Origin of the sequence: Klenkia sesuvii, assembly GCF_037083825.1 — a bacterium.
Taxonomy (GTDB): Bacteria; Actinomycetota; Actinomycetes; order Mycobacteriales; family Geodermatophilaceae; genus Klenkia; species Klenkia sesuvii.
Window position 1 is genome coordinate 1 of sequence record NZ_JBAPLU010000008.1, and the last position, 113,346, is coordinate 113,346.

The 113,346-nt window shown below is 74.7% G+C and carries 108 protein-coding genes, 3 tRNA genes and 2 pseudogenes (1 of these 113 only partly in view); 44 read left to right on the forward strand and 69 right to left on the reverse strand.

The window, feature by feature from the left end; all coding sequences use genetic code 11:
* Positions 1-143 (forward strand): annotated as a pseudogene (locus TEK04_RS09490) (IS3 family transposase); the annotation flags it as partial.
* A 13-nt stretch (positions 144-156) separates the two neighbouring features.
* Here the strand turns inward: TEK04_RS09490 and TEK04_RS09495 are convergent.
* From TEK04_RS09495 to TEK04_RS09505, 3 genes are read right to left on the reverse strand one after another with little or no spacing between them, the layout of a single operon-like run.
* Positions 157-3,012 (reverse strand): ATP-binding protein, encoded by a 2,856-nt coding sequence (locus TEK04_RS09495; protein WP_336404094.1) that lies wholly within the window; start codon positions 3,010-3,012, stop codon positions 157-159.
* Positions 3,009-3,665, reverse strand: coding sequence for a DUF4194 domain-containing protein (locus tag TEK04_RS09500; protein WP_336404095.1), 657 nt, complete (start codon positions 3,663-3,665; stop codon positions 3,009-3,011). Before TEK04_RS09500 ends, TEK04_RS09495 begins: the two co-directional genes overlap by 4 nt.
* Complete coding sequence (locus tag TEK04_RS09505; protein WP_336404096.1) at positions 3,662-5,158, reverse strand: DUF3375 domain-containing protein; 1,497 nt, start codon at positions 5,156-5,158, stop codon at positions 3,662-3,664. Before TEK04_RS09505 ends, TEK04_RS09500 begins: the two co-directional genes overlap by 4 nt.
* Here TEK04_RS09505 and TEK04_RS09510 point away from each other — a divergent pair.
* Positions 5,074-5,943, forward strand: coding sequence for a Fic family protein (locus tag TEK04_RS09510; RefSeq protein WP_336404097.1), 870 nt, complete (start codon positions 5,074-5,076; stop codon positions 5,941-5,943). The genes TEK04_RS09505 and TEK04_RS09510 overlap by 85 nt on opposite strands.
* 156 nt (positions 5,944-6,099) lie before the next feature.
* Here the strand turns inward: TEK04_RS09510 and TEK04_RS09515 are convergent, their stop codons facing one another.
* From TEK04_RS09515 to TEK04_RS09530, 4 genes are all read right to left on the reverse strand, one after another.
* The gene (locus TEK04_RS09515) at positions 6,100-7,455 is read right to left on the reverse strand and encodes a dicarboxylate/amino acid:cation symporter (protein WP_336404098.1); all 1,356 of its coding nucleotides are present in this window, start codon (positions 7,453-7,455) and stop codon (positions 6,100-6,102) included.
* A 172-nt stretch (positions 7,456-7,627) separates the two neighbouring features.
* Positions 7,628-8,008: a type II toxin-antitoxin system VapC family toxin gene (locus tag TEK04_RS09520; protein ID WP_336404099.1), complete on the reverse strand. Its 381-nt coding sequence runs from the start codon at positions 8,006-8,008 to the stop codon at positions 7,628-7,630.
* A gap of 2 nt (positions 8,009-8,010) precedes the next feature.
* Positions 8,011-8,268 carry a type II toxin-antitoxin system Phd/YefM family antitoxin gene (locus TEK04_RS09525; RefSeq protein WP_336404100.1) on the reverse strand — a complete coding sequence of 86 codons (258 nt, stop codon included), beginning with the start codon at positions 8,266-8,268 and terminating at the stop codon, positions 8,011-8,013.
* A 24-nt stretch (positions 8,269-8,292) separates the two neighbouring features.
* Complete coding sequence (locus TEK04_RS09530) at positions 8,293-9,066, reverse strand: enoyl-CoA hydratase-related protein (RefSeq protein WP_336404101.1); 774 nt, start codon at positions 9,064-9,066, stop codon at positions 8,293-8,295.
* 63 nt (positions 9,067-9,129) lie between these two features.
* On the opposite strand from TEK04_RS09530, the gene TEK04_RS09535 reads away from it, so the two are divergent.
* Complete coding sequence (locus tag TEK04_RS09535) at positions 9,130-9,855, forward strand: YqjF family protein (protein ID WP_336404102.1); 726 nt, start codon at positions 9,130-9,132, stop codon at positions 9,853-9,855.
* A 1-nt stretch (position 9,856) separates the two neighbouring features.
* Here TEK04_RS09535 and TEK04_RS09540 read toward each other — a convergent pair whose 3' ends face one another.
* Positions 9,857-11,848, reverse strand: a complete 1,992-nt coding sequence (locus TEK04_RS09540) for a methylmalonyl-CoA mutase family protein (protein WP_336404103.1) — start codon at positions 11,846-11,848, stop codon at positions 9,857-9,859.
* Between the two features lie 98 nt (positions 11,849-11,946).
* Between TEK04_RS09540 and TEK04_RS09545 the strand changes: the two genes are divergently transcribed.
* Positions 11,947-12,270: a hypothetical protein gene (locus tag TEK04_RS09545; protein ID WP_336404104.1), complete on the forward strand. Its 324-nt coding sequence runs from the start codon at positions 11,947-11,949 to the stop codon at positions 12,268-12,270.
* Positions 12,271-12,297: 27 nt separating this feature from the next.
* Here the strand turns inward: TEK04_RS09545 and murA are convergent, their stop codons facing one another.
* The gene (gene murA / locus TEK04_RS09550) at positions 12,298-13,587 is read right to left on the reverse strand and encodes a UDP-N-acetylglucosamine 1-carboxyvinyltransferase (RefSeq protein WP_336404105.1); all 1,290 of its coding nucleotides are present in this window, start codon (positions 13,585-13,587) and stop codon (positions 12,298-12,300) included.
* Positions 13,588-13,628: 41 nt separating this feature from the next.
* On the opposite strand from murA, the gene TEK04_RS09555 reads away from it, so the two are divergent.
* Positions 13,629-14,240, forward strand: coding sequence for a cob(I)yrinic acid a,c-diamide adenosyltransferase (locus TEK04_RS09555; RefSeq protein WP_336404106.1), 612 nt, complete (start codon positions 13,629-13,631; stop codon positions 14,238-14,240).
* A 30-nt stretch (positions 14,241-14,270) separates the two neighbouring features.
* On the opposite strand, the gene TEK04_RS09560 is transcribed toward TEK04_RS09555, so the two are convergent.
* The 14 genes from TEK04_RS09560 to TEK04_RS09625 all read right to left on the reverse strand — a co-directional run bounded on the left by TEK04_RS09560 (position 14,271) and on the right by TEK04_RS09625 (position 25,527).
* Positions 14,271-14,675: a DUF2550 domain-containing protein gene (locus TEK04_RS09560; RefSeq protein ID WP_336404107.1), complete on the reverse strand. Its 405-nt coding sequence runs from the start codon at positions 14,673-14,675 to the stop codon at positions 14,271-14,273.
* A gap of 40 nt (positions 14,676-14,715) precedes the next feature.
* Positions 14,716-15,108, reverse strand: a complete 393-nt coding sequence (locus tag TEK04_RS09565; protein ID WP_336404108.1) for a F0F1 ATP synthase subunit epsilon — start codon at positions 15,106-15,108, stop codon at positions 14,716-14,718.
* An 88-nt stretch (positions 15,109-15,196) separates the two neighbouring features.
* Positions 15,197-15,466, reverse strand: a complete 270-nt coding sequence (locus TEK04_RS09570) for a hypothetical protein (protein ID WP_336404109.1) — start codon at positions 15,464-15,466, stop codon at positions 15,197-15,199.
* 323 nt (positions 15,467-15,789) lie between these two features.
* Positions 15,790-17,232 (reverse strand): F0F1 ATP synthase subunit beta, encoded by a 1,443-nt coding sequence (gene atpD, locus TEK04_RS09575; protein WP_336404110.1) that lies wholly within the window; start codon positions 17,230-17,232, stop codon positions 15,790-15,792.
* A 38-nt stretch (positions 17,233-17,270) separates the two neighbouring features.
* Positions 17,271-18,233, reverse strand: coding sequence for a F0F1 ATP synthase subunit gamma (locus tag TEK04_RS09580; RefSeq protein WP_336404111.1), 963 nt, complete (start codon positions 18,231-18,233; stop codon positions 17,271-17,273).
* Position 18,234: 1 nt separating this feature from the next.
* Positions 18,235-19,872, reverse strand: coding sequence for a F0F1 ATP synthase subunit alpha (gene atpA / locus TEK04_RS09585; RefSeq protein WP_336404112.1), 1,638 nt, complete (start codon positions 19,870-19,872; stop codon positions 18,235-18,237).
* Positions 19,873-19,957: 85 nt separating this feature from the next.
* Entirely contained in the window at positions 19,958-20,791 is an 834-nt protein-coding gene (locus TEK04_RS09590) for a F0F1 ATP synthase subunit delta (RefSeq protein WP_336404113.1), read from the reverse strand.
* Positions 20,791-21,375: a F0F1 ATP synthase subunit B gene (locus TEK04_RS09595; RefSeq protein ID WP_336404114.1), complete on the reverse strand. Its 585-nt coding sequence runs from the start codon at positions 21,373-21,375 to the stop codon at positions 20,791-20,793. The genes TEK04_RS09590 and TEK04_RS09595 overlap by 1 nt, the downstream gene beginning before the upstream one ends.
* A 43-nt stretch (positions 21,376-21,418) precedes the next feature.
* Positions 21,419-21,655 carry an ATP synthase F0 subunit C gene (gene atpE, locus TEK04_RS09600; RefSeq protein WP_091065686.1) on the reverse strand — a complete coding sequence of 79 codons (237 nt, stop codon included), beginning with the start codon at positions 21,653-21,655 and terminating at the stop codon, positions 21,419-21,421.
* Positions 21,656-21,750: 95 nt separating this feature from the next.
* A complete protein-coding gene (gene atpB / locus TEK04_RS09605; protein ID WP_336404115.1) occupies positions 21,751-22,584 on the reverse strand; it encodes a F0F1 ATP synthase subunit A in 834 nt (277 codons plus the stop codon).
* On the reverse strand, positions 22,581-22,964 hold the full coding sequence (locus TEK04_RS09610; protein WP_336404116.1) for a hypothetical protein: 384 nt from the start codon (positions 22,962-22,964) through the stop codon (positions 22,581-22,583). Before TEK04_RS09610 ends, atpB begins: the two co-directional genes overlap by 4 nt.
* 14 nt (positions 22,965-22,978) lie before the next feature.
* Positions 22,979-23,485, reverse strand: a complete 507-nt coding sequence (locus tag TEK04_RS09615) for a Cg1360 family ATP-synthase-associated protein (RefSeq protein ID WP_336404118.1) — start codon at positions 23,483-23,485, stop codon at positions 22,979-22,981.
* Positions 23,482-24,741 (reverse strand): glycosyltransferase family 4 protein, encoded by a 1,260-nt coding sequence (locus TEK04_RS09620; RefSeq protein WP_336404119.1) that lies wholly within the window; start codon positions 24,739-24,741, stop codon positions 23,482-23,484. Before TEK04_RS09620 ends, TEK04_RS09615 begins: the two co-directional genes overlap by 4 nt.
* A gap of 144 nt (positions 24,742-24,885) precedes the next feature.
* The gene (locus TEK04_RS09625; RefSeq protein ID WP_336404120.1) at positions 24,886-25,527 is read right to left on the reverse strand and encodes an L-threonylcarbamoyladenylate synthase; all 642 of its coding nucleotides are present in this window, start codon (positions 25,525-25,527) and stop codon (positions 24,886-24,888) included.
* Between the two features lie 34 nt (positions 25,528-25,561).
* On the opposite strand from TEK04_RS09625, the gene TEK04_RS09630 reads away from it, so the two are divergent.
* Positions 25,562-26,350 (forward strand): endo alpha-1,4 polygalactosaminidase, encoded by a 789-nt coding sequence (locus TEK04_RS09630; protein WP_336404121.1) that lies wholly within the window; start codon positions 25,562-25,564, stop codon positions 26,348-26,350.
* Here TEK04_RS09630 and prmC read toward each other — a convergent pair.
* The 9 genes from prmC to argS all read right to left on the reverse strand — a co-directional run bounded on the left by prmC (position 26,326) and on the right by argS (position 37,795).
* Positions 26,326-27,186 carry a peptide chain release factor N(5)-glutamine methyltransferase gene (gene prmC / locus TEK04_RS09635; protein WP_336404261.1) on the reverse strand — a complete coding sequence of 287 codons (861 nt, stop codon included), beginning with the start codon at positions 27,184-27,186 and terminating at the stop codon, positions 26,326-26,328. The two genes, TEK04_RS09630 and prmC, sit on opposite strands and share 25 nt — an antisense overlap.
* Positions 27,183-28,253: a peptide chain release factor 1 gene (gene prfA, locus TEK04_RS09640; protein WP_336404122.1), complete on the reverse strand. Its 1,071-nt coding sequence runs from the start codon at positions 28,251-28,253 to the stop codon at positions 27,183-27,185. The genes prmC and prfA overlap by 4 nt, the downstream gene beginning before the upstream one ends.
* Before the next feature lie 86 nt (positions 28,254-28,339).
* Positions 28,340-28,564, reverse strand: a complete 225-nt coding sequence (rpmE, locus tag TEK04_RS09645) for a 50S ribosomal protein L31 (RefSeq protein ID WP_336404123.1) — start codon at positions 28,562-28,564, stop codon at positions 28,340-28,342.
* A 215-nt stretch (positions 28,565-28,779) separates the two neighbouring features.
* Positions 28,780-31,125: a transcription termination factor Rho gene (rho, locus tag TEK04_RS09650; RefSeq protein ID WP_336404124.1), complete on the reverse strand. Its 2,346-nt coding sequence runs from the start codon at positions 31,123-31,125 to the stop codon at positions 28,780-28,782.
* A 251-nt stretch (positions 31,126-31,376) separates the two neighbouring features.
* Positions 31,377-32,297 carry a homoserine kinase gene (thrB, locus tag TEK04_RS09655; protein WP_336404125.1) on the reverse strand — a complete coding sequence of 307 codons (921 nt, stop codon included), beginning with the start codon at positions 32,295-32,297 and terminating at the stop codon, positions 31,377-31,379.
* Complete coding sequence (gene thrC / locus TEK04_RS09660) at positions 32,294-33,358, reverse strand: threonine synthase (RefSeq protein ID WP_336404126.1); 1,065 nt, start codon at positions 33,356-33,358, stop codon at positions 32,294-32,296. Before thrC ends, thrB begins: the two co-directional genes overlap by 4 nt.
* Complete coding sequence (locus tag TEK04_RS09665; RefSeq protein WP_336404127.1) at positions 33,355-34,659, reverse strand: homoserine dehydrogenase; 1,305 nt, start codon at positions 34,657-34,659, stop codon at positions 33,355-33,357. The genes thrC and TEK04_RS09665 overlap by 4 nt, the downstream gene beginning before the upstream one ends.
* Positions 34,656-36,137, reverse strand: a complete 1,482-nt coding sequence (gene lysA / locus TEK04_RS09670; protein WP_336404128.1) for a diaminopimelate decarboxylase — start codon at positions 36,135-36,137, stop codon at positions 34,656-34,658. The genes TEK04_RS09665 and lysA overlap by 4 nt, the downstream gene beginning before the upstream one ends.
* Positions 36,134-37,795 (reverse strand): arginine--tRNA ligase, encoded by a 1,662-nt coding sequence (argS, locus tag TEK04_RS09675; protein ID WP_336404129.1) that lies wholly within the window; start codon positions 37,793-37,795, stop codon positions 36,134-36,136. The genes lysA and argS overlap by 4 nt, the downstream gene beginning before the upstream one ends.
* A gap of 213 nt (positions 37,796-38,008) precedes the next feature.
* Here argS and TEK04_RS09680 point away from each other — a divergent pair, with 213 nt between their 5' ends.
* The 6 genes from TEK04_RS09680 (at position 38,009) to TEK04_RS09705 (ending at position 42,447) form a co-directional block, all read left to right on the forward strand.
* On the forward strand, positions 38,009-38,920 hold the full coding sequence (locus TEK04_RS09680) for a thioredoxin-like domain-containing protein (protein WP_336404130.1): 912 nt from the start codon (positions 38,009-38,011) through the stop codon (positions 38,918-38,920).
* Positions 38,921-38,927: 7 nt separating this feature from the next.
* Positions 38,928-39,602, forward strand: coding sequence for a DUF305 domain-containing protein (locus TEK04_RS09685; RefSeq protein WP_336404131.1), 675 nt, complete (start codon positions 38,928-38,930; stop codon positions 39,600-39,602).
* A 39-nt stretch (positions 39,603-39,641) separates the two neighbouring features.
* Positions 39,642-39,713, forward strand: a tRNA-Arg gene (locus tag TEK04_RS09690).
* Between the two features lie 112 nt (positions 39,714-39,825).
* Positions 39,826-40,341: an SRPBCC family protein gene (locus TEK04_RS09695; RefSeq protein ID WP_336404132.1), complete on the forward strand. Its 516-nt coding sequence runs from the start codon at positions 39,826-39,828 to the stop codon at positions 40,339-40,341.
* On the forward strand, positions 40,338-41,543 hold the full coding sequence (locus tag TEK04_RS09700) for an MFS transporter (RefSeq protein WP_336404133.1): 1,206 nt from the start codon (positions 40,338-40,340) through the stop codon (positions 41,541-41,543). The genes TEK04_RS09695 and TEK04_RS09700 overlap by 4 nt, the downstream gene beginning before the upstream one ends.
* Before the next feature lie 85 nt (positions 41,544-41,628).
* Positions 41,629-42,447 carry a lysophospholipid acyltransferase family protein gene (locus TEK04_RS09705; RefSeq protein WP_336404134.1) on the forward strand — a complete coding sequence of 273 codons (819 nt, stop codon included), beginning with the start codon at positions 41,629-41,631 and terminating at the stop codon, positions 42,445-42,447.
* Here TEK04_RS09705 and TEK04_RS09710 read toward each other — a convergent pair.
* From TEK04_RS09710 to TEK04_RS09720, 3 genes are all read right to left on the reverse strand, one after another.
* The gene (locus tag TEK04_RS09710) at positions 42,419-44,050 is read right to left on the reverse strand and encodes an ABC-F family ATP-binding cassette domain-containing protein (RefSeq protein ID WP_336404135.1); all 1,632 of its coding nucleotides are present in this window, start codon (positions 44,048-44,050) and stop codon (positions 42,419-42,421) included. The two genes, TEK04_RS09705 and TEK04_RS09710, sit on opposite strands and share 29 nt — an antisense overlap.
* Positions 44,051-44,200: 150 nt before the next feature.
* The gene (locus tag TEK04_RS09715) at positions 44,201-45,193 is read right to left on the reverse strand and encodes an adenylate/guanylate cyclase domain-containing protein (RefSeq protein WP_336404136.1); all 993 of its coding nucleotides are present in this window, start codon (positions 45,191-45,193) and stop codon (positions 44,201-44,203) included.
* An 85-nt stretch (positions 45,194-45,278) separates the two neighbouring features.
* Complete coding sequence (locus tag TEK04_RS09720; protein WP_336404137.1) at positions 45,279-45,737, reverse strand: universal stress protein; 459 nt, start codon at positions 45,735-45,737, stop codon at positions 45,279-45,281.
* A 170-nt stretch (positions 45,738-45,907) separates the two neighbouring features.
* Here TEK04_RS09720 and TEK04_RS09725 point away from each other — a divergent pair, with 170 nt between their 5' ends.
* The 7 genes from TEK04_RS09725 to TEK04_RS09755 all read left to right on the forward strand — a co-directional run bounded on the left by TEK04_RS09725 (position 45,908) and on the right by TEK04_RS09755 (position 54,699).
* Positions 45,908-46,819 carry an ABC transporter ATP-binding protein gene (locus TEK04_RS09725; RefSeq protein WP_336404138.1) on the forward strand — a complete coding sequence of 304 codons (912 nt, stop codon included), beginning with the start codon at positions 45,908-45,910 and terminating at the stop codon, positions 46,817-46,819.
* Positions 46,816-47,580, forward strand: coding sequence for an ABC transporter permease (locus tag TEK04_RS09730; RefSeq protein WP_336404139.1), 765 nt, complete (start codon positions 46,816-46,818; stop codon positions 47,578-47,580). Before TEK04_RS09725 ends, TEK04_RS09730 begins: the two co-directional genes overlap by 4 nt.
* A gap of 55 nt (positions 47,581-47,635) precedes the next feature.
* Positions 47,636-48,490, forward strand: a complete 855-nt coding sequence (locus TEK04_RS09735) for an ankyrin repeat domain-containing protein (RefSeq protein WP_336404140.1) — start codon at positions 47,636-47,638, stop codon at positions 48,488-48,490.
* A 140-nt stretch (positions 48,491-48,630) separates the two neighbouring features.
* Positions 48,631-52,512, forward strand: a complete 3,882-nt coding sequence (locus TEK04_RS09740; RefSeq protein WP_336404141.1) for a multifunctional oxoglutarate decarboxylase/oxoglutarate dehydrogenase thiamine pyrophosphate-binding subunit/dihydrolipoyllysine-residue succinyltransferase subunit — start codon at positions 48,631-48,633, stop codon at positions 52,510-52,512.
* A gap of 15 nt (positions 52,513-52,527) precedes the next feature.
* Positions 52,528-52,713 carry a DUF6104 family protein gene (locus TEK04_RS09745; protein ID WP_336404142.1) on the forward strand — a complete coding sequence of 62 codons (186 nt, stop codon included), beginning with the start codon at positions 52,528-52,530 and terminating at the stop codon, positions 52,711-52,713.
* Positions 52,714-52,726: 13 nt separating this feature from the next.
* A complete protein-coding gene (locus tag TEK04_RS09750; RefSeq protein WP_336404143.1) occupies positions 52,727-53,902 on the forward strand; it encodes a multidrug effflux MFS transporter in 1,176 nt (391 codons plus the stop codon).
* Between the two features lie 92 nt (positions 53,903-53,994).
* Complete coding sequence (locus TEK04_RS09755) at positions 53,995-54,699, forward strand: metal-dependent hydrolase (RefSeq protein WP_336404144.1); 705 nt, start codon at positions 53,995-53,997, stop codon at positions 54,697-54,699.
* A 3-nt stretch (positions 54,700-54,702) separates the two neighbouring features.
* Here the strand turns inward: TEK04_RS09755 and TEK04_RS09760 are convergent, their stop codons facing one another.
* Together TEK04_RS09760 and TEK04_RS09765 are read right to left on the reverse strand one after the other, a co-directional pair.
* Positions 54,703-55,890, reverse strand: coding sequence for an NAD(P)-dependent malic enzyme (locus TEK04_RS09760; RefSeq protein ID WP_336404145.1), 1,188 nt, complete (start codon positions 55,888-55,890; stop codon positions 54,703-54,705).
* A 63-nt stretch (positions 55,891-55,953) separates the two neighbouring features.
* Positions 55,954-56,346 (reverse strand): S26 family signal peptidase, encoded by a 393-nt coding sequence (locus TEK04_RS09765; RefSeq protein WP_336404146.1) that lies wholly within the window; start codon positions 56,344-56,346, stop codon positions 55,954-55,956.
* Between the two features lie 84 nt (positions 56,347-56,430).
* Between TEK04_RS09765 and sodN the strand changes: the two genes are divergently transcribed.
* From sodN to TEK04_RS09790, 5 genes are all read left to right on the forward strand, one after another.
* Positions 56,431-56,835, forward strand: a complete 405-nt coding sequence (sodN, locus tag TEK04_RS09770; protein WP_336404147.1) for a superoxide dismutase, Ni — start codon at positions 56,431-56,433, stop codon at positions 56,833-56,835.
* An 85-nt stretch (positions 56,836-56,920) separates the two neighbouring features.
* Positions 56,921-57,613, forward strand: coding sequence for a phosphatidylserine decarboxylase (locus tag TEK04_RS09775; protein WP_336404148.1), 693 nt, complete (start codon positions 56,921-56,923; stop codon positions 57,611-57,613).
* On the forward strand, positions 57,610-58,416 hold the full coding sequence (gene pssA, locus TEK04_RS09780) for a CDP-diacylglycerol--serine O-phosphatidyltransferase (RefSeq protein WP_336404149.1): 807 nt from the start codon (positions 57,610-57,612) through the stop codon (positions 58,414-58,416). The genes TEK04_RS09775 and pssA overlap by 4 nt, the downstream gene beginning before the upstream one ends.
* Positions 58,413-58,898, forward strand: a complete 486-nt coding sequence (locus tag TEK04_RS09785) for a GNAT family N-acetyltransferase (RefSeq protein ID WP_336404150.1) — start codon at positions 58,413-58,415, stop codon at positions 58,896-58,898. Before pssA ends, TEK04_RS09785 begins: the two co-directional genes overlap by 4 nt.
* Positions 58,895-59,674 carry an HAD-IIA family hydrolase gene (locus TEK04_RS09790; protein ID WP_336404151.1) on the forward strand — a complete coding sequence of 260 codons (780 nt, stop codon included), beginning with the start codon at positions 58,895-58,897 and terminating at the stop codon, positions 59,672-59,674. The genes TEK04_RS09785 and TEK04_RS09790 overlap by 4 nt, the downstream gene beginning before the upstream one ends.
* A gap of 28 nt (positions 59,675-59,702) precedes the next feature.
* On the opposite strand, the gene TEK04_RS09795 is transcribed toward TEK04_RS09790, so the two are convergent.
* Positions 59,703-60,191 (reverse strand): hypothetical protein, encoded by a 489-nt coding sequence (locus TEK04_RS09795; RefSeq protein WP_336404152.1) that lies wholly within the window; start codon positions 60,189-60,191, stop codon positions 59,703-59,705.
* A gap of 76 nt (positions 60,192-60,267) precedes the next feature.
* Between TEK04_RS09795 and TEK04_RS09800 the strand changes: the two genes are divergently transcribed.
* Both TEK04_RS09800 and TEK04_RS09805 read left to right on the forward strand, forming a co-directional pair.
* Positions 60,268-61,242, forward strand: coding sequence for a diacylglycerol/lipid kinase family protein (locus TEK04_RS09800; RefSeq protein ID WP_336404153.1), 975 nt, complete (start codon positions 60,268-60,270; stop codon positions 61,240-61,242).
* A 309-nt stretch (positions 61,243-61,551) separates the two neighbouring features.
* Positions 61,552-61,800: a WhiB family transcriptional regulator gene (locus TEK04_RS09805; protein WP_092805614.1), complete on the forward strand. Its 249-nt coding sequence runs from the start codon at positions 61,552-61,554 to the stop codon at positions 61,798-61,800.
* A gap of 102 nt (positions 61,801-61,902) precedes the next feature.
* On the opposite strand, the gene TEK04_RS09810 is transcribed toward TEK04_RS09805, so the two are convergent.
* The 3 genes from TEK04_RS09810 to TEK04_RS09820 all read right to left on the reverse strand — a co-directional run bounded on the left by TEK04_RS09810 (position 61,903) and on the right by TEK04_RS09820 (position 64,712).
* On the reverse strand, positions 61,903-63,393 hold the full coding sequence (locus TEK04_RS09810; protein ID WP_336404155.1) for a sensor histidine kinase: 1,491 nt from the start codon (positions 63,391-63,393) through the stop codon (positions 61,903-61,905).
* A gap of 1 nt (position 63,394) precedes the next feature.
* Positions 63,395-63,616 carry a biotin/lipoyl-binding carrier protein gene (locus TEK04_RS09815; protein WP_207506300.1) on the reverse strand — a complete coding sequence of 74 codons (222 nt, stop codon included), beginning with the start codon at positions 63,614-63,616 and terminating at the stop codon, positions 63,395-63,397.
* A gap of 64 nt (positions 63,617-63,680) precedes the next feature.
* Entirely contained in the window at positions 63,681-64,712 is a 1,032-nt protein-coding gene (locus TEK04_RS09820; protein ID WP_336404156.1) for a biotin carboxylase N-terminal domain-containing protein, read from the reverse strand.
* A gap of 196 nt (positions 64,713-64,908) precedes the next feature.
* Here TEK04_RS09820 and TEK04_RS21355 point away from each other — a divergent pair, with 196 nt between their 5' ends.
* Positions 64,909-64,983 carry a 50S ribosomal protein bL37 gene (locus tag TEK04_RS21355; protein WP_369299104.1) on the forward strand — a complete coding sequence of 25 codons (75 nt, stop codon included), beginning with the start codon at positions 64,909-64,911 and terminating at the stop codon, positions 64,981-64,983.
* A gap of 62 nt (positions 64,984-65,045) precedes the next feature.
* On the opposite strand, the gene rsrA is transcribed toward TEK04_RS21355, so the two are convergent.
* Together rsrA and TEK04_RS09830 are read right to left on the reverse strand one after the other, a co-directional pair.
* Entirely contained in the window at positions 65,046-65,363 is a 318-nt protein-coding gene (gene rsrA / locus TEK04_RS09825) for a mycothiol system anti-sigma-R factor (RefSeq protein WP_336404157.1), read from the reverse strand.
* A complete protein-coding gene (locus tag TEK04_RS09830; RefSeq protein ID WP_336404158.1) occupies positions 65,360-66,046 on the reverse strand; it encodes a sigma-70 family RNA polymerase sigma factor in 687 nt (228 codons plus the stop codon). The genes rsrA and TEK04_RS09830 overlap by 4 nt, the downstream gene beginning before the upstream one ends.
* A 210-nt stretch (positions 66,047-66,256) precedes the next feature.
* Between TEK04_RS09830 and ybaK the strand changes: the two genes are divergently transcribed.
* Entirely contained in the window at positions 66,257-66,733 is a 477-nt protein-coding gene (ybaK, locus tag TEK04_RS09835; protein WP_336404159.1) for a Cys-tRNA(Pro) deacylase, read from the forward strand.
* A gap of 4 nt (positions 66,734-66,737) precedes the next feature.
* On the opposite strand, the gene TEK04_RS09840 is transcribed toward ybaK, so the two are convergent.
* The gene (locus tag TEK04_RS09840) at positions 66,738-68,240 is read right to left on the reverse strand and encodes a fused MFS/spermidine synthase (RefSeq protein ID WP_336404160.1); all 1,503 of its coding nucleotides are present in this window, start codon (positions 68,238-68,240) and stop codon (positions 66,738-66,740) included.
* A 1-nt stretch (position 68,241) separates the two neighbouring features.
* Entirely contained in the window at positions 68,242-68,988 is a 747-nt protein-coding gene (locus tag TEK04_RS09845; protein WP_336404161.1) for an SOS response-associated peptidase, read from the reverse strand.
* 122 nt (positions 68,989-69,110) lie between these two features.
* On the opposite strand from TEK04_RS09845, the gene TEK04_RS09850 reads away from it, so the two are divergent.
* Genes TEK04_RS09850 through rsgA form a run of 3 tightly spaced genes read left to right on the forward strand, consistent with a single transcriptional unit; the run spans position 69,111 to position 72,937 of the window.
* The gene (locus TEK04_RS09850) at positions 69,111-70,538 is read left to right on the forward strand and encodes an NAD-dependent succinate-semialdehyde dehydrogenase (protein ID WP_336404162.1); all 1,428 of its coding nucleotides are present in this window, start codon (positions 69,111-69,113) and stop codon (positions 70,536-70,538) included.
* A 58-nt stretch (positions 70,539-70,596) separates the two neighbouring features.
* Entirely contained in the window at positions 70,597-71,910 is a 1,314-nt protein-coding gene (gene aroA / locus TEK04_RS09855) for a 3-phosphoshikimate 1-carboxyvinyltransferase (protein WP_336404163.1), read from the forward strand.
* 13 nt (positions 71,911-71,923) lie between these two features.
* A complete protein-coding gene (gene rsgA / locus TEK04_RS09860) occupies positions 71,924-72,937 on the forward strand; it encodes a ribosome small subunit-dependent GTPase A (protein ID WP_336404164.1) in 1,014 nt (337 codons plus the stop codon).
* 8 nt (positions 72,938-72,945) lie between these two features.
* On the opposite strand, the gene TEK04_RS09865 is transcribed toward rsgA, so the two are convergent.
* On the reverse strand, positions 72,946-73,494 hold the full coding sequence (locus tag TEK04_RS09865) for a DUF2087 domain-containing protein (RefSeq protein WP_336404165.1): 549 nt from the start codon (positions 73,492-73,494) through the stop codon (positions 72,946-72,948).
* 23 nt (positions 73,495-73,517) lie between these two features.
* On the opposite strand from TEK04_RS09865, the gene hisN reads away from it, so the two are divergent.
* Complete coding sequence (gene hisN / locus TEK04_RS09870; RefSeq protein ID WP_336404166.1) at positions 73,518-74,309, forward strand: histidinol-phosphatase; 792 nt, start codon at positions 73,518-73,520, stop codon at positions 74,307-74,309.
* Here the strand turns inward: hisN and TEK04_RS09875 are convergent, their stop codons facing one another.
* From TEK04_RS09875 to TEK04_RS09890, 4 genes are all read right to left on the reverse strand, one after another.
* On the reverse strand, positions 74,310-74,483 hold the full coding sequence (locus TEK04_RS09875; protein WP_336404167.1) for a hypothetical protein: 174 nt from the start codon (positions 74,481-74,483) through the stop codon (positions 74,310-74,312).
* Between the two features lie 82 nt (positions 74,484-74,565).
* The gene (locus tag TEK04_RS09880) at positions 74,566-75,075 is read right to left on the reverse strand and encodes an XdhC family protein (RefSeq protein ID WP_336404168.1); all 510 of its coding nucleotides are present in this window, start codon (positions 75,073-75,075) and stop codon (positions 74,566-74,568) included.
* Positions 75,072-76,058, reverse strand: coding sequence for an aldo/keto reductase (locus tag TEK04_RS09885; protein ID WP_336404169.1), 987 nt, complete (start codon positions 76,056-76,058; stop codon positions 75,072-75,074). Before TEK04_RS09885 ends, TEK04_RS09880 begins: the two co-directional genes overlap by 4 nt.
* Entirely contained in the window at positions 76,055-76,795 is a 741-nt protein-coding gene (locus tag TEK04_RS09890; RefSeq protein WP_336404170.1) for an aldo/keto reductase, read from the reverse strand. The genes TEK04_RS09885 and TEK04_RS09890 overlap by 4 nt, the downstream gene beginning before the upstream one ends.
* A gap of 174 nt (positions 76,796-76,969) precedes the next feature.
* On the opposite strand from TEK04_RS09890, the gene TEK04_RS09895 reads away from it, so the two are divergent.
* From TEK04_RS09895 to nhaA, 5 genes and pseudogenes are all read left to right on the forward strand, one after another.
* Positions 76,970-78,358 carry a cystathionine beta-synthase gene (locus tag TEK04_RS09895; RefSeq protein WP_336404171.1) on the forward strand — a complete coding sequence of 463 codons (1,389 nt, stop codon included), beginning with the start codon at positions 76,970-76,972 and terminating at the stop codon, positions 78,356-78,358.
* A complete protein-coding gene (locus tag TEK04_RS09900; RefSeq protein WP_336404172.1) occupies positions 78,355-79,491 on the forward strand; it encodes a cystathionine gamma-synthase in 1,137 nt (378 codons plus the stop codon). Before TEK04_RS09895 ends, TEK04_RS09900 begins: the two co-directional genes overlap by 4 nt.
* Before the next feature lie 187 nt (positions 79,492-79,678).
* Positions 79,679-80,626 (forward strand): type IV toxin-antitoxin system AbiEi family antitoxin, encoded by a 948-nt coding sequence (locus TEK04_RS09905; RefSeq protein WP_336404173.1) that lies wholly within the window; start codon positions 79,679-79,681, stop codon positions 80,624-80,626.
* A gap of 121 nt (positions 80,627-80,747) precedes the next feature.
* On the forward strand, positions 80,748-81,242 hold the full coding sequence (locus TEK04_RS09910) for a VOC family protein (RefSeq protein WP_336404174.1): 495 nt from the start codon (positions 80,748-80,750) through the stop codon (positions 81,240-81,242).
* A gap of 94 nt (positions 81,243-81,336) precedes the next feature.
* Positions 81,337-82,482, forward strand: a pseudogene (gene nhaA, locus TEK04_RS09915) (Na+/H+ antiporter NhaA); the annotation flags it as partial.
* A 24-nt stretch (positions 82,483-82,506) separates the two neighbouring features.
* Here the strand turns inward: nhaA and TEK04_RS09920 are convergent.
* The 5 genes from TEK04_RS09920 to TEK04_RS09940 all read right to left on the reverse strand — a co-directional run bounded on the left by TEK04_RS09920 (position 82,507) and on the right by TEK04_RS09940 (position 87,840).
* Positions 82,507-83,148, reverse strand: coding sequence for a DsbA family protein (locus TEK04_RS09920; protein WP_336404175.1), 642 nt, complete (start codon positions 83,146-83,148; stop codon positions 82,507-82,509).
* Positions 83,149-83,241: 93 nt separating this feature from the next.
* Positions 83,242-83,318: transfer RNA gene (locus tag TEK04_RS09925), tRNA-Met, on the reverse strand.
* A 140-nt stretch (positions 83,319-83,458) separates the two neighbouring features.
* Positions 83,459-83,535 (reverse strand) — tRNA-Met (locus TEK04_RS09930).
* 47 nt (positions 83,536-83,582) lie between these two features.
* Entirely contained in the window at positions 83,583-86,591 is a 3,009-nt protein-coding gene (locus TEK04_RS09935) for a UPF0182 family membrane protein (protein WP_336404262.1), read from the reverse strand.
* Between the two features lie 214 nt (positions 86,592-86,805).
* A complete protein-coding gene (locus tag TEK04_RS09940; protein WP_336404176.1) occupies positions 86,806-87,840 on the reverse strand; it encodes a YlbL family protein in 1,035 nt (344 codons plus the stop codon).
* A gap of 117 nt (positions 87,841-87,957) precedes the next feature.
* Here TEK04_RS09940 and TEK04_RS09945 point away from each other — a divergent pair, with 117 nt between their 5' ends.
* A complete protein-coding gene (locus TEK04_RS09945) occupies positions 87,958-89,424 on the forward strand; it encodes a zinc-dependent metalloprotease (protein ID WP_336404177.1) in 1,467 nt (488 codons plus the stop codon).
* Here TEK04_RS09945 and TEK04_RS09950 read toward each other — a convergent pair whose 3' ends face one another.
* Positions 89,425-89,985 carry a M48 metallopeptidase family protein gene (locus tag TEK04_RS09950; protein WP_336404178.1) on the reverse strand — a complete coding sequence of 187 codons (561 nt, stop codon included), beginning with the start codon at positions 89,983-89,985 and terminating at the stop codon, positions 89,425-89,427.
* Between the two features lie 267 nt (positions 89,986-90,252).
* Between TEK04_RS09950 and TEK04_RS09955 the strand changes: the two genes are divergently transcribed.
* Both TEK04_RS09955 and TEK04_RS09960 read left to right on the forward strand, forming a co-directional pair.
* The gene (locus TEK04_RS09955; RefSeq protein WP_336404179.1) at positions 90,253-91,482 is read left to right on the forward strand and encodes a ThiF family adenylyltransferase; all 1,230 of its coding nucleotides are present in this window, start codon (positions 90,253-90,255) and stop codon (positions 91,480-91,482) included.
* A gap of 32 nt (positions 91,483-91,514) precedes the next feature.
* Positions 91,515-92,819, forward strand: coding sequence for an ABC1 kinase family protein (locus TEK04_RS09960; RefSeq protein WP_336404180.1), 1,305 nt, complete (start codon positions 91,515-91,517; stop codon positions 92,817-92,819).
* A 69-nt stretch (positions 92,820-92,888) separates the two neighbouring features.
* On the opposite strand, the gene TEK04_RS09965 is transcribed toward TEK04_RS09960, so the two are convergent.
* The 4 genes from TEK04_RS09965 to TEK04_RS09980 form a co-directional block, all read right to left on the reverse strand.
* Positions 92,889-93,134, reverse strand: a complete 246-nt coding sequence (locus tag TEK04_RS09965; RefSeq protein ID WP_336404181.1) for a hypothetical protein — start codon at positions 93,132-93,134, stop codon at positions 92,889-92,891.
* Entirely contained in the window at positions 93,131-93,424 is a 294-nt protein-coding gene (locus tag TEK04_RS09970; RefSeq protein WP_432277327.1) for a WhiB family transcriptional regulator, read from the reverse strand. The genes TEK04_RS09965 and TEK04_RS09970 overlap by 4 nt, the downstream gene beginning before the upstream one ends.
* 138 nt (positions 93,425-93,562) lie before the next feature.
* Positions 93,563-93,856, reverse strand: coding sequence for a hypothetical protein (locus tag TEK04_RS09975; RefSeq protein WP_336404182.1), 294 nt, complete (start codon positions 93,854-93,856; stop codon positions 93,563-93,565).
* Between the two features lie 166 nt (positions 93,857-94,022).
* Complete coding sequence (locus TEK04_RS09980) at positions 94,023-96,056, reverse strand: ATP-dependent DNA helicase UvrD2 (RefSeq protein ID WP_336404183.1); 2,034 nt, start codon at positions 96,054-96,056, stop codon at positions 94,023-94,025.
* Positions 96,057-96,179: 123 nt separating this feature from the next.
* On the opposite strand from TEK04_RS09980, the gene TEK04_RS09985 reads away from it, so the two are divergent.
* From TEK04_RS09985 to TEK04_RS09995, 3 genes are all read left to right on the forward strand, one after another.
* Entirely contained in the window at positions 96,180-96,440 is a 261-nt protein-coding gene (locus tag TEK04_RS09985) for a mycoredoxin (RefSeq protein ID WP_336404184.1), read from the forward strand.
* A 107-nt stretch (positions 96,441-96,547) separates the two neighbouring features.
* Entirely contained in the window at positions 96,548-97,225 is a 678-nt protein-coding gene (locus tag TEK04_RS09990) for an ANTAR domain-containing protein (RefSeq protein ID WP_336404185.1), read from the forward strand.
* Positions 97,226-97,248: 23 nt separating this feature from the next.
* Complete coding sequence (locus TEK04_RS09995) at positions 97,249-97,869, forward strand: nucleoside/nucleotide kinase family protein (RefSeq protein WP_336404186.1); 621 nt, start codon at positions 97,249-97,251, stop codon at positions 97,867-97,869.
* On the opposite strand, the gene nudC is transcribed toward TEK04_RS09995, so the two are convergent.
* Genes nudC through TEK04_RS10025 form a run of 6 tightly spaced genes read right to left on the reverse strand, consistent with a single transcriptional unit; the run spans position 97,857 to position 105,638 of the window.
* Complete coding sequence (gene nudC / locus TEK04_RS10000) at positions 97,857-98,861, reverse strand: NAD(+) diphosphatase (RefSeq protein WP_336404187.1); 1,005 nt, start codon at positions 98,859-98,861, stop codon at positions 97,857-97,859. The two genes, TEK04_RS09995 and nudC, sit on opposite strands and share 13 nt — an antisense overlap.
* A complete protein-coding gene (locus tag TEK04_RS10005; RefSeq protein ID WP_336404188.1) occupies positions 98,858-100,204 on the reverse strand; it encodes a M16 family metallopeptidase in 1,347 nt (448 codons plus the stop codon). The genes nudC and TEK04_RS10005 overlap by 4 nt, the downstream gene beginning before the upstream one ends.
* Positions 100,201-101,511 carry a M16 family metallopeptidase gene (locus TEK04_RS10010; RefSeq protein WP_336404189.1) on the reverse strand — a complete coding sequence of 437 codons (1,311 nt, stop codon included), beginning with the start codon at positions 101,509-101,511 and terminating at the stop codon, positions 100,201-100,203. The genes TEK04_RS10005 and TEK04_RS10010 overlap by 4 nt, the downstream gene beginning before the upstream one ends.
* 45 nt (positions 101,512-101,556) lie before the next feature.
* A complete protein-coding gene (locus tag TEK04_RS10015; protein WP_336404190.1) occupies positions 101,557-102,420 on the reverse strand; it encodes a DUF2510 domain-containing protein in 864 nt (287 codons plus the stop codon).
* Positions 102,421-102,437: 17 nt separating this feature from the next.
* Positions 102,438-104,180: a serine/threonine-protein kinase gene (locus tag TEK04_RS10020; protein WP_336404191.1), complete on the reverse strand. Its 1,743-nt coding sequence runs from the start codon at positions 104,178-104,180 to the stop codon at positions 102,438-102,440.
* A gap of 12 nt (positions 104,181-104,192) precedes the next feature.
* Positions 104,193-105,638 carry a M20/M25/M40 family metallo-hydrolase gene (locus tag TEK04_RS10025; protein WP_336404192.1) on the reverse strand — a complete coding sequence of 482 codons (1,446 nt, stop codon included), beginning with the start codon at positions 105,636-105,638 and terminating at the stop codon, positions 104,193-104,195.
* Between the two features lie 51 nt (positions 105,639-105,689).
* Between TEK04_RS10025 and TEK04_RS10030 the strand changes: the two genes are divergently transcribed.
* Complete coding sequence (locus TEK04_RS10030; protein WP_336404193.1) at positions 105,690-106,523, forward strand: alpha/beta fold hydrolase; 834 nt, start codon at positions 105,690-105,692, stop codon at positions 106,521-106,523.
* 8 nt (positions 106,524-106,531) lie between these two features.
* On the opposite strand, the gene TEK04_RS10035 is transcribed toward TEK04_RS10030, so the two are convergent.
* The 3 genes in view from TEK04_RS10035 to TEK04_RS10045 are tightly spaced (at most 58 nt apart) and all read right to left on the reverse strand, a layout consistent with a single transcriptional unit that may run on beyond the window.
* Positions 106,532-110,008 carry an ATP-dependent DNA helicase gene (locus TEK04_RS10035; RefSeq protein ID WP_336404194.1) on the reverse strand — a complete coding sequence of 1,159 codons (3,477 nt, stop codon included), beginning with the start codon at positions 110,006-110,008 and terminating at the stop codon, positions 106,532-106,534.
* Entirely contained in the window at positions 110,005-113,199 is a 3,195-nt protein-coding gene (locus tag TEK04_RS10040) for an ATP-dependent helicase (protein ID WP_336404195.1), read from the reverse strand. The genes TEK04_RS10035 and TEK04_RS10040 overlap by 4 nt, the downstream gene beginning before the upstream one ends.
* A 58-nt stretch (positions 113,200-113,257) precedes the next feature.
* Positions 113,258-113,346 carry the 3' portion of an MGMT family protein gene (locus tag TEK04_RS10045; RefSeq protein WP_336404196.1) on the reverse strand. The gene runs 208 nt beyond the window's last position, so the window shows 89 of its 297 coding nt (coding positions 209-297); its start codon lies beyond the right edge, outside the window; the stop codon is at positions 113,258-113,260.

Sequence of the window (113,346 nt, forward strand, 5' to 3'; positions counted from 1 at the left end):
GCACCCGCCAGCAGCTGCGTATCGCGATCGTCACCTGGATCGAACGGACCTACCACCGCCGACGAAGGCAAGCCGGCCTGGGTCGGTTGACCCCCATCGAGTTCGAGTCCATCATCACCACACCGGCTACACAAGCCGCGTGACCCCGACTGTCACCTATCCGTGCAGCAGTCCCTCGGGATCGCCGGCAGCCGTGAGCGAGTCGTCGGTGCAGGCCAGCAGATCGGCCTGGAAGGTGCGCACCTCCTGGTTGGGGGTGCGTTCGGTCTCCAACCGGATGAAGCGTCCGGTGTTGTAGTCGATGCCGTGCAGTGATTCGTTGATGCGGTCGATCCGCTCGCCGATGAGCTCCTCCTGCTTGCGCAGCTCGGCCCGGAGTTCGGCGATGTCGCGGATCGCGTTGGTGCGCAGCAGTTCCTGGAACTCGGCCTCGAACCGGGGCAGGTCGTCTGCGGCCAGCCGCTGGTGCAGCTCGCGGTACCCGATGATCGACCCGACGGTGTCGTCGAGCTCTTGGGTGAGCAGCGGCCAGGCCTGCCGGAAGGTGCGCATGAGCGCGGTCAACCGGTTCTCCACCCCGGAGCGGCGGGTGCCCGCGGCGTCGTGCTCGCTGGTGGTGGCCTGCAGGGTCGTCTTCTCCCAGGCGTCCCATGCGGCGACGCCGCGCGGGGACCGACCGGGGACCCGGGTCGCGAGCGCGTCGACCACCGCCGGCGGCAGGGCGTCGACCTCCGCCGCCAGAACACCTCGCTCCCGCGCCTGGACCAGCGCGCGTTCGCGCTCGGTCGTGGTCGAGCCGATGCGCCCGACCACGGCGTCGCGCTGCGTGCGTGCGGTCAGCTCGACCGCCGCGGCGTCGTCCCGCACCTGGCGGAGCCGGGACAGCTCCCCCGATGCGCTGGTCAGCCGGTCGCGCTCGGCCCCGAGGGCGTCGATGCGATGGGCGACCGACGGCCAGTCGACGTCGGCGAACTCGCGCACCGTCGTCGCCCGGTCGAGGGCCGCCGCCCGGGCGCGGACCTGCTTCTCCACGCCGTCGAGCCCGGTCCCTCGCGCAGCGAGCTCCTCGCGCTGTCGGCCGAGGTCGCGGGCGGCGTCGAGCAGGGCGTCGATGCGAGCCTCGGCCGACCAGCCGAGCACGAAGTTGCGGCGGTCGTCGATCCGGAACCGGTCGTCCTTCTCGTGCCGGTTCCGACCGCCCTTGAGCTGCCCTGCCCGGGTGACGGCGCGCTCGGCGCGGCGGAAGTCGGCCATGGTCTCGACCCGCTCCAGATCGGCCCGGACGGCGACCTCTGCCCGCAACCAGCCGGCCAACGGGTCGTCCTTGACCTCCACCACGTCGGAGAGCGGGTGCTTGCTGCGCGGCGCGGGAGCCAACCCCGCGCGGGTCGGCACCGCGTAGTAGACCAAGCGTCCGCGCAGGTGCTCGCCCTCGATCCAGTCCGACACCGTTCGGTAGTGGCGGTCGGGCACCAGCAGCGACAACCCGAGCCCGCGCAGCACCCGTTCGGCGGCACCTTCCCAGTCCCGGTGCTCGGGCCGAACCTGCAGCAACTCGCCCGCGAACGGCAGCTCTGCTTCGGCCAGGCCGGTGGCTTGCAGCAGCCGCGACCGCAGGTCGAGCTGGGCCACCGGGATGTTCACCCGGCGGTCGCGGGCTGCCCGGAGGTCGGCGTTCAGCGATCGCTCGTCGTCAGCAAGGCGGGCCGAGGCGACGGCGAGGCCATCGGTGTCCGCACGCAGCCGTGCCTGCTCGTCGGCGAGCCGAGTGCCCATCTCGCCGAGTTCGGCGCGGCGTGCAGCGAAGGCGTCGGCCCGCGCGGCCGGGGCAAGCCCGAGGATCTCCAGGTCGGCCGCATGGGTCGCCGACCGGTCCTGCCGGCGACGTAGCTCCTCGCTCTGGTGCTCGATCTCGAGCCCGATCTCCCGCAACCGGGCACCGCCGTGACCCTCCATCTGCAACTCGGCGGCGGCGCGTTCGTCACCGGCTCGTCGGATCTCGCCGTCGAGGACGTCGCGTTCGGCGACCAGCCCGGTCAACCGCTCGTCCGCTGCCGCCGCCTCGGCCTGCAGGTGGGCCACGGTGCGCGCGGCCACGAACGCCGGCAGGGCCGCCCGCTCGGCCGCCAGCGCCGCGATCCGACTGGTCAGCTCCTCGTGCACGGCAGCCTGCCCGAGCAAGGGGTCCAGCTGGTCCACCTGGGTGCGCGCGGCTACCACCGCATCGTGGGCCTTGGACAGCGCCTCGAAGTGGTCGACCAGCTGATCGACGCGGCGGCGGGCGTCGAAGGGCTCGAGCATGTGGTGGCGGACGAACTCGGTGAGGTTGCTGACCGCCTTCATCGAGACCGTCTGGGCGAACAGCTCCAGCGCTTGGGGCGACGGGATGCCGAGCAGCCGCCGGAACCGCTCGCCGTAGGGCCGGTAGCTGTCGTGCACCGCGGCACCGGAGGCCACCAGCCGCTTGCGCAGCGCGGCCGGGTCACCGCCGAATCCGGTGAGGTCCGATGCGATCGAGAGCTCCCGCTCGGCGGTCACGTAGAACCGGTCGGGCTGCCCCTCCTGGCCGTCGGCCAACCAGAACACCGCGGCCAGGCTGGTGCGGGTGTCCAGGCCCTCGTTGCCGAACACGGCCAGCAGCACGCTGAAGGTCGGCCCGCGCCGCAACCCGACGGGGAGTGTGCGACCGGTGGCTTCGTTGCGCTCGGACTTGTGGTGGCCCAGGACGTAGGAGCGCAGGTCACGCTCCTTGGTCTCGCCGCCCGCGGCCCGGTTGAACGCGATGCGCTGCGGGGGCACGAGCAACGTGGTGAGCGCGTCGACCACGGTGGACTTGCCCGACCCGATGTCCCCGGTGAGCAGGCTGTCAGCCCCACCCGGGACGAACGACCACACCTGGCCGTCGAAGGTGCCCCAGTTGAACAGCTCGAAGCGGTGCAACCGATGGCCCACCCGCTGCCGTGATGCGCCGGCAACCGGCGCCTCGAGGTCCGCCGCCCCGAACAGGGTCATCGGCCCTCCCCTCCGGTCGTCTCGTCGTCGGCGGGCTGGGCATCCTGCGGTGGCCCGTCCGGGCCGTGCAGGTAGGCCCGGAGCCGTTCCTCGAAGTCCGCCAGCCACTGGCCGTCGACGAAGGCCTTGAGGATGCGGCGGACCTCGTACCCCGCGTCCGCGCCGGGCAGCTTGCGGACGAAGCCCAGGTCGACCACCTTCCCCAGGGCGCTGTCGACCTGCTGGACGACCCGCGCCTCCTGTCCGCTGCCGGCCAGGAACACGGCCACCAGGTCCACCACCTGCTCCCGGGTGAGCACGAGCCGGGCCTCGCCGCTGCTGGCGTCGAACTCGGCTAACCGCTTGCGCAGGAGGGCCAGCAGCAGGCTCACCGGGTAGGTCAGGGCATGCCGCCGCACCAGCCGGGGCAGGGCCGGACGACCGGCCCGCAGCTCGGCGAGCTGCTGGTCGGGTTGCGCGCGCAGGAACGCGTACCCCTCGACGTCGTCGAGCACGAGATCAAGACCCAGATCGGCGACGCGCTCACGCACCTGCGGCGCGGCGCCCTGCAGGTGCCGCCACACCTGCGGGTGACTGTCCTGCTCGACCACCCCGCGCAGGAGCGAGGTGAGCACCAGGGGCACGTCGAGTTCGGAGTGCCTGGGTGCGCTCATGCGGGTGCCCCTCCGTTCGATCGTTCGACGACCCGGGTGTAGACCACCCGGGGTACCTGTGCGGTGCGGTCGACGTCGTCGCTGCCGGTCCAGGACACCGCGTCGACCTGCTCGGGATCGAACGACGTCGCCACCCCCTCCTGGACGGACAGGTAGCCGATCAGCTCGGCGAGGCCCTGCTCGAGGGGGTGGTCGGCGACGATGTCGGCCAGCGCGGCGACCGGCTCCCGGGCCAACCGGTCGGCGACCGCGGCCCGCAACCGCGCGACATCGACGTACACCTGCTCGTACAGCGCGGCCGGATCCGCGCGCTCGGTGGCCGCGGCGATGCCGTCGCTGTCGAGGGCCAGCCGACGCCGCGGGCGGTAGAGCGGCCGCTCGGTCGGCAGCACCACCGGGATCTCGGGGCTGGGCACGCTGCTGCCCGGCACCGGAGCGGACCGGGCACCCGGTGCGAGGTCACGGACGGCGAGGGCGTGCACCTCGATCTCGTGCAGCACCTCCATCACTCGGCGGTTCTCCAACCACACCTGGTCGTCGAGGAAGCGGCGGAGCTGGTCGGACAGCTGCCGCACGGTGCTCTGGGTGCGCCCCGCGGCGTCGAGCCAGTCGTGGTGGATGTGCCGCGCCCAGCTGTCGGACCCTGCGATCTCCGGCAGCGCGAGCACACGGCCCAGCAGGTCGGTGAACTCGTCCTGCCGGGACGCCGACAGCAGGAAGTCGTAGAACCCCCGGAACGACCGGCCCTGGTCGGAGTCGGCGATGCCCCGCCGGTCGCCCAGCACCTCGTCGAGCAACTCGCCCTTGCCGCCGTCCCAGGTGGCGATCTTCTCGCGCAGGCCGCGGTCGAGGGCGCGGAAGTTCTCCTCGACCTGCCGGAAGTCGGCCAGCAGCTCGCGTGCGGTCGAGGTGAACTGCTGGTACCGGTCACGCTGGGCGACGTCGTCGAGCACGTCGAGCCGACCTGCCTCGACGTCGTCGATCTGCTGCTGGATCTCGGTCCGACGCCGGTGCAGCTCGGCCAACCTGACCTGGGGGTCGAGCTCGGCACCGAAGGCCATCTGCCGGAGGAGGTCGACGACCGTGTTCAGCCGGGACTCGGTGCCCACGAAAGGCGCCGGCTGCAGCGTGCGCAGCCAGGACAGCGACTTCTCCACGGCCGGCGTCGCGTCGTAGGACTGCTCGTCGGCGCCCGGCGGGTAGTAGGCGCGCAACCAGCCGGTCTCCGGTGCCGCCCAGTCGTCGAGGTACTCCTTGGCGCTGCGGGCATAGCGGACCGCGCCGTCGTCGCCGGTCTCGCTGCGCAGCCCCTGCAGGAACTCCTCCAGGCGGCCGATCAGCTCCGAGCGGGAGACCGACCGGGTGTTCTCCTCGACGAACACCGCGCCCAGGAAGACCAGCACCAGCGGTGCGGTGCCGGCACGCAGCAGAGCCCACGCCGGATGCCGACGCCGGAGCTCGACGATCTCGTCGTGGCGATCGATCAGGTCCACGTCCACATGCTCGCAGGGGGTGCCGACAGAACCGACATGACTCCCCGGCCGCGGGTCACTCCACGGGGCGTGACCTGGAACTCCACCGACGGACCATCATTCCGCTGTCCGCAACCGATGCGAGCATGGGGCGGCTGGCAGGTGCAGGGCGCCTCCTCCCTGCACCGCATCTGCTCCTCCTCCCGTCCCTGCGCCGGGAGGCACTGGCCAGCTCGCGGATCGAGGGCACGCAAGCGTCGCTGTCCGACGTGTTCGAGGCAGAGGCCAGCGGAGCACCGCGCACCGACGACGTCCGGGAGGTCACGAACTACGTCGCAGCCATGGACCACGGCCTGTCACGGCTGCAGGCACTCCCGCTCGACAACCGGTTGATGCGGGAGATGCACGGCGTGCTCATGGCCGGGGTGCGCGGTCAGGAGAAGACCCCCGGCGTGTTCTGCCGCAGCCAGAACTGGATCGGCACCGTGGACGGCACACCGAGCACCGCGGTGTTCGCACCACCGACCGTGGACGACCTGATGCCGGCTCTCGACGACGGGGAGAAGCAGGCGCACGACGAGGCCGAGCGCATGCTCGACCTCCGCGAGAACTACCGCGTGGCACTGCGCGGCACCCACAGCAGAGCCGTCGAGGTGGTCGACCTGATGCTGTCCAGCCCGGTCATGCAGACCCGGCAGGTCGCGACCAAGCTCGACGTCAGCATCCAGGGCGCCACCTACCTGCTCGAACAGCTGGCCGAGGCGGGCATCCTCCGCTCACGCACCCAGGGCAAGGGCACCCGGTGATCTGGTACGCCGACCAAGTGCTCGAGGCGTTGGCCGACTGATCCGCCCCGTTCACAGCTCGGCGTGGATCAGCTCCGCCGACGAGGGTGCATCCTTCGACACAGCCCTCGGTGGCGAAAGGATGCACGCTGGTGGCGGAAGAGGCGTGATCTGGTGTCAGACGCGCTCGGGGTCGCGGGTCTCGCCCAGCGACCGGATCGGGTCGACCGTGGTGGTCGAGTCGTAGCGCTCCCGGTCGAGGATGCCCTCGCGGTTGGCCACGATGGTGGGCACCAGCGCCTGGCCGGCGACGTTGGTCGCCGTCCGACCCATGTCGAGGATCGGGTCGACGGCCAGCAGCAGGCCGACCCCGGCCAGCGGCAGACCCAGCGTGGAGAGGGTCAGCGTCAGCATGACCACCGCACCGGTGACGCCGGCCGTCGCGGCCGAGCCGACCACCGAGACGAGCGCGATGAGCAGGTAGTCGGTGATCGAGAGGTCGACGCCGAAGAACTGCGCCACGAAGATCGCCGCCAGCGCCGGGTAGATCGCCGCGCAGCCGTCCATCTTCGTCGTCGCCCCCAGCGGGACGGCGAAGGAGGCGTACGAGCGCGGCACGCCCAGGTTCGCCTCGGTCACCCGTTCGGTCACCGGCAGCGTGCCGATCGAGGAGCGAGACACGAAGCCGAGCTGGATGGCCGGCCAGGCACCGGCGTAGAACCGGCGGGGCGAGAGGCCGTGCAGCTTCAGCAGCACCGGGTAGACGACGCCGAGCACCAGCACGAGACCGCCGTAGACCGCGGCGACGAAGACTCCGAGGGAGCCCAGGGACTCCCAGCCGTAGGCCGCGACCGCGTGCCCGATGAGGCCCAGCGTGCCCAGCGGCGACAGAAGGATGACCCACCACAGCACCTTCTGCACGATCGCCAGCGCCGAGCGCGTGACGGTCAGGAACGGCTCCGCGGCCTCACCCACCTTGAGCGCGGCGATGCCGACCGCGACCGACACGACGATCAGCTGCAGCACGTTGAACGACAGCGAGCCGTCGGTCGAGCCCTCGAGCCCGAGGATGTTGCCGGGCACCAGGCCGGTGAGGAAGTCCCACCACGAACCACCGCCGCCGTCGTAGTCCGCCGCGGACGCCGCGACCGAGCTGTTGCGGCCTGGCTGGGTGAGCAGGCCCAGGCCGATCCCGATCGACACCGCGACGAGCGCGGTGATGGCGAACCACAGCAGGGTCTGGCCGGCCAGCCGCGCGGCGTTCCCGACCTGCTTGAGGTTGGCGATGCTGACGATGATCGCGGTGACGATCAGCGGGATGACGATGACCCGCAGCAGCGAGACGAACGTCGAGCCGATGGTGTCCAGGGTCGAGGTCAGCCAGTTCTGGTCGGTGCCGGCGACGAGGTCGCCGTCGACGTAGCTGCCGGGGACGGTGCCGATGGCCCGGGCGACGAGCCCGAGGGCCACGCCCAGCACGAGGGCGATCAGCACCTGGGCCGCGAAGGGCACGCGGCGGAGGCGGGAGAGCACGAGGGAGGCCTTTCGAGGAGGGGGAGGACGACGGAGCGGGGACGCCGTCAAGCCCCGGTGGTCGCCCGACCGAAGTCGACGACCCGCCTCCTCGTCAGCCACAGCATGCGCACAGAGGAGCCAACCCCGCCGGCCGGCACATGTTCCCGGACGCCGCCGTCGGCTGGGTCACTCAGCTGCGGGCGTCGAGCACCGGGACGTCGTACTGCGCGAACACCGCATCGGACGTGATGACGGTCAACCCCTCCACCTGCGCCTGCGCGAGGAGCAGGCGGTCGAACGGGTCCCGGTGGACCAGCGGCAGCTCAGCCAGTGCGAGCAGGTGTCGGTCCTCGATCGCCAGTCGCCGGATCCCCCGCTCCTCGAGGACCGCGGGGAGCCGCGGCACCGGACGGAGCTTGCCGACCGTGCTCTTGATGACGATCTCCCACGACGAGACCACCGACACGACGGAGTCGGCGCCGTCGACCATCGCCGACCGGGTCCTGGGCCCCAGACGAGGGTCGTCGCCGAGCACCCAGAGCAGCGCACTGGTGTCGAGCAGGAAGGCCACCGTCAGGTCTCGTCGGGGCGGTTGATCGACTCCTCGAACATGGCGAGCACCTCTGCGTCCGCCTCGTCGTAGTCGTCGGCGAACACGATCTCCCCCGCCATCGCGCCCAGGAGCGACCTCGGCCGGTCGACCTCGGGGACGAGACGGAACCGCGTGACACCCGATCCGCGCCGTGTGATCACGACCTCTTCGCCCCGTTCGGCGGCGTCCAGCAGCTTCGACAGCTGGGTCTTCGCCTGGTGGACGTTCGCCGTCTGCATCTAGCCACAATAGCTAGTTCCGTGTCAGTCGGTCCAGACCGCCGGGCGCTTGCCCAGGAACGCCGCCATGCCCTCGCGGGCACCCTCGAGCTGGGAGGCCGCGGCCATCGTCTCGACCGCCTGCAGGTAGGCGTCGGCCTCGGGACGGTCGAGCTGGGCGTACATCGCCCGCTTGCCCCACGCCTTGGACGCCCGCGACCCCCGGGTGGCCCGGTGCACCAGGTCGGCCACGGCGGCGTCGAGCTCCCCGTCGGGCACCACCCGGTTGACCAGCCCCCAGTCCAGCGCCGTGCGGGCGTCGATGACGTCGCCGGTCAGCGCCAGCTCCATCGCCCGCTTGCGGCCCACGTTGCGCGCGATCGGGACCATCGGGGTGTGGCAGAACCAGCCACCCTTGCCGCCCGGCGCGGCGAACCCGGCCGATCCTGCGGCCACCGCCAGGTCGCAGGAGGCCACCAGCTGGGCGCCGGCCGCGGTGGCGAGGGCGTGTACTCGGGCGACGACGACCTGCGGCACCTCGTGCAGGGTCTGCATGAACTCGGTGCACAGCGCCAGCAGCGACCGGACGTCGGCCAGCGGCGCGCCGCTCACGTCGGCGAAGTCGTGCCCCGCGCTGAAGACGGGCCCCTCCGCCGCGACGACGAGGGCGGTGGCGTCGGTGTCCCCGACCTCCCGCACGGCGGCCAGCAGCTGGGTCAGGTGCTCGCGCGACAGCGCGTTGCGCCGCGAGGGCCGGCACATCGTGAGGGTGACCACGTCGTCGTGCCGCTCGACCCGGGGTGCCGCGAGTTCAGCCATGGGCCGACCCCACCACGCGCGCGTCACCGTGTCGAGTGCCGCACGGCCGGGCATGCACGCCCCGTGCCCCCGGAACCGGTGACCCCGACCGCGCCGCGCCCGATCGGCCGCACCGTCTTCACCCAGGGCTGGGCCGACCTCGCCTTCCTGCACTGGGCGGTGGACCCGGCCCTGGTCGCCCCGCACCTGCCGCCGGGCACCCGGCCCGACACCCTGGACGGCGCCAGCTACGTCGGGCTCATCCCGTTCCGCATGCGGCGCATCGGGTTCCTCGGCCTGCCCGGCTTGCCCTACCTGGGCTCGTTCGCCGAGACCAACGTGCGGCTGTACTCCGTCGACGAGCAGGGACGCAGGGGCGTGGTGTTCTCCTCGCTGGAGGCCGACCGGTTGCTGCCCGTGCTGGCGGCGCGCTGGGTGGCCCGGCTGCCGTACACCTTCGCGAAGATGGCCGTCGACAAGGACGGCGACCGGATCACCTACACCTCGCGGCGGCGCTGGCCCGGCCCCCGCGGCGCGCACAGCCGCATCGCCGTCCGGCTGGGTGAGCCCATCGCCGACCCCGCACCGCTGGAGCGGTTCCTGACCGCGCGGTGGGGGCTGCACCGCGGGTTCCTCGGCCGCACCGCCTACTGGCCGAACGAGCACCCCGAGTGGCCGCTGCACCGGGCGGCGCTGGTCGAGCTGTCCGAGGACCTCACGGCTGCGGCCGGCGTCCCGGTCACCGGGGAACCGGACAGCGTGCTGTGGTCCCCCGGCGTCGGAGTCCGCTTCGGCCCCTGGACCAGGTGAGTCAGAGCGCGTTGGCCTCGCGGACGACGTCGACGATCTGGCCCATGATGTCGGTCATCCCGAAGTCCTTCGGGGTGAAGACGCGGGCCACGCCCTGCTCGCGCAGCCGCCGCGCGTCGCCGTCGGGCACGATGCCGCCCACCACCACCGGGACGTCGTCCAGCCCGGCGTCCTTGAGGCCCTGCAGCACCGCCGGCACCACCTGCAGGTGCGAGCCCGACAGCACCGACAGCCCGACGACGTGCACGTCCTCCTCGACGGCGGCCGACACGATCTGGGCCGGGGTGAGCCGGATGCCCTGGTAGACGACCTCGAAGCCGGCGTCGCGGGCCCGGACGGCGATCTGCTCGGCACCGTTGGAGTGCCCGTCCAGGCCGGGCTTGCCGACCAGCAGGCGCAGCCGCCCACCCAGCTCGTCACCGGTGGCCCGCACGCGCTCGCGGACCTCGGTGAGCGAGCCGTCGGCCTCACCGGTGGTGGCCGACGAGACGCCGGTGGGGGCACGGAACTCGCCGAACACCTCGCGCAGCGCCCCGGCCCACTCCCCCGTCGTGACCTTCGCCCGGGCGCAGGACAGCGTCGCGGCCATGAGGTTCTCGTCGGTGGCCGCGACCCGCTTGAGCTCCTCCAGCGCCTGCGCCACGGCGGCGTCGTCGCGGTCGGCCCGCCAGGCCCGCACGGCGTCCTGCGCCGCGGACTCGACCGCGGGGTCGACGGTCTGGATGGCGGTGTCGAGGTCGGCCGTGAGCGGGTTGGGCTCGGTGGAGTCGAACTTGTTGACGCCGACGACGACGTCCTCGCCGCTCTCCATCCGGCGCCGGCGCTCGGCCAGCGAGGCCACCAGCTGGCCCTTCATGTAGCCCGACTCCACCGCGGCCACCGCACCGCCCATCTCGGCGACCCGGTCCATCTCGGCGCGGGCGCCCTCGAGCAGCTCGGCGACCTTGGCCTCGACCACCGTGGACCCGGCGAACAGGTCGTCGTACTCCAGCAGGTCGGTCTCGTAGGCCAGCACCTGCTGCAGCCGCAACGACCACTGCTGGTCCCACGGCCGCGGCAGGCCGAGGGCCTCGTTCCAGGCCGGCAGCTGCACCGCGCGGGCGCGGGCGTCCTTGGACAGGGTGACCGCCAGCATCTCGAGCACGATGCGCTGCACGTTGTTCTCCGGCTGCGCCTCGGTGAGGCCCAGCGAGTTGACCTGCACGCCGTAGCGGAAGCGCCGGTGCTTGGGGTCGGCCACGCCGTAGCGCTCGCGGGTCAGCTCGTCCCACAGCTGGGTGAAGGCGCGCATCTTGCACATCTCCTCCACGAACCGCACGCCCGCGTTCACGAAGAACGACATGCGGGCCACGACCTCGCCGAAGCGCTCCTGCGGCACCTGCCCGGAGTCGCGCACCGAGTCCAGGACGGCGATCGCGGTGCTCATCGCGTAGGCGATCTCCTGCACCGGCGTGGCCCCGGCCTCCTGCAGGTGGTAGCTGCAGATGTTGATCGGGTTCCACTTCGGCATCGTCGTCACCGTGTAGGCGACCATGTCGGTGATCAGCCGCATGCTCGGTGCCGGCGGGAACACGTAGGTGCCCCGCGACAGGTACTCCTTGACGATGTCGTTCTGCGTGGTGCCGGCGAGCTTCGCCACGTCGTGGCCGTGCTCCTCGGCGACGGCCTGGTAGAGCGCCAGCAACCACATGGCCGTGGCGTTGATGGTCATCGACGTGTTCATCGCGTCGAGCGGGATGCCGTCGAACAGCGCGCGCATGTCACCGATGTGGCTGACCGGCACGCCGACCTTGCCCACCTCCCCGGTGGCCAGCTCGTCGTCGGGGTCGTAGCCGGTCTGGGTGGGCAGGTCGAAGGCCACCGACAGGCCGGTCTGGCCCTTCGCCAGGTTGCGGCGGTACAGGGCGTTGGACTCGGCCGGGGAGGAGTGGCCGGCGTAGGTGCGCATCACCCACGGACGGTCCCGGTCCTTCGGCGCTGAAGGGAACGGCATGTCCGGGGAGTGTAGGGCTACTGGCCAGTAGGCACAGTGTCGAACGCCTCACGCGGTGGCACACTCGGTTGCAGTCCGCACACCCCGAGGAGCGCCCCGTGCCCATCGACGCTGGCAGCCTGCACTACGCCGTGGGTCCGGCCATCGCCATGGGCATGCTCGCGGTCCTGGCCCTCTTCCTGCGCTGGGCCTTCGCGTCGTCCACCCCGAAGGCCACCCAGCGCCCCGCGGCGGAGGACGGCCTGCTGACCCGGGTGGCCACCCTCACCCGCAAGGACTCCGCGTTGGCGCTGCGCGCGGTGCTGTCCGACGCCGGAATCCGGTCCACGGTGCGCTTCCCGGCGCCGCACCGGGCCGACGTCCTGGTGTTCCCCGAGGACGCCGACCGTGCCCGCAGCCTCGCCGGCACCTTCCAGGCCTGAACCGCAGTCCGCCACGGGGGTCCTTCGTCAGTCGCGGTCGCGGGTCGTGCGCTCGATCGTCGCGCCCAACCCGCGCAGCTGCTCCACGAAGTCGGGGTAGCCGCGGTCGACGTGGTGCACGTCGGCCACCTCCGTGACGCCGTCGGAGCACAGCCCGGCCAGCACCAGCCCGGCCCCGGCCCGGATGTCGGTGGCCAGCACCGGCGCGCTGGAGAGCCGCTCGCGGCCGCGGACGACGGCGTGGTGCCCGTCGATCCGGACGTCGGCACCCAGCCGCACCAGCTCGTTGACGAACATGAACCGGCCCTCGAACACGTTCTCGGTGATGAGGGCCGTACCGGTCGAGACCGCCGCCAGGGCCACGGCCATCGGCTGCAGGTCGGTCGGGAACCCGGGGAAGGGCAGGGTGACGACGTCGACGCCGGTGGGCCGCTCGGTCATGGCCACCCGCACCCCGCCCTCGACCTGCTCGACGGTCGCCCCCGCCGTCCGCAGCTTGTCCAGGGCGACCGCCAGGTGCTCCGGCGCCGCCCGCTCGACCACGACGTCGCCGCGGGTCATGACCGCACCGATCGCCCAGGTGCCGGCGACGATGCGGTCGGGCACCGTCGTGTGGGTGACCGGGTGCAGCTCGGTGACCCCCTCGACGGTGATGGTGGAGGACCCGGCGCCGCTGATCCGGGCGCCCATCTCGGTGAGCATCGTGCAGATGTCGACGATCTCGGGCTCGCGGGCGGCGTTGTCGACCACGGTGGTGCCCTCGGCGAGCACCGCGGCCATCACCAGGTTCTCGGTGGCGCCCACCGACGGGAAGTCCAGCCAGATCGAGGTGCCGACCAACCGGGGGGCGGTGGCGATCAGGAACCCGTGCTCGCTGCGCACGGTGGCGCCCAGCCGCTCGAGCCCGGCGACGTGCATGTCCAGCCCGCGCGAGCCGATGGCGTCCCCCCCGGGGAGGGCGACCTTGGCCTGCCCGCACCGGGCCACCAGCGGGCCCAGCACGCTGATCGAGGCGCGCATGCGGCGCACGAGGTCGTAGTCGGTCTCGCTGGACGGCGTCCCGGGGACGTCGACGACCACCCGGCCACCCCCGCCGCCGCGCCCGTCGGTGTAGCGCTGGAACTCCACGCCGCACCCCAGCCGGCGCAGCACCTCGCTCATGATGGCCACGTCGAGGATGTCGGGGACCTCCTCGATCGTGGTGCGCCCACTGGCCAGCAGCGCAGCGGCCATGAGCTTGAGCGCGCTGTTCTTGGCGCCGGTCACCCGCACCCGTCCGCGCAGCGACGTCCCACCGGTCACCTCGAAGCAGTCCACTGCCCAACCGTAGTGCCGCCCGGCTGCCTAGGCTTCGCCCCATGACGGTCCGCCTCACGCGCATCTACACCAAGACCGGCGACGCCGGGCAGACCCACCTGGGCGACATGAGCCGGGTGGCCAAGACCGACGTGCGGCTGGCCGCCTACGCCGACGTCGACGAGACCAACTCGGTCATCGGGGTCGCGCTGGCACTCGGCTCGCCGTCCCCCGAGCTGCTCGACCTGCTGCGCAGCGTGCAGAACGACCTGTTCGACATCGGGGCCGACCTGTGCAACCCGATCACCCCGGACCCGGAGTTCCCACCGCTGCGGGTCACCGCCGCCTACACCGAGCGGCTGGAGACGGCCTGCGACGAGCACAACGCGCAGCTGCCGAAGCTGACGTCGTTCATCCTGCCCGGCGGCACCCCGCTGGCCGCGCTGCTGCACCAGGCGCGCACCGTGGCGCGGCGGGCCGAGCGCCGGGTCTGGGCGCTGCTGGAGGCCGATGCCGAGCGCACGAACGAGGAGACGGCCAAGTACCTCAACCGGCTCTCGGACCTGCTGTTCATCCTGTCCCGCGAGGCCAACCCGGAGGGTGACGTGCTGTGGGAACCCGGCGCGCACAGCGGCGCGCACGCCCAGCGCGCGGAGATGGAGAAGTCCGACTGACCTGCCGGCCCCGCTGAGGGGGGTCGCCCGTCAGCGACCCACGGGCGGGGCCGACTCGATCCAGGACAGGAAACCGGTCACCGTCGAGGGGTCCATGGCCAGCTCCTGCGGGCCGGCGCCGGTGCGGCAGATCAGCACCTGGCTGTCGGCCGGCACGGCGCCGTCCTCGATGGTGGGCCGACGGCGGCCCTCGACGTGGAACCCGCCGCGGCACAACCGCTGCGTGGGGCGCACCGACAACGACAGCGCCGGGTACCAGAGCAGCTGGTCCCCCGCGTACCAGGCCACACCCACCGACCACCGGGCCGCGCCGACCGGGCGCAGCCACATGGTGACCGCGCCCAGACCGGACAGCAGGAAGCGCCGGCGCAGCAGGAAGGTGGCCACCAGCGCGACGACCAGGACGACGACGAGCACCAGGACCACGGTGGTCATCGCCACGCTCCCGGTACCCGCCTCGCCGGTGCTTGCTGGCTCAGGCGGCCTGGCCGGCGGCGCGCAGCCGTGACTGGGCGCGGCGAGCTGCGGCCAACGACTCCTCGTCGTCGTCGGCGCCGGCCTCGGCGCGGCGGAGCGACTCACGCGCGCGCTCGACGTCGATCTCGGTCGAGATCTCGGCGGTCTCGGCCAGGATCGACACCCCGCGCTCGGTCACCGAGAGGAACCCGCCGTGGGCGGCGACGACGAGGTCCTCGCCGTCGGCGACGCGGATGGTCACGACGCCGCCGGGGGCGAGCTCGCCGAGCAGAGGGGCGTGCCCGGGCAGGATGCCCAGCTCGCCCTCGGTCGTGCGGGCGACGACCATCGTGGCCTCACCGGACCAGATCTTGCGCTCCACGGCCACGAGCTCGACCTGCAGGGTCGCCACGACACTCCTCGAGTCACGGTCGCCGCCCGGTGGCGACGGTTCCCCCGATGGTACCGGCCCGGGTTCGCCGGGCCCGCCCGCCCTCCGGTCAGGGACGGCGGTAGAGCAGGGTCCAGCGGCCCAGCCGCAGCAGCGGCCGGCGCACGACCGAGCTGGGCGCCCAGTCGTCCATGTCGAAGCGCGGGACGTCGGCCGGCGGCGGCGGCGCGTAGGGCGGCCAGCACCAGTCCAGCTCGTCCCCGGTGCCGACGGCGGGCACCGGCCCGGACGGGTGGTCGTCGGTCGGCCGGCCGTCGGGGGTCAGCACCGGCTCGGCGCCGAGCACCGGAGCGGGTCCGGTCTGCGGGCTGTCGTCCACGCTGCTTCTCCTGCCGTGCACCGTCGCGGCGCGGTGCTCCTGCGGTGATCTTCGGCCCGGACCCGGCCGGCACGCCGTCGGCGCAGCCGGGACCACCCGATCGGGTGGGTGGTCGACGGGTGGTGGGCATCGGGGGACGGTCGGTGCGCAACGCCGCGGCGCCGGCCGTGCTCGATGCTAGCCGGGGCCGGCGCGGGCCCGCAGCGCGGGGACGGCGGCCCTCCCACCGTCCCGGCGCAGGACCCCGCACCTCACCCCTGAGCACGCCGACGGCCGGCCACCCCGGGGGGATGACCGGCCGTCGGGCCGTGCGGGGTGGGGCGTCAGCGCTTGAGCTTGGCCGCGTTCGCCTCGAGGTCCTCGAGCCCACCGCACATGAAGAAGGCCTGCTCGGGGACGTGGTCGTACTCGCCCTCGGTCAGGGCCTTGAACGCCTGCAGGGTCTCGGCCAGCGGCACGAACGAGCCGGGCTGACCGGTGAAGGCCTCGGCCACGAACATGTTCTGGGACAGGAAGCGCTCGATGCGACGGGCCCGGTTCACCGTGACCTTGTCCTCCTCACCGAGCTCGTCGATGCCGAGGATGGCGATGATGTCCTGCAGCTCCTGGTAGCGCTGCAGGATCCGCTTGACCTCCGACGCGATGTCGTAGTGCTCCTGGCCCACGTACTGCGCGTCGAGGATCCGGCTGGTGGAGTCCAGCGGGTCCACGGCTGGGTAGATGCCCTTCTCCGAGATGGGCCGCGACAGGTTCGTCGTGGCGTCCAGGTGGGCGAACGTGGTGTGCGGCGCCGGGTCGGTGATGTCGTCGGCAGGCACGTAGATGGCCTGCAGCGAGGTGATGGACCGACCCCGGGTCGAGGTGATCCGCTCCTGCAGCTCGCCCATCTCGTCGGCCAGGGTCGGCTGGTACCCCACGGCGGAGGGCATGCGGCCCAGCAGCGTGGAGACCTCGGACCCGGCCTGGGTGAACCGGAAGATGTTGTCGATGAAGAGGAGGACGTCCTGGTCCTTCTCGTCGCGGAAGTACTCCGCCATCGTCAGCGCCGACAGGGCGACGCGCAGGCGGGTGCCCGGCGGCTCGTCCATCTGGCCGAACACCAGCGCGGTCGAGTTGATGACGCCGGACTCGGTCATCTCGGTGATGAGGTCGTTGCCCTCACGGGTGCGCTCGCCGACGCCGGCGAACACCGACACGCCACCGAACTCCTGCGCGACGCGACGGATCATCTCCTGGATGAGGACCGTCTTGCCGACGCCGGCACCGCCGAACAGACCGATCTTCCCGCCCTTGATGTAGGGGGTCAGCAGGTCGATGACCTTGATGCCGGTCTCCAGCATCTCGGTGCGGCCCTCGAGCTGGTCGAACTTCGGCGCCTTGCGGTGGATGGTCCACCGCTCACCGCCGTCGCCGTGGCCCGGCTCGTCGAGGCACTCGCCGAGGGCGTTGAAGACGTGCCCGGTCACCTGGTCGCCGACCGGCACCGAGATGGCCGAGCCGGTGTCGCGGACCTCGGCACCGCGGACCAGGCCGTCGGTGGGCTGCATCGAGATGGTGCGGACCACGTTGTCGCCGAGGTGCTGGGCGACCTCGAGGGTCAGGGTCTTGCCCAGGTCGGCGAGGGTGACGTCGACGTGGAGGGCGTTGAACAGCTCGGGCATCGAGTCACGGGGGAACTCGACGTCCACGACCGGGCCGGTGACCCGGACGACGCGGCCGGAGCCGGTGGTCTCGCTCGTGCTCGGACGGTCCTCGGTGAGGGTCATCGCTGGTTCTCCTGGCTGGTGTGGGACGAGTGCACGGTTCAGATGTCCGAGCCGCTGGACACGAGGGCGGCGGCGCCGCCGACGATCTCGCTGATCTCCTGGGTGATGCCCGCCTGGCGGGCGGCGTTGGCCTGCCGAGACAGGTTCTTCGCCAGCTCCTCGGCGTTGTCCGAGGCCGACTTCATGGCCCGGCGACGGGACGCCGACTCCGAGGCGGCCGACTCGAGCATCGCGGCGTAGATGCGGGTGCTGATGTACTTCGGCAGCAGCGCGTCGAGCAGCGACTCGGCGGAGGGCTCGAACTCGTACGAGGTCGGGACGTCCGAGGACTTCTGGCCCGCGGCCGCCTCGTCGCGCTCGTGCTCGAACTCCTCCACCTCCTCGACCTCCAGCGGTGCCATCCGCTTGGCGACGGGCACCTGGGAGAGCAGGGAGCGGAACTCGGTGTAGACGATGTGCAGCTCGTCGACCCCCTCGACGCCGTCGGCGTTGCCCCGGTCGTCGTCCTCACCGGCGGTGAAGGCGTCGATCAGGGTGCTGCCGACCGCCTGCGCGTCGGAGTAGGCGGGCTGCTCGGAGAAGCCGGTCCAGGTCTGCTCGACCGGGCGGTCGCGGAACCGGTAGTACGTCTCGCCCTTGCGGCCGACGACGTAGACGACCGGGTCCTTGCCCTCGCTGCGGAGCAGGGCGAGCAGCTCCTCGGTGCGCCGCAGCACGTTGACGTTGTAGGAACCGGCGAAGCCGCGGTCGGAGGTGATGACCAGGACCGCTACCCGACCGGGCTTCTCGCGCTCGGTGAGCAGCGGGTGGTCCAGGCTCGCCGAGGACGCCAGGGCCGAGAGCACCTTGGTGATCTCGCGGGCGTAGGGCTTGGAGGCCTCGACCCGGTTCTGGGCGCGCACGATGCGTGCACCGGCGATCAGCTCCTGGGCCGAGAAGATCTTCTTCGTCGACCGGGTGGAGCGGATGCGGCGCCGCAGTTCGCGGAGCGATGCGGCCATCTCAGGCCTTCTTCTTGACCTGGACGCGCTCCTGGCCGCGCTCGGACGCGTCCATGGCCTCGACCTCGGGCTCGTTCACCTTCAGCGACTCGCCGTCGCCGGTGGTGAACTGGCCGTAGAAGGCGTCGACGGCCTTCTCGAGCTTGGCCACCGTGTCGTCCTCGAGCTTGAGCGAGGTGCGGATGTCCTCGAGCGCGCCCGAGTCACCGCGGGACAGGTAGTCCAGGAACTCGCCCTCGAAGCGGCGCACGTCGGCGACCGGGACGACGTCGAGCTTGCCCCGGGTGCCCAGCCACAGGGACACGACTTCGCGCTCCAGGGAGAACGGCGCGTACTGGCCCTGCTTGAGCAGCTCGACCAGGCGCTGCCCGCGCTCGAGGGTGGCGCGCGACGAGGCGTCCAGGTCCGAGGAGAAGGAGGCGAAGGCCTCCAGCTCGCGGAACTGGGCCAGGTCCAGGCGCAGGCGGCCGGCGACCGCCTTCATCGCCTTCGTCTGGGCCGAGCCACCGACGCGGGACACCGAGATGCCGACGTTGATGGCCGGACGCACCCCGGAGTTGAACAGGTTCGACTCGAGGAAGATCTGGCCGTCGGTGATCGAGATGACGTTGGTCGGGATGTAGGCCGACACGTCGTTGCCCTTGGTCTCGATGATCGGCAGGCCCGTCTGGGACCCGGCGCCGAGCTCGTCGGACAGCTTCGCGCAGCGCTCGAGCAGGCGGGAGTGCAAGTAGAAGACGTCACCGGGGTAGGCCTCGCGGCCCGGCGGGCGGCGCAGCAGCAGGGAGACCGCACGGTAGGCCTCGGCCTGCTTGGAGAGGTCGTCGAACACGATCAGGACGTGCTTGCCCTCGTACATCCAGTGCTGGCCGATGGCCGAGCCGGTGTAGGGGGCGATGTACTTGTAGCCGGCCGAGTCCGACGCGGGGGCGGCGACGATGGTGGTGTACTCCATCGCCCCGGCGTCCTCCAGCGCGGCCTTGACGCCGGCGATGGTGGAGCCCTTCTGGCCGACGGCGACATAGATGCAGCGCACCTGCTGCTGCGGGTCACCGGTGGCCCAGGCGGCCTTCTGGTTGATGATCGTGTCGATCGCGATCGCGGTCTTGCCGGTCTGGCGGTCGCCGATGATGAGCTGGCGCTGGCCGCGGCCGATCGGGGTCATGGCGTCGATGGCCTTGATCCCGGTGGCCAGCGGCTCGCCGACCGACTGGCGCTGGACGACCGAGGGCGCCTGCAGCTCCAGGGCGCGGCGCTCGGTGGTCTCGATGTCGCCACCGCCGTCGATGGGGGCACCCAGCGGGTCCACCACCCGGCCGAGGAAGCCGTCGCCGACCGGCACCGAGAGCACCTGGCCGGTGCGGCGGACCGTCTGGCCCTCCTCGATGGCGGCGAAGTCACCCATGACCACGACACCGACCTCGCGCACGTCGAGGTTCAGCGCCAGGCCGCGCACGCCGCCCTCGAACTCCAGGAGCTCGTTGGTCATGACCGAGGGCAGACCCTCGACGCGCGCGATGCCGTCGCCGGCCTCGGTGACGATGCCGACCTCCTCGCGGGAGACGTCGGTGTCGTACTCGCTGACGTAGTTCTGGATGGCACTGCGGATCTCGTCCGCGGAGATCGTGAGCTCGGCCATGGCCCGGGTGTCCTCTTCCCTGCTCAGGTGCTGTCTGGGGTGGTGCTGGGGTGTTCGGGTCAGCCGACCGGGTCGGCCGGCCGGCTCAGCCGGCGAAGCGGCGACCGGCTGCTGCCAACCGGTTCGCGATGCTGCCGTCGACGATCTCGTCGCCGACCCGGATGACCAGGCCCCCGACGATGCCGGGGTCCACCTGGACCTGCAGGCCGATGGTGCGCCCGTAGGTCCGCTCGAGGATCCCGGTGAGCCGGCGGCGCTGCTCGTCGGTCAGCTCCACCGCGCTCGTCACGTGGGCGACCGACTGGCCACGCCGGGCGGAGGCGGCCTCCGAGATGCGCTCGACGGCGTTGGCCGCGTTGTGCACGTGCTGGCTGGTCAGTGCGTTGCGCACCAGCCGCTCGGTGACCGGCGAGACCTTCCCGGCCAGCAGCCGGTCCAGCAGCGCCGTCTTCCCCGCGCGGTCGGCGGCCGGGTCACCGAGCAGCCGGGCCAGGGCGGGGTCGCCCTCGATGATCCGGCTGAACCGGAACAGCTCGTCCTCCACCGCGTCGAGCTCGCCCCGGGCCTGCGCCGCGTCGAGCGCGGCGTCGGTGGCCAGGGTCTCGGCGGCCTCGACCAGGTCGAGCGGGCGCGACCAGCGCTGGCGGGCCACGGTCTGCACGACGTCGAGCGCGCCGTCGCCGACCTTGCCGGCCAGCAGCCGGCCGGCCAGCCCGGCCCGGTCGTCGGGGCGCACCGACGCGTCGGCCAGGGCCCGCCGGAGCGAGACCTGCCCGTCGAGCAGGGTCGCCACGGCGAACAGGTCGTCGGCCAGACCCAGCAGGGCCTGGCCGTCGGCCCGGGCGCCCGAGGGCGCCCCGGTCTGCTGACCCAGGCGCCCGCGCGAGGCGGCGAGCGCCTCCCGGCTGGCGGCCTGCATCAGCGGTCGCCCTGCGGGGAGTACACCGAGCTGCCACCGGCCGAGCCGGTCGCGGTCGACGCCGACATCTGGTCCAGCTCGTCCAGGAAGCGGTCGACGGTTCCGCGGCGCCGCGCGTCGTCCTCCAAGGACTCCCCGACCACGCGACCGGCGAGGGTGACGGCCATGGAGCCGATCTGCCCGCGCAGCTCGTTGACCACCTGCTGGCGGGAGGCAGCGAGCTGCTCCTCGCCGCGGGCGACGATGCGGGCGGACTCCTCCTGGGCCTGGGTGCGCAGCTCCTCGAGGATCTGCTGGCCCTCGGCCCGGGCGGCGTCGCGGATCTGCGCGGCCTCGGTGCGGGCCTCGGCCAGCTGCGCGCGGTACTGCTCCAGCGCGGCCTTGGCCTCGGCCTGGGCGGCCTCCGCCCGCTCGATGCCGCCCTCGATCGCGCTGCGCCGCTCCTGGAACGTCTTCTCGATCATCGGGAAGACGAACTTCACGACGACGAACGCCAGGATCGCGAACGTGATGAGGCCGACGATGATCTCGCCGACGGGGGGCAGAAGCGGGTTCTGCTCACCTTCTGCAGCGAAGACGTGCACGGAGGTCACCTCCTGAAGGTCTCGGTGCCCGGGTCAGCCGGGATCAGGGCTGGCCGGCGCCGAAGATGAAGGGGACGACCAGGCCGATGAGCGCGAGCGCCTCGGACAGGGCGGCGCCGAGGAAGGCGTAGGTACGGGTCAGACCGGCCGACTCGGGCTGGCGGGCGGTCGCCTGGATGTAGGCGGCCCACACGATGCCCACACCGATGCCGGGGCCGATGGCGGCGAGGCCGTAGCCGACCGAGCCGATGCTGCCGTAGATCTCGGCGAGAACGTCCATTGCGGGGTGTTCCTCCTGTGTCGGTCACCCGGGGTGGTCCCGGGTGGCTGGCGGGGTGGTGCGTCTGGGGGGTGAAGCAGGGGCCGAGCAGGTGCTCAGTGCCCCTCTTCGACGGCTCCGTTGAGGTAGGTGGCGGTGAGCACGGTGAAGACGTAGGCCTGCAGCACGATCACCAGCACCTCGAAGAAGGTCATGAACAGCGCCATGAGGAAGGAGAACGGCGCGAACACGAACGAGAAGTTCTCGCCGATCTTGCCCAGCAGGTACACCGTGCCGAGCGAGAACACCACCAGCAGCATGTGTCCGGCGAACAAGTTGGCGAAGAGCCGGACGGCCAGGGTGAACGGCCGGATGATGAACACCTGGAGCAGCTCGATCGGCGTGACCAGCACGAGGAACGGGATCGGGACGCCCGGCGGGACGGCGACCTCCTTGAGGTAGCCCCCCAGCCCCTTGTTCTTGATCGCGACCGCGTTGTACAGGATGTAGACCAGGATCGCCAGCACCAGCGGGTAGGCGAACTTGCTCATCGGCGAGATCTGGAAGAACGGCACGATGCTCATCGCGTTGTTGGCGATGATGAAGAAGAACAGCGCGCCCAGGAACGGGACGAACGGCTTGTACTTGGGGCCGATGACGTCGCGGGCGATGTTGTCCCGGACGAGGGAGTAGCTGCCCTCGAGCAGGAACTGCGACTTGCGCGGCACCACGGTCATGCGGCGGCTGGCCAGCACCAGGAAAGCCAGGATGGCTGCGGTGGCGATCCAGGAGATCACCGTGATGCGGGTGATCGTGAAGTCGATCCCGAAGATCGAGAACTCGGCCAGCGCCGGCGGGTAGAACTCGGCGATGGTCGGCGAGACGAAGCCGCCGCCGGGGTCGCTCTCGACCGCGAGCACGCTGGCGAGCGCGGAGGCGCTGGAGGTCACCGGTGTCCCTTCTGCGTCATCTGCTGCGCCCGTGGCCGGCTCCGTCGTCCGCCCGGGGTCCTGCGGTAGGTCGTGTAGCTCGTCGAGCTGATCTTGCTGTAGCTGGTGGAGCTGATGGACACGGGCTGGTCATCGGCCCTGCCGTACTTGACGACCACCAGGTAGATGGCCAGACCGAGTCCGAGGAGCATGCCCAGCACGACGAACAAGCGGGTGTCCAGCCACCGGTCCAGCAGCCACCCGGCCCCGCCCCAGACGATCATCCCGGACAGCAGGGTCCCGGTGATCCCCCACCCGACGTCGGCACCGCTGCGGTGCGTCTGCGCGGACGGGGAGGGGTCAGGGCGGCGGCCACCGTTCTGCGGGGAGGCGCTGTCCATCGCAGCGGACACTATCAGCCGCCTGTGCGGCCCTGTCCGGGGTCTTCTACGGGCTGTCGCAGAACGCCCTGATCGGGTGATGCCGCAGGTGGGGCGGGCGGGGTCGTGTAGTAGAGCTGCCGGGTCCAGACCCAGCGGGCCTGCACCCCGCTCCACAGCAGCGCACCGGCGACGACCGCCCACGCGGTGGCCGTGCGGTCGGGCACGCCGTCGGCGGGCAGCGCCTGCAGCAGGGCGAAGAAGCCGAGGACCTTGACCATGAACGCACCCAGCGCGGCCGGCAGCGTGAACGAGTCGTCGATCTTGCCGGCCCAGGCGATGGCGTAGCCCGACAGGCAGAAGAACGCGGCGGTGATGGCCGCCCCGAGCACCACGCCCAGGGCCTCGGGCCACCCGACCAGCAGCCCGACCACGGGCACGGCCACCGCCGCCAGCGCCCCGGTCACCACGGCGCCCACCCGCAGGAAGGACAGGTCCCACGGGCCGGCTGCACTGCGCGGGCCGGCTGCGGGTCGGGTCATCGAGGCGCTCCGGTGGGGTCGGGGGTGCGACCGGTGGGTCGCGTTCCTGACCGTGACGGTACGGCGCCTCTCCCCCGGGCGCGGCCGGGCCGCCGACCCCACCACCGGGCCGACCGTGCGGCCCGGTGCTCGGACTCCGCCACCGAGGCGGCCGTGCGGTCGGGACGGCGGGCCCGGGGGCCCAGGACGACGACCACCCCGACCACCAGCAGCGCACCGATCACGACCAGCACCTCCGCCGTCCCGCCGGAGATGGACAGCGCGATGACGCCGAAGCTGAGGAGGGCGGCCCAGAAGTACATGATCAGCACGGCGCGGCGGTGCGAGTGACCGATCGAGAGCAGCCGGTGGTGCAGGTGCATCTTGTCCGGGCTGAAGGGTGACTGGCCCTTGCGGGTGCGCCGCACGACGGCCAGCACCAGGTCGGTGAACGGGATGAACAGCACCGCGAGGGGGACCAGCAGCGGCAGCGCCAGCGGCAGCACGCTGGCGGCGGAGTCGAAGCTCTGGGTGTCCACCCGGCCGGTGGCCGACACGGCGGCGGCCGACAGCATGAGCCCGACCAGCATCGAGCCGCTGTCGCCCATGAAGATGCGGGCTGGTGAGAAGTTGTGCGGCAGGAAGCCCAGGCACGCCCCGGCGAGCACCGCCGTGATGAGCGCCGGGGCCGACGCGGTGTCGTCGTAGCCGACCAGGCCCAGGTTGTAGCTGTAGGCGAAGAGCGCGACCGCGGCGATCGCCGAGACGCCGGCGGCCAGGCCGTCGAGGCCGTCGATGAAGTTCAACGCGTTGACCACGAGGACGGTGGTGAGGATGGTCAGCGGCACCCCGGCGTCGCCCAGCGACAGCGTGCCGATGTCGGCGACGGGGAGGAAGACGAACATGAACTGCACGCCGAGCAGCACCATGACCCCGGCGCATGCGATCTGGCCGGTCAGCTTGGTGAGCGCGTCGATCTCGAAGCGGTCGTCCAGCACGCCCAGCAGGCAGATCAACCCGCCGGCCACCAGCACGGCGTAGGTCTGGCTGTCCTCGAAGGTGCGCTGCAGCGCGGGCAGCCGACTGGCGACCAGCACCGCGGCCGCCACCCCGGCGTACATGGCCACGCCGCCGCCGCGGGGGGTGGGGATGACGTGCACGTCGCGCTCGCGCACGGCCGACATGACCCGGAACCGCATCGCCAGCACCCGCACCACGGGGGTGGTCAGGTAGGTGACCAGCGCCGCGGTGAGGCAGACGACGATGTACTCGCGCACGGGCGGTCAGGCTCCTGGGTCGGGGAGGCCCACGGTATCCCGCCGACCGGTCCGGGCCGCCTCGCCGCGACGACCACGGAGCCCAGGACGCCGGGGCGCGGCGTGTCGCGCGCACAGGTCCGTGGTCAACGGGTCGGTGACGGTTCAGTCGGTCAGGGACGGCACGACCTCGCGCAGCCGGTCCACCTCGACCGCGCCGACCCGGAGCACCCGCGGGTGGTCACCGGTGCAGTCCACGATGGTGCTCGGCGCGCCGACCTCGCGGGGGCCGTCGTCCAGGATCACCGCGGCGTGCTCGCCGAGCTGGTACTCGGCCTGCTGGGCGGAGGTGGCGGCGGGGCGGCCCGACCGGTTGGCGCTGGAGACCGCCAGCGGCCCGGTGCGGCGCAGCAGCTCGCGGGCGACCTCGTCGTCGGGCAGCCGCACGGCGACGGTGCCCTCGGACTCCCCCAGGTCCCACGACAGGGTGGGGGTGTGCTCGAGCACCAGGGTGAGCCCGCCCGGCCAGAACTCCTTGGCCAGGGCGTGCGCGTCCGGCGGGACGACGGTCACCAGCCCGGCCAGGGTGGACGCCTCGGCGACGAGCACCGGCACCGGCATGTTCCGCCCCCGGTTCTTGGCCGCGAGCAGCCTGGCCACCGCCTCGGGGGTGAAGGCGTCGGCGGCCACCCCGTACACGGTGTCGGTGGGCAGCAGCACCAGCTCGCCCCGGCTGAGCGCAGTCGCGGCCGCGGCGATGCCCGCGGTGCGCTGCTCGTCGTCGGTGCAGTCGTAGACGTCGGCCACGGCTGGACAGTCTCCCCCACCTAGGCTGCGGGCCGTGCGCGGGTGTCTGCTGGTCGTCGTCCTGCTGCTCGCCGCGTGCGGCGCCACCGCACCCGCCGACGCCACCGCACCCGCCGACGCCACCGCGCCGCCGTGGGGGCTGCGCGTGGACTACCAGCTCGGCGGCGCCTACCCGCCGGCGGACGGCGTCACCGGCGTGGTCCGTGACCGCACGGCCTCCCCCGCCGACGGGTTGTGGTCGGCCTGCTACGTCAACGCCTTCCAGACCCAGCCGGGTGCCGACGAGGTACCCGAGGACCTGCTGCTGCACGACGCCGCGGGAGAGCGGGTCGAGGACCCCGACTGGCCGGGCGAGTTCCTGCTCGACGTCTCCACCGCCGCCCAGCGCGACCGGGTGGCCGACCTGGTCCGCAGCTGGGTCGACGGGTGCGCCGCAGCCGGCTTCGACGCCGTCGAGCCGGACAACCTGGACAGCTGGACCCGCTCGCAGGGCCTGCTCAGCCAGGGCGACGCCGAGGCCACCGCCCAGCTGCTGGTCGAGCGCGCGCACGCCGCCGGGCTGCTGATCGCGCAGAAGAACACCGCCGAGCTCGACGGGGTCGCCCTCGGCTTCGACTACGCCGTGACCGAGCAGTGCCAGCTGTACGACGAGTGCGACGTGTACACCGGCGCCTACGGCGACCGGGTCATCGAGGTCGAGTACACCGACGACGCCTTCGCCGCGGCGTGCGCGGCCCGCGGCGACTCCGTCGCCGTGCAGCGCCGGGACCTCGACGTGTCGGTGCCCGGCACCGAGGGCTACGCGTCGCGGTTCTGCCGCTGAGCCGTGGTGTAGCGGGGCCGGCCGGCCAGGTCGGGGTGGTCGACCACGTCGGTGAACGCGCCGTGCGAGCGGACCAGGGCGGGCAGCGAGGTGCCCTGGACGTCGGCGTGCTCGACCGCCAGCCACCCACCGGGTCGCAGCAGCCGGGCCGCGGTGCGCAGCAGCCCGCGGACGACGTCCAGGCCGTCCGGACCGCCCCACAGCGCCAGCGGCGGGTCGTGGTCGGCGACCTCGCGGGGCAGCCCCGCGAGGTCGGGGACGTAGGGCGGGTTGGACACCACCACGTCGACCGTGCCGTCGAGCTCGGTCAGCAGGGCGGGGTCGGTCATGTCGCCGTCGAGCACGGTGACGGGGGTGTCCCCCGCAGCGGCCCGCTCGCGCGCGTTGGCCCGCGTCCAGGCGATGGCGTCGGGGTCGCGCTCGACGGCCGTGACCTGCGCATCCGGGTGCTCGTTCGCCACGGACAGCGCGATCGCCCCCGACCCGGTGCCGAGGTCCACCACCACGGGCGCGGCGGCCCCGGCGAGGCGGTCGAGCACCCAGCCGGCGGTCAGCTCGGTCTCGGGCCGCGGCACGAACACCCCGGGGCCCACCCGCAGTTCCAGGTGCCGGAAGGCGGCCGTGCCGGTGAGGTGCTGCAGCGGCACCCGGGCGGCGCGCTGGTCGAGCAGCTGCTCGAACCGGCCGGCATCGGGGACGTCGTCGACGGTGACGAGCCGGCTGCGGGGCACCCCGAGGGCGTGGGCCAGCAGCAGCTCGGCGTCGACCCGCGGGGACTCCACACCGGCCTCGGCCAGCCGGGCCGCGGCGGCTGCGAGCAGGGCGCGGGGGGTCAGCTGCCGGCCTCGAGCAGCTCGGCGGTGTGCGCGGTGACCAGGGCGTCGATGACCGCGTCGAGGTCGCCGTCGAGCACCGCGTCGAGGTTGTGCGCCTTGAAGCCGACGCGGTGGTCGGAGATGCGGTTCTCCGGGTAGTTGTAGGTGCGCACCCGCTCGCTGCGGTCCACGGTGCGCACCTGGCTGCGCCGGGCGTCCGAGGCCGACGCGGCGGCCTCCTCGCGGGCGGCGGCCAGCAGCCGCGAGCGCAGCACGCGCAGCGCGGACTCGCGGTTCTGCAGCTGGCTCTTCTCGTTCTGCGAGCTCACCACGGTGCCGGTCGGCAGGTGGGTGATGCGGACGGCGGAGTCGGTGGTGTTCACGCTCTGCCCGCCCGGGCCCGAGGAGCGGAAGACGTCGATGCGCAGGTCGTTCGGGTCGACGACGACGTCGACCTCCTCGGCCTCGGGCAGCACCAGCACCCCGACGGCGGAGGTGTGGATGCGGCCCTGGCTCTCGGTGACCGGCACCCGCTGCACGCGGTGCACCCCGCCCTCGAACTTCAGCCGCGACCAGATGCCCTCGTCGCCGCGGGCCTTGACCGCGACCGCGACGTCCTTGTACCCGCCGAGCTCGGCGTCGACGGCGTCGAGCACCTGGGTGGCCCAGCCGCGGCGCTCGGCGTAGCGCAGGTACATGCGCAGCAGGTCACCGGCGAACAGTGCCGACTCGGCACCGCCCTCCCCCGCCTTGATCTCGAGGATGACGTCCTTGTCGTCGTCGGGGTCCTTGGGCAGCAGCTGCTCGCGCAGCCGGTCCTCCAGCCGCCCGATCTCCTCCTGCAGGCCGGCGGCCTCAGCCGCGAACGCCGGGTCCTCGGCAGCCAGCTCCTGGGCGGCGCCGAGGTCGGCGCGGGCGGCCTCCAGGGCCCGCGAGGTCTCCACGAGCGGCGCCAGGGACGCGTAGCGCCGCGCCAGGCGCCGGGCGCGGGACTGGTCGGCGTGCACGCCGGGGTCGGCGAGCTCGAGCTCGAGCGAGGCGTGCTCGGCCAGCAGGTCGGCCAGCCCGCCGTCCGGGGTCCCGCTCACTGCTGCTCCTCCATCGACGTGTACCCCGACATGACGACGGCGCCCACGCCGCCCCGGGTGGGGCGGCGCGGGCGCCGTCGGTGGTGCTACTTTGCGGCGCCGGCGGCGCGCTTGCCGAACCGCTTCTCGAACCGGGCCACGCGGCCACCGGTGTCGAGCACGCGCTGCTTGCCCGTGTAGAACGGGTGGCAGGCCGAGCACATCTCGACGGTGAGGGTGCCACCGGGGATGGTGCTGCGGGTGGTGAAGGAGTTCCCACAGCCGCAGGTCACCGCGGTCTCGTGGTAGTCGGGGTGGATGTCGGCCTTCATGTCCTGGCCCTCTCTCTAGGTCTGGCGGGCCTGGACCCGGTCGGGGTCGTCGGCCTGTGCATGGTGGTGAACGTCGTCGGCGGGCGGGCTTGTTCCACACCGACGCCGGGGCTCGGTCGACAAGTCTCCCACACGTCGTGACGTGCTGGACCGGCCCCCTCGCAGGGCCCCGGGTCAGGCGTCGGCCCGGCACGGGGGCGAGGGGGTCGGTGCTGTCATTCGCCGGGTGAGGTCTTCTGCACCTGCATGAGGAACTCGATGTTGTTGCGGGTCTTCTTCAACCGGCCCAGCAGCAGCTCGAGGGCCTGCTGCGGCTCCAGGGCGGCGAGCACCCGGCGGAGCTTGATGACGATGGCCAGCTCGTCGGGGCTCATCAGCAGCTCCTCCTTGCGGGTGGAGGAGGCGTTGACGTCGACGGCGGGGAAGACCCGCTTGTCGGCCAGCCGCCGGTCGAGCTTGACCTCGGCGTTCCCGGTGCCCTTGAACTCCTCGAAGATGACCGTGTCCATCGTCGAGCCGGTCTCCACCAGCGCCGAGGCGATGATGGTCAGCGAGCCGCCGTTCTCGATGTTGCGGGCCGCACCCAGGAAGCGCTTGGGCGGGTAGAGCGCGGTGGAGTCGACACCGCCGGACAGGATGCGCCCGCTGGCGGGGGCCGCCAGGTTGTAGGCGCGGCCCAGCCGGGTGATCGAGTCGAGCAGGACGACGACGTCGTGGCCCATCTCGACCAGGCGCTTGGCCCGCTCGATGGACAGCTCGGCCACGGTCGTGTGGTCGGTCGCCGGCCGGTCGAAGGTGGAGGCGATGACCTCTCCCTTCACCGACCGCTGCATGTCGGTGACCTCCTCGGGCCGCTCGTCGACCAGCACGACCATGAGGTGGCACTCGGGGTTGTTGGTCGTGATCGCGTTGGCGATCGCCTGCAGCACCATCGTCTTGCCCGCCTTGGGCGGGGACACGATGAGGGCGCGCTGGCCCTTGCCGATCGGCATCACGAGGTCGAGCACCCGGGTGGTGAGCAGGTGCGGCTCGGTCTCCAGCCGCAGGCGGTCCTGCGGGTAGAGCGGCACGAGCTTGGTGAACTCCGGGCGGGTGCGGGCCTGCTCGGGGTCCAGCCCGTTCACCGAGTCCAGCCGCACCAGCGCGTTGTACTTGTCCTTGCGCTCGCCCTCGCGCGGCTGGCGCACCGCGCCGGTGATCGCGTCACCGCGGCGCAGCCCGTAGCGGCGCACCTGCGACAGCGACACGTACACGTCGTTGGGCCCGGTGAGGTAGCCCGAGGTACGGACGAAGGCGTAGTTGTCGAGCACGTCGAGGATGCCGGCGACCGGCAGCAGGACGTCGTCCTCGCTGACCGTGGGCTCGCCCTGGTCGTACCGGTCGCGGCCGCCGCCCTGGCCGGCGGTGCCGCCGCGGCGGTTGCGGTCGCGGTAACGACGCCCCCGGCGCCGACCGTTGCCCTCGACGTCGTCGTCGTCCTCGTCGCCGTCGCTGCGGTGCTCGCCGCGGGTGTCGGGGCGGTCGCCCCGGTCCTGGCGGTCGAACCGGTCCTGGCGGTCACGGTCGCCGCGCTCGGAGCGGTCCCGGCCGTCGCCGCGGTCGCCCCGGTCCTGGCGGCCGGCGCGGTTGCCCTGCCGGTCACCCCGGCCGCCCTGGTCGTCGTCCCGGTCGCGCCCGGCCTGGTCGCGCTCACCGGCACGGTCGTCGCGGGAGCGGTCGTCCCGGGTGCAGTCGTCCCGGGTGCGGTCGTCACCGGCGCGGTCGTCCCGCGCCTCGTCACGGTTGCGTCCGCGGGTCCGACCGCGCTCGGGCCGGTCACCGGCCGACCGCTCCCCGCTGCGCCCCTGGTCCTGGCCGCCCTGGTCGCCGCTCCGGGCCCGCGGGCCCTCCGCGTCGTCGCCGGCGTCGGCGGAGCGGTCGGCCCGCTCGGCGCGGCTGCGCTCACGGGACCGCGGCGGGCGCCGCTCGGGCCGACCCTCGTCGGGGCGGGACTCGTCGGCGCGGGACTCGTCGGCACCGGACCCGGCGTCACGGGGAGCCTCGGCGCCGGTCGGGTCCGGGGACCCGGCGTCGCCCGGCTCGGCGGCCGGCTGGGCCGGGGCCTGCGCGGCGGCGTCGGGCGCACCGGCGGGCCGGCTGGCGGCCCGGCGGCGGCGGGTGGGCGCAGCCGTGGCCGGCGCGGCGTCGGGCTCGGTGGACGCCGGCGCGCTCGGTGCGCCGTCGGCCGGCGTGGAGCCGTTGGTCGTCGCGGAGCCGTCGGTGGTCGCGGAGCCGTCGGTGGTCGCGGCGCCGTCGGCCAGCTGGGGCTCAGTCTCGGCGGGCTGGGTGGCGGCGGGCTCGGCGGCCGGACGGGGGGTGCCGACCTGCCGCTCGGAGATGGCGGCGACCAGGTCGCCCTTGCGCATGCGGCCGGTGCCGGGGATGCCGAGCTCGGCGGCCAGGCGCTGGAGCTCGGGCAGCAACATGCCCGACAGCCCGTTGCCGCGGCGACGCTTGCCTGCGGCGCCGGCGGCGGCGTCCTCGCTCGGGGCGCCGTCGACCGGGGTGGAGGTCTCGCTCACGTACAGGTCCTTCCCTGCGGTGACCTGCACCTACTGGCGCAGGGTGTGACCGGTGGCCCTCTCGGGTTCACCGCGTGCGATCGCGGCGGGACCGAGGAAGGGGGTGGGTCGTGGGGAGCGGGACGAAGGACGGCACTCGCTCGTCGTCGACGTCCCGCGGTGAGGCTCGCCCGGGGGCGGCTGTGCGACCAGCCTAGACATCCGGTCGCTGCGCCGACGACACCGGCTGCCCCCGGTGTCCTCCCAGGCGGTCAGGACGATACAGCACCGTCTCCGTACCGGACGCGGGCACCGCGTGCCTCGACGTCCAGGTCGAGCACCTCCCAGCCGGCCGGGACGACGGTGTGCACCAGCGCCCGGTCCGCCGTGCGGGGCACGAGCACCAGCACGGCGGGGCCGGCCCCGGACACCACGGCGGCGTGCCCGGCATCGCGCAGGTCGCCGACCAGCGCGGCGGTCGCCGGCATCGAGGGACCGCGCTGGTCCTGGTGCAGCCGGTCCTCGGTGGCCTCCAGGAGCAGGCCGGGGGCGGCGGTGAGCGCGTGTACCAGCAGCGCGGCGCGCCCGGCGTTGAAGGCGGCGTCGCCGTGCGCGACGGTCGGGGGCAGCAGCGCGCGCGCCACGTGGGTGGACAGCGTCTCGCGGGGCACGCACAGCACCGGGGACACCGCCGGCGCCACGGCCAGCGACGTCGCGCGGGCCCCCTCGGCCCCCGACCACGACAGCGTCAGCCCGCCCAGCAGGCAGGCCGCGACGTTGTCCGGGTGGCCCTCGATCGCGTCGGCCAGGGTCAGCACGCGCTCGTCGTCGATGCCGGTGACGGCGGGGCACAGCGCCCACGCGGCGAGGATGCCGGCCACCACGGCGGCGGCGGAGGAACCCAGGCCGCGCCCCTGCGGGATGCCGTTGCGGGCGCGCAGCGCGAGGCCCGAGGGCACCCACCCCAGGTCGAGGCAGGCGGCCCGGAAGGCACGCACCACCAGGTGCGACTCGTCGCGGGGCAGCTCGTCGGCGCCGATGCCCGCCAGCTCGACGTGCAGCCCGTCGGCGACGGCCACCTCCAGCTCGTCGTAGCAGGTCAGGGCCAGCCCGGCGCTGTCGAACGCGGGGCCGAGGTTGGCGCTGGTCGCGGGCACCCGGATGCGCACCGAGGCCGCGGAGGGCACGGTCACAGCCCGAGCTGGGCGGCCGCGGCGGCCGCGTCGACGGGGACGGTCACCGGGGCCGGGGCGCCGGAGATGGCCCACTCGGGGTCCTTGAGCCCGTTGCCGGTCACGGTGCAGACCACCCGCTGCCCGGGTTCGAGCTCACCGGCCGCCGCCACCTGCAGCAGACCGGCGACCGACGCGGCCGACGCCGGCTCGACGAACACGGCCTCGGAGCGGGCCAGCAGCCGGTAGGCGGCCAGGATGGCGCGGTCGGTGACGGCGTCGATGCGGCCACCGGACTCGTCGCGGGCGGCCAGCGCCTTGGTCCAGGACGCCGGGTTGCCGATGCGGATGGCGGTGGCGATGGTGCTGGGGTTCTCCACCACCGAGCCGCTGACGATCGGGGCCGCGCCGGCGGCCTGGAACCCGAACATGCGCGGGCGCCTCGTGGCCGGGCCGCTCTCGTGGTACTCGCGGTAGCCCTGCCAGTAGGCGGTGATGTTGCCGGCGTTGCCGACCGGCAGGCAGTGCACGTCGGGGGCGTCGCCCAGGACGTCGACGATCTCGAACGAGGCCGTCTTCTGGCCCTCGATGCGGTACTGGTTGACGCTGTTGACCAGGCTGACCGGGTAGTCGATGGCCAGCTTGGAGGCCAGCGCCAGGCAGTCGTCGAAGTTGCCCTGCACCTGCAGCAGCTGCGCACCGTGCACCAGCGCCTGCGCGAGCTTCCCCGTGGCGATCTTGCCCTGCGGGACGAGCACCGCGCAGACCAGCCCGGCCCGGGCGGCGTAGGCCGCGGCGCTGGCCGAGGTGTTGCCGGTGGAGGCGCAGATGACCGCCTGCGCGCCCTCCTCGACGGCCTTGGTGATGGCCATCGTCATGCCGCGGTCCTTGAACGACCCGGTCGGGTTGGCGCCCTCGACCTTCAGGTACACGTCGCACCCGGTGCGGCGGGAGAGCTCCGGGGCGGGCACCAGCGGGGTGGCGCCCTCCTGCAGGGTCACCACCGGGGTGCTCGTGCTCACCGGCAGGCGGTTGCGGTAGGCCTCGATGAGCCCCGGCCAGAACGGCGAAGCGGCGGTCATGCCAGTCCCTCCACACGCAGCACGCTCGTCACGGCCCGGACGGCCGGCATCCCACGCAGCCGGGAGATCGTGGCAGACAGCGCCGAGTCCGGTGCCCGGTGGGTGACGATCACGAGCGTCGCGGCCTCCCCGGCCCCGTCCTGCCGGACGGTGGAGATGCTCACCCCCTGCGCGGCGAACTCCTGCGCGACGGTGGCCAGCACCCCCGGCTTGTCGGCGACGTCGAGGCTCACGTGGTACCGGGTCGGGGTGTCGGCCATCGGGGCCACGGGGAGCCCGGCGTAGCCCGTCGTCCCCGGTCCGGCGACGCCGGCGACGCGGTTGCGGGCCACCGCCACCAGGTCGCCCAGCACGGCCGAGGCCGTGGGCTCGCCGCCCGCGCCCTGCCCGTAGAACATCAGCTGCCCGGCGGCCTCGGCCTCGACGAAGACGGCGTTGAACGCACCGCCCACCGAGGCCAGCGGGTGGCTGGTCGGGATCATCGCCGGGTGCACCCGCACGGCGACGGCGTCGCCGTCCGCACCGGTGACCTTCTCGCAGATGGCCAGCAGCTTGACCGTGCACCCGATCTCGGCCGCCCGGGACACGTCGGTGGCGCTGACCGCCGCGATGCCCTCGCGGTGCACGTCGGAGGCCGAGACCGGCGAGTGGAAGGCCAGCGAGGCCAGGATGGCGGCCTTGGCGGCGGCGTCGAAGCCGTCGACGTCGGCGGTGGGGTCGGCCTCGGCGTAGCCCAGCTCGGTGGCCTCGGCCAGCGCCTCGGCGAAACCGGCCCCGGTCTCGGCCATGCGCGAGAGGATGTAGTTCGTCGTCCCGTTGACGATGCCGACCACCCGGGTGAGCTGGTCCCCGGCCAGCGACTCGCGCAGCGGGCGCAGCAGCGGGATGGCCCCGGCGACGGCGGCCTCGTAGTAGAGGTCGACGCCGGCCCGGGCCGCTGCGGCGTGCAGGGCGACGCCGTCGTCGGCGAGCAGGGCCTTGTTGGCGCTGACCACGCTCTTGCCGGCGGCGAAGGCGGCCAGCATCAGCTCCCGGGCCGGCTCGATGCCGCCGATGACCTCGACGACGAGGTCCACGTCGGGGCGGGTGACCAGCGCGTGCGCATCGGTGGTGAGCAACCCGGCCGCCACCTCGGGGTGCCGGTCGGGCCGCCGGACGGCGACCCCGGCCACCTCGACCGGGCGGCCCACCCGGGCGGTGATGTCGGCGGCCTGGTCGGCCAGCAGCCGCAGCACCGCCGCCCCGACGGTGCCGCAGCCCAGCAGCGCGACCCGCAGCGGCGCCTGCGCGGGCGCGCTCACGACCGCACCCCCACCGAGGGCTGCGACGGCGGGACGGCGGGCGCGGGGACGTCGGCGAGGACGGCGTCGAGGGCGAACACGTCGGACAGTGTCTGACGCCGCACGATCGTGGTGGACACCCCGTCCCGGACGGCGACCACCGGCGGCTTCAGCAGGTAGTTGTAGTTCGAGGCCATCGACCAGCAGTAGGCCCCCGTGGCGGCCACCGCGAGCAGGTCGCCCGGGACGACGTCGGAGGGCAGCCACAGGTCGCGGACCAGGACGTCGCCGCTCTCGCAGTGCTTGCCCACGACGCGGCACAGCGCCGGCGGGGCATCGGACACACGGTTGGCCAGCACGCAGGTGTAGGCCGCGTCGTAGAGGGCGGTGCGGATGTTGTCGCTCATCCCGCCGTCGACCGAGACGTAGTTGCGCACGGACGGCGTGCCGGGGGCGCCGGAGGAGCCGAGGCGCACCGGCTTGATGGTGCCGATCTCGTAGAGGGTCACCGTGCCGGGACCGGCGACGGCCCGGCCGGGCTCGACGGCCAGCTGCGGCACCGGGAGGTCGAGGGCGGCGCACTCGGCGGCGACCACCCGGCGCATGCGCTCGGCGACGTCGGCCGGGGCGATCGGGTCGTCGTCGGCGAGGTAGGCGATGCCGAACCCGCCGCCCAGGTTGAGCTGGCCGAGGACCACGCCGGTGGCCTGGTGCACCTGCGCCATGAGCCCGACGACGCGGTGCGCGGCGGCCTCGAAGCCCTGGGTGTCGAAGATCTGCGAGCCGATGTGGCTGTGCAGGCCGGCCAGCTCCAGCGCCGGCTCGCGGATCACCCGGACGGCGGCGGTCAGCGCGTCGCCGGTGGCCAGGGAGAACCCGAACTTCTGGTCCTCGTGGGCGGTGGCGATGAACTCGTGGGTGTGCGCCTCGATGCCCACCGTGGTGCGCACCAGGACCGACACGGGGGCACCGCCGCCGGCGACCCGCGCGGCGGCCAGCGGGAGCAGCCGCTCGACCTCGTCGAAGGAGTCCAGCACCACGTGGCCGACCCCGGCGTCGACGGCCAGCGCCAGCTCCACGACGGACTTGTTGTTGCCGTGCAGCGCGATGCGCTCGGCGGGGAACCCGGCGGCCAGCGCCACCGAGAGCTCGTTGCCGCTGCAGACGTCGAGGTGCAGGCCGTCCTCGGCCACCCAGCGGGCCACCTGCCCGCAGAGGAACGCCTTGGACGCGTAGTGCACGTCGGCGCCGGTGAAGCCGTCGCGGAAGTCGGCGGCCCGTCCCCGGAAGTCGGCCTCGTCGAGCACGAACAACGGGGTGCCGTGCTCGCGCACCAGGTCGGTGACCGCCCGCCCGGCCAGGTGCAGCTCGCCGTCGACCCGGGTGGCCCCGCGCGGCCAGACCCGCTCGTCGAGGTCGCCGAGGGAGGCCGGCGGGGCGCCGGCGGCGCTGGGCGGGGTGATGTTCCCGTGCAGGGGCCCCGCGGGGTGCGCTCTCACATCCGCTCCGGGGCGGCGACGCCGAGCACGGTCAGCCCGTTGCGCAGCACGGTGGCGGTGGCGGCGCACAGCCACAGCCGGGCGACGGTGGTGGCCGTGGCCTCCTCGTCGCCGCGGGGCAGCACCCGGCAGGCGTCGTAGAAGCGGTGGTAGGTGCCGGCCAGCTCCTCCAGGTAGCGGGCCACCCGGTGCGGGGCGCGCAGCTCGGCCGCCGCGGTGACCACCCGGGGGAACTCGGCGACCGCGCGCAGCAGGTCGACCTCCCGCGGGTGGGCCAGCTCGGTGGCCACGACGTCGTCCGCCGTCCCGAGCTCGATGCCCAGGTCGGCCGCGCCGCGCAGCAGCGAGGCGATGCGGGCGTGCGCGTACTGGACGTAGAAGACCGGGTTGTCGCTGGCGGCCTTGCTCCACAGGTCCAGGTCGAGGTCGATCTGCTGGTCCACCGAGGCCCGGGCCAGCGCGTAGCGGGCGGCGTCGGCGCCCACGGCCTCGACCAGGTCGGCGAGCGTGATGACCGTGCCGGCCCGCTTGCTCATGCGCAGCGGCTGGCCGTCGCGGACGAGGTTCACCAGCTGGCCCAGCAGGATCTCCAGGTTCTGGGCCGGGTCGTCGCCCAGGGCGGACACGAGCGCCTTGTACCGGCCGACGTAGCCGGCGTGGTCGGCGCCCAGCATGATCACGACGCGGTCGAACCCCCGGTCGCGCTTGTCCTGGTAGTAGGCGCAGTCGGCGGCGAAGTAGGTGTAGTCGCCGTCGCTCTTGACCAGCGGCCGGTCCTTGTCGTCGCCGAACGTGGTGGTGCGCAGCCAGGTGGCGCCCTCGGCCTCGTAGACGTGGCCCTTCTCGCGCAGCGTGCCGATCACCTTCTCCAACGCGCCCGAGGCGTGCAGCGTGGCCTCGGAGAAGTAGGTGTCGAACACGACGCCGAAGTCGGCGAGCGAGGACTTGATCTCGGCGAACATGAGCTCGACGCCGCGCACCCGGAAGCGCTCCTGCTGCTGCTCCTCGGGCAGGTCGAGCACGCCGGCCTCGGCGGCGACCACCTGGTCGGCGATCTCGCCGACGTAGTCGCCGGCGTAGCCGTCCTCGGGGACCGGCTGCCCGTGCGCGGCCGCGACCAGGCTCCGGGCGAACCGGTCGATCTGGGAACCGGCGTCGTTGAAGTAGTACTCGCGGCTGACGTCGGCCCCGCTGGCGGTGAGCAGCCGGCCGAGGGCGTCCCCCACGGCTGCCCAGCGGGTGCCGCCGATGTGCACCGGCCCGGTGGGGTTGGCCGAGACGAACTCCAGGTTGATGCGCTGCCCGGCCAGGGCGTCGGTGCGGCCGTACGCCTCCCCCGCCGTCACCGCGTCGAGGGCGATCTGCCCCAGCGCGCCCTGGGCGAAGGTGACGTTGAGGAACCCTGGACCGGCGACGTCGACGCGCGCGATGCCGGGCTGCTCCCGCAGGTCGGTGGCCAGCACCTCGGCCACCTCGCGCGGCGGGCGGCCGGCCTGCTTGGCCAGCTTGAGGGCCACGGTGGTGGCGTAGTCGCCGTGCTCGGGGTTGCGCGGGCGCTCGACCACGACGTCCTCGGGGACGGCGACGGCGAGGTCGCCGCGCTCGACGGCCCCGGCGACGACGGTGCGGACGAGGGCACTGAGCTGCTCGGGTGTCACCTGCTGATCGTAGAAGGCCGGAACCAGCGGCTCGCCCGCACCGTTGAGCAGGGTGGACCACCCGCCGGGGACGGGTGGGCGGTGTCACAGCCCCGGTCGGCACAGGTTGCCCGCCTAGACTCCTGCGCCGGAACCCGCCCGGCGACCTGCGACGCGTCCTCCCCGCCGCGTCCCGACCGCGGTCGGCACCACACCACCGGAACTGGAGAGGCCTTGCCCGAGGACCCGAAGCCCGAGAAGAACGCGCCCGCCCGGCGCACCCCCGGCAAGGGGGCCGGCGGGCGCCAGGCCACCCCGGCGGGCACGGGCCTCGGCGGCTCCGGCGCCAGGGGCGCCACCGGTGCCAAGGGCGGCAAGGGCGGCAAGGGCGGTCGCACCCGCCCGCAGCAGGCCGCGGTCGCCACCTCCAAGCCGTGGGGCCTCATCGCCGCCGCCGTGGCCGTGGTGGTCTTCGCCGGCGCCGTCATCGGGTACGCGGTGTACGCGGTCAACGAGAAGAACGCCGACCGCATCACCTCGGCCGACCAGATCCCCGGCGTCGAGGCCTTCGACTACGCCGCCGGCCAGCAGCACGTCACCTCGAACGTCTCCTACGAGCAGAACCCGCCCGTCGGCGGCCCGCACGACCCCTACTGGGCCGACTGCACCGGCACCGTCTACGACATCGACATCCGGCACGAGAACGCGGTGCACTCCCTGGAGCACGGCGCGGTCTGGATCACCTACGACCCCGACGCGCTGGGCGCCGACGACGTGCAGCAGCTGACCGACCTGGTCTCCGACAGCGGCAGCTACCTGATGATCTCGCCCTTCGCCGGCCTGGCCACCACCTCGGACCTCGCGACGCCGATCAGCCTGCAGTCGTGGAACCACCGGTTGGCCGTCGACTCGGTCGACGACCCCCGCATCCAGCAGTACATCGACTTCTTCCGCCAGGGCACCGACGCCGACGGCACCTCGCTGTACCCCGAGATCGGCGCCAGCTGCGTGAACCCCGACTTCGCGGCGAACCCGCTGCCGGCCGACGCCAGCAGCGAGCCCATCGGCAACAGCGACGCCCCCACCACCGACCCGGCCGCCGCGGGCACCGACAGCACCGAGCCGGCGGCCACCACCACGAACTGAGGCAGCAGTGCAGACCGACGAACCGTCCAGCCCCCCCGAGCAGCGCCCAGGACGGCGCGCCCTGGTCGCCGGGCTCGTGGCCGTCATCGCCGCCGGCCTGCTCGTCATCGGCGGCGCGCTGGCCGTGGGTCTGGGCATCGGCCGCACCGACACCCCCACGGCCGACTCCGTCGACGCCGGGTTCTCGCTGGACATGAGCGTCCACCACCTGCAGGCGGTGGAGATGGCCAACCTGGCCCCCGGCCGCACCACCGACCCCGAGGTGCTGTCGCTGGCCTTCGACATCTCCCAGACCCAGCTCAACCAGGTCGGTCGCATGCAGGGGTGGCTCACGCTGTGGGGGTTGCCGACCACCGGCGCCCACACCATGGCGTGGATGGAGGGCAGCGACCACCACCACGACCACGACGACGACGGGCGGCTGATGCCCGGCATGGCCACCGAGGAGGAGCTGACGCAGCTGCGCGGGGCCCGCGGCCAGGACTTCGACGTGCTGTTCCTGCAGCTGATGATCCGCCACCACCAGGGTGGGCTCGAGATGGCCGAGCAGGGTGAGGCGCGCGCGTCGGAGGCCGTGGTGCGCGGCCTGGCCCGCTCGATCGCCGAGACCCAGACGGCGGAGGCGATGACCATGGCCGCGATGCTCGCCGCGCGCGGGGGGTCCCCCCTCCCGGCCCCGTGACCGGCTGATAGCGTTCGCAACCGCCACCCCACCACACGAGCCCCCGTAGCTCAGGGGATAGAGCACTGCCCTCCGGAGGCAGGGGCGCAGGTTCGAATCCTGCCGGGGGCACGCACGAGCCGGGCCGGGTCCACCAGGACCCGGCCCGTCGTACGTCCGGCACCCGTCGGACGGGGCAGTCGGACCCGGGCCGTCGGACCGGGCAGTCGCACGGGGGGACGGCATGGCGCGTCGACGGACGGTCAGCGACTCGGTGCTCGTCGCGGCCCCGCCCGCAGCGGTCTACGCCGTCGTCGCCGACCCCACCCGGACGCCGGAGTACAGCCCGGAGAACCGGGGCGCGCGCACCGGTGGGGCCGGGCCGTTGCCGGTGGGTGCGGTGTTCACCGGCGACAACGAGCGCCGCGGGTTCCGGTGGGTCACCGAGTGCGTGGTCACCGCGGCCGAGCCCGGCGAACGTTTCGCCTTCCGGGTCCGGGCCATCGGCGGGGCCCGCCGTCGGCTGCGCGCCGGCATCGCCAGCTGGGAGCACCGGCTCGAGCCCGCCGCCCTGCCGGACGGGCAGGTCGGCACCCGGGTGACCCAGACCTGGACCGACGAGCGCCGCATGCCCGACGCCGTCGCCCGGGTCTTCGACGCGGTGGCCACGCGGGAACCCTTCGCCGACTTCCAGCGCCGCAACCTGGCCACCAGCCTGCAGCGGCTGCAGGCCCTGCTCGCGCCCGGCGACGGGTCGTGAGCGGCCCGGCGCCGGGTCCCCGTCCCCGCGCCTGGCTCCCGGTGGCCCTGGCCATGTTCGCGATCGGCTGGGGCGTCAACCAGTTCGTCAGCCTGCTCGTCGCCTACCGCCGCGACGAGGCCCTGTCCGCCCTCGACGTCTCGGCGCTGGTCGGGGTCTACGCCCTCGGGCTGATCCCGGCCCTGCTGGTGCTCGGACCGGTGTCCGACGCCCGCGGGCGCGCACCCGTGCTGCGGGTCGCCGCGCTGGTCTCGGTGGTGGCCACCGCGGTGCTGCTGCTGGACCAGCTGTGGGCCCTCTACGCCGGCCGGCTGCTGGCCGGCGTGGCCAGCGGGGCCGCCTTCGCCGCCGGCAGCGCCTGGGTGCGCGAGCTGTCGGGTCCCGCCTTCGACCCCACCACCGTGCCGGGCACCGGCGCCCGCCGGGCGGCCACCGCCCTGTCGGCGGGCTTCGGTCTCGGTCCGCTGGTCGCCGGGCTCCTCGCCCAGTGGGCACCGCACCCGTTGACCGTCGCCTACCTCCCCCACCTCGTGCTCGCCGTGGCCATCCTGGTCCCGCTGTGGCGGGCGCCGGAGACGGTGCCGCGGGCGACCGCCGCCGTGCCCCTGGGCCGCGCCGTGCGGGTGTCCTCGGTCCGGGAACCCCGCTTCCGCCGGCTGGTCACGCCGGTCGCGCCGTGGGTGTTCACCTCCGCCACCGTCTCCCTCGCCGTGCTGCCGGGTCTCCTGGTCGACGCCGGGGGCGCGGCGGCGGAGTACGCCGTGGCGCTCAACGCCGTGGTGGCCGGGCTGACCCTGGGCACCGGCGTGCTCGTGCAGCCCCTCGCCCGGCGGTTGGCCGCCCACGACACCCGCCCGGCCGCCCGGCTGGGCACGGCCGCCGTCCTCGCCGGCCTGCTCGTGGCCGTGGGCTACGCCCTCCTGCCCACCCCGTGGCTGCTGCTGCCCGCCGCGCTGCTGCTCGGCGCGGGCTACGGGAGCTGCCTGGTCGCCGGGCTGCTGGAGACCCAGCGGGTCGCTGCCCCGCACGAGCTGGCCGGCCTGACGGGTGTGTTCTACGCCCTCACCTACCTCGGCTTCGCGGCCCCGCTCGTGCTCGCCGCCCTGACCGCTCTGGCCCCCTACCCCGTCCTGCTGGGCGCCCTGGCCGGCCTGGCCGCGCTCACCCTGGCCTGGACCACGCTGGACCGGCGCACGGCGTGACCGGCGCACAGCTCGACCACAGCCCGACGTGTCGTGGTGGGCGCGGCGACACCTGACCGACACCTCCGGCCCCCACCGTGGGGTCATGAGCACCGGCCCCTGCTCGACCGACTGCCTCGCCGACGTCGCCCCCACCGCGCCCCCCGGCCTGCGCCGCCGCCGCGCCGCGGCCCTCGCCGTCGCCCTGGCGCGCGCCTCGGCCCGCCCCCCGGCCGGGGACGGCCGACGGCACGCCGTCTGCACCTCGGCCCGGCTGCTGACCGCGGCGGGGGTGCGGGTCGCCGTGCTGCCGCCGACCACCGCCTGGCCCACCGGCCCGGTGCTCGTCGTGGCCAACCGGGTGTCGTGGGTCGACGACCTGGCCCTGCGCACCGCCGTGCCCGCCGTCCCCGAGGACGACGGCGCCGTCTGGCCCGGCCTGCCCACCGTGTGCGCGCACCAGGTGGCCGATGCGCTGACCGCCGGGCGCAGCGTGCTGGTGCGGCCCGAGGCGACCGCCAGCTGCGGCACCGAGCTGGGTCGTTTCCGCCCCGGATCCCTCGCCCCCGCCCTGGCCGCCGGCACGCCGGTGTGCCCGGTCGCGGTGCGGGCGCGCGTCGGGGGCCGGCCCACCACGGTCACCGCGCACCTGCCCGGGGAGTCCTGGTGGCGCAGCGCCGCCCGCGTGCTGGGCGCCACCGACCTCGTGCTGGAGGTGCAGGCGCTGCCGGCGATCGACCCGCGGCGCGGCACCGCCGCCGAGGTCGCCGCGCTGGCCGAGTACGCGATCGCCGAGGTGCTCGAGGCCGACCCGCCGCGCCCGATCAGCCACCCGCGGCGGCCCCGCACCCACGCGGCCGCCGTGACCACGCCGGCGCCCAGCACGGCGCCGGCGGTCAGCCCTCGGACACACGCCCCCCGCTGACGACCAGCCGGCGGGTCACCGCCACGGCGTCGAGCATCCGGCGGTCGTGGGTGACCAGCAGCAGCGTGCCGGCGTAGTCGGCCAGCGCCTGCTCCAGCTGCTCGATGGCCGGCAGGTCCAGGTGGTTGGTCGGCTCGTCGAGCACCAGCACGTTCACCCCGCGTGCCTGCAGCAGGGCCAGCGCCGCCCGGGTGCGCTCCCCCGGGCTCAGCGAACCGGCCGGGCGCAGCACGTGGTCGGCGCGCAGCCCGAACTTGGCCAGCAGGGTGCGCACCTCGGCGTCGGGCAGGTCGGGCACCTCGGCCCCGAAGGCCGCGGCCAGCGGCAGGTCGCCGAGGAAGCTGCGGCGGGCCTGGTCGACCTCGCCCAGCTGCACCCCCGACCCCAGCGACGCCGACCCGGCGGCCAGCTCCGCCCGGCCGAGCAGTGCGGCCAGCAGGGTGGACTTGCCTGCGCCGTTCGCGCCGGTGATGGCCACCCGGTCGCCCCAGTCGACCTGCAGGTCGACCGGGCCCAGCTCGAAGTCCCCGTGCCGGACGACGGCTCCCCGCAGGGTGGCGACGACCGCACCGGCCCGGGGCGCGGGGGCGATCCCCATCCGCAGCTCCCACTCCTTGCGGGGCTCCTCGACCACCTCCAGCCGCTCGATCATGCGCTGGGTCTGCTTGGCCTTGGCCGCCTGCTTCTCCGAGGAGGCCCGCTGGGCGGCCTTGATGTGCTTGTCGCCGTCCTTGCTCTTCTTGATGGAGTCGCGGACGCCCTTGGCCATCCAGTTCTTCTGCATGCGGGCGCGGGCCTCGAGGCCGGCCTTCGTGCCGGCGTACTCCTCGTACTCCTCACGGGCGTGCCGGCGGTCGACCTCGCGCTCGACCAGGTAGGCCTCGTAACTGCCGTCGTGCACGCGCACCAGCTGCTGGGCCAGGTCGAGCTCGACCACCCGGGTGACCGTGCGGGCCAGGAACTCGCGGTCGTGGCTGACCACGACGACGCCGGTGCGCACGCCCTGCACGAAGGCCTCCAGCTGCGCCAGGCCGGCCAGGTCGAGGTCGTTGGTGGGCTCGTCGAGCAGCAGGACGTCGTAGCGCGAGAGCAGCAGCGCGGCCAGGCCCACCCGGGCGGCCTGCCCGCCGCTCAGGCCCGTCATCGGCGCGTCGACGGACACCCCGGGGGCCACCTCGGCCAGCACCTCCCCGACCCGGTCCTCCAGGTCGGCCCCACCCAGGGCCAGCCACCGCTCGAGGGCGTCGGCGTACCCGTCGTCGGGGGTGCCGGCGGTCAGCGCCGCGAGCGCGTCGTCCATCTCCTCCTGGGCCCGGGCGACCCCGGTGCGGCGCGACACCGCGCCCAGCACGGTCTCCCCGGCGCGCCGCTCGGGCTCCTGCGGCAGGTAGCCGACCGTCGCCGACGGCGGCGACAGGCTGATGCCGCCGTCCTCGGCCGGCAGCACCCCGGCCAGGGTGCGCAGCAGCGTCGACTTGCCGGCCCCGTTGACCCCGACCAGGCCCACGACGTCCCCGGGGGCCACGACGAGGTCCAGACCGGCGAAGAGGACCTTGGCGCCGTGCCCGGCAGCCAGACCACGGGCGACCAACGTTGCGCTCACGGTGTGCATTGTCGCGCTGCGCGCTCCCACCGCGGCCAGGTGCCCCGACCGGCCCGGGGAGCCCATGCGCCCCTCCTCGGGGAGGCCTCCGGCCCCCGCTCGTCGGGGACTCGAGGGGGCACGCTGCGCCGGTCGCTCGGCAGGGTCGGGTCAGCGGTCGTCGTCGGTCGCCAGGACGTCGTCGGCGTAGTCGTCGAGGAAGTCCTCGAAGGGGCCGGTGTCCTCGCCGGGGGCGGGCTGGCCCGGACGGCGGCGGACCAGCCACGGCTGCAGGTGGTCGTACCCGCGCACCGACACCCGGCGCAGCGGGCGCACCCGGTAGGCCCGCTGCCCGCGCAGCAGCCGGGCGAGGTCCTGGTCGACGAGCAGCGTCCCCGGGCGGGCCAGCGAGGTGAGCCGGCTGGCCAGGTTGACGACCGGGGAGTACACGTCGCCGAGCCGGGTCAGCACCGGGCCGTAGGCCGCCCCCACCCGCAGCGGGGGGCGGTCCTCGGCGGCCCACTCCTCGGGCAACCGCAGACCGATCTCGACCGCGTCGACCGCCGTCGAGCAGGTGAACAGGACCCCGTCGCCCACCGTCTTCACCACGCGGCCGTGGTGGCGGGCCACCAGGTCGGCGGTCAGCCCCTCGAAGTCCTCCACCATCGCCCCCAGCTCGCGCCCGCCCATGCCGCGGCTGCGGGAGGTGTACGCGACGAGGTCGGCGAACCCGACCGCCAGCTCGCGGCGGTCGGCCGCGACGTCGGGGCCGGCGGCGATCAGCCGCTCGGCGTTGGCCGCCAGGTGCCGGCGCCACACGTAGTCCTGCACGTCGCGCATCAGCGGCAGCAGGAGCTCGGCCGCCCGGGCCGCGTCACCGGCCCCGTCGGGGTCCCCGCCGGGGCGGTCGCGCAGCAGCGCCGCCAGCATGTCGGTCTGCCAGTCGGCCAGCCGGGACAGCGACTGGCCGATCGCGCGGGCGATCGAGGCCTCGCTCCCCCGGTCGACGAACCCGGAGTCGATCAGGGCGCCGAGGGTGGCCAGCGCGTCGACGTCGGCGTCGGTGAAGACGCGCTCGTCGTCGCCGACGTCGGCGAACCCCAGTGCCCGCCACAGCCGCTGGGTGCGCCCGGGGTCCACCCCGGCCCGGGCGGCCACCTCCACCCGGGTCCACCGCCGCGGGCCGCCCAGCAGCAGGCGGTCCAGCGCCGCGCGGGCGTCGGGGACGGCGTCCAGCGGTCCGGCCCGGTCAGTCCGTGGTGTGCACGACGAGCACGTCGACCGAGGAGCGCCGCGTGGCGTCGGCGGGCACCGAGCCCAGCAGGCGGCCCTTGATGCCGGCCAACCCCCGGTTGCCGACCACCAGCAGGTCGGCGGACTCCCGGCGCACGACGTCCAGCAGCGCCTCCACCGGCGACCCGACGACGGCCACCGTGCGCACCTCGCCGGCCCCGGCGGACGCCGCGCGCTCGTGCGCGGTGCGCACCGTCTCCTCCGCCGGGGAGGAGCCCATCACCTGGTAGGCCTCGTCCTTGAGGGCGTCGGCCGCCCCGCGGACCTCGCGGTCGTCGGGGTCGGTGGGCAGGTAGGCGCAGGCGATGACGAGGGTGGCCCCGCACGCCCCCGCGAGGGCACCGGCCCGGGCCACCGCACGCAGCGAGGACTCCGAGCCGTCGGTGCCGACGACGACGGTCCGATAGGCAGTCACGAGCGGAAGGTAGCCCACGACGCCCCGGCGCGCCCGCCAGGTGTGTCCGGAGGTCACAGCTTCTGCCGGCACCCTCCGGTGCGGTTGGATGGCGGGGCCGCACCGGGCACCACCGAGGAGGCGTCATCAGCACCGACAGCACCGCCGAGCGGGCGCCGGCCGACGGGCGCATGGAGGTCCGCGACCTCACCAAGACCTTCGGGTCGGTGACGGCCGTGGACTCCCTCAGCTTCACCGTCGAGCCCGGCCAGGTGACCGGGTTCCTGGGCCCCAACGGGGCCGGCAAGACGACCACCCTGCGCATGGCGCTGGGCCTGATCACCCCCGACCGGGGCACCGCCACCGTCGGGGGCACCCCCTACGCCGCGCTGCGGCAACCGGCCCGGCTCGTGGGCGCCGTCCTGGAGACCGCCTTCCACCCCGGACGCAGCGGCCGCGACCACCTGCGGGTCTACTGCCGCGCCGCCGGGTTGCCCACCCGCCGGGCCGACGAGGTGCTGGCCCAGGTCGGGCTCACCCCGGCCGGCAAGCGCAAGGCCGGCACCTACTCCCTGGGCATGCGGCAGCGCCTGGGCCTGGCCACCGCCCTGCTGGGCGACCCGCGGGTGCTCGTGCTCGACGAACCGGCCAACGGCCTGGACCCCGAGGGCATCCAGTGGCTGCGCGGCTTCCTCCGGCACCTCGCCCACGACGAGGGCCGCACCGTGCTCATCTCCTCGCACCTGCTCGCCGAGGTCGAGCAGACCGCCGACCGCGTGGTCATCGTCGGCGCCGGCAAGCTGGTGCGGGAGGGCAGCCTCGACGAGCTGCGCCACGAGTCCGCCGGCACCGTCACCGTCCGCAGCCCCGGGGCCGACGCGCTCGCCGCCGTCCTCGCCGGGCCCGGCGTCCAGGTGGCCACGACCGCCCCCGGCGCCCTCCAGGTGACCGGGTTGACCACCGACGAGATCGGCCACCGCGCCTTCGCCGCCGGGGTCGAGCTGCACGAGCTCTCCGCCCGCACGTCGGGCCTGGAGGAGGTCTACTTCCGGCTCACCGCCGGCGCCGAGCAGTACGCCGCCACCCCCGGGAGCACCGCATGACCCTCGTCCTCGCCGAGTGGGCCAAGCTGCTGACCACCAAGGTCGGCTACTGGCTCGTGCTGGTCGCCGCGCTCATGGCCGGCGGGTTCACCGCGCTGTTCACCGCCTTCGCCGGCGAGCAGGGCGGGCCGGGTGGGCCGGGCATCCCCGCGGTCGGCTCCGGGGGCTTCGCCGTGCTGGTCGCCAGCATCCCGTCGCAGGTCGTCGTCATCGCCGTCGTCCTCGGTGTCATCGGGACGACGCAGGAGTACCGCCACCGCACGGCCACCCCCACCTTCCTGGTCACGCCCCGGCGGGGGCGGGTGGTGGTCGCCAAGCTGGTCGCCTACGCGGTCGCCGGCCTGGCCCTGGCCGTGGCCGCGGTGGCCGCCACGGTCCTGGTGGCCACCGTGTACGGCGGTGCCCGCGGTGGGGCACCCGACTGGTCCGGCGACGCGCTGGGCGTCCTGCTGCGCTCGGGTCTGGCCCTGGTCGTCTACACCGTGATCGGCGTCGGCGTCGGCGCCCTGGTGCGCAACCAGGTGGGCGCGGTCGTCGGCTCCCTGGTGTACCTGTTCGTCGTCGAGCCCATCATCCGCAGCGTCCCGGCCATCTCCGACGCCTACCAGTACCTGCCGGGCGGGGCGCTGGAGGCCATGACCGCGACCCTGCAGGGGCCGGACCTGCTCACCGCCTGGCAGGGCGGGCTGCTCCTGCTCGGATACGGTCTGGTCGCCGCCGTGCTGGGGACCGTCCTGGCCGTGCGCCGCGACGTGGTCTGACCAACCGGCCCGGCCACCCGCGACACCGCGACCGACGAGCGATGAGGGCCACCCGATGACCGAGCAGACACCGAACGCCGGCCCGACCACCGGCGAGCTCCGCGCCCTGCGGATGACCGCCCAGCGCCTGGCCGGGCTGGTGGCCGCCGGGGACACCGAGGCGGTCCGCACCGCCGTCCGGGACCAGCCGCGGCTGCTCTCGACCACCGTCGAGCGGGCCGGCCAGGACGGCTGGACGCCGCTCCACGTGGCCGTGGCCGAGGGCCGCGGGGACGTCGTCGACGTGCTGCTGGACGCCGGCGCCGACCTCGAGGCCCGCACCGAGCTCGACCGCACCCCGCTGCACGTCGCACTCGAGCACGCCCCCGAGCTGGTCGACCCGCTGCTGGCCCGGGGGGCCGAGCCCGACGGCGCGGCCGCGGCCTACCTGGGCGACACCGACCGGCTGGCCGCACGGCTGGACTCCGGGGAGTCCTCGGTCCACGACGACGCCGAGACCTCCCTGCTGGAGTTCGCCGCCCTGGGTGGCTCGACCGCCACGGTGCAGCTGCTGCTGGACCGCGGCGCCGACCCCGACGACGGCGCCCTGCTGGCCGCCGCGCAGGCCGGGCACCCCGACGTGGTCAGCCAGCTGCTGTCCGCCGGCGCCCACGTCGACCGGCGCGACCCCGACACCGGCCGCACCGCCCTGCACGCCGCGGTGGCCGCCGGACCCGAGCGCGCCGGGCTCGACGTCGTCCGGCTGCTGCTGGCCGCCGGGGCCGACCGCGAGGCCACCACCTCCGACGGCGCCAGCGCCCTGGACATCGCACGGGTGGCCGCGGCCCGGCACCGGGTACCGGGGGACGGCTCCCCCACCCAGCACGACGCGCTGGTCGACCTGGTGGAGCACCCACCCGCCGATGAGTGAGGCACCACCCGGCCGCACGTGAGCCGGAGCACGTCACCCGCATCACCTCGCCGACGCCTGGACCCCGGTCCGGCCGGTAGCATCGGCAACCGGTCCAACGACGTCCACAGACGAAGAAGGCACTCGACCCCGTGTCAAGCGTGAACTCATCCCAGCCCTCGGCGACGTCCAGCGCAGCCGCCGGATTCGGTACCAACGAGTGGCTGGTCGAGGAGATGTACCAGCAGTACCTCGCCGACCCCGGGAGCGTCGACCAGGCCTGGCACGACTTCTTCGACGACTACAAGCCCTCCGGCGACGAGGCCCCCCAGCAGGCCCCCCAGCAGGCCGCCCCGCAGGCCGCTCCGCCGCAGCCGGCCGCCCGGCCCCAGGCCACCACCCAGCAGGCGCCCACCCAGCAGGCGCCCACCCAGCCGGCGCCCACCCAGCAGGCTCGGCCGGCCACCGCGGACGCGGAGGGCTCGGCCACCCGGCCCAGCAGCCCCGAGGTCCCCGCCGGCACCGCGACGCCGGCCCCCCGCGCCACCCCGGTCGAGCCGGCCGGCACCGGCCCGGTCGTGGCCCGCCCGGCCGAGAAGGCCGCCGACCAGCAGCCCGCAGCCAAGGCCGAGCCGGCCGCCCAGGAGAAGCCCGTGAAGCCCGCCGAGAAGCCCGCTGCCGCCACCGAGGGCCCGCAGCGGACCGTGCTGCGGGGCGCCGCGGCCAGCGTCGTGAAGAACATGAACGCCTCGCTGACCGTGCCGACCGCCACCAGCGTGCGCGCCGTCCCCGCGAAGATGCTGGTCGACAACCGCATCGTCATCAACAACCACCTGGCCCGCTCGCGCGGCGGCAAGGTGTCCTTCACCCACCTCATCGGCTACGCGCTGGTGCGGGCGCTCGACGACTTCCCCGAGATGAACGCGGCGTTCGCCGAGGTCGACGGCAAGCCCACCCTCGTGCAGCCCGAGCACGTCAACTTCGGCCTGGCGATCGACCTGCCCAAGCCCGACGGCACCCGGTCCCTGGTCGTGGCCAACATCAAGGCCGCCGAGGAGATGGACTTCGCCGCCTTCTGGGGCGCCTACGAGGACGTCATCCGGCGGGCCCGCGGCGGCAAGCTGACGATGGAGGACTTCACCGGCACCACGGTCAGCCTGACCAACCCCGGCACCGTGGGCACCAACCACTCGGTCCCGCGGCTGACCACCGGTCAGGGCACGATCGTGGGCGTCGGCGCGATGGACTACCCGGCCGAGTTCCAGGGCATGAGCCCCGAGACGCTGACCGACCTGGCCGTGGCCAAGACCATCACGCTGACCTCGACCTACGACCACCGCATCATCCAGGGTGCCCAGTCCGGGGACTTCCTGCGCCGGCTGCACGGGTTGCTGCTGGGCGAGGACGGCTTCTACGACGGCGTCTTCGGCTCGCTGCGCATCCCCTACGAGCCGGTCCGCTGGGTGCCCGACGTCACCGTGCGCCACGAGGGCCAGATCGACAAGGGCGCCCGGGTCGTCGAGCTCATCGAGGCCTACCGGCGCAACGGCCACCTCATGGCCGACACCGACCCGCTCGAGTTCAAGGTGCGCACGCACCCCGACCTCGACATCACCCAGCACGGCCTCACGCTGTGGGACCTCGACCGGCAGTTCCCGGTCGGCGGGTTCGCCGGCGAGAAGGTGATGCCGCTGCGCGACGTCCTCGGCGTCCTGCGCAACTCGTACTGCCGCACCGTCGGCATCGAGTACATGCACATCACCGACCCCGAGGAGCGCGAGTGGCTCCAGAAGCGCATCGAGGTCAAGCACGACGCCCCCGACCGGGCCAAGCAGAAGCACGTGCTGGGCCGGCTCAACGCCGCCGAGGCGTTCGAGACCTTCCTGCAGACCAAGTACGTGGGGCAGAAGCGGTTCTCGCTCGAGGGCGGTGAGTCGGTCATCCCGCTGCTCGACGAGGTGCTGGTGGCCTCCACCGAGTACGAGCTCGACGAGGTCGCCATCGGCATGCCGCACCGCGGTCGGCTGAACGTGCTGGCCAACGTGCTGCAGAAGCCGTACTCGAAGATCTTCGGCGAGTTCGAGGGCAACATCGACCCGGGCACGGTGCAGGGCTCCGGCGACGTGAAGTACCACCTGGGGGCCACCGGCCACTTCCAGCACCCCTCGCGCGACGCCGGCATCACCGTCTCGCTGACCTCCAACCCCAGCCACCTCGAGGCCGTCAACCCGGTGCTCGAGGGCATCGTGCGGGCCAAGCAGGACATCCTCGACAAGGGCGAGGACGGCTTCACCGTGCTGCCGGTGCTGCTGCACGGCGACAGCGCGTTCGCCGGGCAGGGCGTGGTCGCCGAGACGCTCAACCTCTCCCAGCTGCGCGGCTACCGCACCGGCGGCACCGTGCACGTGGTGGTCAACAACCAGGTCGGCTTCACGACCAGCCCGGCCGCGGCCCGCTCGAGCCTGTACTCCACCGACGTCGCCCGGATGATTGGCGCCCCGGTCTTCCACGTGAACGGCGACGACCCCGAGGCGTGCGTGCGGGTGGCCCGGCTGGCGGTCGACTACCGCCAGGCGTTCCGCAAGGACGTCGTGATCGACATGGTCTGCTACCGCCGGCGGGGCCACAACGAGGGCGACGACCCGTCGATGACCCAGCCGTTGATGTACGACATCATCGACCGCAAGCGCTCGGTCCGGAAGCTGTACACCGAGGCACTGGTGGGCCGGGGCGACATCACCCTGGCCGAGGCCGAGGAGGCCCTGAAGGACTACCGCGGTCAGCTCGAGCGGGCCTTCGCCGAGACCCACGACGCGCAGGACTCCTCCAAGCAGGTGCGCCCGGTCGACCAGCGCCCCTCGGAGTCGGCCAAGACCGCGATCACCACCGAGGTGCTCAAGGCCGTCGGCGACGCGCACGTGTCGCTGCCGCAGGACTTCACCGTGCACCCCAAGCTGCAGAAGATGCTCGAGCGCCGGGCCGCCATGGTCAGCGAGGGCGGCATCGACTGGGCCATGGGCGAGCTGCTGGCGTTCGGGTCGCTGCTCATGCAGGGCGTGCCGGTGCGGCTGGCCGGCCAGGACTCCCGGCGCGGCACCTTCGTGCAGCGGCACTCGGTGCTCATCGACCGGGAGGACGCCGAGGAGTACACCCCGATCGCCAACCTCGCCGAGGACCAGGCCCGGTTCTTCGTCTACGACTCGTTGCTCAGCGAGTACGCCGCGGTCGGCTTCGAGTACGGCTACTCGGTGGCCCGCCCCGACGCGCTGGTGCTCTGGGAGGCGCAGTTCGGCGACTTCGTCGACGGTGCGCAGCTGATCATCGACGAGTTCATCTCCTCCGGCGAGGCCAAGTGGGGCCAGCGGTCGGGCGTCGTCCTGCTGCTCCCGCACGGCCTCGAGGGCCAGGGCCCCGACCACTCCAGCGGCCGGCCCGAGCGCTTCCTGCAGCTGTGCGCCGAGAACAACATGACCGTCGCCAACTGCTCGACCCCGGCGAACTACTTCCACCTGCTGCGCCGCCAGGCGCTGTCGGAGACCCACCGCCCGCTGGTCGTGTTCACCCCGAAGTCGCTGCTGCGCGCCAAGGCCGCGGTCAGCGCGGTCGAGGAGTTCACCGACGACCGGTTCCGTCCCGTGCTGGGCGACCCGGGCGTGGGGGGCGAGCCGCTGGAGGACGCCGCTGTCCGTCGTGTCCTGCTGTGCAGCGGCAAGGTCGCCTACGACCTGCTCGCCGCCCGCGAGGCCGAGGGCACCGACGACGTCGCCGTCGTCCGGGTCGAGCAGCTCTACCCCCTGCCCACCAGCGAGCTGGTGCAGGTCCTGGAGCGCTACCCGAACGCCGCCGACGTGGTGTGGGTGCAGGAGGAGCCGGCCAACATGGGCGCCTGGCAGTTCATGGCGGTCAACCTGCCCGCCGAGCTGCCCGCGGGGAAGAAGCTCGACGTGGTCAGCCGCAAGGCCTCGGCCAGCCCGGCCGTCGGTTCGGCCAAGGTGCACGAGGCCGAGCAGAAGGACCTGGTCCGTCGCGCCTTCGGGCAGTAGGTCGGGGCGCGCACCGTGTACTTCACCGACCGCGGCATCGAGGAGCTGGTCACCCGCCGGGGCGAGGAGGAGGTCTCCCTCGCCTGGCTGGGTGACCAGCTGCAGGCCTTCGTCGACGAGTTCCCCGACTTCGAGGTCCCGGTCGAACGGCTGGCCACCTGGCTGGCCCGCGGCGGCACGGGCGACGACGACGAGGTCTGACCGCCGTACCCCGATGCTGCTGCTGGGGGCGCTGTCGGCGTTCGGCCCCCTGTCGATGGACCTGTACCTGCCCGCGCTCCCCTCGCTGGAGACGGAGTTCGGGTCCGGTCAAGGCGCAGCACAGCTGACGCTGACCTCGGTGGCCGTCGGGCTCGCCGCGGGCCAGCTGGTCGCGGGCCCGCTGTCGGACCGGTTCGGCCGCCGCGTGCCCGTGCTGGTCGGGGTGGCCGCCTACACGCTGGCGTCGGTGCTGTGCGCCCTGTCGCCGTCGGTGTGGGTGCTGGTCGGCGTCCGGCTGCTGCAGGGCCTGGCCGGCGCGGCCGGCATCGTGCTGGCCCGGGCCATCATCCGGGACACCACCGAGGGCGTGGCGGCCGCTCGGGCGTTCGCGCTGCTGGCCTCGATCGGCGGTGCGGCCCCGGTGCTGGCCCCGGTGCTGGGCGGTCAGCTGCTGCGGGTCACCGACTGGCGGGGCGTGTTCGGCGCCCTGGCCATCATCGGGTTGGTGCTGCTGGTGGCCGCCGCATGGCGGTTGCCCGAGACGCTCGCGCCCCACCACCGGGTGCGCGGCGGGGCCAGGGCGTCGGTGCGGAATGCCCGCGAGCTGCTCGGACGGCCGACGTTCCGCAACGCCGTGCTGGCCCAGGGCCTCGGGTTCGGGGTGTTGTTCACCTACATCTCGACGTCGTCGTTCGTCCTGCAGGGCGGGTACGGGCTCACCCCGGTGCAGTTCAGCCTGGTCTTCGCCGCCAACGGCACCGGCATCGTGCTGGTCGGCCAGCTGTCCCGGGCCGTGGTGGCCCGCACCGGACCGCGCGCCCTGCTGCGGGCCGGTCTCGTGCTGCAGCTGCTGACCGGGGCAGGCCTCCTGGTCGCCGCCGTCGCCGGGGCGGGCCTGCCGGTCGTGCTGCCGCTGCTGGCCCTGGCCGTGTCGGCCACCGGGTTGGTGCTGCCCAACGCGACGGCCGTCGCGATGAGCGGTGCCGCACGGACAGCCGGCACGGCCGCGGCCCTGGTCGGGGCGGCCCAGTTCGCCGTCGCCGGGGTGGGTGCACCGCTGGCCGGGCTCGGGGCCGCCGGCACCCTGCTGCCGATGGCCGTCGTCATGGCCGGCTACGCGACGCTCGGCACCGTCGCGGCCCTGCGCCTACCGGCCGACAACGCGGCCCTCCTCCCGTCCCAGCGTTGATCATGCGGATCGGCAACGGCGGCACGCTGCCGACCGGCGTGTCCCCGTTGCGGTTCTGCATGATCAACGTGGGGTGAGTCGACCATGGTGGGGTGCTCGGTCACTCCCACGCCCTGTCCGGGCTCGCCGTCGGCGCGGCCACGCTGCCCGTCGCCCCCGTCTCCGGGACGGTCGCCCAGCTGGGGTGGGTGGCCGCGGTCGGGGGCATGGCGATGCTGCCCGACCTCGACCAGCGCGGCTCGACCATCTCGCGGATGTGGGGCCCGCTCACCGAGGTGCCGTCGGGCATCGTCGGGAGGCTGACCGGCGGCCACCGGCACGGCACCCACGACGCCGTCCTGGCCCCGCTGGCCTTCGGCGGGCTCGCGCTCGCCGCCGCCCAGGCGCGCTGGGCCTCGCTCCTGCTGCTCGCGCTGGCCATCGGGCTCGCGCTGCGCGCGCTGCACGTCGTCGTCCCCGGTCGGTTCGAGGAGACGGTGGTCGGCAACCTCGTGCTGTCCTGGGGCGGCGCGTGGCTGCTGCTGGCGCACTCTCCCGAGCCGACCTGGCTGCCGATCGCGGTGGCCCTCGGCGTGCTGGTGCACATCGCGGGGGACTTCCTGACCTGCGGCGGGGTACCGGTGCCGCTGGTCTGGCTGGTGCGCCCCCGGGCCGAGGTCGCGTTCTCGCCGATGCAGACCGGCGGCTTCACCGAGAAGGTGCTGCTCGTCCCGGCCTTCGTGGTGGCCACCCTGGTGCTGCTGTGGGTGAACCTGCCGGCGGCGGAGGTCCTGGACGGGCTCACCGCCGCCGGCTGAGGGTCACCGGCCGATCGTCTCCCGCACCACGCCCTCGGCGCGGGCCGCGTCGGCCACCGCGGCGGCCACGGCCTCGGCCACCCGACGGTCCAGCGGCGAGGGCACGACGTACTCCGGCGCCAGGTCGTCGCCCACCACGCCCGCGATGGCGGTCGCGGCGGCCAGCTTCATCCCCTCGGTGATCGCGGTCGCGCCGGCGTCGATGGCCCCGCGGAACACCCCGGGGAAGGCCAGCACGTTGTTGATCTGGTTGGGCAGGTCGCTGCGCCCGGTGGCGACGACGGCCGCGTACCTCGCCGCCATCTGCGGGTCGACCTCGGGGGTGGGGTTGGCCAGCGAGAACACGATGCCGCCCGGGGCCATCGCGGCGATGGCCTCCTCGGCCACCGATCCGCCGGACAGGCCCAGGTAGACGTCGGCGCCGGCGAGGGCGTCGACCATCGACCCGGCGCGGCCGGTCGGGTTCGTGTGCTCCACCAGCCACTGCTTGGTCCCGGTGAGGCCGTCGCGCCCGGCGTGCAGCAGGCCCTTCGAGTCGGCGACGGCGATCTCGCCGATGCCGGCCTCGAGGAGGATCTTCGTGCAGGCCACGCCGGCCGCGCCCGCACCGGACACCACCACCCGCAGGTCGGCCAGCTGGCGCCCGGTCACCCGCGCCGCGTTGCGCAGCGCCGCGAGCACCACGATCGCCGTCCCGTGCTGGTCGTCGTGCATGACCGGGATCTGCAGCTGCTCCTTGAGCCGCGCCTCGATCTCGAAGCAGCGCGGGGCGCTGATGTCCTCGAGGTTGATCCCGCCGAAGGAGGGCGCGATGGCGCGGACGGCGGCCACGACCTCGTCGGGGTCGGTCGTGGAGAGCACGACCGGCACCGAGTCCAGCCCGCCGAACTCCCGGAACAGGCAGGCCTTCCCCTCCATCACCGGCAGCGCGGCGGCCGGCCCGATGTCACCCAGGCCCAGGACGGCGGTGCCGTCGGAGACCACCGCGACCACGCGGGGGGCCCACGTGAAGCGCCGGGCGAGCTCGGGCTCGGCGGCGATCGCGCTGGAGACGCGGGCCACCCCCGGGGTGTAGGTGAGGGCGAGGTCGTCGATCGACGTGATGGCGCCCTTGGTCTGCACCGAGAGCTTGCCGCCCTCGTGCACCGCGAAGGCGGGGTCGTCGGCGAACCGGTCGGTCGAGGCGGTCATGACACTCTCCGTTGAGCCCATGGACACGGAAGCGTAGGCCAGCCCGGGCCTGCCCGGCCCGGCTCACGGACGTGATCTGGGCAACCTCCCCGGCCGCGGGCAGAGCCGCAGCAGCACCCGGCCGACCACCACCGCCGGGCCGAAGGCCCGGCTGTCGTCGGCGACGAGCCGGTTGTCGCCCTCCACCCACCAGCCCCCGGGCACCGCGCGCACGACCCGCTTCACCACCAGCAGCTCCGGTCGGGCGGGGAACCGGGCGAGCACGACGTCGCCGGGGGCGGCGCTCGACCGGCGGGCCACGAGCAACCGGTCGCCGTGCCGGACGGTCGGCGCCATCGAGGGGCCGGTGACCCGGGCCACCGCCCACCGCGTCGACAGCCCCGGGGGGCCGGTCACCCCGCTCCCCACCCCGCCGCCCACCCCGCCGCCCACCCCGCCGCCCACCCCGTCGTCCACCGCTCCCCCGCTCGACGTGTCGGCCGTGATCGCCGCGAGTAGGGTCGCAGACGACCCATCCCACGAGCTTCCGGAGGGACACCCATGCGGCTGTTCAGCCTGTTCTCCGCCGTGGAGGCCACCGCGCACTGCGACCTCCCCTGCGGCGTCTACGACCCCGCCCAGGCCCGCATCGAGGCCGAGTCCGTCAAGGCCCTGCAGGAGAAGTACCAGGGCAGCGACGACGAGGTCTTCCGGACCCGCGCGCTCATCATCAAGGAGCAGCGGGCCGAGCTGGTCAAGCACCACCTGTGGGTGCTGTGGACCGACTACTTCAAGCCCCCGCACTTCGAGAAGTACCCGCAGCTGCACGAGCTGTTCAACAAGGCCACCAAGCAGGCCGGCGCCTCGGGCACCAAGCAGTCGGTGGACCCGGCCGAGGGTCAGAAGCTGCTGGACTACATCGCCGAGATCGACAAGATCTTCTGGGAGACCAAGGCCGCCGCCTGACGGTCACCGCTCCCGCCGCGCACGCACGCCGGGTCGTCCCGCAGGGACGGCCCGGCGTCGTCGTCCCCGGTAGCCTCGGCACCTGATGCGCATCGACCCGGCCGGCTGGCCCTTCATCACCGTCCCGCTGGCCCCGGCGGCGGCCCTCGGGGTCCTGGGCCGGGTCACCGGCCGGCGCGCCGCCCGCGCCGCCGGGTGGTCCCTGCTGGGCCTGTCGGCCTACATGACCCTCTTCTTCCGCGACCCGCAGCGCCGGTGCGACACCACCGCCCCCGACCCCGACGACGTGCTGTCCCCGGCCGACGGCGTGGTGATGGTCGCCGGCCCCGCCCAGCCCGGCGTCGCGCCCGAGCCGGCCCCGGCCGGGGGGTGGCAGCAGGTCAGCATCTTCCTGTCGGTCGTCGACGTGCACGTCAACCGTTCCCCCTACCGCGGCACCGTGACCAGCACGAGCCACACCCGGGGCAGCTTCCTGGCCGCCTACCGGGCCGAGAGCGCGCACGAGAACGAGCGCAGCGAGATCTGGCTGGCCGACGGTGACCGCACGGTGGTGTTCCGGCAGCTGGTGGGGGTGCTGGCCCGCCGCATCGTGACCCGCACGTCCGCCGGCGAGGTGCTGGGCACCGGTGAGCGCATGGGCCTCATGAAGTTCGGTTCGCGCATGGACGTCTTCCTGCCGGCCGAGGCCGAGCTCGCGGTGACCAAGGGGGCGCGGGTGCGCGGCGGCGAGACGGTCATCGCCCGGTTCACCGCCCCGGCCGGGGGCGAGCAGCGGTGACCCGACCGGCGAACCGCCGTACGCAGACCGTCGAGTTCGTGCGCGCCTCGTCCAGGCGCGGCCGCAGCCGGGCCCGGTCGTGGTTGCCGAGCCTGTTCACGCTGGCCAACATGCTGTGCGGGTTCGCCGCCATCCTGGTCTCGTTCCGCGGTCAGTACTCGCTGGCCTGCGTGCTCATCGGCACGTCGGTGGTGTTCGACATCGCCGACGGCGCGGTCGCCCGGCTGGTCGGCGCGGTGTCGCCGTTCGGCCTGCAGTTCGACTCGCTGGCCGACCTCGTCTCCTTCGGCCTGGCACCGTCGCTGCTCACGTTCGCGCTGTTCTCCGCCGGCCGCGACGGCTTCGACCCGCTGGGGTGGATCGCCTGCTTCGTGTGGGTGGCCTGTGCGGCCATCCGGCTGGCCCGCTTCAACGTCACCATCGACCCCACCGCCGACAAGCGCTTCTTCGTGGGCCTGCCCTCCCCCGGTGCGGCCGGGGTGGTGATGGCCAGCGTCTTCGCCTTCTCCGACGTCCTGGAGGGTCGCGACCGGCTGTGGGTGCTGCTGGTCGTCGTCGTCCCGGGCCTGCTGATGGTCTCCAACATCCGCTGGCGGTCGTTCCGGTCGCTGGTCAGCCCGAAGAGCCGCCGGCCCTACGGCCTGGTGACCGCGGCGGTGCTGATCGCGGTCGGGTTGGCCACGGTGCCGGTGCTGACCTTCTGCGCGGTCGCCTACGGCTACCTGTTCTCCCCGCTGCTGGTGCCGGTGGTCGCTCCGCTCGGCCGGCTGGTGCCCGCCCGCGTGAAGGAGCTGCTGTCGTGAGCGTCCGCGCGGTGCGCCCGGCGGACGTCGACGCCGTGCTGCAGCTGGTGCGCGAGCTGGCCGACTACGAGAAGAGCCTCGACGAGGCCCGCATGACCCGGGAGCAGCTGCACGAGGCGCTGTTCGGCACCGCCCCGGCACTGTTCGGCCACGTGGCCACCGACGACACGGGCGCGGTGGTCGGCTTCGCGCTGTGGTTCCTCAACTTCTCCACCTGGCGCGGGACCCACGGGGTGTACCTGGAGGACCTCTACGTGTCCCCGGCCCACCGCGGCACCGGCCTGGGCCGCGAGCTGCTGCGCACGCTGGCCGCCCGGTGCGTCGAGCGCGGCTACGCCCGCCTCGAGTGGTCGGTGCTGGACTGGAACACCCCCTCGATCGAGTTCTACCGCGCCGCCGGCGCGCGCCCCCAGGACGGCTGGTCGGTGTTCCGGCTGACCGACGCCGCCCTCACCGACTTCGCCCGGGAGAGGACACCATGAGCGAGCGCGGGACCAGCGAGTGCTGGCTGACCGACATGGACGGCGTGCTGGTGCACGAGGGCCAGGCCCTGCCCGGCGCTGCGGACTTCCTGCAGCGGCTGGTCGACCGCGAGCGCCGCTTCCTGGTGCTGACCAACAACTCGATCTTCACCCCGCGCGACCTCGCCGCCCGGCTGGCCCGCTCGGGCCTGCAGGTGCCCGAGGAGGCGATCTGGACCTCGGCGCTGGCCACCGCCGACTTCCTGGCCGGCCAGCTGCCCGGCGGGTCGGCCTACGTCGTCGGCGAGGCCGGGCTGACCACGGCCCTGCACGAGGCCGGCTACACCATCACCGACACCGAGCCCGACTACGTGGTGCTCGGCGAGACCCGCACCTACAGCTTCGAGGCCATCACCCGGGCGATCCGCCTGGTGGAGGCCGGCGCCCGGTTCATCGCCACCAACCCCGACGTCACCGGCCCCTCGGCCGAGGGCTCGCTGCCGGCCACCGGCTCGGTGGCCGCGCTCATCACCAAGGCCACCGGCGCCGAGCCCTACTTCGTCGGCAAACCCAACCCGATGATGTTCCGCTCGGCGCTCAACCGCATCGACGGCCACTCGGAGTCCACCACCATGGTGGGTGACCGCATGGACACCGACATCGTGGCCGGCATCGAGGCCGGGTTGGAGACGGTGCTCGTGCTCACCGGGTCCACCCGGGCCGCCGACGTCACCCGGTTCCCCTTCCGGCCCGGCCGGGTGGTCGACTCCATCGCCGACGTCATCGACCTCGTCTGACGGAGCCCCCTCACCTCTTGGAGCCCCCTCACCTCCCGGAGTAGGCCAGCCGGGCCTCGGGGGTGGCCAGGAACCAGCAGACCCCGGCCACGCAGGCCAGCACCGGCAGCCCGAGCAGGGGCTGGCCGCCCTCGAAGGCGGTGACGTACCCCAGCAGGCCCAGCAGCACCTGCAGGACGACGACCGGGCCTTGCGCCCAACCGGCGACCCGGCGCAGCCCCACCGCGCAGGCACCCAGCGCCGCAGCACCCAGCAGCACGTAGACCACCTCGGCGACGGCGCGCCCGACGTCGTCGGCGGTGCTGGTGACCGTCAGCCAGCCGAGCACGACCGCCACCCCGACCAGGGCGAGGGCCTCCAGCGCGACGAGCAGGGCGGCCAGCCGCACCGACCGCGGGGCCGCGGCGCTCGGCCGGGCCGGTCGGGCCGCCGGCTCGCGCGCCGCGCCGCCGAGCAGCCGCTCGGTCCACCGGCGGCCGCCGGACCCGCCCGTGGACCCCTGCGATCGTGCTGCCACGGGGGCGAGGCTACGCGGCGACGCCCGGACGGCGGCCCCGGCCGCCTGACTCAGCCGCCTGGCTAGGGTCGAGGTCATGCGCGCGCTCCTGGTGACCAACCCGGCGGCGACGACCACCACCGCGAAGGTCCGCGACGTGCTGGTCCGGGCGCTGTCCACCGACCTGAAGGTGGAGGTCGCCGAGACCACCCACCGCGGCCACGCCCGCGAGCTGGGCCAGCAGGCGACCTCCGACGGGGTCGACGTCGTCGTCACCCTCGGCGGCGACGGCACGGTGAACGAGACCGTCGACGGCATGCTGGCCGACGGGCCCGGTGAGCACGTGCCGGCCCTCGCCGTGGTGCCCGGCGGGTCGACCAACGTCTTCAGCCGCGCCCTGGGCCGTTCCCGCGACCCGGTGGAGGCCACGGCCGAGATCCTGGACTCGCTGCGGGCGGGGCGTACCCGGCGGGTCTCCCTCGGCACCGCCAGTGCGCAGGTGGCCGTGGGCACCGACATCGCCTGGGGGGCGGGGTGGACGCCGCCGCGGTGGTTCGTGTTCTCCGCCGGCCTGGGGTTCGACGCCGACGTCATCCGGCGGGTCGAGGAGCAGCGGGCCCGTGGTCGCCGGTCCACCGGCGCGCTCTACGTGCGGGCCGGCATCCGTGCGTTCCTCACCGGTCCCGACCGGCGCCGGCCGTCGATGACCGTGCAGGTGCCCGGCGAGGAGCCGCGCGAGGGGTTGTTCCTGTGCCTGGTGTCCAACGTCAACCCGTGGACCTACCTGGGCGACCGCGCCATCGCGCCCAGCCCCGAGGCCGGCTTCGAGAACGGGTTGGCCGTCTTCGGCCTCGGCCGGTTGGGGGCGGTGCGCATGCTCGGCCACCTGCGCACCACCATGTCCCAGCGGCCCGACGTCCGGGGTCGGGCGGTGCACCGCCGGCACGACCTCGCCGAGCTCACCGTCACCTCCACCCGGCCGCAGGGCTGGCAGCTCGACGGTGACCACCTGGGCCCGGCGACGGCGCTGCGGGTGCGCAGCGTGCCGGCCGCCCTGGAGGTCGTGGTCTGAGCCGGCTGCCGGCCGGCTCCAACCCGGCCGCCAGCCGGCGCACAGGCTCGCGGGGTACCCGGTCACCCGTTGCGGTGGCACACCTGCTAGTGACGTGGTGAGGTTGCTCATACGGACGGCCGGCGAGCGGGTGAACTGCTTGACAGCCGCCCCACGCGTGAAAGCATCGACCACGAACGCAACCTGCTGGTAACAACCAGCGTGTGGGGTGCTGCCGGTCGGCGATCCAGCCGCCGACGGCCGACCGTGCCCGGCCTCACGACCGGCCGGTCACGGCACACCGTAGACGACACCGAGGAGCACACCGACATGGACTGGCGCCACCGCGCCCTCTGCCGTGACGAGGACCCCGAGCTGTTCTTCCCGATCGGGACGACGGGTCCGGCGGTCACCCAGATCGAGCAGGCCAAGGCCGTCTGCCAGCGCTGCCCGGTGGTGCAGTCCTGCCTCGAGTGGGCGCTGACCTCCGGTCAGGACTCCGGTGTCTGGGGCGGCCTGTCCGAGGACGAGCGCCGCGCCCTCAAGCGCCGTACGCAGCGGGCCCGCGTCCGCACCTGAGCCGGCTCCACCCCGGAGGACCCCTCTCCCCCGCCCGGACGGGCACCCGCGAGCGCTGCTCGCGGTGGGAGGGGGGTCCTCCTGCGTGTCACCGGTCCCGGCTCAGCGGTGGACCCGGCCGACGCCGGGCAGGGTCAGCACCGCCACCGTGCCGGGCCCCTCCTCCGGTGACCGCACGTCCAGTCGGCCGTGCAGCTCGCTGGTGACCAGCGTCCGCACGATCTGCAGCCCCAGCCCGTTGCTGGCCGCGACGTCGAAGCCCGGCGGCAACCCCCGGCCGTCGTCGGCGATGCTCACCACCAGGTCGTGCCCGTCCCGCCGAGCGGTGAGCTCGATGCGCCCGGGTCGACCCTCGGGGAAGGCGTGCTCGGCGGCGTTGTGCAGCAGCTCGGTCACGGCCATGACCAACGGGGTCGCGCTGCCGGCGGGCAGCTCGCCGAACCGACCCGTGCGGACGACGGCGGCCGCCGGGCCCACCGAGGCCACGTCGCCGAGCATCGGGATGACCTGGTCGAGCACGTCGTCGACGTCGACGACGTCCTCGCGGCTGCCGGCCAGGGTGTCGTGCACGACCGCGATGGAGGCCACCCGGCGCACCGACTCGAGCAGGGCCTCGCGGGCGGCCGGCTCGCTGACGCGGCGGGCCTGCAGCCGCAGCAGCGCGGCCACCGTCTGCAGGTTGTTCTTCACCCGGTGGTGGATCTCGCGGATGGTGGCGTCCTTGGTCATCAACGCCCGGTCGCGACGTCGGACGTCGGTGACGTCGCGCACCAGGACCAGCGCTCCGTGCTCGCGGCCGGGCACCTGCAGCGGCAGGGCCCGCACCAGCAGGGTGGCCGCGTCGCCCTCCACGTCGAGGGGGTCGGGGAACCGGCCGGCGACCGCGGCCGCGATGTGCGCAGCCACCACCTCGCCGGTGACCCGGTCGCTGGCCGCCTCGCGGGTCAGCGCGGCCAGGTCGGCACCCACGACGTCCCCGGTCAGCCCCATCCGGCGGTAGGCCGACAACGCGTTGGGGCTGGCGTAGACGGCCCGGCCGGCGGCGTCCAGGCGCACGAGGCCGTCACCGACCCGCGGGCTCATCTCGGCGTCCTCGAGCATGCGGGGTGGGAAGGTGCCCGCCGAGACCATCTGGCACAGCTCGGCGGCGATGTCGAGGTAGGTGACCTCGAGCTGCGACGGCGGCCGGGTGGCCGAGATGCGGGCGTCGCGGGCCAGCACCGCCACCACGGCTCCCTCGTGCCGCACCGGGAGCACCTCGCGACGACGCGGGGCCGGACCGGTGCCGTCGGGCTCCTCGACCAGCGGCTCGCCCCCGCGGTGCACCTGCACGAACGAGGTGGCCTCGGGCCCGGACACCTCGACCCCCACCAGGTCCTCGGGCTGCGTGGTGGGGGCGGTCAGCGGCCGCACCTGGGCCACGCACCACCACGCCCCGCCGGGCAGCGGCACCCACAGGGTGAGGTCGGCGAAGGACAGGTCGGCCAGCAGCTGCCAGTCGGCCACCAACCGGCGGGCGTGGTCGGCCTGCGAGGGGCTGACCGCGGGCGCCCGGGAGAGCCGGTCGGACAGGCTGCTGCGGGAGGTGGTCACCTCAGCTGGTGACGGTGGCGATGAGGTCGCCCTCCTGGAGGACCTCGCCCTCCACCACGTGCAGCTCGGCCACGGTGCCGGCCCGCTCGGTCAGCACGGGGATCTCCATCTTCATGGACTCGAGGATGACCAGCGTGTCGCCGGCCGCCACCTCGGCGCCGGGGGCCACGAGGACCTTCCAGACGCTGGAGACCATCTCGGCGTGGATCTCCTCGACCGCCACCGGCGGACCTCCTCGTGCTGCGCGGGTGTCGCCATCCATCCAACCACCTGCCAGCGCGGCCGGGTCAGCCCTCGGCGAGCCGGTGGAGCACCTGGCACACGGCGGCGCCGTCGTGCGGGACCCCCGTCTCCGGCAGGCCGGTGAGCACGTCGGCGACCCGCACGGCGGCGGTGCCGGTGTCGGGCCCGGCCGCGCTGACGGTGGCCAGCAACGCGTCGTACCAGCCGTCGAGGCGGTCACCGGGGGCGTAGCCGCCGACGGCCACCACGTCGGCGTCGGCCGGACCCGCCAGGTCGGGGAGCCGGCCGGTGACCCGGCCGGCGCGGCCCGGGGGCAGCGTGGCCCGCAGCTGGGCGACGACGGCGGCCCGCCCGGGGGTGTCCGGGGCCGGACGCCAGCGCCCGGCGGCGCAGCGCAGGGCCAGCTCGACGGCGTCGACCGCGTGCGCCCGCTCCAGCACGGCCAGGTCCAGCGAGGAACCGGCAGCCACCTCGGCCAGCTCGCCGTCGGGGTCGATGCCCACGGTGACCAGCCCGCGCCAGCCCACCTCGGCCAGCCGGCGGGCCGCCCGGGGCAGCTCGGGCGCGTCGCCGCCCGGCCAGCCGGCGGGGGTCCAGGAGACCCGCGCGGTGCCCGCGTCGCGGTCGCGCCGCACGGGGGTGACGTACCGCAGGCCGTCGTCGGTGACCAGGGCGAGGAAACCCTGCGCACTGGCCGGCTCGGCGCCGTCACCGCCCAGCCGCTCGAGCACCTCGGCGGAGGGCCCGACCCAGGTGAGGCCGGCCTCGACGACGGCCGCGGCCAGCTCGACGTTGCCGGCCAGCGCCGGGGGCACCGGCAGGACGGCCTCGACCCGGCTGCGGCGCGCGGCCTCCACCAACCGGGGCACCGAGAGGTAGGACTCGGCGGCCGGGGCGGGTCCGAGCAGCACCGCGTCGTCGGCCAGCCGTACGTGCCGGGCGTCGCGCTCGCTGGCCGAGTGCACCGCCACCGTCTTCACGCCGAGGGTCTCCGCCGCGCGCACGACCGCGCACGCCATCGGACCCCGCCCAGCCACCAGGACGCTGCCGATGCCGATGCCGCTGGTGTCCGCCACTGGTCCCCCCGTGCTGCCCGTGCCTGCCCTCCCCTGCATGCCCGGCGCGGCGCCGGGCACACACGATGCGCTGACCCGGTCCCAGCCTCGCGCAACGGCTCATCCGGGGAGGCCCGACGCGCGGTCGCCGGCTCGTGAGACCCTGGACGGCCGGAGCCCGAGCAGCTCGGGGACCCGTGAGGAGAGGAGGGCAGCGATGTCCAAGCGTGGACGCAAGCGGCGCGCCCGCAAGAAGAACGGCGCCAACCACGGCAAGCGGCCCAACGCCTGACCCAGGCGGACGCACGAGGGCCCGGACGACGCCGTCGTCCGGGCCCTCGTGCGGAACGGGGGTCAGCGCTCGGTGGTCTGCTCCACGCTGACCTGCTCCACGGTGACCGTCGTGCCGTTCTCCTCGAACTGCACCTGCGTCAGCTGGAGCTTGATGCGGTCCTTGAGACCCAGCGGGGTCGGGTCGCCGCCGCAGCGCTTGCGGACGAGCGCCTTGAACTCCTGCTCGATGCCGAACTCGCGCAGGCACGGCGAGCAGTCCTCGAGGTGCTCGGCGATGACCGCTCGGCGCTCGTCGCCGGTCTCGTGGTCCAGGAACTCGAAGACGTGGCTGAGCACGTCGTCGCAGCTGGTGATGTCCACCTCGGGCCGGTCGCTCACGACGTCGCCCCCTCTCCGGCGCCCGCGCGCGCGAACCCGCGCTCACGGGCGTAGTCGGCGAGCAGTTTCTGCAGACCACGGCGGCCACGGTGCAGCCGGGACATCACCGTGCCGATGGGCGTGCCCATGATCTCGGCGATCTCCTTGTAGGCGAAGCCCTCCACGTCGGCGAGGTACACGGCCAGCCGGAAGTCCTCGGGCAGCTGCTGGAGGGCGTCCTTGATGTCGGAGTCGGGCAGGTGGTCCAACGCCTCCATCTCGGCCGACCGCAGGCCCGTCGAGCTGTGCTCCTCGGCGGCGAACAGCTGCCAGTCCTGCACCTGCTCGGTGGGGTACTGCTGCGGCTGCCGCTGCTTCTTGCGGTAGTTGTTGATGTAGGTGTTGGTCAGGATGCGGTACAGCCAGGCCTTGAGGTTGGTCCCCTCGGCGAACTGGTGGAAGGCCGAGTAGGCCTTCACGAACGTCTCCTGGACCAGGTCCTCGGCGTCGGCCGGGTTGCGGGTCATGCGCAGGGCAGCCGGGTAGAGCTGGTCGAGGAAGGGCAGCGCGTCGCGCTCGAACCGGGCGTCGCGCTCGGCCCGCGTCTCGGTCTGCTCGCTGCGGCTCCCGTCGGCCCGCGCCTCGGGCGTCTCGACGACCGGCGAGGCCTGGGGTCCCTGGGCTTCCGTGCTCTCGTCGGGCACCGACCGTCCTCTCTGCGGTGCCCGCAGAGGGGACACCACGTCGGTCGATCCTAGTCGCGCGGGCACGGCCCGGCCGGGCGGACGACGGACGACCACCACGGGCGCCTGGCCCCGGCGGTCCCTGCTCGGTGCTGCTGTCCCGGTCACGGAGGGTGCAGCGCGCACGGGGCCACGGGCATTCCCCGCAGCCGTCGTCCTAGGGTCTGCGCCATGGCGGCGACCCCTGCGGTGCGGGTGCTGGTGGCGGCGGGTGTGGCCCACGAGCTGCGCACCTACGACCCCGACGACCACGCCGCGGGTCAGGGGTACGGCGAGGCCGCGGTGCACGCCCTGGGGCAGGACCCGGCCCGGGTCTTCAAGACCCTGCTGGCCCGCCTCGACGGCGCCCTGGTCGTGGCCGTGGTGCCGGTCTCGGGGCAGCTGGACCTCAAGGCGCTGGCCGCGGCGCTGGCGGGTCGCAAGGCGGCCATGGCCGACCCCGCCGACGCCGAGCGCAGCACCGGCTACGTGCGCGGCGGCATCAGCCCGCTCGGGCAGCGGAGGGCCCTGCCGACCGTGGTCGACGCCTCGGCCCTCGACCTGCCGACCGTGTGCGTGAGCGGCGGGCGCCGTGGCCTGCAGGTGGAGCTGGCCCCGGCCGACCTCGTGGCCCTCACCGGCGCCCGGACCGCGGCCATCAGCCGGTGACCGCTCACCCGTAGGGGGTGAGCAGCTGGTCGACCGGGGCGAAGTCGTCGGTGAGCACCGGTGCCGCGCCGACGAAGGCGTCGAGCTCGTCGCCGACGACCACCTGCCAGGGCAGCTGCCGGTCGGCCAGCGCTGCGGTGAGGGCCGCGGTGCCCAGCGGCGAGCGCCCGGCCACCGCGACCACGTTGCCGCCGTCCTCCCCGGCCACGACGGGGGCCCGGGCAAGCAGGGCGACGTGCGGGAACACCTCGCGCATGGTGGCCAGCTCGGCCCGGAGGAACGACAGCGGCCCGTGGTCGATGAGGTTGACCGCGTAGACGCCCTCGTCGGCCAGCGCCCGGTCGACCAGCTGCAGCGCCTCGACGGTGGTCAGCTGCCACGGCACGGCGAGCCCGCCGAACGCGTCGCCCACCACCAAGTCGCGCGTGCCGGCCGGCTCGGCGGCGAGGCCGATGCGGGCGTCACCGACGTCGACCTGCAGCTCGGGGGAGGTCTGCAGGCCGAGCTCGGCCCGGTCGAGGGCGAGCACCCCGGCGTCGACCTCGAGCACCCGGCTGGTGGTGCCCGGACGCACCTCGGCGAGGTAGCGCGGCAGGGTCAGCCCGCCACCGCCGACGTGCAGCGCCGACAGCGGCGCGTCGGGCGCCCCCACGGTGTCGGTGACCGCGGCGATCGCCTGCACGTAGCCGAATTCGAGGTGCGTGGGGTCGTCGAGGTCGACGTAGGAGTGCCGCAGCGTGTCCAGCACCAGGGTGCGCCCGCCCTCCCGCGCGGGGTCGGCGACGACCCGCGCGCAGTGGTAGGTGGTCTCCACCTCGCAGGGGTCGGGGGCCAGCACGGCGGCCCCGGTGCCGACCAGGGCGGCGACCAGCAGCGCGACGGGCAACCGGACCGCGGCCGAGCGGCGCAGCACCACCCACAGCAGCACCCCGGTGGCCACCACCACCAGCCCCGTGCCGACCAGGATGGCCGTCGTCGGCAGCAGGGCGACCAGCACGAAACCGGTGCCGAACGTCGCGGCGATGCCGCCGAGGGTGCCGATGCCCGACAGCCGGCCCACGACGGTGCCGGTCTCGCGCAGGCTGCCCAGCTGCAGGGCCACGACCATGGGCGGCACGGCCGACAGCAGCGTGACCGGGACGACGACCGCGACCGCGGCGAGCAGCAGCACGTTGCCCGCCGCGGCGCCGGCCAGCAGCGCCCCGGCGAACCGCACCACCGGTGCCACCGCCACCAGCAGCGCCCCACCGGCGACCAGCAGCGGCACCAGCAAACCGCGCGGGTCACGGCGGTCGGCCACCGCGCCCCCGGCCCAGGCGCCGGCGGCGATGGCCGCGAGGGCGAAGCCGATGACCGCGGTGTTGGTCTGCAGGGTGATGCCGACGTAGGGCGCGATGAGCCGCAGCCCGGCGATCTCGAGCACCAGCACCGCGCCCGAGGACACGAAGGTGACCGCGGCGGCGAGCCAGCCGGGCAGGGCCCGGGACCCGGGTTCGGGGGCGGTCACCTCAGAACAGCGCGGGCTGGTCGGCCGGTTCGGGCACCGCGTCCTGCCGGGCGGTCAGCTGCTCCCCGCCGTTGGCGACGTTGCCCACGGCGGGGCCGACCGGGCGGATCTCCAGCCCCTCGACGAGCTCGGGCGGGGTCGGGGCGGCCAGCGCCTCGACGTCGTCGCGGGCCGGGTCCAGCCAGTCGGCCCAGCGGTCGCGCGGGAGCACCAGGGGCATGCGGTCGTGGATGCCGGCGAGGGCTCCGACGGCCGGGGCGGTGACCACGGTGCAGGAGTACAGCCTGTCCTCCCCCCGGCCCCAGACCTCCCACAACCCGGCGAAGGCCAGCACCGAGCCGTCCTCGGGGGTGACGTACCAGGGCTGCTTGCCCGGGGCGTGCTCGCGGGGGGACCACTCGTACCAGCCGTCGGCGGGCACCAGGCACCGCCGGGCCCGGGCGGCCGTGCGGAACGCCGGCTTGGTGGTGAGCGACTCAACCCGGGCGTTGAGCATGCGGGTGCCCACCGAGACGTCCTTCGCCCAGGAGGGCACCAGGCCCCACCGCACCACCCGCAGCTCGCGGTGGCTGGCACCGGTGGGGGCGCCCTCGGCGTCGCGTTCCCGGGCCTGCCGGACGACGTGCACGTCCTTGGTCGGGGCGACGTTGTAGTCGGGCCCCAGCCGCGGCTGCCCCTCGGCCGGGACGGCCTCGAACTCGGCCGCCAGGTCCTCGGGACGGCGACTGGCCGCGTAGCGCCCGCACACGGTGACCTCCTGCTGGTGGGTGACTGCTCCCGAGGGTAGGGGCGGGCACCGACAGCCGTGTGCCGTCGGACCCGTGGGGTAGGACTGCACCGACCCCTTCAGCGACGAGAGGCACCCGCACCGTGACGAGCACCGACACGAGCACCGACGCGAGCACCGACGCGAGCACCGACCGGGTCTACGCGACCGTGAACCCCTACACCGGGGAGACCGAGGCCGAGTTCGACACCCTCTCCCCCGAGGAGACCACCGCCGCCGTCGAGCGCGCCCACACCGCCTTCCTCGAGTGGCGCCGCCGCAGCGTCGCCGACCGTGCCGCGGTCGTCGGCCGGGCCGCCGACCTCATGCTCGAGCGCACCGACGACTTCGCCGCCCTCATCACCAAGGAGATGGGCAAGCGCATCCAGGAAGCAGCCGGGGAGGTGCAGCTGGCCGCGAGCATCCTGCGCTACTACGCCGACCACGCCGAGGAGTTCCTCGCCCCGCGCACCATCCAGGTCATGAAGGGCGAAGCGGTGGTGGTCAACGAGCCCACCGGTGTCCTGCTGGCCATCGAGCCGTGGAACTACCCGCTCTACCAGGTGGTGCGCGTCGCCGGCCCCAACCTGACCCTGGGCAACACCGTCCTGCTCAAGCACGCCGAGAACAACCCGCAGTGCGCCCTGGCCCTGGAGCAGCTGTTCCGCGACGCCGGCGCACCGGAGGGCGTCTACACCAACCTCTTCCTGCGCATCTCCGACACCGAGCGCGTCATCGCCCACCCCGCCGTGCAGGGCGTCACCCTCACCGGCAGCGAGCGGGCCGGGTCCGCCGTGGCGTCGCTGGCCGGCAAGCACCTGAAGAAGTCGGTCCTCGAGCTGGGCGGCAGCGACCCGTTCGTCGTCCTGGACACCCCCGACCTGGGCCGCACCGTCAAGGCCGCGACCATGGGCCGCATGGCCAACACCGGCCAGGCCTGCATCGCGGCCAAGCGCATCATCGTGCTGGCCGACGTGTGGGACGAGTTCGTGTCCGGCATGCAGCAGGCCTTCTCCGGTTTCGCCCCCGGCGACCCGGCCGACCCCGCCACCACCCTGGGTCCGCTCTCCACCGAGAAGGCGGCCCAGGAGCTGCACGCCCAGATCCAGGACGCCGTCGACAAGGGCGCGACCGTGCTCGCCGGCGGCGGCCGCCCCGAGCACGACGGCGCCTTCGTCGAGGCCACGCTGCTCACCGGCGTGACCCCGGGCATGCGCGCCTACTCCGAGGAGCTGTTCGGCCCCGCCGCGGTGCTCTACAAGGTCGACACCGAGGACGAGGCGGTGGCCCTGGCCAACGACAGCGACTACGGGCTGTCGGCCGTCGTCTACTCCGGGGACGCCGAGCGCGCCCGCGGGGTGGCCGACCGGCTCGAGTCGGGCATGGTGTGGATCAACCAGCCCTCGGGCTCCTCCCCCGAGCTGCCCTTCGGCGGGGTGAAGCGCTCCGGCTACGGCCGCGAGCTCTCCGAGCTGGGCATGTTCGAGTTCGCCAACCGTCGCCTGGTGCGCACCCTGCCGGCCACCAAGTGAGGTGCGGGCAGGGGGACGACCACGCAGACGACGGCGGCGACCGGGCAGGATGCACGGCATGAACAGCTGGGCCGCCCCCTGCCGCCGCGAGCCCGTCGACGCGGTCGTCACCCTGCCCGGCTCCAAGTCCATCACCGCCCGCGCCCTGGTGCTGGCCGCGCTGGCCGAGGGCCCCTCGCGGCTGGTGCGCCCGCTGCGCGCCCGCGACACCGACCTCATGGCCGACGCGCTGCGCGCCCTCGGCGTGGGCATCGAGGTCGAGGCCGGCGGGGAGGCCAGTGGGGTGCCCAGCGGGGTGGATACCGACTGGGTGGTGACGCCCGGGCCGCTGCGCGGGCACGTCGAGGTCGACGCCGGCCTGGCCGGCACCATCCTGCGGTTCCTGCCACCGGTGGCCGCCCTCGCCGACGGCCCGGTCACCGTGGACGGTGACCCCCGGTTGCACGAGCGACCCAACGCCGGGCTCATCGCGGGCCTGCGCGGCTGCGGCGTCCGGGTCGACGACGACGGGCGCGGCACCGCGCCGTTCACCGTGCACGGCACCGGCGCGGTCGCCGGGGGCGCGGTCACCGTCGACGCCAGCGAGTCCAGCCAGGTGGTCAGCGGCCTGCTGCTGGCTGCCGCCCGGTTCACCGACGGGCTCGACCTGTCGCTGGCCGGCGGCGTGCCCTCCCTGCCGCACGTCCAGATGACGGTCGAGGCCCTCGCCGAGCACGGCGTCCGGGTCGAGCGCACCACCACCGGCTGGCGGGTGCACCCCGGGCCGGTCGCACCGGTGGACCGCGTGGTGGAGCCCGACCTGTCCAACGCGGCCCCGTTCCTGGCTGCCGCGCTGGTCACCGGTGGCCGGGTCACCGTGCGCGACTGGCCGGCACGCACCACCCAGCCCGGCGCCCACCTGGAGCACCTGCTCCCCCGCATGGGCGCCGACGTGCAGCGCACGTCCGCGGGCCTGCAGGTCACCGGGGGAACCCGCATCACCCCCCTGGTCGCCGACCTCTCCGAGGTGGGCGAGCTGACCCCCGTGCTCGCCGCCCTGTGCGCGCTGGCCGACGGCCCCTCCCGGCTCACCGGCGTGGCCCACCTGCGCGGGCACGAGACCGACCGGTTGCAGGCCCTCGACGAGGTGCTCACCGCCACCGGCGCCGTCGTGGAGCAGCTACCCGACGGCCTGGCGATCACGCCCGGCCCGCTGCGGGCCGCCGAGCTGGACTCCTACGCCGACCACCGCATGGTCATGGCCGCCGCCGTGCTGGGCCTGGCCGTCGAGGGCGTGGTCGTCCGCGACCCGGGCACGGTGGCCAAGACCCTGCCCGACTTCGTCGACCGGTGGGCCGGGTTGCTCGGCGAGCACGCGGGAGCGGTCAGCTGAGGCGGCGGGTCTGATGGCCGGGCGCACCTTCGACAGCCGCTCCGACGAGGACGACGTCCGGGTCCGGCCGGGTCGGCGCGGCTCCCGCCCCCGCACCCGCACCCGCCCCAGCCACGACGACGCCGTCCCCGGGCTGGTCGTCGGGGTCGACCGGGGCCGCATGACGGTGCGGGTCGACCACCCCGACGGGCCGGTCGAGGTGACCGCGATGCGCGCCCGCGAGCTCGGCAAGCACGGGGTGGTCACCGGCGACCGGGTGCGGCTGGTCGGCGACACCAGCGGGCGCACCGACACCCTGGCCCGCATCGTCGTCATCGAGCCGCGCAGCACCGTGCTGCGGCGCACGGCCGACGACACCGACCCCACCGAGCGCGTGGTCGTGGCCAACGCCGAGCAGCTGGTCGTGGTCACCGCGGTCACCGACCCCGACCCGCACGTCGGGTTCCTCGACCGGTGCCTGGTCGCCGCGTTCTCCGGCGGGCTCACCCCCCTGCTCTGCCTGACCAAGGCCGACCTCGGCAGCCCCGACGCGCTGCTGGCCCGCTACGCCGGGCTCGAGGTCGAGGCGCTGGCGGTCAGCCGCGACACCGCGCTCGACGAGCTGCTCCCCCGGCTCGCCGGGCACCTGTCGGTGCTGGTGGGGCAGTCCGGGGTCGGCAAGTCGACCCTGGTGAACCGGCTCGTGCCCGACGCCGAGCGGGCCACCGGTGGGGTGAGCAAGGTCGGGAAGGGCCGGCACACGTCGTCCTCGGCGGTGCTGCTGGACCTGCCCGGCGGCGGCATGGTGATCGACACCCCCGGCATCCGCAGCTTCGGGCTGGCCGACACCGACCCCTCCGACGTCCTGGCCGCCTTCGACGACCTGGCCCAGGTCGCCCGCGACTGCCCCCCGCTGTGCGCGCACACCGCCGACGACCCCGACTGCGCGCTCGACGACTGGGCCGACGAGGGCCCGCCGACCCGGGCCGAGCGGTTGGCCAGCTTCCGCCGGCTGGTCACCGCCGTCACCCGCACCCCCGGCTACTGACCCCGGGCTCAGACCTCGACGGTGCCGCCGCTGCGCCAGTAGACGCCCGCCGCGCGGGAGAGCATGCCCTCGTCGACCAGGTGACGCCGCAGCGCCGCCGTGTCGGGGTGCCACACCGCCAGCAGGGCGTTGACCTCGCGCTCGGGGTAGCGCAGACCGGGTTCGAAGACCCGGACCAGGTGGTCGAGGACCACCAGCCGCTTGCCCCGGTGGGTGGGGATCGACGTCAGCCGACCGTCCCGCACGAACGCCTGGAGCACGGCGTCGGCGGCGGGGTCGTCGGAGAGCGGCGGCGGGGGCGGCCGGTGCTCGCCGGCCTCGCGGGCCGCCGCGGCGAACAGCCCGCGGCGCAGCTCGAGCGCGGCGCCGTCGCGGCGCACCAGCCCGCCCCGGCCCAGGCGGCGCGCGGCGAGGGCGACCTCGGTCTGCGAGCGGCCGGTGGCCAGCGCGACCGAGGGGATGTCGGTGGCCCCCAGGGCGAGCGCGGCGACCACGGCCAGCCGGGTGTCGTCGGCCAGCAGGCCCACCAGCTTCGCTGCGTCGGGGTCGGTCGCCACGGCGTCCAGGCTAGGTTGCGGAGATGAGCGGACGCGGGTGGACCGAGGACATGCAGCTGGCCCACGTGCTGGCCGACCAGGCCGACGCGATCAGCATGGAGCGCTTCCGGGCCCAGGACCTGGTGGTCGACACCAAGCCCGACCTCACCCCGGTCACCGACGCCGACCGCGCGGTGGAGCAGCAGCTGCGCTCGTCGCTGGCCCGGGTGCGCACCCGCGACGCCGTGCAGGGCGAGGAGTTGGGCACCACCGGTCACGGGTCCCGCCGCTGGGTGGTCGACCCGATCGACGGCACCAAGAACTTCGTCCGCGGCGTACCCGTGTGGGCGACGCTCATCGCGCTGCTGGACGGCGACACCCCGGTGGTCGGCATGGTCAGCGCCCCGGCGCTGCACCGGCGCTGGTGGGCCGCAGCCGGCGTCGGCGCGTGGACCGGCCGCCGGTTGGAGTCCGCGACCCGCTGCCACGTCTCGGGCGTCACCGAGCTGGCCGACGCGTCGCTGTCGTACTCGTCGCTGTCGGGCTGGGAGGAGCGCGACCGGTTGGACGCCTTCCTCGACCTCACCCGGTCGGTGTGGCGCACCCGCGCCTACGGGGACTTCTGGAGCTACACGCTGCTCGCCGAGGGGGCGGTCGACGTCGCCTGCGAGCCCGAGGTGTCGCTGTGGGACCTCGCCGCCCTCGACGTCGTCGTCCGCGAGGCCGGGGGCAGGTTCACCGACCTGGCCGGCGCCCCCGGCCCGGCCGGCGGCAGTGCGGTGGCCACCAACGGCCACCTGCACACCGCCGTCCTGGAGGCCCTGGGGCCGGCCTGATCAGTGCGGCCGGCGACCGCCGCCGCCCTGGAGCCTGCTGCGCAGCTGGTCGATCTTGGCCCGGTTCTTCGGGTCCTTGGCGAACTGCTGGGCCTTGTCGGTGGCCTGCCGGATCGCCCGCTGGCCCTGCGGGCTCTTCGCGAACTGCGTGATCTTGTTCATCAGCGACGCCACGGGTGGCTCCCTCCGGTGTGCCCGGGACCTGCCTGCCGGTCCGCTCGGGGGGTCAACGGTGGCACGCCACCGACCGTTCCGCTCATCGTGCGAGCTGGCCACCCGACCGCCCGTTGCGGTCGGCCAGCAGGCCGGCCAGCGTGGAGACGGCGATCTCCGCCGGCGTCCTGGACCCGATGTCCAGCCCGATCGGCCGGTGCACCCGGGCCACCTCCTCCGGCGGCACGCCGAGCGCGGCGAGCGCGGCCACGTGGGGGCCCTCGTGCCGGGGGTTGCCCATGAGCCCGACCCACCGGGTGCCGGTGGCCAGCGCGTCGCGCAGCACCGCGCCCAGCTCGTCGCGGCGGTGGTCGCAGACCACGACGTCGGCGTGCGGGTCGGCCGGCACCGCGGCCAGCGTCGCCGTCCCCTCCGGGAGGCCACCGACCTCGCGGCCGGCCGGGTCGACCAGCACCGGCGCGAAGCCGCACTCCACGCCGAGCCGGAGCAGGGCCGCCGCCACCGGCGAGGCGAAGACGGCGACCAGGACGCGGTCGGCGGCAGGCCCCTCCGCGGTGTGCCCGTGCGCGACGCCGCAGCCCGCGTCGCTCATCGGGCTGGGCTGTCGCCGTAGGCGTACCCGGCGTCGGGGTAGCGGCCACCCGCGGCGACCCCCGGCGGGGCGATGGCGTCCAGCCGGGCGAGGTCGTCGGCGGTGAGCTCGACGTCGCCGGCCGCCGCGTTCTCCTCCAGGTAGGCCACGCGCTTGGTACCCGGGATGGGCACGACGTCCTCGCCCTGCGCCAGCACCCAGGCCAGCGCGAGCTGGCCGGCGGTGACGCCCTTCTCCCCGGCCATCGCCCGGACGGCGTCCACCAGCCGCAGGTTGGCCGCGAACGCCTCCCCCTGGAATCGCGGGTGGTCCTTGCGGAAGTCGTCGTCGGCGAAGTCCCCGGGGCTGGTGATCGCGCCGGTGAGGAAGCCGCGGCCCAGCGGGGAGAACGGCACCAGCCCGATGCCGTGCTCGCGGGCGACCGCGGCCACCCCCGAGGTCTCCAGGTCGCGGGTCCACAGCGACCACTCGCTCTGCAGCGCGGTGATCGGGTGCACGGCGGCGGCCCGGCGGACGGAGTCGGCCGAGGCCTCGGAGAGGCCGAGGTACCGGACCTTGCCGGCCTGGACCAGCTCGGCCATCGCGCCGACGGTGTCCTCGATCGGCACCTGCGGGTCGACCCGGTGCTGGTAGTACAGGTCGACGGTGTCCACGCCGAGCCGGCGGAGGCTGTCCTCGCAGCGGGCCCGCACGTTCTCGGGCCGGCCGTCGATGCGCCGGTCCTGGTTGCGGGACAGCGAGAACTTCGTGGCCAGCTGGACGGCGTCGCGACGGCCCCGCAACGCCTCCCCGACCAGCTCCTCGTTGTGCCCGTCGCCGTAGACGTCGGAGGTGTCCCAGAAGGTGATGCCGAGCTCCAGCGCCCGGTCGAGGGTGGCCAGGGCCTCCCCGCGGTCCGCCGTCCCGTAGGACTGGCTCATCCCCATGCAGCCCAGCCCCTGCGCGGACACCTCGAGCCCACCCAGCCTGCGTCGATCGGTCATGACGCCATCCTGCCCAGCGCGTCCACCCGGGCACGCTCGTCCTCGGTGAGGGAGAAGCCGAGCACGTCGGCGTTGGCGGAGATCCGCTCCGGCGTGGCCGACTTCGGGATGACGACGACGCCGTGGTCCAGGTGCCAGCGCAGCACGACCTGCGCGGGGCTGACGCCGTGCGCGTCGGCGACCTCGGCGAGCACCGGGTCGGCCAGGTCGGTGGACTTGAAGGGGCTGTAGCCCTCCAGCACCACGCCGCGCTCGCGGTGCCCCTCGAGCACCTCGGGGTCGAACAGCGCCGGCGCCCACCGCACCTGGTTGACCGCCGGGGTGACCCCGGTGGCCTCGGTGAGCTCGTCGAGCTGGGCCAGGGAGAAGTTGCTGACCCCGATGTCGCGCGCCTTCCCGGCGTCCCGGGCCGCGACGAACTCCCGCCACAGCGCGACGTCGTCCCCGCCGGTGGGCCAGTGCACCAGCCACAGGTCGACGGCGTCCACGCCGAGCGCGGCGAGGGAGGCGTCGAGGGTGGGACCGGCGGCACCGGCCCGGTCCGGCGGCAGCTTGGTGGTCACGAAGACCTCGTCGCGGGCCACGCCCGAGTCCGCCAGCGCGCGGCCGACCTCGGCCTCGTTGCGGTACATCGTGGCGGTGTCCAGGTGCCGGTACCCGGCGTCGAGGGCGGCCCGGACGGCGTCGGTGCAGGCGACCCCGGTGATCTGCCAGGTGCCGAACCCGAGCAGCGGCATGGCGCCACCCCCGGGGAGCTGGGCGGTGGGCTGGTCGGTGGCTGGGGGCACGGCTGGGGGCACGGCTGAGGACATGGCCGGTGACCTGCCCGCGACCGGGGCGGGTGACACGTGGGAGGGTCGGGGGTGGCCGGAGGACCTCCGACCATCCGCTGCCCCGCTGGAGGACCTCCCGTGCAGTACGCCGAGTCCGTCGTCGACCTCATCGGGAACACCCCGCTGGTCCGGCTGAACAAGGTCACCGCCCACCTCGGGCCCGACGCCCCGCTGGTGCTGGCCAAGGTCGAGTACGTCAACCCGGGCGGGTCGGTGAAGGACCGCATCGCCGTCCGCATGGTCGACGCGGCCGAGGAGTCCGGCGCGCTGCAGCCGGGCGGCACCATCGTGGAGCCGACCAGCGGCAACACCGGCGTCGGCCTGGCCATCGTCGCGCAGCAGCGCGGCTACAAGTGCATCTTCATCTGCCCGGACAAGGTCAGCGCCGACAAGGTGAACACGCTGCGGGCCTACGGCGCCGAGGTCGTGGTCTGCCCGACCGCGGTCGACCCGGCCGACCCGCGGTCCTACTACTCGGTGTCCGACCGGCTGGCCCGCGAGACCCCCGGCGGCTGGAAGCCCGACCAGTACTCCAACCCGGCCAACCCGCAGTCGCACTACGAGACCACCGGCCCCGAGATCTGGGCGCAGACCGAGGGTCGGGTCACCCACTTCGTCACCGGTGCGGGCACCGGCGGCACCATCTCCGGCGTCGGCCGCTACCTGAAGGAGGCCTCCGGCGGGAAGGTCCAGGTCATCGGCGCCGACCCGGAGGGCTCGGTGTACTCCGGCGGGACGGGGCGGCCGTACCTGGTCGAGGGCGTCGGCGAGGACTTCTGGCCCAGCACCTACGACCGGACCGTGGCCGACGAGATCGTGGCGGTCTCCGACGGCGACTCGTTCGCGATGACCCGCCGCATGGCCCGGGAGGAGGGCCTGCTGGTCGGCGGGTCGTGCGGCATGGCCGTCGTCGCCGCGCTGCGGGTGGCCGAGCGGCTGACCAAGGACGACGTCCTCGTGGTGCTGCTGCCCGACGGCGGCCGCGGGTACCTGAAGAAGATCTTCGACGACGACTGGATGGCCGACTACGGCTTCGTGGAGGCCGCCGACGGCGAGACCGTGGGCGAGCTGCTGCGGGCGAAGTCCGGCACCGACGGGTTGCCCGCACTGGTGCACACCCACCCCACCGAGACCGTCCGCGAAGCCATCGACATCCTGCGCGAGTACGGCGTCAGCCAGATGCCGGTCGTGCGGGCCGAGCCGCCGGTCACCGCCGGCGAGGTCGTCGGGTCGGTGGCCGAGAAGACCTTGCTGGACAAGCTGTTCTCCGGCGCCGCGGCGCTGTCGGACACCCTGGAGAGGCACATGAGCGCACCGCTGCCCATCATCGGCTCGGGCGAGGCGGTCTCCGCCGCGGTCGCCGCGCTCGGCGACGCCGACGCGCTGCTGGTGCACGAGGACGGCAAGCCCGCCGGGGTCGTCACCCGGCAGGACGTGCTCGGCCACCTCGCGGGGGTGCAGTCGTGAGCGGGTTCAGCACGCGGGCGATCCACGACGGGCAGGAGCCCGACCCGACGACCGGTGCCGTCGCCGTCCCGCTGCACCTGACCAGCACCTACAAGCAGGACGGCGTCGGCGGGCTGCGGAGCGGCTACGAGTACAGCCGCAGCGCGAACCCGACCCGCACCGCGCTGCAGGAGGCGCTCGCGTCGCTCGAGCAGGGCGCCACCGGGTTGGCGTTCGCCTCCGGGCTGGCCGCCGAGGACGCCCTGCTGCGCACCGTGCTGGTCCCCGGCGACCACCTGGTCATCCCGATCGACGCCTACGGCGGCACGTTCCGGCTGATCAGCAAGGTGCTGCAGCGGTGGGGGGTCGAGCACACCCCGGTCGACCTGTCCGACCTCGACGCCGTGCGCGCGGCGTTCCGGCCCAGCACGAAGCTCGTCTGGTGCGAGACGCCCACCAACCCGCTGCTGGGCATCGCCGACATCGCAGCCCTGGCCCAGCTGGCGCACGAGCACGGCGCGCTGCTGGCCGTCGACAACACCTTCGCCTCGCCCTACCTGCAGCAACCGCTGACGCTGGGCGCCGACGTCGTCGTCCACTCGACGACGAAGTACCTGGGCGGGCACTCCGACGTGGTCGGCGGCGCGCTGGTGGCCGCCGACGCCGAGCTGGGCGAGCGGCTGGCGTTCCACCAGAACGCGATGGGCGCGGTGGCCGGGCCGTTCGACGCCTGGTTGGTGCTGCGCGGGATCAAGACGCTGGGCGTGCGCATGGACCGGCACCAGGCCAACGCGGCGAAGGTCGCCGAGTTCCTGGTGGGGCACCCGGCGGTCTCCACGGTGCTCTACCCCGGCCTGCCCACCCACCCCGGGCACGAGGTGGCGGCGCGGCAGATGTCCGGGTTCGGCGGGATGCTGTCGTTCCGGCTGCGGGCCGGCGAGGAGGCGGCGCTGGCGGTCTGCGAGCGGGCCCAGGTGTTCACCCTGGCCGAGTCCCTCGGCGGGGTGGAGTCCCTCGTGGAGCACCCGCACCGGATGACGCACGCCTCGGTCGCCGGCAGCGCGCTGGAGGTCCCCGCCGACCTGGTGCGCCTGAGCGTCGGGATCGAGGACGTCGAGGACCTGCTGGCCGACCTGGACCAGATGCTCGGCTGACCCCCTCCCCCTCTCCCCCTCCCCCTCCCCCTCCCAGTTGATCACGGACCTGTGCGCGTGACACGCCGCGTCGAGGTGTCCTGGGGTCCGTGATCGACTGCGGGGTCGGCGTCCACAGGGGCGGCGGATTTCCACAGATCAGCCGCGGGCGCCCCACCGGGCCGCTCCTGGCCCCAGGCTGCGCGGCATGCACCTGGCCTTCTACCGCACCGTGGCCCGGCAGGGCGGGGTCTTCACCACCGAGCAGGCCCGTGACGACCACTCCGAGCTCGAGGTCCGCCGGCAGCTGCGCGGTGGCCGCTGGCGCCGCACCCCGTGGCGCGGGGTGCTCGTCGACGCCGACCTGCCCGACCACCCGGCGGTGCTGGTCCGGGCCGCCTCGTTGCTGCTCGGTGGCGACCTGGTCGCCTGCCGGACGACGGCGGCGCTGCTGCACGGCTTCGACCTCGGTCTTCCCGGCCCCCTGCACTTCCTCGGGCCGGAGAGCATGCGCGACACCCGACGTCCCGGCATCGACGTCCACCCCTCGCACCTGGGCACCGATGACGCCGTCCTGGTCGCCGGCGTGTGGTGCACCCCGGCGGCCCGCACCGCGTGCGAGGTGGTGCGCACCTCCCGGACGGTCGACGGCCTGGCCACGCTCGACCTCGCCCTGCGCGTGGCGGCCTGCACCGCCGACGAGCTGGAGGCAGCCGAACCGGCGCAGGAAGGTCAGCGCGGCGTGCTGCACCTGCGCCGGCTGCTGCCGCTCGCCTCCCCCTTGCCGGAGTCCCCGATGGAGTCACGGGCCCGCTGGCGCTACGTGGAGGGCGGGTTGCCCGTCCCCGAACCGCAGGTACCGGTCGGCCGTCGGTTCCTCGACGTCGGCTGGGGCGAGGAGCAGGTGGGCGGGGAGTACGACGGGCTCGAGGGTCACATGACCAGGGAGCAGCTGCGCGCCGACCGGGCACGGCACAACGAGGTCACCGCACTGGCGTGGACCCTGCTGCACCTGACCGACCACGACGTGTACCGCGCCCCCCAGCAGATGGTCCGGGCAGCGGCCCGCGCGCTGCGCATCCCGGAGCCCCCCGCGCTGCGGCACCTCCGCCCGGCTCCACCGATCCGCTCCGTCCCGCTCCCCCCTCCCCGATGATCACGGACCCCCGGACACCGGAGCACGGCGTGGCGCGCACGCAGGTCCGTGATCATCGGGAGAGGCGGGGGCGGGCGCAGCGGGACGGCGAGGGGTTGACGGCGGTGGGATGGTTGAACACATGACCATCGACCTGCCGGCGATCGAGGCCACCCGGGCACGGCTGCGCGAGACGCACCTGCGGCCGACCGGGGAGCGACCCGCCTCGACCGCCCGCGGGCTGCACCACACGGCGCTGGTCAGCAGCGACGTCGAGCGCACCATCGCCTTCTACCAGGGCGTGCTCGGGTTCCCCCTGACCGAGCTCATCGACAACCGCGACTACCCCGGCAGCTCGCACTTCTTCTTCGACATCGGCCACGAGAACCTGCTGGCCTTCTTCGACTTCCCCGGCCTCGACCTCGGCCCGTACGCCGAGGTCCTCGGCGGCCTGCACCACGTCGCCATCAGCGTCGAGCCGGCCCGCTGGGAGGAGCTGGTGGGCAGGCTCACCGAGGCCGGCGTCGAGCACGTCGTCCACTCCGGGGTGTCGGTGTACTTCCGCGACCCCGACGGGGCCCGCATCGAGCTCATCGCCGACCCGCTGGGTGAGATGTACGGGGAACACGTCCTCTAGAAGCGGGGTTGCTGGCACCGTGACCCAGGCTCCCCGCCCCGGGCCGGCGCTGCGTGTCGCGGTCCCCACCCTCTCGCCGTCCTCCCGGCTCTACATGGGCACCGAGGCCGGCGGCTCGGCGCTCCTGCTCGCCGGCACGCTGCTCGCCCTGGCCTGGGCGAACTCACCCTGGGCAGCGGGGTACGAGGCGTTCTGGTCGACCACCGCCAGCCTCGGCGTCGGCGACGCCGTGCTGTCGATGGACCTGCGGCACTGGGTGAACGACGGCGCGATGGCCCTGTTCTTCCTGGTCGTGGGCCTGGAGATCACCCGCGAGGTGGCCACCGGCGAGCTGCGCGACCGCCGCTCGGTGGCCGCCCCCGCCCTGGGTGCCCTGGGTGGCCTCGCCGTCCCGGCGCTGGTCTACCTGGCGTTCAACCCCTCCGGCGACGCCGCCCACGGTTGGGGCATCGTCATGAGCACCGACACCGCCTTCGTGCTGGGCGTGCTGGCGCTGTTCGGCCCGCGCTGCCCCGACCGCCTGCGGCTGTTCCTGCTCACGCTGGCCATCGTCGACGACATCGGCGCGATCTCGGTGATGGCGCTGTTCTACTCCGACGAGATCGTGGTCCCCGCGCTGGCGGTGGCCGGTGCCCTGGTCGGGGTCCTGCTGCTGCTGCGCTGGCTCGGCGTCTGGACGTTGACCCCCTACGTCCTCACCGGTGTCGCCCTGTGGCTCGCGGTGCACGAGTCCGGGGTGCACGCGACCCTGGCCGGGGTGCTGGTGGGGCTCCTGCTGCCCTCCCGGCCACCCAGCCGCAAGGAGGTCGACCGGACAGCGGCCTTCGGTCGCGCGCTGCGGGAGGACCCCGACGCGGCCAAGGCACGCACCACGAAGCTGGCCGTCGCCTCCACCGTGGCGGCCAACGCCCGGCTGCAGGAGTCGCTGCACCGCTGGACGGCCTACCTGGTGGTGCCGGTGTTCGGCCTGGCCAACGCCGGCGTGGTGCTCGACGCCGGCACGCTGCGCGCCGCCGCCACCTCGCCCGTGACCCTGGGCGTGGCCGTGGCGCTCGTGGCCGGCAACGCGGTCGGCATCACCCTGGGTGCCGTCGTCGCCCTGCGCACCGGCTGGGGTGTCCTGCCCGGCGGTGTGCGGTGGTCGCACCTCGTGGCCGGCGCCACGCTGGCCGGCATCGGCTTCACCATCTCGTTGTTCATCACCGACCTCGCCTTCGACGACGCGTTGCTGCGCGAGCAGGCCAAGATCGGCATCCTGCTGGGGTCACTGACCGCAGCGGTGGTCGGCACCCTGCTGCTGCGCACCCTCGGCGAACGGTTCCCGCTGTGCTCGCCGGCGTCGGAGGAACCCCCGTCGCTCCCGCCCCGCCCCTGGCTGCAGCCCGGGATCTGAGACGGCCCCGATCGCCCGGCGCAGGGCGGACAGTTCCGGTCGGCCGCTGAAGAGCCGGCCGTCGACGAACACGGTGGGGGTGCCCGGCACGCCCAGCGCCAGGCCGGTGGCGAAGTCGGCCTCCACCTTGTCGCCGTAGGGCTGGGCGGCCTCGCCCACCATGCGGGTGGTGTCCAGCCCCAGCTCCTGGCCGTAGCGCACCAGGTCGGCGTCGGCGAGGTGGTCCTGGCGGCGGAACAGCAGGTGGTGCATCTCCCAGTAGGCGCCCTGGTCGGCCGCCGCCTCGGCGGCCAGCGCGGCCGTGAGGGCGTAGGGGTGGACGTCGGGGAGCGGCCAGTGCCGGAACACCAGGCGGACGCCGCCGTCGGACCCGTCGACCAGCGCCCGGAGCACCGGCGCGGCCGCCGCGCAGTACGGGCACTCGAAGTCGCCGTACTCCAGGACGGTCACCGCGGCGTCGGCGTCGCCGTAGACGTGGTCGTCGGGCCCGACGGCGAACGGGTCGCTGCTCATGGCCAGCGCAACGCGGAGCGCGCCGACCACTGTTCCCCGGCGCCCGCCCGACATGACGAAGGCCCGGACTCCGAGGAGTCCGGGCCTTCGTGGTGGTAGCGGGGACAGGATTTGAACCTGTGACCTCTGGGTTATGAGCCCAGCGAGCTACCGAGCTGCTCCACCCCGCGTCGCACAGAAGACATTACCCGCTCCGCCGGACGGCGTCGAACGCGGGGCCCGTGACGGTCGCCACGCCGCGCGACGACCCGACACGATGGAGGCCCGACACGACGAAGGCCCGGACTCCGAGGAGTCCGGGCCTTCGTGGTGGTAGCGGGGACAGGATTTGAACCTGTGACCTCTGGGTTATGAGCCCAGCGAGCTACCGAGCTGCTCCACCCCGCGTCGACAGGACCACCCTACCCCACCCGAGGCGGGTGGTCCCACCGGGGTCAGCCGGTCGGGCTGGCCGCCGCGCTGCTGGCCGAGGCGGCCGACTGCGCCGCCTCGAACGCCGCGGACGCCTCGGCCAGGGCCTGCTGCGCCTGGCCGACCGCGGCGAAGTCGCCGTTGCGCTGCGCCGTCGCGAGGTCCTCGAGCGCCTGCTGGATCTGCGCGATCGCCTGCGCGGTCGCCGAGTCGACCACGACGTCGCCCCCGCCCCCGGCCGGCGGCGCCGTCGTCGTCGGCGCACTCGTCGTCGGCGGCGTGGTGCCCCCGTCGTCGGTGCCCCCGGCGTCGGTTCCGCTGTCGGGCGCCGCGGCGCCGGCCCCGGCGCCGAACACCTGGTCCAGGGACTCGGCGAGGGTGTCGCCGTAGCCGATGCGGCCCTGGTAGTTGACGATCACCTTCTGCAGCAGCGGGAAGGCGTTCTCCGCTGCGCTGCGCACGTACAGCGGCTCGACGTACACCAACCCGGCGTCACCGATCGGCAGCGTCAGCAGGTTCCCGAACACCGCGCGGGAGTTGTCGCTGTCGAACAGGGTCAGGTCGGTGCGCACCTGGTTGTTCGACGTCATCGCGTTCTGCGCCTGCCCGGGCCCCTGGTAGGGCGTGTTGCCCGGCAGTCGCAGCACCTGCAGCTCGCCGTAGGTGGCCGGGTCCGCCGAGGCCGACATGAAGGCCGACAGGTTCTCCCGCTGGAACGCGTTGAGCGCGCTGGTCAGCTGGAAGGTCGCCCCGTCGTCCCCGGGACGCTGGCTGAGGATGTAGTACGGCGGCTGCGCTGCGTCGGTGTCGCTCGTGGGGTCGTCGGGGATCCGCCAGCGGTCGTTCTGGTTGTAGAAGTCACCGGCGTCGTCCACGTGGTACCGGGTGAGGATGTCGCGCTGGAGCTTGAACAGGTCCTCGGGGTAGCGGACGTGGCCGATCAGGTCGTCGGACATCTCCGACCGGGGCTCGACGATCCCGGGGAAGGCCTTCATGTAGGTGGCCAGGATCGGGTCCTGGTCGTCCCAGGCGTAGAGGGTGACCTCGCCGGTGTAGGCGTCCACGGTGGCCTTGACCGAGTTGCGCACGTAGTTGACGGTGTCGTTGGGCAGGGCGGTCGTCCCCGTGCCCGTGCCGGTGAGCGCGTCGGTGGTGGCCTCGCCGAGCTCCATCTGCTCGGCGTAGGGGAAAGCGTCGGAGGTCGTGTAGCCGTCGAGGATCCACGTGACCCGCCCGTCGACCACCGCCGGGTAGGGGTCACCGTCCACGGTGAGGAACGGCGCGGCCTTCTCCACCCGGTCCAGCGGGTCGCGCACGTAGAGCACGCGGGAGTTGTCGTTCACGGCACCGGAGAGGATGAAGTTGCGCTCGCGGTAGTAGATGGCGAACGTCAGCTGCCGGAAGAAGCTCCCGATCGCGACCCCACCGTCGCCCTCGTAGGTGGAGTTAACCTGCCCCCCGTCGTCGCCGGCCCCGGACTCGGGCCGGTCGAACTCCCGCGGCGCCTCGCCCTCGGCCGCCCCGACGACCGAGTAGGTGTCGGTGCCGTTGTCGTTCAGCAGCTCGCCGTAGTAGATGCGCGCCTCCTCGACCGGGATGTCACCGGTGGTCGGCAGGTTGCGGGCGCCGGAGAAGACCGGCTGGCCACCCTCGCCCGAGCCGCTGCTGACCTGGTTGGCCGGCGCGGCCACGAACCCGTTGCCGTGGGTGTAGACGGTGTGCCGGTTGATCCAGCTGCTCTGGTTGTCCGACAGGTTGGACTGGTCGAGCTCGCGCACCGCCACCACGTAGTCCTGCGTCGTCCCGTCGACGGTGTAGCGGTCGACGTCGAGCCGGTCGGGGAAGCCGTAGACGTTGCGGATCTGCTGGAGCGCGGTGAACGTCGGGGACAGCACGTTCGGGTCGAGGAGCCGGATGTTCTGCACCGTCGGCGACCCGGCCAGCTCCTGGGCGGCCTGGGCCGCGTCGGCGTCGGTGGCCGTCTCGCTCGTCTGGTCCTGCGCGTAGTTCACGTAGGAGACGTCGGCGACGTCGTAGGCCTGGCGCGTGGCCTCGATGGCCCGGGCGATGTAGGGCGCCTCGCGCTCGTCGGGGGTGGGCCGGACGACGAACTGCTGCACGATCGCCGGGTAGGCCACCCCGATGACCAGCGACGACAGCATGAGCAGCACCAGCGACGCCGCCGGCAGCGCGAAGTTGCGGACGACGATGTTGGCGAAGAACGCGATGGCGCAGATGGCCGCGACGAACACCAGGATCGTCTTGGCCGGCAGCAGCGCGTTGACGTCGGTGTAGCTGGCGCCGGTGAAGACCCCGCCGCGGTCGGAGTAGACGGTGCCGTAGCGGTCGAGCCAGTAGGCGACCGCCTTGAGGGCGACGAAGAGGCCCAGCAGCACCGACAGCTGCACACGGGCGGCGCCGGACAGCTTCTGGCCCGGGGTCTGCAGCCGGAGCCCGCCGAACACGTAGTGGGTCAGCAGCGACCCGATGAGCGCGAGCACCGCGATCGCGAACCCGAAGCCCAGGGCCAGCCGGTAGAAGGGGTAGTCGAAGACGAAGAAGGAGTTGTCCAGCCCGAACTGCGGGTCGACGGTGCCGAAGTCGGTGGAGTTGCGGAACTGCAGCCAGGTCTCCCAGCTGCCCTGCGCGGTGAACCCGGCGAACAGCCCGAGCACCACGGCGACCCCGACCAGCACCAGGGTGCGGCGGGGCTCGATCGACTGGCGGTAGCGCTCGAGGTTCTGCTGCTCGAGGCTCATCGGCCGGAACGTGGGCCGGAAGCGGTAGGCGAGGTAGATCGCCAGCGCGACCAACCCGCCGGTGGCGATGCCCGCCACGGCGAACAGCAACGCCCGGGTCTGCAGCTCGGTCCAGAAGACCTCGGTGAACCCGGTCTCGTCGAACCAGAGGTAGTCGACGTAGACGTTGGTCAGCGTGCCGATCACGGTGAACAGCACCAGCAGGACGGCGACGACGCCGATGACCAGCTTGGCGCGCCGGGACAGGGTCGGCACCGGCACGGGGGGCCGCATGGCCACGGGCGGGCTCCTTCAGTTGCTCGTACGCGTTCGTCGCGGCGTGGTCGACGGGTCACGGATGACCCGACGGTGCCCGACAGCCCCCCACCAGGTGCGGCGGGCATCGTCCCGGCTTGCTCGGGGACGTCTGCTCAACTGCTGCGGGCGTCCCCGGGTTCCCCGGGCACCTCCAAGCACACCACGCCTGCCCCGGTGCCGGCCCGCGAGGTCACTCGGTGTCGGTGCAGGGGGTCGGCGTGCCCCCGTCGCGGAAGGTCTGCAGAGCGGTCAGCGCGTCGTCCAGGGTGGCCACCCGGGCCATGGGCAGGCCGGGCTGGGCGTTGGCCAGCGCCTCCTGGCAGTTGTCGGCGGGCACCAGGAACAGCTGCGCGCCGATCTCGCGAGCGGCGACCATCTTCAGCGGGATGCCACCGATCGGTCCCACGGTGCCGGCCGCGTCGATGGTCCCGGTGCCGGCGATGACCGCCCCGTCGGTCAGGTCGGTGTCGCCCACCAGGTCGATGATCCCCAGGGTCAGCATGAGCCCCGCCGAGGGCCCGCCGACGTCGTCGACGCGGATCGAGACGGTGAACGGGGCGGAGGGCGTCTGCAGGACCCCGACGCCCAGGAAGGAGCCCTCCCGGGAGTCCCCCGTGGTCGTCGTGATGGTGGCCGTGCCCGGTTCCCCCTGCCGGGTGTAGCCGACGGTGGTCGCGGTGCCGGCCGGGACGGCGGTGAGCGCGGCGTCGAGGGCGTCGGTGTCGGGGGTGGGGGTACCGGCCACGCTCTCGATCGCGTCGCCGGGCTCGAGCTGCCCGGCCGACGGCGAGTCCTCGGGGACGGTCTGCACGACGACCTTCTCCGGGTAGCCCAGCTCGCCCAGGGCGGCGGCGTTGGCCGACTGCTCGGAGGTGAGGAAGGCCTGCCGGTTCTGCTGCTGGGTCTCCTCGACCGAGCGGTCGGGCGGGTAGACGGTGTCGCGCGGGACGACCGACACCTCGCTGTCGAACCAGCCCTGCACCGCGCCGACCAGGGTGAGCGGCCGCTGCGGCACGCCCACGGTGGTCAGGTTGAGGTTGCCGCTGACCTCGTTGCGCTCGCGGCCGGCCACGGTGATGATCGGTTCGCCGTCGACGTCGCCGAGGGTGTTGTAGGTGGGGCCGGGCACCTGCGCCACGTAGGGCACGGGCACCACCGAGCCCACCAGGCCGAACCCCAGCAGCAGCACCACACCCGCCACCAGGACGGTCGCACGACGGCTCACGGGGGCCGACAGTAGGTGACCCGGCTGCGGGGGGCCCGTGCTCGGCGCCCCCGCGGTGTTCGCCCAGGGCGTGCTGCGCCCCGGCTGCGGGTGCCCCGACGCGGCTACCGTGGACCCATGAGCGACATCCCCTTCGGCTTCGGCCCCTCCGACCGCGACCCGCAGCGGCGGGACGAGAACGGCCCCGGGGGCGGCCCGAACCCGGCCGACCCGTTCGGGTTCGGCGCCCTGTTCGGCGGTGCCGGCGGCGGGTCGCCCGAGGAGCTGCTGGGCAAGATGCCGCTGTTCGCCGAGCTGCAGAAGCTGATGAGCTGGTCGGGCGGACCGGTCAACTGGGACCTGGCCCGGCAGGGCGCGATCAGCCAGCTGGCCGCCGGCCACCAACCCACGTCGGCCGCCGAGCGCAGCGAGGTCGCCGAGGCCCTGCGGCTGGCCGACCTGTGGCTGGACCAGGTGACCGAGCTGCCCTCGGGCATCGAGCGCACCGTCGCCTGGTCCCGCGTGGACTGGCTCGAGCAGACCCTGCCAGCCTGGGGTGCGCTCATCGACCCGCTGGCCGAGCGGGTGGTGGCGGCGATGACCGCCGCGCTGCCGGCCGAGGCCGCGGCCATGGCCGGTCCGCTGTCGGGCGTCATGGGCCAGATGGGCGGGGTCATGTTCGGTGCCCAGGTCGGGCAGGCCCTGGGCAAGCTCGCCGACGAGGTCGTGACCAGCACCGACGTCGGCCTGCCCCTGGCCCCCGCCGGCACCGCGGCGCTCGTGCCGCAGAACGTCGACGCCTTCCGCGCGGGCCTGGACCGGCCCGCCGACGAGGTGCGCCTGTTCCTGGCCCTGCGCGAGGCGGCCCACCAGCGGCTGTTCGCGCACGTGCCGTGGCTGCGCCAGCAGCTGGCCGACGCCGTCCACGCCTACGCCCGCGGCATCCACGTCGACGCCGACGCCATCCAGCGCGGACTCGAGGACGCCATGGGCGGCATGGAGGGCGGGTTCGACCCGCAGGACCCGGAGAAGCTGCAGCAGCTGCTCGGCAGCGGGGTCCTCGAGCCGGCCGAGACCGAGGAGCAGCAGCGCGCCCTGCGCCGGCTGGAGACCCTGCTGGCCCTGGTCGAGGGGTGGGTCGACGTCGTCGTCGCCGAGGCGGCCGGCCAGCGGCTGCCCGGGCACGGCGCGCTGGCCGAGACGATGCGCCGTCGGCGCGCCTCCGGTGGCCCGGCCGAGCAGACCTTCGCCACGCTGGTCGGGTTGCAGCTGCGCCCGCGCCGGCTCCGGGACGCCGCGACCGTCTGGGGCGCGATGGCAGCCCAGCACGGCGGCGCGGCCCGCGACCGGCTCTGGTCCCACCCCGACCTGCTGCCCACCGCCGCCGACCTCGACGAGCCGCTGGACTTCGTCGGTCGTCAGGCCGCACCGAGCACCTCCGACGCCGCTGCCGAGCAGGACGAGTTCGACCGGCTCACCGCCGGTCTGGACCTGGGTGGGCCCGGCCCCGACCAGCCGGGTGACGGCCACGGCACCCGCGACGACGACGGCACCCGCGACGACGAGGGCGACACCAGCACGGGCGGGGACGACCCCGCCCGCTGATCAGTCGGCGGGCCCCCCGGTGCGCGCCTCCACGCCCTCGAGGTAGCCCAGGGCGCGCTCGGCGCGGGGGTAGCGACCGACCAGCGCCCAGAACGCGGCGTCGTGGGCAGGCTCCAGCAGGTGGGCGAGCTCGTGCACCAGCACGTAGTCCACGACGTAGTCGGGCATCCCGCGCAGCCGGCTGGACAACCGGATCGTGCCGTCGGCGGGGGTGCACGACCCCCACCGCCGGTGCTGGTTGTCCACCCAGCGCACGCTGCGCGGCAGCACGCCGCCCAGGTGGGTCTCCGCCAGCGCACGCGCCCGGGCCATCAGCTGCTCGTCGCTGTCGACCTGGCGCCGCCCGCGGTTCTCCCGGGTCTCCAGCTTGGCGACCATGCGGTCGACCCAGGTGCGCTCCTCGGTACGGCTGAACGACGCCGGGATCAGCACCACGGTGCGGCCGTCCTGCCGGTAGGCGGTGACGGTGCGCCGACGCCGGGCGCTGCGCCGGACCTCGACGTCCCCGGCACCGCCGGGGGACCCGCCGGCTGCCGGGCGGGGAGGGGTCGGGGGCTGCACGCACGCACCGTAACCACTGACCCCGGGGTCGCCCAGCCCACCGACACCCGGTCGGGTGCAGGTGCACACCGTCGGTGGACACCGCCGCCGTCCCGCTCGTCCACACCCCGGCGCGCCCCCGACCGGGGGGCGGGATCGGCGCCGAGGTCGGCCGTCCCCCGTCCGTGCACAGCGCCACGCCGACTGCTCAACACGTGCTCCACAACCTTGTCCACAGGGTGTGGGAACGGGCGTCGCGGACGGGGTCGCGGCTGCCAGGCTCGACCCGTGACCGACAGCCACCGACCCTTCCTCCCCCGGGCGACGCCGCTGTTCCGGGTGGCCCCGGGGGCCGTCCAGGTGGGCGGCTCCGACGGCGACCCCGGGGTGCGGGTGGGGCCGGTCGACCCGGCGGCCTCCGGCGCGTTGGTGGCCCTGCTGCGCGGGCTGGACGGTGCCCGGTCCACCGGTGCGGTGCTGGCGGAGGCGGTGGCCGGCGGGCTGGACCCCGACCTGGTCGCCGAGCTGCTGGAGTCGTTGCGCCGCTGCGGGCGGTTGCTGCACGTCTCCGCGGCCGACCTGCTGGCCGCCGCGCCCACCCCGGCGGCCCGGGCGCGGGCCGAGCTCGAGCTGCCCGCCGTGCTCGGGGCGGGCGGGCCCGGGGCGTGGCGGCTGCGCCGCGCCGCCGCCGTCGTCGTCGACGGCGCCACCCGGGTGGGGGTCCCGCTGGCGGCGATGCTGGCTGCCAGCGGCGTCGGCCGCGTCCACGTGCGCGACCGGGGCACCGTCACCGCGGCCGACGCCGTCGTCGGCGGCCTCACCGCGGCCGACGAGGGCCGCCCCCGGGCGCTCGCGGCCGCCGACGCCGTCCGCCGGGTCGCCCCCGAGACCGACCTGCGGCCGCTCCCACCGGGGACCGAGCCCGACCTGCTGGTGCTCGCCCGACCCTGGGCAGCACTGGACCCCGTGCTCACGCGCGTGCCCGGCGGCCGGACGCCCCACCTGGTGGCGACCGTCCGCGGGGAGGTGGGTGTCGTGGGTCCGCTGGTCGTCCCCGGCCGCACCGGCTGCCTGCGGTGCGGCGAGGTCACCCGCACCGCCGCCGAACCTGGGTGGCCGGTGCTGGCCGCGCAGCTGCACGAGGCTCCCGCGCCCCGCAGCGGTCCGCCGACGGGGCACGCGTCGGGGGGCACCGGGGTGTGCTCGGCGACGGCCGTCACCGCGCTGACCCAGGCGCTGGCCCACCTCGACGGCCTGGCCGCCCCCACCTGCCTCGACGCGGTGCTGGAGCTGCGCGGCCCCGACCTGCTGCCGGTCCGCCGCGCGTGGCCGGCCCACCCCTCGTGCGGGTGCCGAGCCACCCAGGGGGCCGGCCGCGGGACCCAGGTCGCCGGCCGGGACCCCGCCCACGGTGCGGTCCCCGGAGCGGTCCCCGGGGCGGCCCTCGGAGCCGGGGAGCGCCCACCGCCGGGGCCGTCCCGGCGCGGAGGGCACGGACCAGGGACACTGGAGAGGTGACGGACACCGGTCGGGGAATCCCTCGCGGGAGCGTGTCCCGCACCGCACGGCTGGCCTCGCTGCCGCTGGGCGCCGCCGGGCGGGCCACGCTGGGCATCGGTCGGCGGTTGAGCGGTCAGTCGGCCGAGCAGGTCTCGGCCGAGCTGCAGCAGCGCACCGCCGAGCAGCTGTTCGCCGTCCTCGGCCAGCTCAAGGGCGGGGCGATGAAGCTCGGCCAGACGCTGTCGGTGTTCGAGGCCGCCGTCCCCGAGGAACTGGCCGCCCCCTACCGCGAGGCCCTGGTCAAGCTGCAGGAGGAGGCGCCGCCGATGCCCGTGCGCACCGTGCACGCGGTGCTCGCGCAGCAGCTCGGCGGCACCTGGCGCACCCGGTTCACCTCCTTCGACGACCAGCCGGCTGCGGCCGCCAGCATCGGACAGGTGCACCGGGCGGTGTGGCGCGACGGGCGCGAGGTCGCGGTGAAGATCCAGTACCCGGGCGCCGGCGCGGCGCTGATGGCCGACCTCAACCAGCTGGCCCGTTTCGCGCGCATGTTCGCCGTCCTGTTCCCCGGCATGGACGTCAAGCCGCTCATCACCGAGCTGAAGGCCCGCGTGGCCGAGGAGCTGGACTACGCGATGGAGGCCGATTCCCAGCGCGCCTTCGCCGCGGCCTACGCCGACGACCCCGACATCGCCGTCCCGCGCATCGTGGCCAGCGCCCCGAAGGTCATCGTGTCGGAGTGGATGGAGGGCACCCCGCTCTCCCGGGTCATCGCCACCGGCACCGGCGAGCAGCGGGACCGCGCCGGCCTGCTGATGTCGACGCTGCACTTCTCCGGGCCACGACGCGCCGGTCTGCTGCACGCCGACCCGCACCCGGGCAACTTCCGGCTGCTGCCCGACGGCCGGCTGGGCGTCATCGACTTCGGTGCCGTCGCCCGGCTGCCCGAGGGGTACCCCGAGCCGATCGGGCGGCTGGTGCGGTGGGCCCTGGAGGGCCGCGCCGACGACGTGCTGGCCGACCTGCGCGCCGAGGGGTTCGTCAAGCCCGACGTCGAGGTCGACGCCCAGGCGGTGCTGGACTACCTGCTGCCGCTGCTCGAGCCGGTCGCCCGCGACCGGTTCCGGTTCACCCGGGCGTGGATGCAGGAGCAGGCCACCCGGGTCGGCGACCCGCGCAGCGAGGCCAGCCGGCTGGGCCGCCAGCTCAACCTGCCCCCGGCCTACCTGCTCATCCACCGGGTGACGATCGGGTCCATCGGGGTGCTGTGCCAGCTCGACGCCGAGGCCGACTTCCGCTCCGTCATCGCGCGCTGGCTGCCCGGGTTCACGACCGACGCACCCCAGCCGAGCTGACCGACGGCACACCGCCGCCCCCGGTGACCAGGTGCTGGTCACCGGGGGCGGGGTGGGTCGTGCAGGTGCTCACCGGACGGCGGCGCTGGCGCGCGCGGCGCGACGGGCGGCGCGGTCGGCCCGGCGCGCCCAGCGGCGGGCGGCGACGACCCGACGGGCACGCGCCGCGGCGTCGGCGTCGGCGAGCAGGTCGGCCTGCCGGATGCGGGCCAGGTACAGGTCGCCGCCGAACCGGTCGTGGCGGTGGAGGTCCATCTCTCCCCCTCTCGGGGTCTCGGGCGGGTGGGGTGCGGTGCCGGTGGCCCGGCCGGTCATGCGGCGACCTTCCGGGGACGCCCTCGGGGACGCTTGCGGGCGATCACGACGCCGTGGTCGAAGATCTGCCCACCCCAGACGCCCCAGGGCTCGCCCCGGTCGAGTGCGCCGGCCAGGCAGGAGGCCTGCAACGGGCAGGACCCGCAGAACTCCTTGGCCTGCTCCAGCTCGGCCGGTGCCTCGGCGAACCACAGGTCGGCGTCCTGGGTGCGACAGGGCAGCGCCGTCCGCGGGGCGCGCTCGAGCTCGGCGCGCGGCACGGACCCCGGTCGCTCGATCGTGAGCTGCACGGTCGGTCCTCTCTCCTCTGCGTGCTGTCCGCCGGCGGGGGCCCGCCGACGGTCGTGTCGGTGGGATCGACGGCAGACGGAAGAGGCCGCGGATCCCGGTGTCCGGGTTCCGCGGCCTCGAGGAGGACCGACCGAGCGCTAGCTCGGGGGGTCCCTCGGGGGCGGATCACCCGGGGTGTCGTTGTTCAGCTGGACGTCGGTGGCGACGGCTGCAGCGGGGGCCCAGCCGCGCGGGCCGGCCTCGGCGGCCTGCGGGCGGAGCCGCAGCGCGACGCCGACGGGCAGACCGGTGCCGTCGACCGGGGCGACGGGGTGCGCCATCGCGCCCCCGACGGCGTAGGCCGGCACGTCGCCGCCCACAGCGGTGCCGCGCAGGCCGGGGGCCCCGGTGCAGGACAGGGCCGTCGTGCTGGTGGCCGTGGCCGTGATCATCGTGGTGATCGTGGTGCCCAACGTGACCCCTCCTCTCGGGGCTCGGGGACCGGCCGGTGGGCCGGGCCCGCGGTGCGGGTGCGGACGTGGTGCAGCTGCCGTGTGCTCCGTCACCGGAGCGCGTGCAGCTGAGGCTAGGGGACCCCGGCGCGGGGGGTCAACGCATTTACCGGGAGGCCGTCGGGGAGGTGTGCCCGTCGACCGCGGCGAGCACGTCGGCGCCGTACATCTCCAGCTTGCGGGCACCGATGCCCGGCAGCGCCGACAGCTCGGTCAAGGAGGCGGGCCGGGTCTCGGCGATGGCCTGCAGCGTGGCGTCGTTGAACACCACGTAGGCGGGGACGGACGCCGCCGAGGCCGCCTCCGCGCGCCAGGTGCGCAGCCGGTCGAACAGCTCCCCCGCGGCACCCTCGAGCGCCTCGACCGGCCGCCGAGCCGGTGCCCGGCGGGCCCGGGCGCGCTGGGCGGCGGTGTCGGGCGCCAGGCCGTCGAGGAACCGGCTCCGGGTCCGTGGCCGGGCACCGCCGGGTTGCCGGGTCAGCGACCAGGAGAGCGTCAACTGCTCGCGGGCGCGGGTGACCGCGACGTAGAGCAACCGGCGTTCCTCCTCCACGGCGTCGGGGCGGGCGAGCGACTGCGCGATCGGCACCATGCCCTCGACCAGGCCGACCACGAACACCGCGTCCCACTCCAGCCCCTTGGCCGCGTGCATCGAGGCCAGGGTGACCCCCTGGACGGTGGGCGCGTGCTGGGCGTTCGCCCGTTCGGCGAGGTGGGCGACGAACCCCGCGAGCGTGAGCGAGGGCTGCTCGGCGACCAGGTCGACCGCGAGGTCGACCAGGGCCGACAACGACTGCCAGCGGTCCCGGGCCGCACCGCCGGGTGGCGGGCGGTGCTCCACCCAGCCGACCGAGGCCAGCACGTCGCGGACGGCGGGCACCAGGGCGCCGCCGTCGTCCCGACCAGCGGCTGCCCCGCGCAGCAGCAGCACCGCCTCGCGCACCTCGGGCCGCTCGAAGAACCGCTCGCCGCCCTTGAGCACGTAGGGCACGCCGACGTCGGCCAGCGCGGCCTCGTAGACCTGGGACTGCGCGTTGATGCGGAACAGCACCGCGATCTCGGCCGCCGGCACCCCGGAGTCGACCAGTGCGCGGCAGGCCCCGGCCACCGCGGCGGCCTCGGCCGGCTCGTCGGGGTGCTCGACGAAGCGCGGCTCGGGCCCGGCGGCCCGCTGGCCCATCAGCCGCAGCCCCGGTAGCCCGGTGCGCCGGGGCGCCATGCCGATCAGCCGGTTGGCCAGCCCGACCACCTCGGGGGTGGAGCGGTAGTCGCGCTCGAGCTTGACCACCTCGGCGTCGGGGTACCGGTCGGCGAAGCCGAGCAGGTAGTCGGGGTCGGCCCCGGTGAAGGAGTAGATGGTCTGGTGCGGGTCGCCGACCACGCACAGCTCGGCCCGCCCACCCAGCCACGCGTCGAGCAGCCGCTGCTGCAGCGGGTTGACGTCCTGGTACTCGTCGACCACGAAGTGCCGGTACTGCCCTCGCACCTCCTGCGCGACGTCGCGGTGCTGCTCGAGGGCGAACGCGGTGACCAGCAGCAGGTCCTCGAAGTCCAGGGCCCCCTCGCGCTGCTTGGCCTGCTCGTAGCTCTCGTACACCGCGGCCACCGCGGCGGGCTCGAACGGCGCTTCCCGGCCGGCCGCCCGGGCCCGTGCGGGGTACTCCTCGGGCGTGGCCAGGGTGGTCTTGGCCCACTCGATCTCCCCGGCCAGGTCCCGCAGGCTGGTGCGGTCGGTGGTGAGCCGGTGGCGGGTGGCCGCCCCCGCCACGACGCGCAGCTTGTTCTCGACGAGCTCGGGCATCGGGCCGCCCAGCACCCGCGGGGCGAAGTAGCGGAGCTGGCGCATGGCCGCGGCGTGGAAGGTGCGGGCCTGCACCCCGCCCACCCCGAGCGCGGAGAGCCGCCCGCGCAGCTCACCGGCCGCCCGGGCGGTGAAGGTGACCGCCAGCACCTGCTCGGGCACGTAGACCCCGGCGTGCACGCCGTAGGCGATGCGGTGGGTGATGGTGCGGGTCTTCCCCGTGCCTGCCCCGGCCAGGATGCAGACCGGCCCCCGGACGGCGGCCGCCGCTGCGCGCTGCTGCTCGTCGAGCCCGGCCAGCACCGCCTCGGCCCCGCCGGCCCGCTCTCCCCCGCTCACGTCCCCGAGTCTGGCAGCCGGGTACGACACCCCGGGGAAGCATCCCCGGGCCCGCGGCGTTCTCCTCCCCGACGAGCCGGTGGCGCCCTGCCGCCGGCGGGACCCCTCCGGAGGAACCACGGCATGAGCGCCCCCACCGCCCCTGTGACCATGTACACCACCAGCTGGTGCGGGTACTGCGTGCGCCTGAAGAAGCTGATGCAGCGCGAGGGCATCGAGTGGGCCGAGGTCAACATCGAGACCGACGAGAGCGCAGCCGACCTGGTCATGAAGGCCAACGGCGGCAACCGCACGGTCCCCACCCTCGTCTTCGCCGACGGCACCGCGTTGACCAACCCGAGCATCGAGCAGGTCAAGAGCCAGTTGGCCGCATCCGGCGCGTGATCCCCCACCCCCGGCGGCCGGGGGTCCATGATCACCGGGGAGCGGATCACGGGGGGACCGCTCCGCCTGCGCCGTGGTGGCTGCAGGGACCGGAGGAGGATGTGCCCGTGGACAGCCCCGCGAACGGCGTGGTGCACGAGGAGCGCGACCAGCACGACGAGGTCGTGCGCACGCCGGAGGGCGTGCCTGCCTTCGTGGTCGTGCGCACCACCCGTGGGTGGACGGTGCGCACCCCCGCGGGCACCGGGCACGCAGCCGACCTGGTCGAGGCGTTGAGCCTGGCCGACGCGGTCGCGGAGGACCTGGGCACCGCTCCCGACCCCGGCCGGGACGCCCGGCGGGCCGCACGCGGTGGCGCCACCGCTGTCGACACGGCCTGCACCGACGACCCGCGCGACCGCGAGCTGGCCGTCCTGCAGCGCACCGTCGGGCAGCTCGAGCACGCGCTGGCCACCCGGGTGTCGACCGAGCGCGCCATCGGCGCGCTCGCGGCCCGGCACTGCACCACCCCACGGGCGGCGTTCGAGCAGCTGCGCCGGGAGGCCCGGTCCGCCGGCCGGCCCGTGCACGACCTGGCCCGCGAGGTGCTCGACGGCCTCGCGGCCGCCGCCGCCCTGCAGGACCCCGACGGCGCCCGTGGCCCCGGGACGTCCCGCACCGACGTGCCCGCACCCGCCCCGGCCCCGGTGGTCGAGTCGGTCGAGCCCGCCGTGGGCGAGCGGGCCACCCGGCGGCGGGTCGAGCGCGGCCGACGTCGTCCGGTCCTGGTCGAGGGCGACCGCTGACCCGCCCGGTCCCGCTCTCCCCCGTGGCGTTGGCCGACCGGTTGGCCGGCCTGCTCGCGACGACCGACCTCTGGCCCGGGGCCGCCGCACTCCGGGTCGCCCTCGACGGCCCGGACATCACCGACCCGGTGCAGCTCGCCACCGCCCTGGCCGACCGGCTGCCCGCGCTCGGACGGGCAGCGCTGGTGGTCCCGGCGGCCGGGTTCCTGCGCCCGGCATCGGTGCGCCTGGAGCACGGGCGCACCGACCCCGACGCCCGCTACACCGACTGGCTGGACGTCTCGGCGTTGGCACGCGAGGTGCTGGACCGGGTGGGGCCGGGCGGACCCGGGGACGTCCTGCCCCGCCTGTGGGACGTCGAGCGCGACCGCGCCGCCCGTGAGCCGCGCGTGCCGGCCGGCGGGGTGGTCCTGGTGCCCGGCGCGCTGCTGCAGGGGGTGGGGTTGGCCTTCGACGTCGTCGTCCACCTGCGGGTGTCCGTCGCCGCGCGGCGCCGACGGTTCCCGGCCGACCAGCAGTGGGAACTGCCCGCGTTCGACCGCTACGACGACGAGGTCGACCCGGTCGCGCTGGCCGACGTGGTCGTGCTCGCCGACCACGCCGACCGTCCCGCCCTCGTCCTGCAGGGCCGCTACGGGGTCTGACCGTCCTCGGCCAGCCAGGCGTCGATGAGGTGGCGGGCGATCGACACCGGCGGCGGCAGGGCTGCGGGGCCGTGGCCCGAGCGCAGCTCGTCACGGGTGAACCAGCGGGCCTCCTCGATCTCGTCGTGGTCGACCCGCAGCTCGGTGCCCACCGCGCGGGCGGTGAAGCCCAGCATCAGCGACTGCGGGAAGGGCCAGGGCTGGCTGGAGACGTAGCGGACGTCGGTGACCTCGAGGCCGACCTCCTCCGCGACCTCGCGGGCCACGGCGGCCTCGGCGCTCTCCCCCGGCTCCACGAACCCGGCGAGGATCGAGAACCGGCCGGGGGGCCAGACGGCCTGTCGACCCAGCACGCACCGGTCGCCGCCGTCGTGGACCAGCATGATCACGGCGGGGTCGGTGCGCGGGAAGACCTCCTGCCCCGTAATGGGGTCGCGCTGGGTCCAGCCGGACTTCTCGACGACGGTGGCCGCGCCGGTGTAGGGGCTGAACCGGTTGCGCTCGTGCCACTCGACGATGCCGACCGCCTGGGCGAGCAGCCCGGCGTCCCGGTCGCCCAGGTCCGAACCCACCTCGCGGAGTCCGCTCCAGCCGTCGACCGGCGTCCCGCTGACGGTCAGCGACCGCTCACCGCGGACGACGGCGTACGCGACGTCGTCGGCGTGCCCGAGGTAGATGCCGCCGGTGGGGAAGGCGACCCGCTCGTCCCACAGCAGCTCGGGACCGGTAGCCGTCTCGCGGAGCGGGACCTGCCGCTGCGCGTCGATGGTGAGCACCCGCACCGGCCGGCCCCGCGCGGGGTCGTCGAGGTCCCGGTCGAGGTGGCCCCGGTCGTGCCCGACCCGGGAGAGCACGGGGACGTCGTCGGTGGTGGCCGCGCTGTGCTCGGGCCAGACGGCGGCGTCGACCGGGAGCTCGGTCGGTGGCGCGACGTCGGCGGGGGTGCTGCCCCCGGGCGGGTTCGCGGCCGGGTCGCCGGGCGGGACGGTCACCGGTCCACCGGGCCCAGCGCGCCCAGCTGGTCGGCGACGCGCACGGCGTCACCGACCACGACGGTGGTCAGCCCGGCCGGGTGCAGCCAGCGCCGGGCCGCCGCCGTGACCTCGTCGAGGGTGACGGCGGCCAAGGCGGCCTGGTGGCCGGTCAGCCAGTCGGCGGGCAGCCCCGAGCCGATGAGCGCCGACAGGGTGCTGGCCAGCCCCGCGTGGGTGGCCGTGGCCAGCGCGGTGGTGCCCAGCACGTAGCGGCGGGCGGCCTCCAGCTCGGCCTCGGTGACCGGCAGGAGCGCGATGCGGCCCAGCTCGTACCCGGCCTCCAGCAGGGCGGGGCCGGTGACCTCGGTGGCGACGTCGGCCTCGACCAGGAACGACGAGGTGGCCTGCAGGTGGTCCACCGAGCTGCGCGGGCTGTAGGTGTAGCCGCGGCGCTCGCGGATGTTCTCCACCAGCCGCGAGGAGAAGTAGCCGCCGTAGACCATGCTGGCCAGCCGGACCGCGGGCAGCTCGGGGTCGCGGCGCCCGGGGGCCGGTCCGCCGATGCGGAGGTTGGACTGCACGGCACCGGGTCGGTCGACCAGCAGCAGCGGCCCGGGCGCGGCGGGGGTCAGCGCCGGGGCGTCGACCGCGGTGCCGCTGCCGGTCCAGCCGGCCAGGGCCGTCGCCACGGCGTCGGTGGCCGCGGCCGGGTCGAGGTCGCCCACCAGCACCAGGGTGCTGCCGGCGGGCAGGACCCGATCGCGGTGCAGCTTCCGCAGGGCGGCCGGGGTGACGGCCGCGACCTGCTCGGGGTCGGGCAGCTGGACGGCGTAGGGGTGCGCACCGAAGCGGCGGGCGGCCAGGGCGGTGCGGGCGACCACCCCGGGCTGGGACCGGGCGATGGCGACCCGCTCGGCGACCCGGGCCTTCTCCGCGGCGACCTGGTCGGCCGGGTAGGTGGCGCGGCCCAGCAGCTCGGCCAGCACGCCGAGGACCGCGGGCAGGCCGTCGGGGAGCATCGTCGTCCCCAGCAGGAGGCGGTCGGGGTCGGCCGACACCGACAGCTCGGCGCCGCGGGCCTGCAGCAGCTGGGCGATCTGCACCTGGTCGTGGGCGGCGGTGCCCAGCAGCACCGCGCCGGTCAGCACCGAGGTGCGGGCCACGTGCGCGGCCGCCGCGCGGGCCGAGCCGGCGGCGAAGGGGATGCGCAGCCGCAGCTCGACCAGCGGCACCCCGGCGCGCGGGACGACGGCGACCTGCAGGCCGCTGTCCAGGGTGGTCAGGTGGACGTCGGGCACCGGCTGCGGGCGGCGCTCCCCCAGCGGCGGGACCAGGGCGAGGTCGAGCACGGGCGCGCTCATGCGGCACCTCCGGCGGTGTGCAGCTCGAGGACGGCGGCGGTGTCGGGCGCGAGCCCGCGGGCGGCGTGCTGCACCGCCTCGGGGGTGACCGCCGCCAGCCGGGCGGCCAGCTCGCCGGCCAGTTCGGCGCGGCCGTGGATGAGCTCGGCGGAGGCGAACCCCAGGGTCCGGCCGAGCACGGAGTCGGCGCCGCGCAGCAGCTGCGCGCTGGTGCGGGCCTGCACGCGGGCCAGCTCGTCGGCACCGACGCCGTCCTGGGCGACCTTGTCCACCTCCTCGTGCACGGCGGCCAGCACGCGCTCGGGGGCGACGTCGGCGGGGTGGTGCACCTGGGTGGTGAGCGTGGTGGCGTCGCGGACGTCGAACGGGTCGCCGAACAGCCCGACGTAGGAGGACTGCGCGACGGCCAGGTGGTCCCGGTGCACCAGGCGCAGCTCGAGGCGGGAGGCGTCGCCCTCGCTGAGCAGCTCGCCGAGCAGCACCGTGCCGAGGTAGGTGTCGAGGTCACCGACCGGGTCGGGCACCCGCCAGGCGATGGCCAGGGCCGGCGCCGGGGCCAGCGGGTCGACCACGACGCCGTGCCGGGCGGTGGTCGGCGACGGCTCGCCGGTGTAGGGCGTGGGTGGCGCGGGACGGTGCGGGACCTGGTCGAACCAGCGGCGGACCAGCCGCTCGGTCTCGGTGACGTCGAGGTCGCCGCCCAGGCACAGGACGGCGTTGGCCGGGGCGTAGTAGCGGTCGAAGAAGTCCTGGGCGTCGGCGACCGTGGAGGACTCCAGGTCGACGAAGGACCCGTAGCCGTCGTGGGTGTTGGCGAAGGACTCGAAGGCGATCTGCGGCAGCTGCAGCCAGGGGAAGGCGCCGTAGGGCCGGTTGAGCACGTTGACCCGGATCTCCTCCTTCACCACGTCGATCTGGTTGCGGAGGTTCTCCTCGGTGATGGCCGGCGCGGCCATGCGGTCGGCCTCGAGGAACAGGGCCCGCTCGAGCGCCTCGGCCGGCAGCGCCTCGTAGTAGTTCGTGTAGTCCTGGTGGGTGGACCCGTTGAACGACCCTCCGGCGGCCTGCACCAGGCGGGCGTGCTCCATCTTCGGGACGTTCGCCGAGCCCTGGAACATGACGTGCTCGAAGAGGTGGGCGAACCCGGTGCGGCCCTCGGGCTCGGAGCGCATGCCGACGTCGTAGAAGACGCTGACCGCCACGACCGGCACGCTGCTGTCGGGCGCCAGGACCACCCGCAGGCCGTTGTCGAGGGTGAACCGCTCCACCGGGTGCCGCAGGGTCAGATCGGCAGCTGGTGAGCTCACGTCCCGACCCTAGTCGCGACGACGCGGACGGGCCCGGGCGCGGTCTCACAGCACCTCGACGGCCCCGATGACGCGGTCGATGACGCCGTGGAGCTCGGCGTGGGTGTTGGGGATCGACAGGTACAGCAGGGCGGGCGCGGCGCGGCCGACGTCGACCAGCAGCAACGCGGCCCGCTCGCCGGTGGCGTCGTAGCCGGCGGCGTCCCAGCTCAGGGTGAACTCGTACACCCACCCCGGCGCACCGTCGACGGTCACGGCCTCGTCGCGGAGGACGTCGCGGTCGTTGGGTCCGGGGTAGTAGTTGGCCCGCACGCTCTCGGCCAGCGTCGCGGTGGTCGTCCCGAGGGTCGCGGTGCCGGCCCACCCGTACCCCTCGGCGACCGGGCCCGAGGTGACCTGGGCGATGAACTCGCCACCGTCGGGGATGGTGTCCTGCGTGACGAAGTACTGCCCGGTGACCTCGGTGGTCTCGAGGGGGGCGCCGAAGGGGTACTGGTACCAACCGTCGCCGAGGAACGGGTAGGCGATGCCGGCGGCCTGGTCCACGATCTGCACCGTGCCGGGGGCGAACGTCGGCCCGGCGACGGGCGGCCCGGCGACGTCGGTCGGTCCCGGGTCGGGGGCCTGCCGGCCCGAGGTGCCCAGGACGACGGCCACGACCAGGACGACGACGGCGACCACCACCCCGCCCACCACCCAGCTCGTCCGGCTGCCGCTGCGCGCCGGGCGGGCCGGCTGCCACGCCGGCGCCGACGGCCGGTGGACGGCCTCCCCGGTCGCGGTCATGACACCGGGCCCTGCGGGGGTCGCGACGTCGGACCAGGCCGACCCGTCCCACCAGCGCACCATGCCGGGCAGACCGTCGGGGTCCGGGTAGTAGCCCGGGGGCGCGGCACCGGGAGCGCTCATGCGCTGACCCTAAGTGGTCAGAGGTCGTCGCGGTCGGCGTTGTCCCGCCACCAGGACAGCAGGTCGGTCAGGCCGTCCTGGCCGCCGCGACCGGCGACCGAGGAGAAACCGGCCCGGTCGTCCCAGGTCCAGGTGAGCACCGGGGCCCCGTCGGCGTCGACCGCGCACGACAACCGGCCCACGGGCTGGTCGTCGAAGTCCTCGATGCGCACCCAGCCCTGGTCCCCGTCGGACCCGGAGCAGGCGAAGACGTCGTCGCCGTCGAGCTGGGTCAGCCCGGCACTGGTCACCGCGGCGTCGAAGACACCTGCGGCGGCCTCCGGGGAGCCGTACAGCTCGTAGGTCTGGCTGCTGGGGCCGTCGGAGGAGGGGCTGACGCCGCAGTCCAGGCCGGTGAGCACGTCGTCGGTGGCGGCCGTCCGGGTGCAGTCGGCGGGCGCGACGTCGGCCGGCAGCCCGACCGCCAGCAGACCCTGCTGGGCCTCGACGGCGGCCTGCTCGGCGTCCCCGGCCCGCACGGTGGCCACGGCGGCCCACACCCCCAGCCCAGCCGCGAGCAGGGCCAGCACGACAGCGAGCGCCACCAGCCCGCGGCGCCCCCCACCACCGTGACCACCGCGACCACCGGGGCCACCCGTCGGCGCCGGCGGCATCCACGGGGGCGGGCCCGGCGGGGTCGGCAGGGGCCCGCCCTGGGCGCCTCCCTGGGCGACGGGCCCTCCCTGGGCGCCTCCCTGGGCGCCTGCCTGGGCGAGGGGCCCGACCGACGTCGGCCCGGGCAGCGGCCGCTGCGCGGTGCCGGACCGGCCGCCGTCGGCCGCCAGCCCCACCGTCGTGGGGGCGGTACCTGCCGAGCCGGGCGGGTGCTCGGCCGGCCGCGGCACCTCGATGCCGCTCACGCCCAGCGCGGCCCGCGCCGCTGCCGCCATGCCGCCGGCCGACGTCCAGCGCTGCTCGGGGTCCTTGGCCAGCCCCCGCAGCACCACCCCGTCGAGCACCTCCGGTATCCCGGGTCGGACCGCGCTGGGGGCCCGGGGCACCTCGTTGACGTGGGCGTACATCTGGGTCACGGCGTCGCCGGGCGGGAAGGGCCGCTCGCCGGTCAGCGCCTCGAACAGGACGCAGGCGAGGGAGTAGACGTCGGTCGCCGCCGACAGGGCGCGGCCGTGGAACCGCTCGGGCGCCATGTACTCGGTGCTGCCGATGGCCAACCCGGTACCGGTGAGCGACGGCCCGGTCTCCTCGCCGACCGGTCGGGCGATGCCGAAGTCGACCAGGTAGACGAAGTCGTCACCGGCCACCGAGCCGGCGAGGTCCCCGCCGTCGGCGCGGGCCACCAGCAGCACGTTGGACGGCTTGACGTCGCGGTGCACCAGGCCGTCGGCGTGCGCGGCGTCCAGGGCACGGGCGACCTGCCCGACGACGTCGACCGCCCGGGCCGGCTGCAGCGGCCCGGTGCGCCGCAGCAGCGAGCCCAGGTCCTCGCCCACGACCAACCGCATGTCCAGGAAGAGCCGGCCCTCGACCTCGCCGTAGCGGTGGATGGGCACGACGTGCGGCTCGCGCAGCCGCGCCACCACCCGGGCCTCGCGGCGGAACCGTTCGCGGTAGGACTCGTCGCCGGCCCACTGCGGGTGCAGCACCTTGAGCGCCACCTCGCGGTCGTGCTCGCCGTCCACGGCCCGCAGCACCTCGCCCATGCCGCCCTGCCCGAGCACCCCCAGCACCCGGTAGGGGCCGAAGGTGTCCCCCTCACGCACCGTCCCCGCCCCTCAGCGGGCCGACGGCGCGGCGGCCAGCTCGCGCCACAGGTGCGCGGCGGCCTCGGCACCGCGGTGCAGCATCGGCAACAGCACCCGCTCGTTCGGGGCGTGGATGCGGTCGGTGGGCAGGCCGACGCCCAGGAACAGCAGGGGCGCACCGAGGGCGGCCACCAGGTCGGCCTCGGGCCCGCTACCCCCCTCGCGGGTGTAGAGGACGTCGTCGGCGGACCGGTCGAAGGCCTGGCCGATGGCCGACAGGAGCGCGGCCATGGCCGGGTGGTCGAGGTCGCTGGCGCACGGGCTGACGCCACCCGGGGGCACGTGCACCTCGGCCTCGATGCCCTCGGGGACGTGCGCGGCGACCCAGGCGTGCACCTGGTCGGCGAGGTCGGCGGGCACCTGGTCGGCCACCAGCCGGAAGGTCACCTTGGCGTGCGCCTCGGCCGGGACGATGGTCTTGTGGCCCGGACCGGTGTAGCCACCCCACATGCCGTTGACCTCGGCGGTGGGCCGGGCGCCGATGCGTTCCAGGGTGCTGAACCCGGCCTCGCCCGCAGCTGCCCGGGAGGCCGCCGGACCGGCCAACCACGCCGCCTCGTCGAAGGGCACGCGGCCCATGAGCTCGCGTTCCCGGTCGGTCAGCGGGCGCACCTTGTCGTAGAAGCCGGGCAGGGTGACCCGGCCTTCGTCGTCGTGCAGCGCGGCCAGCAGGGAGGCCATGGCGTGCAGCGGGTTGGGCACGCCGCCGCCGAAGGAACCCGAGTGCAGGTCGACGCCGGGCCCCCGCAGGGTGATCTCGGCGTCGGCGAGGCCGCGCATCGCGACCACCGCGCTGGGGACGTCGGGGGCGGCCATCCCGGTGTCGCTGACCACGACGACGTCGCAGGCCAACCGGTCGCGGCGGTCGGCCAGCAGGGCGGCGAAGTGCGGGGACCCCGACTCCTCCTCACCCTCCACCAGCAGCTTGACCGTGACCGCCGGGGTGTCGCGCCCGGTGGCGGCCAGGTGCGCACGCATGCCGAGGAGGTGGAAGGCGACGTTGCCCTTGTCGTCGATCGCGCCGCGGGCGTGCAGCTCGGGCCCGAGGTCGGTCGGCACCACGGTCGGCTCGAACGGCGGGTGGGTCCAGGCGTCCTCCGGCGTGACCGGTTGCACGTCGTGGTGGCCGTACACCAGCGCGACCGGGGCGCCGGCCTCGGTGGCGGGCCACTCGGCGAAGACCGCCGGCGCGCCCGGGGTCTCCCACACCTCGACGACGGGGAACCCGACCCGGCGCAGGGCGCCGGCCAACCACTCGGCGCTGGCCCGGACGTCGGGGGCGTGCGCGGGGTCGGCGGAGATCGACGGGATGCGCAGCCAGGCGTCGAGGTCGGCGTGCAGGTCGTCGAGGTGGGCGCGGACGAACTCGCGCTCGGGGTTGCCCGCGGGGTCCGTGCTCGGGTGGTCGGTGCTCACGCAGGCGACCGTAACGCGCCGCCCGCACCGACCCCCGCTACGTTCGCGGGCATGAGCGCAGGGCTGCTGCAGGTGGACGTCGGCGACCTCGTCTTCGACGTGCGGACCGACGGCCCGGAGGACGGCCGGCCGGTGCTGCTGCTGCACGGGTTCCCGCAGACGTCGCTGTCGTGGTCGGCCGTCACCCCGCTGCTGGCCGAGGCGGGGCTGCGCACCTACGCCCCCGACCAGCTCGGCTACTCCCCCGGTGCCCGGCCCGGGGAGACCGACGCCTACGCCCTGCCGGCCCTGGCCGCGGTCACCGCCGACCTGATGACCGCGCTGGACCTGCCCACCGCCGACGTGGTCGGGCACGACTGGGGCGCCAACGTGGCCTGGGCGCTGGCCGGCTGGCACCCCGACCGGGTGCGCACGCTGACCGCCGTCTCGGTGCCGCACCCGACCGCGTACACGCTGGCCTACCGGGCCGACCCCGAGCAGAGGGAGCGCTCGGCCTACATCAAGCTCTTCTGGCAGCGGGAGAAGGCCGAGCGGGTGCTGCTGGAGGACGACGCGCGCCGGCTGCGCCGCATCCTGGGCGACGTGCCCGCCGAGGCGGTCGACACCTATGTGGCGCACCTGTCGGCGCCGGGGGCCCTGACCGCGGCGCTGGACTGGTACCGCGCGATGAGCTCCTCGACCCCGGTCGACCCGGTCGGGGTGCCGACCACCTACGTGTGGAGCGACGAGGACATGGCCGTCGGCCGGACGGCGGCGCGAGCCTGCGCGGACCAGGTCACCGGCGACTACCGCTTCGTGGAGCTGCCCGGGGTCTCGCACTGGATCCCGGAGAAGGCGCCGCGCGAGCTGGCCGCCGCCGTCCTCGACCGGGTGGCCACCGGCTGACGGTCGGGTCACCCCGCACCGCCCCCCGGATCGCCGGTGACCAGAGCGAGCAGGCCGGCCTCGTCGAGCAGGTCGACCGGGCGCAGCGTGGTGCCGGCCAGCACGTGGTGGAACCCCGCGCTCACCTGCTCCACCGGCACGCCGGCCAGCCGGGACCAGCCCAGGCGGTAGGCCGCCAGCTGCACCCCGGCCGCCGTCAGCTCGGCGGGCCCGGGGACCGGGCCGGTCTTCCAGTCGATGACCTCGTACCCCCCGGCCCCGGTGGCGTAGACGGCGTCGATGCGGCCCCGCAGGACCAGCGGGCCCAGCGGCGTCTCGAACGGGGCCTCCACCTCGACCGGCTGGCGGTCGGCCCACTCCCCGGCCAGGAACGCCGCCTGCAGCGCGGCCAGGGCCTCGTCGGGCGCGGCGTCGGCGTCGCCGGAGCCGGGCAGCTCGTCGAGGTCGATCAACCGCGTGGTGCCGAACCGCTGCTCGAGCCACAGGTGGAACGCGGTCCCGCGCCGGGCCAGGGGGGCGGGTGCCGCCGGCATCGGTCGCCGCAGCCGGCGGGCGAGGGCCGCGGGGTCGCGCCGCAACGCCACGAGCGCCGACACCGACAGGTGGCCGGGCAGCGCGACCTCCGTGGCGCTGCGGCCGGACCCGGCCCGTTCCCGCAGCAGCAACTCGGCGTCGCGGACCCAGTCGGTCACCAGCGGGTCGTCGGCGGCGCCGAGCCCGGGTCCACCCAGCGGGTGGGGCTCGGTGACGGCCACCAGCTCGGCGGCGGCCGTGAGCGCGCGGCGTCGCCCCGCCGACAGCGGGTCGGCCGGCCACACCCCGACGGGCCACTCGGCCAGCGCCGGGTTGGGGTCGCCGTCCTCGGGTGGCTCGGCCCAGTGGTCGACCCCACCCCTGACCCCGCTGACCGCCCGGCCGCCCTCCGCGCCGCCGTCCGCGCCGCCGTGCACACCGCCCTCCGGGCTGCCCTGGACGACCTCCCGCACCGCCAGCAACAGGGACGAGGGCCCGGTGGGCTTGACCCCGTCGCGCCACCAGCTGCCCGAGCACAGCAGGAGCCGCCGGGCCCGGGTGACCGCGACGTACCCGAGGCGCACCTCCTCGGCGAGGCCGAACTCCTTCCACTCGGCCACGTAGTCGGCCAGCGCGTCGCGGACGGCGGCCTGGTCCCCCGATCCGGGGACGGGCAGCCGGAGCGCCGGGAGGTCGGCGCGGTCGGTCAGCCGCAGGTCGGCCGGCACCGCTCCCGGGTCGCTGATCCAGGAGTCGGCGGTGTCGGTGCGGCTGGGGAACTGGCCGGTGGTCAGCCCGGGCACCGCGACGACGTCCCACTCGAGGCCCTTGGCCGAGTGCGCCGTGAGCAGCTGCACCGCGTCGGGGTTGACCGCCACCTCCCCCGGCTCCAGGCCCCGCTCGCGGACCTCCGCGTCGGCCAGGAACCCCAGGAAGGCCGGTAGCGAGGGCAGCTCGGCCAGGTCGGCGAACTCCCCGGCCACCGTGTGCAGGGCGTCCAGGTGCACCCGAGCCCCGGCCGGGCTGGCCTCGGGATGGCTGGCGAGCTCGGTCTCCAGGCCGAGCGTGCGCACCACCTCGTCGACCAGGTCGGGCAGCGGGGCGCCGATGCGGCCACGCAGGACGGCCAGCTCGGCGCCCAGCCGGCGCAGCCGCCGGTAGCCCTCGGCCGAGTAGCCCACGGGGGTGCCCAGGTCGTCGAGCGCCTCCACGATGCTGCCCCGCTCGGGGGCAGGCAGGTGCGTGGGCACGGCGGGGTCGGCGCCCGGGGCGGGGTCGGGGCCGGGTGCGGGGGCGGGGTCGCCGCCGGGTGCGGGGCGGCGCTCGTGGACCAGGTGCCGGGCACGGGCCTCCAGCGCGGCCAGGTCGCGCGGGCCGATGCGCCAGCGGGCGCCGGTGAGCAGCCGCCCGAGGGCGTCCCCCGCGGTCGGGTCGACGAGCACGGTGAGGGTGGCGACGACGTCGGACACCTCGGGCACGTCGAGCAGACCACCCAGACCCACCACCTCCACCGGCAGGCCCCGCTCGCGGAGCGCGGCCGCGATGCCCGGCAGCTGGGCCCGGCGACGGGCCAGGACCGCGATGGTGGGCCGCGTCCAGCCCGCGCCCGGGCCGGGGCTCCCGGGGCCGACCGGACCCGGGCCGGGGGCACCGTGCCACTCGGCGGCCAACCGGTCGGCCAGGGCGGCGGTCTCCTCGGCGACGGTGGTGTGCAGCGCCACCCGGACCTCACCGGCGCCCGCGGTCGGGGCCGCGGTGAGGTCGGGGAGGGGGTCGGCGTGCGCCGGCTGCGGCAGGTCGGCGGCGATGCGGTTGGCCACGGCGAGCACCGCGCGGTCGTTGCGCCAGCTGGTGGCGAGGGTGAGCCGGGCGGCGGGCCGCGCGGGCGCACCGGGGAAGGTGCGCGGGAAGCGCTCGATCGTGCCGGCCGAGGCCCCCCGCCAGCCGTAGATGGACTGGCGGGGGTCGCCGACGGCCAGGACGGGGTGGTGGCTGTCGCCGCCGAACAGCGCCTCGAGCATGCGCAGCTGACCAACCGAGGTGTCCTGGAACTCGTCGAGCAGCACCACCCGCCACCGGGCCCGTTCGCGCCGGCCGACCTCGGGCGAGCTGGTGGCGGCCCGGGCCGCGGCGGCGACCTGGTCGGCGTAGTCGATGGCCCCGGCGGCCCGCTTGCGGGCCTCGAACGCCTCGACCATGGGCAGCAGGGCCACCCGCGCGCGCTGCCGGCCCAGCATCTTGAGCACGTCGGCGTAGGGGCCCTTCGTGCGACCGGTGACCGGGTAGGCGTGCACCTGCTCCTCGAGGCGTGCGGTCCACGTCCGCAACCGCTCCGGCGACACGTCGTGCTCGCCGAGCTCGGCGGCCAGCTGCAGCACGTCCTCGGTGGTGGTGACCAGCCCGAGGGCGACGTCGCTCATGTCGCCGGTGTGCGCGGCGACCGCGGTGGCGGCCTGCCCCCAGCACATCGCGGGACCCAGCACGCCGGCGCCGGGTTCGACGCCGATGCGCAGCCCGTGCTCGGCGACGATGCCGGCGGCGTAGCCGTGGTAGGTCGCGACCGTGGGCTGGGCGATCTCGAGGCGTTCGCGCAGCCGCGGGTCGGTGTCGGGGTGGGCGGCCAGCGCGCCCAGGCGCAGCCGGATGCGGGCCCCCAGCTCGCTGGCCGCCTTGCGGGTGAAGGTGAGCCCCAGGACGGCCTCGGGTGCGACCAACTGGTTGGCCACCAACCAGGCGACGCGGGCGGCCATCGTCTCGGTCTTGCCCGACCCTGCGCCGGCCACGACCACCATGGGGCGGTCGACCGGCGCCTGCACCACCTCGCCCTGCTCCGGCGAGGGGGCGTGGGCGACCCCGCAGCGCCGGGCCACCTCGGCCGGGTCGAGCAGCTCGGGGACGGCGGTGGGCGTCGGCTCGACGAAGCCGGGGAGCTCGAACGCCAGCTGGCCGTCGGCGGCGCGGCGCCGGGTCACCGGGTCACCTGCCGGCCCGGCTCCTGCACCGGGCAGCTGCGCCGGAAGGCGCACCGTTCGCAGTCGGCGTCGGTGCGGGCGAGGAACGTGCCGGCCCCCATGCCCTCCCCCACCTCGGCAACCAGCTGGCCGGCCCAGGTCTCCCGCGGGGGGACGTCGGCCGGCAGGGCGGCCTGGGCGTGCTCCTTGGCCGCCTTCTGGCTGCCGCCCACCTGCAGCAGCGCCGCGCCGCCGGGGGTGGTGCCGTGGGCTGCGAAGGCCCCCTCGGCCACCGCGACCTGGTAGGCGGCCAACTGGCCGTGCTCCTCCACCGTGCGCGGCGCGGTCTTGCCCGTCTTGAGGTCGACCACGACCAGCCGACCCTGGGCGTCGCGCTCCAGCCGGTCGACCTGGCCGCGCAGCCGCGCGCGGCCGACCTGCACGTCGAAGTCCTCCTCGGCCGCGACCAGCTCCCGGTCGGCCCGCGCGTGCCAGGCCAGGAACTTCGCCAGCATCTCCTGGGCCCGCTCGCGCTGTCGCTGGTCGAACCAGCCCGGCCCCAGGTCGAGCTGGTCGAGCTCGGTCGCCAGGACCTCCGGGGCCCGGTCGGGCGGCAGGCCCTCGGCGACCTGCTGGGCGACGTCGTGCACGGCCGAGCCCACGGTGCGGGTGGTCTCGGGTGACGCCTCGGCCCCCACCGCACCCAGCACCCACCGCAGCGGGCAGCGCTGGAAGGTGTCCACCGCGGAGGGGCGCACCCGCACCGCCGCCCCGGGGTCCACGAGCGGGGCGTCGTCGGACAGCGCGGCCAGGCCCCACCAGGTGGCCGGGTCGGCGCCGGGCACCCGTTCCTGCGCCAGCCGCCGCAGCAGCGCCGCCGCGCTGCGCCGGCGGCCGGCGGGGGTGTGCGGGTCGGTGAGGGCACGGCGGAGCTCGGCGACCAGGGCCGGCAGCGTCAGCGCACGCGGCAGCGGGGTGTGCGGCCGGCCGTCGAGGCCCTCGACGTCGGGCGGCGGTGCGACCAGGTCGAGGAAGCGGGAGGCGTTGGCCCCGGCGTCCTCGCCCTCCAGTCCGCCGTCGACCGCCGTGACCACCAGGTGGCGGCGGGCCCGGGTCACCGCCACGTAGAAGAGGCGACGTTCCTCGGCCAGGGCCAGGGTGCGGCGGTCGATGGCCCCGGCGTCGGCGCCGGCCGCCACCTCGGCGAGGTCCTCGGCGCCCAGCAGGCTGGCCCGGGTGCGCAGGTCGGGCCAGACACCCTCCTGCACCCCGGCCACGCAGACCAGGTCCCACTCGAGACCCTTGGCGGCGTGGGCGGTGAGCAACCGCACGGTCTCGCCGTCGGGCGCACGGGCCGCGCCGCCGTCGCCGGGCAGCTCCTGGGCGCCGAAGTGGTCGACGAAGTCGGTCACCTGGGCGCCGGGCAGCCGGTCGACGAACCGGGCCGCGGCGTCGAAGAGGGCCACCACCGCGTCGAGGTCGCGGTCGGCGACCGCCCCGGGCGGCCCCCCGGCGGCGCTGGCCGCCGCCCACACCGGCGCCAGCCCGCTGGCCTGCCACATCGCCCACAGGACGTCCTCGGCCGACCCCTCGCGCAGCAGCGCGACCCGGCCGGCGGCCAGCACCCCTGCCACGCGGGAGGCCGGCCGGGCCACCGGCGGGGGCACCGCATCCAGCAGGGTGGCGTCACCCAGGAGGTCGGCCAGCGGGGTGCCGCGCTCGGCCGGGTCCACACCCCGGGCCACGAGGGCGCGCCGCACCGCGCGGCGCAGCCGGCGGAGGTCGAGCACGGTGGCCCCGCCCAGCGGCGAGGCCAGCAGCGCCTCGGCCCCGGCCTCGGTGAGCCCGGCCGGCGCGCCCGGGTCGGCGCCCGGGAGCAGCGCACGGAGGGCGGCCAGCAGGGGCTCCACCGCCGGCTGCTGGGCGAGGGCCAGGTCGTCGGCGGACACCGTCACCGGCACCCCTGCCTGGGCCAGCGCCCGCCGCACCGGGAGCAGCGCCGACGACGTGCGGACCACCACCGCCATCGACGACCACGGGAGACCCTCCAGGAGGTGGGCGCGGCGCAGCGTGTCGGCCACGTGCGCGGCCTCGACGGCCGGGGTCTCGAAGACGTGCACCTCGGCCCGGCCCGCCGGCGTGCCCGCGCCCGGGACGAGCCGACGGTGCTCCCACGGGCCCGGCACACCGGTGACCACCCGGCGGCTGACCTCCAGCAGCTGCTCGCCCGAGCGCCGGCAGACCCCGAGGGACACCCGCTCGGCGGGGCGGCCGTCGGCGTGCCGGAAGCGCTGGGGGAAGTCGACGATGCCCCGCGGCTCGGACCCGCGGAAGGCGTAGATGGCCTGGTCGGGGTCGCCGACGACGACCAGGTCGCGACCGCCGCCGGATAGGAGGTGCAGCAGGTCCACCTGGGCGGGGTCGGTGTCCTGGTACTCGTCGACGAACAACCAGCTCGACCGCTCCTGCTCCTGCCGCAGCAAGGCGTCGTCGGCGCGCAGCTCGTCGATGGCGACGCGGACGAGCTCGGCCGGGTCGTACCCGCTGCCCGACCCCCGGAAGGCGGTCTCCAGGCCGGTGACCTCCTCGTACTGCCGGGCGAACCGGGCCGCGGCCACCCAGTGCGGCCGGTCGAGCTCACGCCCCAGGGCGGCCAACCGGGCCGGGGTCACCCCGCGCTCAGTGGCCCGCAGCAGCAGGTCGCGCAGTTCGCGGCGGAACCCCGCGGTGCGCAGCGCGGGCGCGAGGTCGGCGGGCCACTCGACCCCCTCGGCCTCGGCGTCGCCGGCCAGCAACCGCCCCACCGTGAGGTCCTGCTCGGCGGAGGTGAGCAGCCGGGGCGGCGGCTCGCCCCGGAGGGCGGCGGCCCGGTGCAGCACGCCGAAGGCGTAGGAGTGGAACGTGCGGGCCACCGGTTCGCGGATGGTGCGACCCACCCGGGCGGCGATACGGGTGCGCAGCTCGGCGGCGGCCTTGCGGCTGAAGGTGAGCACCAGCACGCGCTCGGGGTCGACCCCGGCCTCGACGCGGCGGGCGACGGCCTCCACCAGGGTCGTCGTCTTGCCGGTGCCGGGGCCGGCGAGCACCAGCAGCGGCCCCCCGGGGTGGTCGACGACCGCCTGCTGGGTGGGGTCGAGCACCGGCGGCGCGACCGTGGTGGGCGGCGGCACCACGAGGCGGTAGGCGGGTGCGGTCGTGCCCGGCGCGCTCATGACCCGATGACACCACGGGGGTACGACAGGACCTGCCCGCACCCGGCCGACCAGGACCTCAGTCCGGCGGCCACCGCACCGCGGCCAGGTCCACCCGCTGGTTGCGCACGGGGACGCCCTCGGCCGCCAGCAGCGCCAGCTGGCGGG

Excerpts from the sequence above, each read along its gene's own strand:
- TEK04_RS09920 (WP_336404175.1), bottom strand. The coding sequence starts at position 83,148 with ATGAGCAGCGACCCGTTCGCCGTCGGGCCCGACGACCACGTCTACGGC.
- rpmE (WP_336404123.1), bottom strand. The coding sequence starts at position 28,564 with ATGAAGGCCGACATCCACCCCGACTACCACGAGACCGCGGTGACCTGC.
- TEK04_RS10040 (WP_336404195.1), bottom strand. The coding sequence starts at position 113,199 with ATGAGCGCGCCGGGCACGACCGCACCCGCCTACCGCCTCGTGGTGCCG.
- TEK04_RS09615 (WP_336404118.1), bottom strand. The coding sequence starts at position 23,485 with ATGACCCGACCCGCAGCCGGCCCGCGCAGTGCAGCCGGCCCGTGGGAC.
- TEK04_RS09730 (WP_336404139.1), top strand. The coding sequence starts at position 46,816 with ATGACCCTCGTCCTCGCCGAGTGGGCCAAGCTGCTGACCACCAAGGTC.
- TEK04_RS09540 (WP_336404103.1), bottom strand. The coding sequence starts at position 11,848 with ATGCCGTTCCCTTCAGCGCCGAAGGACCGGGACCGTCCGTGGGTGATG.
- TEK04_RS09705 (WP_336404134.1), top strand. The coding sequence starts at position 41,629 with ATGAGCACCGGCCCCTGCTCGACCGACTGCCTCGCCGACGTCGCCCCC.
- TEK04_RS09805 (WP_092805614.1), top strand. The coding sequence starts at position 61,552 with ATGGACTGGCGCCACCGCGCCCTCTGCCGTGACGAGGACCCCGAGCTG.
- TEK04_RS09735 (WP_336404140.1), top strand. The coding sequence starts at position 47,636 with ATGACCGAGCAGACACCGAACGCCGGCCCGACCACCGGCGAGCTCCGC.
- TEK04_RS09910 (WP_336404174.1), top strand. The coding sequence starts at position 80,748 with ATGACCATCGACCTGCCGGCGATCGAGGCCACCCGGGCACGGCTGCGC.
- TEK04_RS09965 (WP_336404181.1), bottom strand. The coding sequence starts at position 93,134 with ATGACCGGCCGGGCCACCGGCACCGCACCCCACCCGCCCGAGACCCCG.
- TEK04_RS09725 (WP_336404138.1), top strand. The coding sequence starts at position 45,908 with ATGGAGGTCCGCGACCTCACCAAGACCTTCGGGTCGGTGACGGCCGTG.
- thrC (WP_336404126.1), bottom strand. The coding sequence starts at position 33,358 with ATGACCGCCGCTTCGCCGTTCTGGCCGGGGCTCATCGAGGCCTACCGC.
- TEK04_RS09695 (WP_336404132.1), top strand. The coding sequence starts at position 39,826 with ATGGCGCGTCGACGGACGGTCAGCGACTCGGTGCTCGTCGCGGCCCCG.
- TEK04_RS09610 (WP_336404116.1), bottom strand. The coding sequence starts at position 22,964 with ATGGACAGCGCCTCCCCGCAGAACGGTGGCCGCCGCCCTGACCCCTCC.
- TEK04_RS09555 (WP_336404106.1), top strand. The coding sequence starts at position 13,629 with ATGACGGTCCGCCTCACGCGCATCTACACCAAGACCGGCGACGCCGGG.
- TEK04_RS10015 (WP_336404190.1), bottom strand. The coding sequence starts at position 102,420 with ATGAGCGCTCCCGGTGCCGCGCCCCCGGGCTACTACCCGGACCCCGAC.
- TEK04_RS10005 (WP_336404188.1), bottom strand. The coding sequence starts at position 100,204 with ATGAGCGCGCCCGTGCTCGACCTCGCCCTGGTCCCGCCGCTGGGGGAG.
- TEK04_RS09880 (WP_336404168.1), bottom strand. The coding sequence starts at position 75,075 with ATGAGCGACGCGGGCTGCGGCGTCGCGCACGGGCACACCGCGGAGGGG.
- TEK04_RS09790 (WP_336404151.1), top strand. The coding sequence starts at position 58,895 with ATGAGCGAGCGCGGGACCAGCGAGTGCTGGCTGACCGACATGGACGGC.
- TEK04_RS09775 (WP_336404148.1), top strand. The coding sequence starts at position 56,921 with ATGCGCATCGACCCGGCCGGCTGGCCCTTCATCACCGTCCCGCTGGCC.
- TEK04_RS09525 (WP_336404100.1), bottom strand. The coding sequence starts at position 8,268 with ATGCAGACGGCGAACGTCCACCAGGCGAAGACCCAGCTGTCGAAGCTG.
- TEK04_RS09885 (WP_336404169.1), bottom strand. The coding sequence starts at position 76,058 with ATGACCGATCGACGCAGGCTGGGTGGGCTCGAGGTGTCCGCGCAGGGG.
- atpD (WP_336404110.1), bottom strand. The coding sequence starts at position 17,232 with ATGACCCTCACCGAGGACCGTCCGAGCACGAGCGAGACCACCGGCTCC.
- ybaK (WP_336404159.1), top strand. The coding sequence starts at position 66,257 with ATGGCGGCGACCCCTGCGGTGCGGGTGCTGGTGGCGGCGGGTGTGGCC.
- atpE (WP_091065686.1), bottom strand. The coding sequence starts at position 21,655 with ATGGACGTTCTCGCCGAGATCTACGGCAGCATCGGCTCGGTCGGCTAC.
- TEK04_RS09800 (WP_336404153.1), top strand. The coding sequence starts at position 60,268 with ATGCGCGCGCTCCTGGTGACCAACCCGGCGGCGACGACCACCACCGCG.
- sodN (WP_336404147.1), top strand. The coding sequence starts at position 56,431 with ATGCGGCTGTTCAGCCTGTTCTCCGCCGTGGAGGCCACCGCGCACTGC.
- TEK04_RS09590 (WP_336404113.1), bottom strand. The coding sequence starts at position 20,791 with ATGCAGGCCGCCAGCCGGGAGGCGCTCGCCGCCTCGCGCGGGCGCCTG.
- hisN (WP_336404166.1), top strand. The coding sequence starts at position 73,518 with ATGAGCGGACGCGGGTGGACCGAGGACATGCAGCTGGCCCACGTGCTG.
- TEK04_RS09580 (WP_336404111.1), bottom strand. The coding sequence starts at position 18,233 with ATGGCCGCATCGCTCCGCGAACTGCGGCGCCGCATCCGCTCCACCCGG.
- TEK04_RS09560 (WP_336404107.1), bottom strand. The coding sequence starts at position 14,675 with ATGACCACCGTGGTCCTGGTGCTCGTCGTCGTCCTGGTCGTCGCGCTG.
- TEK04_RS09985 (WP_336404184.1), top strand. The coding sequence starts at position 96,180 with ATGAGCGCCCCCACCGCCCCTGTGACCATGTACACCACCAGCTGGTGC.
- TEK04_RS09945 (WP_336404177.1), top strand. The coding sequence starts at position 87,958 with ATGAGCGACATCCCCTTCGGCTTCGGCCCCTCCGACCGCGACCCGCAG.
- rsgA (WP_336404164.1), top strand. The coding sequence starts at position 71,924 with ATGGCCGGGCGCACCTTCGACAGCCGCTCCGACGAGGACGACGTCCGG.
- TEK04_RS09760 (WP_336404145.1), bottom strand. The coding sequence starts at position 55,890 with ATGACCGCCTCGACCGACCGGTTCGCCGACGACCCCGCCTTCGCGGTG.
- aroA (WP_336404163.1), top strand. The coding sequence starts at position 70,597 with ATGAACAGCTGGGCCGCCCCCTGCCGCCGCGAGCCCGTCGACGCGGTC.
- TEK04_RS09975 (WP_336404182.1), bottom strand. The coding sequence starts at position 93,856 with ATGATCACGGCCACGGCCACCAGCACGACGGCCCTGTCCTGCACCGGG.
- TEK04_RS09750 (WP_336404143.1), top strand. The coding sequence starts at position 52,727 with ATGCTGCTGCTGGGGGCGCTGTCGGCGTTCGGCCCCCTGTCGATGGAC.
- TEK04_RS09500 (WP_336404095.1), bottom strand. The coding sequence starts at position 3,665 with ATGAGCGCACCCAGGCACTCCGAACTCGACGTGCCCCTGGTGCTCACC.
- TEK04_RS10030 (WP_336404193.1), top strand. The coding sequence starts at position 105,690 with ATGAGCGCAGGGCTGCTGCAGGTGGACGTCGGCGACCTCGTCTTCGAC.
- TEK04_RS09890 (WP_336404170.1), bottom strand. The coding sequence starts at position 76,795 with ATGCCGCTGCTCGGGTTCGGCACCTGGCAGATCACCGGGGTCGCCTGC.
- atpA (WP_336404112.1), bottom strand. The coding sequence starts at position 19,872 with ATGGCCGAGCTCACGATCTCCGCGGACGAGATCCGCAGTGCCATCCAG.
- TEK04_RS09495 (WP_336404094.1), bottom strand. The coding sequence starts at position 3,012 with ATGACCCTGTTCGGGGCGGCGGACCTCGAGGCGCCGGTTGCCGGCGCA.
- TEK04_RS09905 (WP_336404173.1), top strand. The coding sequence starts at position 79,679 with ATGCACCTGGCCTTCTACCGCACCGTGGCCCGGCAGGGCGGGGTCTTC.
- TEK04_RS09935 (WP_336404262.1), bottom strand. The coding sequence starts at position 86,591 with ATGCGGCCCCCCGTGCCGGTGCCGACCCTGTCCCGGCGCGCCAAGCTG.
- TEK04_RS09530 (WP_336404101.1), bottom strand. The coding sequence starts at position 9,066 with ATGGCTGAACTCGCGGCACCCCGGGTCGAGCGGCACGACGACGTGGTC.